This is a genomic window from Kosakonia arachidis (assembly GCF_900116535.1).
GTDB classification, from domain to species: domain Bacteria; phylum Pseudomonadota; class Gammaproteobacteria; order Enterobacterales; family Enterobacteriaceae; genus Kosakonia; species Kosakonia arachidis.
Genome location: NZ_FPAU01000002.1, coordinates 498,848 through 586,723 on the forward strand (window position 1 = coordinate 498,848; position 87,876 = coordinate 586,723).

Here is an 87,876-nt window from a genome sequence, read left to right on the forward strand (position 1 = left end):
ATTGAGTTTTTTCTCAACTGGAATGTTTTGCGCTTCCAGCGCTCCGGCGTAGATGGTCGCCAGTAACTGGTTTTCCGGAAAATCCGCTGAACCAATAATCACTTTCTGACCGGCATCAGCAGCCCAGACAGAAGAAGCGACAGACAGCAGCGCGGCACTGAACAATGTTAAATAGCGTTTCTTAATCATCTTATTAACCTTCTGTAATTAAAGGACTCAACATCACTGGTTTTTGGTTTTCCGGGTGATCCCCGGTGAAACCACGACTTTCCCTGAAAGCGAAAAAAAGAGATCAATGATCAATGCCAGCAGCGCGACGAGGATGGCCCCGGCGGTCATCTGCGCAAAGTCGTTGGCGGCGCGCCCGTCGATAATCAATCGTCCCAGACCGCCGAGTGAAACGTATGCCGCGATAGTTGCGGTGGAGACAATTTGCAGTGCAGCGCTGCGGATCCCAGAAAGGATCAGCGGCATTGCGCAGGGCAGCTCGACCTGCAACAGCACCTGAAGCGGCGTCAGGCCAATCCCTTTTGCCGCGTCATGCACGCTGGGATCGACAGAACGGATACCCGCGTGTACGCCCAGCGCCACTGGCGGTAGCGCCAGCACAACCAGCACGATGATGCAGGGCAAAACAAAGGCCATATCCGATTCGAAATAGCCCGCCAGCAGGATCACCAGCAAAATAATCAGACCAAAAGAGGGCAACGAACGCAGGGCGTTGGTGGTGCCAATCAGCAGTGCCTCCCCTTTCCCGGTATGGCCGGTGTAGCAGCCGACCGGAAAAGCAATGGCAACGGCAATCGCCAGCGCCGCCGCGCTGTAACCGATATGCTGCAACAGCAGCGGCACAATGCCGTCATCGCCGTACCAGTGGCTGAGATCGAAAAACCATTCACTCATCAGTTATCCCCTTTGCGGTTGCCAGCGGCTTAAAGAGCGAGTTATCGCGACCACCAGGCAATCCAGAATGAAGGCCAGCGCAATACACAGCACAATCCCGGCGATAATCGGGGTGAGGAACTGAAGTTGAAAGCCCTGGGTAAACAGCGAACCTAACTGCGGTGCGCCAATCAGCGCGGCAACCGACACAATGCTGACGTTAGAAACCACCGCCACGCGCAGCCCGGAACCGATCACCGGCACGGCAAGCGGCAGGTCGATCTGCAGAAATTGCTGTAGCGGTTTGTACCCCAGCGCGAAAGCAGACTGGCGGGTGTCTTCAGCAACGGAATCCAGCCCGTCGCACACGGTTCTTACCAGCAGCGCGAAGCTGTAAATGGTCAGCGCCACGACCACGTTGATCGGGTCGAGAATTTGCGTATTCAACAGCGGCGGCAGCAGCACGAACAGCGCCAGCGAAGGAATGGTATACAGCAGGCCGAACAGGTTGAGGATGATACCTTTCACTTTCGGCAGGTTGTTCACCGCCCAGCCCACCGGGATCGCCAGCAACAGACCAATCAGAATCGGCGTAATCGACAAATAGCAGTGCCAGAGCAGCAGGTTGAGGATCCTGTCGCCTTGCCCCCACAGCCAGTCAAATCTCATAGCGCCTCCTGGGTCAGCGACTTGCAGGCATCCAGCACATTTTCCAGCGCCAGTGATCCCAGCGGGGCATGCTGTTCATCAACCACCACGGCACGATGGCAGGGGGAGCTGAGCGCCGAATCCAGCAACTGGCGCAGTGTGCCGCCCTGCGGAGAAAACGTCGCGCCGAGATTCACGTTTTCCGGCGTAATCACCGTGACCTGCTGATGCGTGTCAAACCAGCCGCAGGCTTTGCCCTGCTGCGTCACCAGCAGCCAGCGTTGCGCGCTGATACCACGCGCCTGAGCAAGGGTTGCGCCCATTTCGATGGCCGGTTCCGCCTGCAACGCCGTCAGCGGTGCAGAGGTGTGGAAACTGAGTTTGCGATAACCGCGGTCGCGGCCAATGAAATCGGCAACAAATTCGCTCTGCGGCGCATTCAGTAATTCGCCCGGTGTTGCCAGTTGCGCCAGCTTGCCGCCAGGTTTCAGCACCGCAACGCAATCACCCAGTTTCATCGCTTCATCAATATCGTGGGTGACCATAATGATGGTCTTGCTGACCTCTTTCTGAATGCGCAGAAACTCTTCCTGCAACTGTTCACGCACGACGGGATCGACGGCGCTGAAGGGTTCGTCCATCAGCATAAATTCCGGGTCGGCGGCCAGCGCTCGCGCCACGCCGACGCGCTGCTGTTGCCCGCCGGAGAGCTGCCACGGGTAGCGTTTCGCCAGTTGCGGTGCCAGACCGACCACTTCCAGTAATTCCGCCGCTCTGGTTCTGGCTTTGCTTTTCGCCGCACCATTAAGGATGGCGGTAGTGGCGATGTTGTCGATGATGGTTTTATGCGGGAATAACCCGGCATTCTGGATCACGTAACCAATGCGCCGACGCAACTGCACCACATCCATCTGCGCGGTGGATTCGCCATTGAGCAAAACCGTGCCGGAAGAGGGTTCGACCAGCCGGTTGATCATGCGTAATGAGGTGGTTTTGCCGCAGCCCGACGGCCCTACCAGCACAGTAATTTTGCCTCCTGGCGCGACAAGGTTCAGGCCATCGACCACGACGGTGCCGTCATCGTAATGCTTGGTCACATTGTTGAAAGTAATCATCGTTACGCCTTATGGTCATCATTTGCCGTCCCATTGTGACGGCGATGCAAAAATGCTTTATGTATATCCTTGTATGTACAACTTGCAAGCCATGTGCCATAACGTAATTGCAACATATATTCATGAAATTAAATCATTTAAAAACAATAATATAATAAAATAAAGTTAATAAAATCGCATAACCATGCGGATTAACCCTGCTGAATATCCCTGCCCACTCGCCATAAAACGGCGCATAAATGCACTTAAAATGATCATATTTCTGCTGCAATGCACAACAATAGTGCAGTATAGCGCGCTACAATTCCTTCACTCAGCGCTATGCAAAAAACAATAAATTACAACCAACTGTTTTATATAGATAATAAATAAATTGATCAAAGTGGCACCATATGTGCTTATCATGTATATACAAGACAATATCAGTAAGCATTTATTCTGCTATCAAACAAAGAAGGTAAACCGCATGAGTAGTGAATTTTCCCGTTATCGTGATGTTGAGATCAGGGCGCCGCGCGGCACGACATTGACTGCGAAAAGCTGGCTGACCGAAGCGCCGCTGCGCATGCTGATGAATAATCTTGATCCCGAAGTCGCGGAAAACCCGAAAGAGCTGGTGGTTTACGGCGGGATTGGTCGGGCAGCACGTAACTGGGAGTGCTTTGACAAAATGGTGGAAGCGCTGAAGCAGCTTAACGATGACGAAACGCTGCTGGTGCAATCCGGTAAACCGGTCGGCGTGTTTAAAACCCACAGCAATGCGCCGCGCGTACTGATCGCCAACTCCAACCTGGTTCCCCATTGGGCAAACTGGGAGCACTTTAACGAACTGGACGCCAAAGGGCTGGCGATGTACGGCCAGATGACCGCAGGCTCCTGGATCTATATTGGCAGCCAGGGGATCGTTCAGGGCACGTATGAAACTTTCGTCGAAGCAGGTCGCCAGCACTATGACGGTTCGCTGGTCGGCCGCTGGGTGCTGACCGCTGGTCTGGGTGGTATGGGCGGTGCACAACCACTGGCTGCAACGCTGGCAGGTGCCTGCTCGCTGAACATTGAATGTCAGCAATCCCGCATCGACTTCCGCCTGCGTACCGGTTATGTGGATGAGCAGGCAACGGATCTGGACGATGCCCTGGCGCGTATTGAACGCTATACCCGCGAAGGTAAAGCTATCTCTGTTGCGCTGCACGGTAATGCGGCGGAAGTCTTACCGGAAATGGTTAAACGCGGTGTCCATCCGGATATTGTGACCGATCAAACCAGCGCACACGATCCGCTGAACGGCTATCTGCCGATGGGCTGGCAGTGGGAAGACTATCGCGAACGCGCAAAAACGGAGCCAGCGGTGGTGATTCAGGCGGCAAAAGCCTCAATGGCTGAGCACGTTAAAGCGATGCTCGCCTTCCAGCAGCAAGGCATTCCAACCTTCGATTACGGCAACAATATTCGCCAGATGGCGAAAGAGATGGGCGTCAGCAACGCCTTCGATTTCCCAGGTTTTGTGCCCGCCTATATTCGCCCTCTGTTCTGCCGCGGTATTGGGCCGTTCCGTTGGGCCGCGCTCTCCGGCGATCCGGAGGATATCTATCGCACCGATGAAAAGGTGAAAGAGTTGATCGCGGATGATGCACATCTGCACCGCTGGCTGGATATGGCGAAAGAGCGCATCAGTTTCCAGGGCCTGCCAGCACGTATTTGCTGGGTTGGTCTGGGGCAGCGCGCGCGTCTGGGGCTGGCGTTTAACGAAATGGTGCGTAGCGGCGAAGTCTCGGCGCCGATTGTCATTGGCCGCGATCACCTGGACTCCGGCTCTGTTGCCAGCCCGAACCGCGAAACCGAAGCGATGAAAGATGGCTCCGATGCGGTTTCCGACTGGCCACTGCTGAACGCCTTACTTAATACCGCCAGCGGCGCAACCTGGGTTTCCCTGCACCACGGCGGCGGCGTCGGCATGGGATTCTCACAGCATTCGGGGATGGTTATCGTCTGCGATGGCACGGATGAAGCGGCAGAACGTATCGCCCGCGTACTGCATAACGATCCGGCAACGGGCGTGATGCGCCATGCCGATGCAGGTTATGATTCCGCCGTCGCCTGTGCCAAAGAGCACGACCTTAACCTGCCGATGATTGCAAAGTAAAACCGGCGGCGCGGTCATTGCCGCGCCGAACCATGACGGGAGAACGCGGATGCGCATTTTATGGCGTCACTGCCAAATTGCCACCATGGAAGCGGGCAAATACAACCTGATCCCACACGCGGCGATGATCACCGATGGCCCGCGCATTGTATGGCTGGGCGAAGCGGGAACGCAATCGGACGACGCGATTGATCGCGAAGTGGATTTGCACGGACGGCTGGTTACGCCTGGGCTGATTGATTGCCATACCCATAGCGTATTTGGCGGCGATCGCAGCCAGGAGTTTGAAATGCGGCTCAGCGGCGAGAGTTACGCGGAGATCGCAGCAGCAGGCGGAGGCATTATCAGTACCGTGAATGCTACCCGTAACGCCAGCCAGCAACAATTGCTGGAAAGCGCCCGCAAGCGCATTCACGCGCTGCGCAAAGACGGCGTAACCACACTTGAGATCAAATCCGGCTACGGCCTCAGCTTTGCCGATGAAGGCAAAATGTTGCAGGTGATCCGTGCGCTTGGCGCAGAAATGCCGCTCACTATCTTCAGCACTTGCCTTGCGGCGCACGCGTTGCCGGGCGAGTATCAGGGGCGTGCCGACGAGTACATTGACGAAATTTGCCAACGCTGGCTGCCTGCCTGGCACGCACAAGGGCTGGTCGATGCGGTCGATGCCTTTTGTGAACATCTGGCCTTTTCACCGCAACAAGTGGAGCGGGTTTTCCACAAAGCGCAGCAGCTTGGCTTACCGGTAAAACTGCATGCCGAACAGCTTTCACTGCTGCACGGAGCAGGTCTGGCCGCCCGCTACAATGCGCTTTCCGCCGATCACCTGGAGTATTTGTGTGAAGAGGATATCGCGCTGATGGCACAGCACAGCACCACTGCTGTTCTGCTGCCGGGTGCCTTTTACTTTTTACGCGAGAGCCAGCAGCCCCCCGTAGCGCTGCTACGTCAGCACCAGGTGCCGATGGCCATTTCCAGCGATCTGAACCCGGGTACATCACCGGTATTGTCTCTGCGCCTGATGATGAATATGGCCTGCACGTTGTTCCGCCTGACGCCTGAAGAAGCGCTGGCGGGAGTAACCTGTCATGCCGCCCGGGCGTTAGGTATCAGCGATCGCTGCGGGACGCTACAGGCGGGTAAAGAGGCCAGTTTTGTCGCGTGGGATATTACTCATCCGGCGGAACTCAGCTACTGGCTGGGTGGAACGCTGTCAAAACAGGTTATTTATCAGGGGGAGGAAGTGTGGCATGACTAACGGATTTGAATTACATCAGGGGCGGCTGCCGCTGCTGGTCAGCATGCCCCATCCCGGCACGCAACTGACGCCGGAGATCGCCCGCGCCCTCACTGCTCGGGCGCAGCGCCTGGAGGATACGGACTGGCATATTCCGCTACTGTATCAGCCGATCCGCGAGCTTGGCGCCAGCGTGCTGAGCGCCAGATATTCTCGCTATGTCGTGGATTTAAACCGCCCGGCGGATGACAAACCGCTATACAGCACGGCGACTACCGGCCTGTTCCCGGGGACTTTTTTTGACGGCGAGCCACTGTTCGAAGCGGGCAAAGCGCCGGATGACACCACGAAAGCCACCATTTTGCACAACATATGGCAGCCTTATCACCAGGCGCTGGCGCAGGAGCTGGCGCGTTTGCGCGACACTTTCGGCTACGTGTTGCTGTGGGATGCGCACTCCATCAAATCGGTGGTTCCGCGTTTGTTTGAAGGCAAACTGCCGGACCTGAATTTCGGCACTGCCGATGGGGCAAGCTGCGCGCCGGAGCTGAGCCGCGCATTGCTGGACTGCTGCGACGCGTTTTCGCACTACAGCAAAGTGCTCAACGGCCGCTTTAAAGGCGGGTATATCACCCGCCATTACGGCGCACCGCAACAGAATATCCATGCGGTACAACTGGAAGTGGCGCAGTGCTGCTACATGGATGAGATGAGCTTTGCGTTCAGCGAAGAGAAGAGTGAACACTTTCGCGCACTGCTGAGCGCCCTGATAAACACGGCGCTTGCGTGGTGTGACCAAAACCTGAGCCGCTAAATAAAAAGGGATGCGCTAAGCATCCCTGTTTCGTGATGGGGTTTATCAGGCTTCGATATCGGCCATATCGCCTTTTTCTTGCAGCCAGTTGCGACGATCTTCCGAACGCTTTTTGGCAAGCAGCATATCCATCATGGCGGTGGTTTGCTGTTCATCTTCATCGCTGATGATCAGTTGCACCAGACGGCGGGTGTTCGGATCGAGTGTGGTTTCACGGAGCTGCATCGGGTTCATTTCACCCAGCCCTTTAAAGCGCTGCACGTTCGGTTTGCCTTTCTTGCGCTTCAACTGCTCCAGCACGCCGGTTTTCTCTTCTTCCGTCAGTGCGTAATACACCTCTTTGCCGAGGTCAATACGGTACAGCGGCGGCAGTGCCACGTAAACATGACCATGCTTCACCAGCGCGCGGAAGTGACGCACGAACAGCGCACACAGCAGTGTGGCAATGTGCAGACCATCGGAATCTGCATCGGCGAGGATACAGATCTTGCCATAGCGCAGTTGGCTGAGATCGTCGCTGTCCGGATCGATGCCGATCGCCACGGAAATATCGTGCACTTCCTGCGAGGCCAGCACTTCGTCCGAAGAGACTTCCCAGGTGTTCAGGATCTTGCCTTTCAGCGGCATGATCGCCTGATATTCGCGATCGCGCGCCTGCTTGGCGGAGCCGCCCGCCGAGTCCCCTTCCACGAGGAACAGCTCGGTACGATTCAGATCCTGCGCGGTGCAGTCCGCCAGTTTCCCCGGCAGCGCAGGACCGCTGGTCAGCTTTTTACGCACCACTTTTTTGGCGGCGCGCATGCGACGCTGGGCGCTGGAAATCGCCATTTCGGCCAGCAGTTCAGCAGTCTGAATATTTTGATTAAGCCACAGGCTGAAGGCATCTTTCACCACGCCGGAGACAAACGCGGCGCACTGGCGGGAGGAAAGACGCTCTTTAGTCTGCCCGGCAAACTGCGGATCCTGCATTTTTACCGATAGCACATACGCGCAGCGTTCCCAAATATCTTCCGCCGAAAGCTTCACACCGCGCGGCAGAATATTGCGGTATTCGCAAAACTCACGCATGGCATCCAGCAGCCCCTGACGCAGGCCGTTGACGTGCGTTCCGCCCTGCGGGGTCGGGATCAGGTTAACGTAACTTTCCGTCAGCAGCTCGCCGCCTTCTGGCAGCCACAGCAGCGCCCAGTCCGCCGCTTCGGTTTCGGCAGAGAAATTGCCAATAAACGGTTTTTCCGGCAGTGTCGGCAGGCCGTTGACCGCTTCGCACAGATAGTCGTTCAGGCCATCCTGATAACACCATCGCTGCTCGGCGTTGTTCACTTCATCTTTGAAGATAATTTCCACGCCGGGGCAGAGTACGGCTTTTGCTTTCAGCAGATGCGTCAAACGGGAAACCGAGAAGCGCGGACTATCAAAGAAGGACTCATCCGGCCAGAAATGGACGCTGGTTCCGGTATTGCGTTTGCCGCAGGTACCGATAACGTGCAGATCCTCGACCTTTTCACCATTTTCAAATGCAATGCTGTAAATTTGTCCGTCACGTTTTACCTGCACTTCCACGCGACGCGACAGGGCGTTCACCACGGAAATGCCCACGCCGTGCAAGCCACCGGAGAACTGATAGTTCTTATTTGAGAATTTACCGCCCGCATGCAGACGGCAGAGGATCAGCTCAACGGCCGGAACACCCTCTTCCGGGTGAATATCCACCGGCATACCACGCCCGTCGTCGATAACTTCCAGCGATTGGTCGGGGCGCAGAATCACCTCCACGCGTTTGGCGTGCCCGGCCAGCGCCTCATCGACGCTGTTATCAATAACTTCCTGCCCAAGGTGGTTTGGGCGAGTGGTATCGGTGTACATCCCCGGACGGCGGCGAACCGGCTCAAGCCCGGTGAGTACCTCTATGGCATCAGCGTTATAGGATTGCGTCATGGTTTGTTCGTAGATAGTGACCGCATCGTTTCCTTGCCGGCTCAATGCAGCCCAAGGAAATCGATAATCTGTGTGAAATGATTCTCAAAGCCAACAAAGGCATGATTCCCGCCCTCTTCTACAGTCTGGCGACAGGCATCGTAATAGGCCACCGCCTGGCGGTAATCAAGCACTTCGTCCCCGGTTTGTTGCAGCAACCAGATAAGGTCTGGCGCTTCAAGCGGGTCAACTTGCATCACTTTGAGCTCGTAAATATGGCGAGACTCTAGCACATATTGCTCCCCAGTGTAGGGATTCTCGTTATTGCCGAGGTAATCGGCCAGTAACTCAAACGGGCGCACAGCCGGGTTGATCACCACCGCTGGCAACATAAAACATTGCGAGAGCCAGGTTGCATAGTAACCGCCCAGCGACGATCCGACGACACCAAGCTGACGCCCGCCCTGTTCAAGCACCAGCGACTCCAGCAATTCGGCAGCAGCAGCGGGATAAGGCGGCAACTGCGGCACCAGCACTTCGATGTCGGGATAATACTGCGACAGCCATTGCGACAACTGTGTGGCCTTCGCCGAACGCGGTGAACTGTTAAAACCATGCAGATAAAGAAGAGTGGACATTAGTAGCCTTCTGAAGCCGTATCGGGGCGGAACAGCGTGCTCTCCAGCCGGCAAACTTCAGTATATAGCGTTCCGTCATCGTAGAGATCCAGCCAGCGCCAGCCCGGTGCAATGGTATCGAGCGTAAAGTTGGCGCAGTGCGGTTTGAACTGCACGCAGGTTGACGGCGTTGCCAGCAGGCGGCGACCATTCCAGTCGAGATCCAGCTCCTGGTGAATATGCCCGCACAGAAGGTGGCGCACTTTCGGGAAGCGCTGGAGCACATTATTCAGTTCACCCGCGTTACGCAAGCTGTGCTGATCGAGCCAGCTACAACCGGATGGCAGCGGATGGTGGTGAAGCAACAACAAGGTGTGACGCTCCGGGCTGTCGGAAAGTTTATTCTCCAGCCACTCGAGCTGAAATTCGCTCAATTCGCCGTGCGGAACGCCAAACACCTGACTGTCCAGCAGCAGAATTTGCCAATGTTCACCGATAAACACGCGTTTTGCCGGTGAAATCCCCGCATCCTGCAACGCGCTGTACATGGCGGGCTGGAAATCGTGATTACCCGGTAACCAGACGCAAGGCGCAACAAATCTTGCGATGCCTTCAGCAAAATGCTGATAAGCCGCAGCGGAGTGATCCTGTGCCAGGTCGCCGGTGGCGACAATCAGATCGCAAGGGCGTTGCTGGGCCTGGATAGCCTCCAGTACCGCCTGATAACTTTCCCAGGTATTGACCCCTAACAGCGTCTCGTGCTTTTCGGCAAACAGGTGAGAATCAGTAATTTGTAAGACCCTGACTCTGGACTCACCGGCCAGAGAGAGGTTTAACAGGCTTTCCAAATGGTGTCCTTAGGTTTCATGACGCTAACAAACCGGAATCGCCATTGCTCCATGTGCTAAACAGTAACGTAGCCAATCGGCCAGAAACTGGTTAATTTGATGCTTTTCGTCGCGTTGATGCAACTTTTTATTAGGATAATCATAACGCGCTTTGAAACGGAAGATCTGCTGACTTGAACACACTTCAGCGACCATCGCATCGTGGTACAAGCGTACCGTCATGGACGGCAGGCTCCAGTAACTCACGGCAGGCGCCGTCTGTTCAATTTCCACCAGCGTCGTATAACGCGTAGCTTCTACTATCGTTAACCGGTATTGCGCGTTAGTCACCTGATAGCTCACCATTTGGCCCGCTTCATCATTACGCGGCAACAGACGACGCAACTTAGCGAAATTGGTTTCGCACAGGCGCATCATTTCAGGGAAGTCAGGTGTATAGCGCTTCATTTTTTCCACTCGTTTCGTAAGTTCTCATGATGCAGTTGCAGCCATTGCAGGGCGATGACAGATGCTGCGTTATCGATTTTCCCCTCTTCTACCCACTGGTAAGCCTGTTCCCGACTCACCACATGAACCCGAATATCTTCGTTTTCATCCACCAGACCATGAACACCTTCGGCCTGAGTGGCATCCACTTCACCGACAAAGACGGCAGAACGCTCGCTGGTGCCGCCAGGGCTTGCCAGATAGCTCAATACTTTTTTTGCGCGTCCAACAGTTAACCCCGCCTCTTCGACCGCTTCACGGCGCACAACGTCTTCTTCGCTTTCGCCCTCTTCAATCATACCGGCGACCATCTCCAGCAGCCACGGGCTTTCACTGGTATCGAATGCCGCAATACGGATCTGTTCGATCAGCACAACTTCGTCGCGCACTGGGTCAAAGGGTAGCAAGACTGCAGCGTGGCCGCGTTCAAAAATTTCACGGCGTACTTCACCGCTCATTTCACCATTAAATAAACGGTGGCGGAAACGGTAAAGATCGAGCGAAAAAAAACCGCTGTACAGCGTTTCTCGTGCAATAATTTCTACATCGTTTTTTGTGAAAGTCACTGGGGATATTACTGGCTTATTCATTGGCGGCATCTCATTCGAAATAATGACAAAACTGTAGATTTCAAGCCTGTTTAATTATCGTTTCAAGCGCTATGTGATAGATTGGTGCAAATTTATGCCGATGGCACGTAACGCCAAGCTTAAGCGGTGTCCGTTTCTGCTAGAATCGGCGATTATTTTTTCCCAATTTAGACCAGCGCTAATACTGCTTCACAACAAGGAATGCAAATGAAGAAATTGCTCCCCCTCCTTATCGGTCTGAGCCTGACAGGTTTCAGCACCATGAGCCAGGCAGAAAACCTGCTGCAGGTTTATCAGCAGGCACGCTTAAGTAACCCGGACCTGCGTAAATCCGCAGCGGACCGCGACGCCGCTTTCGAGAAAATTAACGAAGCGCGCAGCCCGTTACTGCCTCAGCTCGGTTTGGGTGCAGATTACGATTATGCCAATGGCTACCGTGACAGCAAAGGCGTGAATTCCAACGCTACGAGTGCTTCTCTGCAATTGACGCAGACTATTTTTGATATGTCAAAATGGCGTGCGCTGACATTACAAGAAAAAACCGCAGGTATTCAGGATGTGAGCTGGCAGACCGCGCAGCAAACATTGATTCTTAACACCGCGACGGCCTACTTCAACGTACTGAGTGCGATCGACGCCCTTTCCTACACTGAAGCGAATAAACAGGCGATCTATCGCCAGTTGGATCAAACCACTCAGCGTTTCAATGTTGGCCTGGTCGCCATTACCGACGTACAGAACGCTCGGTCACAGTATGATACCGTACTGGCGAATGAAGTTACCGCGCGTAATAACCTCGACAACGCGGTGGAATCACTGCGTCAGGTTACCGGCAACTACTACCCGGAACTGGCATCGCTGAATGTCGACAGTTTCAAAACAGACAAACCGCAGACAGTTAATGCGCTGCTGAAGGAAGCGGAAAACCGTAACCTGACGCTGCTGCAGGCGCGTCTGAGCCAGGATCTGGCCCGCGAGCAAATCCGTCAGGCGCAGGATGGACATCTCCCGACGCTGAACCTGACTGCCTCTACAGGCGTATCTAACACGTCCTACAGTGGTTCAAAAACCAATACGTCGCAATATGATGATGTGAATGCGGGTCAGAACAAAGTCGGCCTGAGCTTCTCACTCCCCTTGTATCAGGGTGGTCAGGTGAATTCACAGGTGAAACAGGCGCAGTACAACTTTGTTGGCGCAAGTGAACAACTTGAAAGCGCGCATCGTAGCGTCGTACAGAACGTGCGCTCCTCTTTCAACAACGTGAACGCGTCTATCAGCAGCATCAACGCCTACAAACAAGCGGTTGTTTCTGCCCAAAGCTCTCTGGATGCGATGGAAGCAGGCTACTCCGTGGGTACGCGTACCATTGTTGATGTGCTGGATGCGACCACTACGTTGTATAACGCCAAGCAACAACTCTCAAGCGCACGTTACAACTACCTGATTAACGAGCTGAATATCAAATCAGCATTGGGTACGCTGAACGAGCAGGATCTACTGGCGCTCAACAATGCGCTGGGTAAAAACGTCTCTACCACGCCGGAAAGTGTGGCACCGGATAACCCGCAGCAGGATGCCAGTGTTGATAACTTCAATGGCAACGTACAGCCTGCCGCGGCACGCACCAAAGTTAAACGCTAATCAGCACCGATCCGCAACGGGGGCAATCCTGCCCCCGTTTCTACGTAAGGCAACGTAAAGGCCTCCCCCCTCGCTTTAATTTCAACCACTCATCCTCTATCCTGAACGTTTTATATGTGCCTTTGGGATGCAGGAAGATAATAATGAAACGGACAAAAAACATTCAACACGCGACGTTCCGCAAAAGCTGGGGCGCACGTCATTTAACGCCTGTTGCACTGGCGGTGACAGCGGTTTTCATGCTAGCGGGCTGTGAAAAAAGCGACGAAACGGTTTCCCTGTACCAGAATGCGGACGATTGTTCGTCGGCAAATCCGGGGAAAAGCGCTGAGTGTAAAACCGCTTACAACAACGCCCTGAAAGAAGCTGAGCGCACGGCGCCGAAGTACGCAACGCGCGAAGACTGTGTTGCTGAATTTGGCGAAGGCCAGTGTCAGCAGACGCCTGTTCAGGCAGGCATGGCACCGGAAAATCAGGCACAAGCACAGTCCGGCGGCAGCTTTTGGATGCCGCTGATGGCGGGCTATATGATGGGTCGCCTGATGGGCGGTAGCGCAGGTTTTGCCCAGCAACCGCTGTTCAGCTCGCGTAATCCGGCAAGCCCGGCTTATGGTCAGTACACCGATGCATCCGGTAAAGGCTATGGCGCAGCACAGCCAGGCCGCACCATGACCGTACCGAAAACGGCCATGGCGCCCAAACCGGCGACCACAACGACGGTGACCCGTGGCGGCTTCGGTGAGTCTGTCGCGAAGCAGAACACGATGCAGCGTCGCGTCAGTGGTACACCCACCCGCTCAATGGGCGGTTGATGGTTATGGAAAGAATCGCAATTACCGAGCGCCCGGACTGGCGCGAAAAAGCCACCGAATATGGTTTTAATTTTCACACCATGTACGGAGAGCCATACTGGTGTGAAGAGGCGTACTACAAGCTGACGCTTGCTCAGGTCGAGAAGTTGGAAGAGGTTACCGCCGAACTGCATCAGATGTGCCTGAAAGTTGTGGAAAAAGTGGTTGCCAGCGACGAGCTGATGGCCAAATTCCGCATTCCAAAACACACCAGGGGCTTTGTACGCCAGTCCTGGGCAACGCAGCAACCCTCGCTCTATTCACGTCTCGATCTCGCCTGGGATGGTGTGGGCGAACCCAAATTGCTGGAGAACAATGCAGACACACCAACGTCTCTGTATGAAGCCGCTTTTTTCCAGTGGATCTGGTTAGAAGACCAGCTAAACGCCGGCAACCTGCCAGCGGGCAGCGATCAATTCAACAGCCTGCAAGAGCAGCTCATCGCGCGTTTCGCCGAGCTTCGCGAGCGGCACGGTTTCCAGTTGCTGCACTTCAGCTGCTGCCGGGATACCGTTGAAGATCGCGGTACCGTGCAGTATCTGCAAGATTGCGCAGCAGAAGCGGAGCTGGCCTCGGAGTTCCTCTATATCGAGGATATCGGCCTGGGCGAGAAAGGCCAGTTTACCGACCTTCAGGATCAGGTGATTGGCAACCTGTTCAAGCTTTATCCGTGGGAATACATGCTGCGCGAAATGTTCTCTACCAAGCTGGAAGATGCCGGTGTTCGCTGGCTCGAACCCGCATGGAAGAGCATTATTTCCAATAAAGCGCTGTTGCCGCTGCTGTGGGAGATGTTCCCTAATCACCCCAATCTGCTGCCTGCGTACTTTGCCGAAGACGATTATCCGCAAATGGAAAAATACGTCGTGAAACCGATTTTCTCCCGTGAAGGCGCAAATATATCCATCGTTGAGAACGGAAAAACAGTCGAGGCCGTTGAAGGGCCATACGGCGAAGAGGGCATGATTGTGCAGCAGTACCACCCGTTGCCAAAATTCGGCGACAGTTATACGCTGATCGGCAGTTGGCTGATCAACGATCAGCCTGCAGGAATCGGCATTCGTGAAGATCGCGCGCTGATCACCCAGGATCTGTCACGTTTTTATCCGCATATTTTTACCGAATAAGGTAAAAGACCATCGCCTGCTGACAATAAAGCCCATGCCGGTTTGTCTCCTTTTACTTGTGCTGAGTTAGCAGAGATATTCCGGCATGGGCATTCCTCAGGCTATAGCCTTACAGGAGTAATGACCACCTCACCAGCGGGGGGTTTAGGGGTGACCAGGGATGACAAAATGGAAGGGTGGCTGCCAGAGCCACCCTTTGTCTTAACCAACCTGAACTGAGAGCATACTCAGCGAACCCATCTCAATACCGTCCACCGGGATAGTAATGTCCTCGGAACCGTTCCATGCACCCAGCACATACAGCAGCGGCAGGTAGTGATCCGGCGTTGGGCAAGACAACGATCCGCCTTCATGATCGAGGTAATTTACCAGCGGATGCTGCTCAACCGGCCCCTGCCAGGTAAGGTTCGCTTTCACATAATCGTTGAACGATGTGGCCCACGGATACGGCGCATTTTCACCATGCCAGCGCACGGTACGCAGGTTATGCACCACGTTTCCGCTGGCAACCAGCATAATACCCTCATCACGCAGCGCAGCCAACTTGCGTCCCATCTCAAAATGCCATGCCGCTGGCTTCGTGCTGTCGACACTGAGCTGTACCATCGGTATGTCGGCATTCGGGTACATTTTAATCAGCACGCCCCAGGAACCGTGGTCAAAACCCCAGGCTTCTTTATCAAGCACAACCGGCACAGGTGCCAGTAAATCAACCAGGTGCTGGGCCAGTTCCGGCGATCCCGGTGCCGGATAATGAGTATCGTACAACGCTTGTGGAAAACCGCCGAAATCATGGATAGTTTTCGGCGCTTCCATCGCGGTAACGCCAGTGCCACGGGTAAACCAGTGAGCGGACACCACCACAATCGCTTTCGGGCGTGGCAGCGTCTCGCCTAACCTTCCCCAGGCGCGGGTATAAACGTTATCTTCCAGAACATTCATTGGGCTACCGTGGCCCAGAAACAGCGCTGGCATACGAGGTGCAGACATGGTGATATCCTTACAGAGTGTGTCAATTTGATAATGCCACATTACGCCTTTTCATGGTGTGAAGAACTCAGATAACCATGATGAAGATCATCAGTAATTTTGAATGTAGGCATCAAGTAAAGATAAGACTCCTGCCTCGCTTTTCAGTTAATAAACGCTTACATTAATGAGAATCATTATCATAAAGGAGCAATCCATGTCAGTACCGTTGATTCTGACCATCCTGGCAGGCGCTGCAACCTTTATCGGTGCGATTCTTGGCGTATTAGGCCAGAAACCATCAAACCGCGTACTGGCGTTCTCACTCGGCTTTGCTGCCGGAATCATGTTATTGATCTCGTTAATGGAGATGTTGCCCGCTGCGCTGGCGACAGAAAATATGTCACCGATGCTTGGTTATGGCATGTTTGTCGTGGGCCTGCTGGGGTATTTCGCACTGGATCACATGTTACCCCATGCGCATCCACGGGATTTAATGCAGGGTACGCAGCAAACATTTCCGCGCGGTCTGCGCCGTACCGCTATTTTGCTGACACTGGGTATCAGCCTCCACAACTTCCCGGAAGGAATCGCTACCTATATTACCGCCAGTAACGACCTGGAATTAGGCCTCGGTATCGCCCTTGCGGTCGCGTTGCACAATATTCCTGAAGGACTTGCGGTTGCCGGGCCGGTTTACGCAGCAACAGGTTCAAAACGCAGCGCGGTATTCTGGGCGGGGATTTCAGGGCTTGCGGAGATCCTCGGCGGCGTCCTGGCGTGGTTGATCCTCGGCAGTCTGATCTCTCCAGTGGTGATGGCCGCCGTTATGGCAACCGTCGCAGGAATTATGGTGGCATTGTCGGTGGATGAACTCATGCCGCTGGCGAGAGAGATCGATCCCAACAACAACCCCAGCTACGGCGTACTGTGCGGTATGTCGGTGATGGGCTTAAGCCTGGTGGCACTGCAGGCGATGGGATTTAGCGGCTGAGGATCAGGACGCTCTTGCTGAGGACTGCCGCGTCTTATTCGCCCTGCCCGACGCGGCGAATTTTCTTCAGCTCTTCGAGCACTCGTTGATAAGCTTTATAGATCGCTTCGCGATCGTGGCGGCAGGCTTTGCAATTACGTTTAAGTACGTGGACATAGCCGAAAACGACGATGACGATCGCCAGAAGCCAGTACCATGAGATAAACATATTGCCTCCCTTATTTCCCGCAAACGTTGGTTAACAAACCAATGACAAAATAGCATTATCTTAATGAATTATAAGGTTTTAAAACCGTTCTTCATGTCCTGGAACAGGTACCACTTTATAAGTAGCAACGTGAAATTTCAATGCGTGAATATTATAAATGCGACAAACATTGACGCAGGACAGGCAAAAAAAATCCGCAGCTTTCGGCCGCGGATTTTTATCACTAACGCAAGTTAGCTGGCTTTGCGCTCATGCTCCAGGCGGTAGAGCACCAGATCTTCAATGGTCACAACCGCCATATTGTGTTGCTTAGCAAATTTGATGCACTCCGGCGCGCGCGCCATTGAACCATCATCATTGGTTAATTCACACAGTACGCCCGCCGGTTTAAAACCAGCCAGCGTCACTAAATCGATCGTTGCTTCAGTATGGCCGCCGCGGGTCAATACGCCGCCTGACTGTGCACGCAGCGGGAAAACGTGGCCTGGACGGTTCAGATCGGAAGGTTTCGCGCCATCGGCAATCGCCGCGCGAACGGTGGTAAGACGGTCAGCCGCCGAAACACCGGTTGTTACGCCATGCGCTGCTTCGATAGTAACGGTAAAACCGGTGCCGTAGGCACTGGTGTTGTTCTCGACCATCATAGGCAGATCAAGCTGTTTACGGCGTTCGTCGGTCAGGCACAGGCAAACAATGCCGCTGCCGTGACGAATAGTCAGCGCCATCTGCTCAACGGTCATGGTTTCTGCGGCGAAAATCATATCGCCTTCATTTTCACGATCCTCGTCGTCGAGCACCATCACACCACGGCCTTCGCGTAGCGCGGCGAGAGCATGTTCAATACGTTCGAAAGGCGTGCCAAAAGAAGAAAGCAGCGTCTGATTCATGGTAAAAGACCTCAATAAAGTTATGGTTACCAGAATCAGGGCAGTCTTAGGAGTGTCGCAATGCGGCAAAAAAATAACGCGAGCGGGCAGCATCGCCCGGCAGATTCGTTACTCTCTCCCATCCGGACTTTAACCGTCGGCCCCGGAATTACACCGGATCTGCTGACCTTCAAACGTTAGCCTGAAGCGCTCGCGGGCTTTCAGCATCAGCTGATTTACCGCCGGTGGGGAATTTCGCCCCGCCCTGAGAATAAGCGAGATAACTATAACGCTATTGATAATCTTCGGCAATGCATGACCTTCAAACAATTCTGGTTTATCACCCGGAGTTATCACACTACAATGAATTATTGAGCCTATCCGAGCAGGGAACATAAAATGATTGACCCAAAGAAAATTGAACAAATTGCGCGTCAGGTTCACGAATCCATGCCCAAGGGGATCCGTGAGTTCGGGGAAGATGTGGAAAAAAAAATTCGTCAGACGTTACAGGCACAATTAACCCGCCTGGATCTGGTAAGCCGCGAAGAGTTTGACGTGCAAACGCAGGTATTGCTGCGCACCCGCGAGAAACTGGCGCTGCTGGAGCAACGCCTGAGTGAACTCGAAAACCAGGGTAAAAGTGCAGAAGTAAAACCCGCTCCGGCCATTCCACCGGTAGACGATCAAGTATAATTGCTTTTACGCTGGCTAGCGCGAGCGCTTTGCGGGCCTGCTCATTACGCAGGCCCGATAACAGATTTAATCGCCCTGCTTCTGGATCTTTTTGATGATATTGGTGGTTGAACAACCATCTTCAAAGTTGAGCACCAGCACTTCTCCGCCGTTAGCCCAGACTTCTTTGCTACCCGCAATATCTTCCGCTTTGTAGTCACCGCCTTTTACCAGCAGATCCGGCAGGATCCCGGCAATCAAACGCTGCGGCGTATCTTCTTCAAACGACACGACCCAATCTACCGCTTCCAACGCGCTCAGCACGATCATGCGCTGCTCCAGCGGGTTGACCGGACGGGTTTCGCCTTTCAATCGTTTGGTGGAAGCGTCACTATTAACCGCAACAATCAGGCGATCGCCGAGCTTGCGCGCATTCGCCAGATAAGAGACATGCCCGGCGTGGAGAATGTCGAAGACACCGTTAGTCATCACCACCTTTTCACCGCGCTTACGCGCCGCAGCGACTGCCACTTTCAGATCGTCTTCACTCATCACGCCGAAGCCGGTTTCTGCCCGGCCGCGTACGGCATTTTCCAGCTCGATAGGTGATACCGTTGAGGTACCGAGTTTACCAACCACTACGCCTGCGGCTGCGTTCGCAAAATAGCAGGCTTCTTCCAGCGAATTACCCGCCGCCAGTGTTGCCGCCAGCACACCAATCACCGTATCGCCGGCACCAGTCACGTCATACACTTCCTGCGCCTGGGTCGGCATGTGCAACGGCGCTTTGCCCGGTTGCAGCAGCGTCATACCTTGCTCGGAGCGGGTCACCAGCAACGCAGAAAGGTCGTAATCGGCAATCACTTTCATGCCACGTTCAACGATCTCGTCTTCGTTTTTGCATTTTCCGGCCACCGCTTCAAATTCCGACAAATTTGGGGTCAGCAGCGTAGCGCCGCGATAGCGCTCAAAATCAGTGCCTTTCGGATCGATCAGCACCGGTATGCCCGCTTTACGCGCCAGCGCAATCATCTGCTGAACGCTGGCCAGTGCGCCTTTGGCGTAATCAGAGAGCACAAGCGCGCCAATGCTACTGAGCGCCTGGCTGATACGCTCATGCATCGGCAGTGGATCGATGCCTTCAAACCCTTCCTCAAAGTCCAGGCGGATCAATTGCTGATTGCGCGACAAGACGCGCAGTTTGGTAATGGTAGGATGTGTGGGGACAGAAACGAAGTCGCATTTTACATTGACATCCGCCAGCGCCTTGCTCAGTGCGCGCGCCGCGTCATCAATACCTGTCAGGCCCACCAGACGCGCGGTTGCGCCCAGCGAAGCAATGTTCATCGCCACGTTCGCCGCGCCGCCCGGGCGCTCTTCAATCGTATCGACTTTCACCACCGGTACCGGGGCTTCCGGAGAGATGCGGCTGGTTGGCCCGTACCAGTAACGGTCCAGCATCACATCGCCAACCACCATTACACCCGCCTGGTTAAACTCTGGTAGCGTCACTTTCATTCCTGTCTCCTGAGAGATACAAAATTTGCGCGCGATAATATCACACTTACGCCGGGGCGCACGGTTCCACCAGCCACTTGTCCCAACTGGTTTTGATAAGCTGCCGTTCGGCGACAAAACACGACGACGCCACATGCCCCGGCAACTCCTGTAATGCCAGGTGGTGCAACTCATCGCGCAGCGTGGTGTAAGCCTGCGCCAACGCCAGCGCTTCCTGTTCATTCATGATATTGTTCTGTGCCAGTCCTTCCAGAATGCGCACGTTATCAGACCAGCGCGTCAGCTTCGGTTTGTCATGCGCATAGCGCAGCACCAGATACTGAGCGATAAATTCAATGTCGGTGATGCCGCCTTCATCGGCTTTCAGATCGAAGCGATCTTTATGCTTGTTACCAAGATGGGCGCGCATCTTCTCGCGCATCTCGCGTACCTCGGTTTGCAATGTTGCGCCATCACGCCGGCTCATCAGAATATCGCGACGAATAGCATCAAACTCCACGGCCAGTTGCGGATCGCCATACACCACGCGCGCACGCGCCAGCGCCTGGTGTTCCCACGTCCAGGCTTCATTTTTCTGGTAATCCGCGAAGGATTCAGTGGTGGTCACTAACATTCCTGCTGCGCCGGACGGGCGCAGGCGCGCATCCACTTCATAGAGAATGCCGGACGAAGTACGCGTGCTGAACAGGTGCATAATGCGCTGGGCCAGGCGCAGATAAAACTGACGGCCATCGATCTCCCGCTCGCCGTCGGTCATCACATCCATCGGGCAATCATGTAAAAAGACCAGGTCGAGATCGGAGCTGTACCCCAGTTCCCAGCCGCCCAACTTACCGTAACCGACCACGGCAAACCCGCGCCCTTCGCGATCGCGCAGATGCATTGGCTGGCCATAACGCGCCACCATTTGGCCCCATGCCTGCTGCACTACCGCATCGATAATCGCCTCCGCAAGCCACGTCAGGTGATCGCTTACTTTCATTACCGGTAGCGTACCGGCGATATCCGCCGCAGCGACGCGCAGCAATTGCGCCTGTTTAAACTGCCGCAGCGCTTCCAGTTGTTGCTCTTCATCATCCTCCGGCACGCGGAGCAGATATTGCCGCAGTTCATCGCGGTAGGCATTCATTGCCGTCGGCTGGTAAAGCGTAGTGGGATCGAGCAACTCATCGAGCAGGATGGGGTAACGCGCCAGCTGGCTGGCCACCATCGGCGATGCCGCACAAAGGGAAATAAGATGCTTCAGCGCACCAGGGAATTCGCTCAGCAGCTCAAGATAAGTGGTACGCGTAATAATGCCTGTCAGCAGCGGCGTCAAGCGCGACAACGGCACGGGCGCGTCGTCGCGCGAGCAGACATCGCTCAGCAAATGCGGCATCAGATGATCCAGCACCTGGCGCCCGCGCGGGCCGATGGTGCGCTTATCCATCTCTTTACGGAAATCAGCAATCAGCGCCACTACGCGACGGCGATCGTCATCGGAAAGATGAGCCAGCACTGGCGTGGTGTCATCTTCCTGTAGCGCATCCTGCCACAGTTCGCGCCAGTTTTCGGAAAGCACATCTTCCGGCGAGTCGCTCTCGTCGTCGCCAATCAACTCATTGAAGACGCGGCGTACAGCGGCCATATGTATTTCCAGCGTGCAGCTAAGATCATCCCAGCTTGCCACGGCCATTCCCCAGGCCAGACGGGCGCGGTTAAGATCGTCGCCCGGCAAGGTCTGCGTCTGTTCGTCATTAATGCTTTGCAGCAGGTTTTCCAGACGCCGCAACCAAAGGTAAGCCGCCCGCAACCTGTCAGCTTCGCCTTCAGGTAACAGATGTAACTGATCAATGGCTTCCAGCGTGGGTAACAGCGAACGTGATTGCAGCATCGGTTCACGGCCGCCGCGAATCAACTGAAAAACCTGCACGATAAATTCGATTTCACGAATGCCGCCCGCGCCCAGCTTAATGTTGTCTTTCAGGCCACGGCGGCGTACTTCGCGGGCAATCATGCCTTTCATATTACGCAGTGACTGGATCACGCTGAAATCGATATAGCGGCGGAAAACAAAGGGACGCAGCATGGCACGCAGCTCACGCGCGTGTTCACCGTCGTTATCGCCCATAATGCGCGCTTTCACCATCGCATAGCGCTCCCAGTCGCGCCCTTGCTCCTGGTAATAATCCTCCAGCGCGGCAAAGCTGAGCACCAGCGGACCGCTATCGCCGAAGGGCCGTAAACGCATATCGACGCGGTAGACAAAACCATCCTGCGTTGGCTGGTCAAGCACCTTGATCAGCCGTTGCCCCAGACGGGTGAAGAACTGCGCATTATCCAGCTCGCGTCGGCCACCACGGGTTGCACCGTTTTCCGGCCAGGCAAAGATCAGATCGATATCGGAAGAGAAATTGAGTTCGCCGCCACCCAGTTTGCCCATGCCTAAAATCAGCATCGGCTGCGCCACGCCCTGCGGGTTACAGGGCGTTCCCCATTCTCGGCAACAGGCGTCGTACAGCCAATCCCGCGCGGCGACGATCAGCGTTTCCGCCAGCACGCTTAGTTGCTGCAGGACATCTTCTTCTGCCACCAGCCGCAATGCCTGCACCCAGGCAATACGCACCATCACCCGACGGCGGAACTGACGCAGAACGCGCATCAGCGCCGCTTCATCCGTGACATCCCGCAGCGCCGCATTGAGCCAATGCGCGTAATGCTGCCACTCCGTTGCCTGCGGCGGCGCGCTTTCCAGCTCGGCCAGCCATTCAGGATATATGATGATACTGTCCTGAACAAAATCACTAAAAGTGAGTACTGACTGCGCCTGTTCACTGAGTGGCTGCGCGGTTAGCGCCTCCGGCAGACGGGAAAGCACAGTGTGCCAGTGCTGCGATAACGGCGAGGCATGCGGCATCCGAAGTGTCCTTTAAGTTAGCGTTTTCCGCTGTGCAGCCAGAACGGCTCCTGCATAATTGCGGTATTACGAAAGTGCTCAATCTCGATTCTCTGACGCGTTTCAATCGCGTGGTACAGCCCCTGCCAGTTCTCAAGCCATTCGTTTGCCAGAGCGGGATCGTAATGGCCCGCCAGCAACAATGCACTGTCGATGTCACGCGCCAGGCGCGGCAACTGATCGCGATAACTGTCACCCAGCGGTTGCGCGAAAGCTTTTTTCAGCTCTGCCGCGATGCGCGAAAGATGTCCGTCGGCGAAGCGTTTAAATGAATCGGCAAATTTTGCCTGCGCTTTTTCATCAAGGAAAGCGCGCCAGCCCTGCGTCACCAGCCACTCGGTCAACAGCAGTTTTGCCATTGCCGAAGACGCATTCCACACCGCAGTGGCGGCAGAAACCGCCGAAGTCAGCGTGGCTTCCACCTGTGTCAGTAAATCACGTAAGTGAGCGCTCGCTTTACGCGGCACGATACCGCCAAAAAGCGTCAGCGTATGGCGGATTAAGGCAATCGCACGCAGTACATCCTGCTTCGCCGCGTTATTGCCGCGCACCCACAGTTCTTCATGGTATTGCCACTGGGAAAGCGCCTGTTCCAGCGCAGCAGCAAAAGCTTGCTCAACGCTGGCCTTCGGGGCAGTTTGCAGAATGGCCATTGGACGGCGCTCGCGTAGGGTATTGCCCTGTGCCAGGTGATAACCGCGAGCAGCTTTGCTCAGGCTTCCCTGACGCAAAACGGAGAGCGTGACTAATTGGCGTGCCAGTTTAAGAATATCTGCAGGATCACCACTCAGCAGCTCCAGCTCCAGTTCGCAAATCGGCTCGGCGTAATCGCCGGCTTTCACTTCGCCGAGATCAAGGCCAATCTCAATTCGGCTCTCACCGACATTGACCAGCCATTTTTCACGGTAAAAATCGGTACTGAATAGCGGACGCGTACGTGCCTGTAAATCAGCAGGCAGCTCGCCATCCGGCCACACTTCGGCAGGAAAGTGCGACAGATCCAGTTCCGGGCTGGCAAGCGGTATATTGTATTCAGGACGCTGATGTAAACCGCCAATCACCCGTCCGGCAATTTTCATCGTCATCTCATACTGGCCATCAAAACCCCGGATGCGCAGCCCCATATCATGTCTACGCAGCCAATTGTCCGGCGTCTCATAGTAAATATTCAGTAACTGGCTGGCGGCGATATGTTCTTCGGTCAGCGTATGCAGATGGTGACGAAGCGTTTCCACGCTGTCGGCATTAACGATAAACTTTAATTCGATTTCCTGAGCCATGGCCTTGCACTTATGGTTATGTCACATCAGTGAAAATTTCGGCGAACTAACGCCCCTGATGTTTGTCAGTAGATAGTATTGTGTGCCAAATTGCCATGCAATGCGCAATTTGCTGGGTGCAAAAGTTCGTATAAGCGCGCAGTTTGACCTGGAAGATTCCGATTGATGCCACCTGCCGGGTGTCGTCAGACTGATGTCACTGTTTCCCATTCACATTTAACGAAAATAATGACTGCCTGATGCCAAAATTACGCCTGATTGGATTGACCCTGATTGCACTGAGTGCGTCCGTTGGGATCCACGCTGAAGAAAAACGGTATGTGTCCGACGAACTGAATACTTGGGTACGTAGTGGCCCTGGCGATAATTATCGCCTTGTCGGTACGGTAAATGCTGGCGAGGAAGTGGCTCTGCTGCAACAAAACAACGATTACGGCCAGGTTCGCGACAGCACCGGACGGACTGTCTGGATCCCACTGAAAGAGTTGAGCGCAGAGCCGAGCCTACGAACTCGCGTGCCGGAGCTGGAGAACCAGGTTAAAACGTTGACCGATAAACTGAACAATATCGATAACACCTGGAACCAGCGCACGGCTGAAATGCAGCAAAAAGTGGCACAGAGCGACGGGGTGATAACCGGCCTGAAGGACGAAAACCAGAAGCTGAAAAACGAGTTAATTGTCGCGCAGAAGAAAGTGAGCGCGGCGAATCTGCAGCTGGACGATAAGCAGCGCACCATCATTATGCAATGGTTTATGTATGGCGGCGGTGTGCTGGGCGCGGGTCTGCTCCTCGGCCTGCTGTTGCCGCATATGATCCCAAGCCGCAAGCGCAAAGATCGCTGGATGAGTTAAGCACATTCGCCATCTTCTCTACACTTACGTATTATCTGTCGACTTATGTGTAGAGGAGAGTGGTGTGAAGAGTTATCTGGTCGGTGGTGCTGTACGTGATTCGTTGTTAGGCCTGCCAGTCAAAGACAGAGACTGGGTTGTGGTCGGCGCCACGCCGGAAGAGATGCTCAACGCGGGCTACCAGCAGGTAGGTCGCGATTTTCCTGTGTTTCTCCATCCGCAAAGCCGCGAAGAATATGCGTTGGCCCGCACTGAGCGTAAATCCGGCTCGGGTTATACCGGTTTTATCGTTCATGCCGCTCCCGATGTCTCCCTTGAACAAGATTTACTGCGCCGCGACTTAACGGTCAATGCACTGGCACAGGACGAAAAGGGGCACATCATCGATCCGTTCAATGGTCAGCAAGATCTGTGTAACCGCATTTTACGTCACGTCTCCCCGGCATTTAGCGAAGATCCGCTGCGCGTGCTGCGTGTTGCCCGCTTCGCAGCACGCTATGCTCACCTCAGTTTTCGTATTGCCGACGAAACGATGTCACTGATGCGCGCTATGACCGATGCTGGGGAACTGGCTTATCTGACCCCGGAACGCGTCTGGAAAGAGACCGAGAATGCGCTGCATACCCGTAATCCTCAGGTCTATTTCCAGGTGCTGCGCGACTGCGGCGCACTGAAGGTGCTATTCCCGGAGGTCGACGCGCTGTTTGGCGTGCCTGCTCCGGCGAAATGGCATCCGGAAATCGACACTGGCGTTCACACACTGATGACGCTGACAATGGCCGCGATGCTCAGCCCGGAATTGGACGTGCGTTTCGCCACGTTATGTCACGATCTGGGAAAAGCGTTGACGCCAAAAGAACTCTGGCCACGCCATCACGGACACGGCCCGGCGGGCGTCAAACTGATCGCAGGGCTGTGCCAGCGTCTGCGCGTACCGAACGAGATCCGCGATCTGGCAAAACTGGTGGCGGAGTTTCACGATCTGATCCACACCTTCCCCATTTTGCAGCCCAAAACCATTGTGAAGTTGTTCGACTCAATTGATGCATGGCGTAAACCACAGCGCGTAGAACAAATTGCCCTGACCAGCGAAGCCGATGTGCGCGGACGTACCGGTTTTGAAGCTTGCGACTATCCGCAAGGACGTTTACTGCGCGAAGCGTGGGAAGTGGCTCGTGCGGTTCCAACCAAAGCGGTGATTGAAGCCGGTTTTAAGGGGGCGGAAGTCCGCGAAGAGTTGACGCGCCGCCGGATAGCCGCGTTGGCAAAGTGGAAAGCGCATCGTTGCCCCCAGCCCGCAGACTGAGGGCGCGAGCCTTAGAAGAAGACCAGGTACACTACCGCTGCAACAACAAAACGATAAATCGCGAACGGGATAAACGAGATGCGTTTAATCAGTTCCAGGAAGGTTTTGATGGCGATCAGCGCGACAATAAAAGCGGTGATGAAACCCACGGAAAACATCGGAATATCGCCCGTAGTGAGAAACCCCATGCTCTTGTAGAGATCCAGCGCGGTTGCGCCCAGCATCATGGGTACAGCCAGCAGGAAAGAGAACTCTGATGCGGCATAACGGCTAACGCCCATCAGCATACCGCCGGAAATAGTCGCACCGGAACGGGAAAAACCCGGCCACAACGCCAGACACTGGAAACAACCAATAATGAATGCCTGGCGATAAGTCATATCATCTACGCCCTGCGCCCGCGGCACTTTCGGCTTCAGCACTTCTGCGGCAATCAGCAGGAAACCGCCGACCACCAGAGCATAAGTCACATTGAGCGTGTTAAACAGCGACTTAATGGTGTCATGAAATACCAGCCCAATCACCACCGCCGGAATCATACCTAAAATGATATGAATCAGAGAAAGGCGTCCCGTACCGGTGCCTTCATGCGGTTGTACGCCGAAGTGAATACCAATTAAACCAAACAGGCGTCGCCAGAACATCACGACAACCGCCAGAATCGAGCCCAGTTGAATCACAACCTCGAACGTTTTTGCTGTATCACCTTCAAATCCCAGCAAATGGCCGACGATAATCATATGGCCAGTACTGGAAACTGGCAGAAACTCCGTCAATCCTTCAACGACACCCAAAATGGCTGCCACTAGCAGCGAATGTACATCGCTCATCAATAAACCCCTAAAAAAGAAATTGAAAAAGGCCCCTGAGGAGTAGCCGTGAATGGCCATCATCTATGACCTGAATACTAGCGCTTGGTTTAACTATTATGAATTTAAATACTTTCTTTCAGATTTAACCCACGCTCAATGATTACACCGACACTCTGCGCCCGCGCCACGGCGCCTGGTTTGCTCAGTTTGATGCGTATCCATGGTGAATGAAAACGCGCCTGCAGCAGTTCTGCCACCTCTTCTGCAACACGCTCGACCAGCGCAAAACGCCCGCCTTCCACATGGCTGACAACCACATCGGCAATATCGGCATAGCTGAGGCAATCATTCACATCATCACTTTTCGCCGCCTGACGGTTATCCCAGGCCATTTCGATATCGAACACCAGTTTCTGCTCAATGGTTTGTTCCCAGTCGTAAACACCAATGGTGGTGATTACCGAAAGCTGCTCAATAAATACAATATCCATCACATTCCACCTACAGTTTGTTTCAACACTGTGCCGCCAGGCCTGATCTTTCCTGCGCTCTGGCAGATTTTGCGCATTCACTGGATACCACTTTCCAGAATTTATGCGTATTATCCATCGATGCAGAGAATAAAACGACTTTTTCACAACGGAACAGCGTCATGAGTGCAATCGCGCCTGGAATGATCCTCCTTGCGTACCTTTGTGGCTCAATCTCCAGCGCCATCCTGGTCTGCCGCCTCGCCGGTCTTCCCGATCCGCGAGCAAGTGGTTCTGGTAATCCCGGAGCGACCAACGTCTTACGCATTGGCGGCAAGGGAGCAGCCGTAACGGTACTGATTTTCGATATTCTGAAAGGAATGCTGCCCGTCTGGGGGGCTTACGCGCTTGGCGTAACACCGTTCTGGCTGGGGCTTATTGCTATCGCTGCCTGTCTTGGTCATATCTGGCCGGTATTTTTTAAATTCCAGGGTGGTAAAGGCGTAGCGACAGCATTTGGCGCGATTGCGCCGATTGGCTGGGATTTAACGGGCGTCATGGCGGGAACCTGGCTTTTAACCGTGCTGTTGAGCGGTTACTCATCGCTGGGCGCGATTGTCAGCGCGCTGATCGCACCTTTCTATGTCTGGTGGTTCAAACCGCAGTTCACCTTCCCGGTGGCGATGCTTTCCTGTCTGATTCTGTTACGTCACCATGACAATATTCAGCGCCTGTGGCGCCGCCAGGAAACCAAAATCTGGTCGAAGCTGAAGAAGAAAAAACAAGAGTAAGCCCGGCGTTATCTCAGCAACCGGGCTGTCACAGTTTACGCCGCTGGCAGATCCGCCAGTGGCCAGCGCGGACGAACTGTTACGCCAAGTCCGGCATCATTTCCTGCTTTCAGACGTACCATACCAGCATAAGCGATCATTGCGCCATTATCGGTACAAAACTCAGGACGCGCATAAAAGACTTCGCCACGACGCTTTTTCATCATTTCTGCCAGTCTCGCCCGCAGAGTGCGGTTGGCGCTCACGCCGCCCGCCATCACCAGACGCGTAAATCCGGTCTGATCCAGCGCGCGTTTGCATTTAATCATCAGCGTATCAACCACGGCATCCTCAAACGCTCGTGCAATGTCGGCACGGGTTTGCTCGTCATCGCCATTGGTACGAATGGTGTTCGCAGCAAAGGTTTTCAACCCGGAAAAGCTGAAATCCAGCCCCGGACGATCGGTCATCGGACGCGGGAAGACAAAACGGCCTTCAGCGCCCTGTGACGCCAGTTTTGACAGCATCGGCCCACCGGGATAATCAAGCCCCAACAGTTTGGCGGTTTTATCAAACGCTTCCCCTGCGGCATCATCAATTGACTCGCCCAGCAGTTCGTAATGCCCCATGCCGGTCACGCTGATGAGCTGCGTGTGCCCGCCGGAAACCAGCAGTGCCACAAACGGGAACGCCGGGGGATTTTCTTCCAGCATCGGCGCCAGCAGATGCCCTTCCATATGGTGAACTGGAATCGCCGGGACATCCCAGGCGAAAGCCAGCGAACGTCCGACCGTCGCGCCAACCAGCAGTGCGCCGACCAGGCCAGGTCCGGCCGTGTAGGCCACCGCATCGATATCTTTTGCCACAAGCCCGGCTTCTTTCAGCGCGGCCTGAATCAGTGGCACAGTTTTACGCACATGGTCACGGGAAGCCAGTTCCGGCACCACGCCGCCGTAATCAGCATGCAGTTTTACTTGACTATACAGTTGGTTGGCTAAAAGCCCCTGCTGGTCGTCATAAATTGCGATGCCAGTTTCATCGCAGGATGTTTCAATGCCCAATACACGCATGGATCTTTACCTCTTTGCAATACCGCGCAGTGTAGGGCGAATACTGGTCGATGTAAAACTTTGCTCACCCCAGGCAAGGAGTTCGTGTATACTCCTCACCCTTACAAAAGTCCCTTTCAAAAAGCGCGTCGGTGCTTTACAAAGCAGCAGCAGTTGCAGTAAAATTCCGCACCATTTTGAAATATGCTGGTGTGAACGCCAGCGGCAAACCGAATTAATCAAAGGTGAGAGGCACATGCCGGTAATTAAAGTACGTGAAAACGAGCCGTTCGACGTAGCTCTGCGTCGCTTCAAGCGTTCCTGCGAAAAAGCAGGTGTTCTGGCGGAAGTTCGTCGTCGTGAGTTCTATGAAAAACCGACTACCGAACGTAAACGCGCTAAAGCATCTGCTGTGAAACGTCACGCGAAGAAACTGGCTCGCGAAAACGCACGCCGTACTCGTCTGTACTAATCTTTTGAGAGCGGCACGCTCTCAGATTTAGACCGAGTTGTAGTTGTAAGGCCGTGCTTCCGAAAGGAATGCGCGGCTTATTTTCGTTTATAACCTGATATAACCAGCGTGATTTTCGCCACATTCAGCGGCCTGAAGAACGGGGGGTTATAAAAGATCAAAACGGGGCCTATGGCTGGACGAATCCCACGTGTTTTTATCAATGACCTGCTGGCACGCACCGACATCGTCGATCTGATCGACGCGCGTGTAAAGCTGAAAAAGCAGGGCAAGAACTACCACGCGTGCTGTCCATTCCATAATGAAAAAACCCCTTCTTTCACCGTAAACGGTGAAAAACAGTTTTATCACTGCTTTGGTTGCGGCGCGCACGGTAACGCCCTCGACTTTTTAATGAACTACGACAAGCTCGAGTTCGTGGAAAGCGTCGAAGAACTTGCCGCCATGCACAACCTTGAAGTGCCTTTTGAAGCAGGCAGCGGGCCCAGCCTGATAGAGCGCCATCAACGACAAACGCTCTACCAACTGATGGACGGGCTTAATGCATTTTATCAGCAATCTCTGACGCAACCTGCCGCTGAACCGGCGCGCCAGTATCTGGCAAGGCGCGGTTTGAGTAGCGAAATTATTGCGCGTTTCGCCATTGGTTACGCCCCTCCCGGTTGGGACAACGTGTTAAAGCGTTTTGGCGGCAATAGCGAAAACCGCAAATCTCTGATCGATGCCGGCATGCTGGTAACAAACGATCAGGGACGCAGTTACGATCGCTTCCGTGAACGGGTGATGTTCCCCATACGCGACAAGCGTGGTCGGGTGATTGGTTTTGGCGGGCGTGTGTTGGGTAACGAGACGCCCAAATACCTCAACTCCCCGGAGACCGATATTTTCCATAAAGGCCGCCAGCTGTATGGCCTTTATGAAGCGCAACTGGATAACGATGAACCGCAGCGCCTGTTGGTCGTCGAAGGGTATATGGACGTGGTGGCGCTGGCGCAGTACGGCATCAATTATGCGGTTGCTTCGCTGGGCACTTCTACCACGGCGGATCATATCCAGTTGCTGTTCAGAGTGACGAAAAACGTCATCTGCTGTTATGACGGTGACCGGGCAGGTCGTGATGCCGCCTGGCGTGCGCTGGAAACCGCGCTACCTTATATGAACGATGGCCGTCAGTTGCGTTTTATGTTCCTACCGGATGGTGAAGATCCGGATACGCTGGTGCGTAAAGAGGGTAAAGCGGCATTTGAAGCGCGGATGGAGCAGGCTCAGCCGCTCTCCACGTTTTTGTTTAACAGCCTGTTGCCGCAGGCAGATTTGACGACGCCGGATGGTACCACGCAACTTGCAGCGCTGGCCTTGCCGTTAATCAATCAGGTGCCAGGCGAGACGTTGCGCATTCAGCTTAGGCAGTTGCTGGGGAACAAAATTGGTATCTTCGACGATACGCAACTTGATCGTTTAATGCCAAAACAAGTGGAAAACAGCGCTCAGCGCCCCGCTCCGCAGCTAAAACGCACAACCATGCGTATACTTATAGGGTTATTGATCCAGAACCCAGAGTTAGCATCGGCGGTTCCGCCGTTAGAAGGCCTGGATCAATCCAGGTTGCCCGGGCTTGGCTTATTTGCAGAACTGGTCAACACTTGTTTGTCACAGCCAGGCCTGACTACCGGACAGTTGCTGGAGCACTATCGCGGCACTAAAGAAGCTGCAACCCTTGAAAAGCTGTCGATGTGGGACGATATAGCAGATAAGGAAATCGCAGAGAAAGCGTTTACCGACTCGCTCAATCATATGTTTGATTCGATGCTTGAACGGCGACAGGAAGAGCTGATAGCTCGCGATCGTACGCACGGTTTAAGCAGCGAAGAGCGCCGGGAACTCTGGCAGTTAAACCAGGAACTGGCGAAAAAATGAATTCAACGGCTTAAGTGCCGATAACCGATCGGGTTGATCCCGACAGCCGCGATGAGGGCCAGCGGCAAAAATATAAATACACCCTCGCGTTAAATGTTGGCTGCTTATTTCGCCGACCGACACCAACCCTCATGAATTTAAGTGTGGATACCGTCTTATGGAGCAAAACCCGCAGTCACAGCTGAAGCTTCTTGTCACCCGTGGTAAGGAGCAAGGCTATCTGACCTATGCCGAGGTCAATGACCATCTGCCGGAAGATATCGTCGACTCCGATCAGATCGAAGACATCATCCAAATGATCAACGACATGGGCATTCAGGTGATGGAAGAAGCACCGGATGCTGATGATTTGCTGCTGGCTGAAACCACTGCCGACACGGACGATGACGCTGCCGAAGCGGCTGCGCAAGTGCTTTCCAGCGTGGAATCTGAAATCGGGCGCACGACCGACCCGGTTCGCATGTATATGCGTGAAATGGGGACCGTTGAACTGCTGACCCGTGAAGGCGAAATTGACATCGCCAAACGTATCGAAGACGGGATTAACCAGGTTCAGTGCTCCGTTGCCGAGTACCCGGAAGCCATTACCTATCTGTTAGAACAATACGACCGCGTCGAAGCAGAACAGGCGCGTCTGTCCGATTTGATCACCGGCTTTGTCGATCCGAACGCGGAAGAAGATCTTGCGCCAACGGCAACCCATGTCGGCTCTGAGCTCTCCAGCGAAGAGATGGATGACGACGATGATGAAGAAGATGAAGAAGACGATGACAACAGCGATGATGACAACAGCATCGATCCTGAGCTGGCACGTGAAAAATTCGGCGAACTGCGTACACAGTACGAACTAACTCGTGACACGATCAAAGCCAAAGGTCGCAGCCACGCTGCGGCACAGGAAGAGATCCTCAAGCTGTCTGAAGTCTTCAAGCAGTTCCGTCTGGTGCCGAAACAGTTCGACTACCTGGTAAACAGTATGCGTATCATGATGGATCGCGTGCGTACCCAGGAACGCATCATCATGAAGTTGTGCGTTGAACAGTGCAAAATGCCGAAGAAAAACTTCATTACGCTGTTCACCGGCAATGAAACCAGTGAAACCTGGTTCAATGCCGCGCTGGCGATGAACAAGCCGTGGTCCGAAAAGCTGCATGAAGTGACGGAAGACGTTCAGCGCAGCCTGCAAAAACTGCAACAGATTGAAGAAGAAACAGGCCTGACCATTGAGCAGGTAAAAGATATTAACCGTCGTATGTCCATCGGCGAAGCGAAAGCACGCCGTGCGAAGAAAGAGATGGTGGAAGCGAACCTACGTCTGGTTATTTCTATCGCCAAGAAATACACCAACCGTGGTCTGCAATTCCTCGATCTGATTCAGGAAGGCAACATCGGTCTGATGAAAGCGGTTGATAAGTTCGAATACCGCCGTGGTTACAAGTTCTCCACCTACGCAACCTGGTGGATCCGTCAGGCGATTACCCGCTCCATCGCGGATCAGGCGCGCACTATCCGTATTCCGGTACATATGATTGAGACCATTAACAAACTCAACCGTATTTCACGCCAGATGCTGCAGGAAATGGGTCGCGAACCGACGCCGGAAGAACTGGCCGAACGCATGTTGATGCCGGAAGATAAAATCCGCAAGGTGCTGAAAATCGCCAAAGAGCCAATCTCCATGGAAACACCGATTGGTGATGATGAAGATTCGCACCTGGGTGATTTTATCGAGGATACCACCCTCGAGCTGCCGCTGGACTCAGCCACCACCGAGAGCCTGCGCGCGGCGACGCACGACGTTCTGGCGGGTCTGACCGCCCGTGAAGCGAAAGTACTGCGTATGCGTTTCGGTATCGATATGAACACCGACCACACGCTGGAAGAAGTGGGTAAACAGTTTGACGTTACCCGCGAACGTATCCGCCAGATCGAAGCGAAAGCACTGCGTAAACTGCGCCATCCGAGCCGTTCTGAAGTGCTGCGTAGCTTCCTCGACGATTAATTTTCTCATATCGTTGTAGTGAAAGGCTCCCAGCGGGAGCCTTTTTTATTGCCAACGGAAAACCACGTCATGTAGGCGTGGTCATCAACAAGTTTTGTCTCTGCCTTATTGCCTTTAGATTTAAATCTTACAGGAGTGGTAGAAACTTCTTTTTAAGGGTTTTGGTACGCCCTTTTAGGCTGCAATCAATGCCGCCTTTTATGAAGGCGGATTTTTACTTCCGCCGCGCTACAGGCCTCTTGTCACCAGCGCATCGTCCAGTTCGCGGTAAGCGGCTACCAGCTTATCCAGTGTCGCGCGATTTAGCCCGCTGGGGTTCGGCAGCACCCAAACTTGCGTTACGCCAATACTCATTGTCTGCTTGCCCCAGTTAGCACCTCTGATACTGAAGGCCTGCTCAAAGGCTTGTTTGCCGAGGATCGCCAGCGCAGCAGGTTGATACTCTTCCATCTTCATAACCAGCTCTCTGCCGCCGGTGCGCAACTCATGCAGCGCCACTTCGCTGGCCTGCACCGTCGGGCGTTCCACCAGCATAGTAATGCCACAGCGCGTATCCAGCAGATGCCTCTCCTCTTCTGGTCGCAGCAGCCTGTCGGTAAAGCCCGCCTGATGGATCACCTTCCAGAATCGATTGCCTGGGTGCGCAAAGTGGAAGCCGGTATGAGCAGAAGATTTACCCGGATTGATACCGCAAAACACCACGCGCAGCCCGGGAGCGAGAATATCATTGATCATAGTTATTCCTGGTCAATTGTCATAAGTACCAGTATAAGGGATTGAAAATGCGCTGTTTATAAAAACATCAGACAGGATATTCATGCTGGATTGCAGGGGTAAGTTACTTTATAATCCCCCCGCTATGGCCCCTTAGCTCAGTGGTTAGAGCAGGCGACTCATAATCGCTTGGTCGTTGGTTCAAACCCAACAGGGGCCACCAAAAAATCAAGGGCTTGCGTGAAAACGCAAGCCCTAAACATTTTGTAGGATACCTATAGGATACCGGGCACAAGTAACTTCAAGTACAAGCGCCACCTCAAAGATAATATCTTACAGTTGGATAACCTTAACCCCTTAGGTAGAGTTGCCTTAGATTCCAACCCGCATTGTGTACATTGACCATAAAATTAAGTTGGCAAAAGGAATATCCATTTCGAACTCATTTTTTACATTTAGGGCATGAGTGCAACATATTCTCTTTTACTATATAATAAAAAGGTATTACTATATCCATATTGGAACAAATTATTCTATAGTACGCACATGGCGGTGCGGTAAAGGTTTTACCCTCAAACTCAAATGGTTGCGGGTCCATAAACATAATTTCTGTCGGTAAAAGATTTTCTGGATTGTAAACCACAACATCAATCGGCTGCCTATTATAGGCATCTTCATTATCTCCTGCCCTTCCCAAGCCGAGATCGAGCAACTTTATTAAATTTATTTTTTCTTTAGAGACACAATATAACAAAATACATTCCAATGCTGACTCTTTAAAAAGCCGGTGATATTCCCCATGCAATTCACAACGAGCCAATTCATTTAAAACACCAGATGAGAATCTATATGAATAATCACCTGCCGTTAAAGGCAAACTTCTATATTTAAGGATGTCAGTGCTTATCTTAAGAGTATTATTTAACAATCTGATTATTATCTCATAAAAATGGCTCAATGAGTTCTCATCGCGATCTGGAAAACCATGAACTATTACATCTTTAGCATTAACCATTCTGTCTGAATTCAAACTCAAATACTCTGTTTCTGTGCCAAATATAAAATACCCTTGGTTAAGTATAAAAATAGCATTGGGTAATTCACTTGGCTTATTTTTTAAAACCTCTGCTTGTAATAAATCAACTATCTCATGCCAGTCCATCCCTGATTCGTACGCAAAAATCACCCCAAACCCATTTATTGATGAGTCTCCATTACCAATAAAAAAAGCAGAATTACTTACTCTCTTTAATTTTTTATAAGATTTTATGTTATTAATTGCGCTTACCAACTCCTTTGATGTTAACTTTGATTTTACCTGAACCACTCCATAAACACACTCAGCTGAGTAAACATCGTAAGCACTATTTCGCTGCATTAGAACATATCTGTCGAGATAATCATAAAAAACAATATCCATCTCATTACTAATATGCCCCGATGTGGCTGCAACCCTTGAACTCCTCTCAGAAATAGAGTATTTCGGAGGAAATAATCCGCTCGCCTTAATGAAATCTTTGAGGATATTTTCCCTGGCATTACCGAGATCTCTCGGATGCCTTAGCCCTTTAGTTTTCTCGTATTCAAAAATTATATTATCTTGAAAAAACTTCAATTCCCTATCGATACCATAAAAGTCAGTTTCTTTATTTCTTAAATCACCAACGTGCTTATTTAAATTTGAAAAATAGCTCCTTACACTTTGCTCCCGCACCTTAAATACATCCCTCCGAGCCCGTTCATCCTTAGTTATCCTAGTTCTCTTCTGACCAGCCCCTTTCATTTAATTACTCCACGATATAAATGTTAATGACATATAATTAATAGCAAAGTCATTTTTTAAATACCATTAAATTCCTTCAATCTTGCCTTATAGGTAGAACTCATTTCAAAAATAAAATCTTCATGCTCCGCAAGAAAGGTACCGAATGCCATCAGCGCAGCGACTGCTGGGTCAATTTTGTTGGAAGATTTTTTTTGTTGGGCTTGATGTTGGCATTAGCATCAGACTCCATCACAACGTTACCAATCGCCCAGGCCAAAACCGGATCACCGCGGTGGCGCACCACCTTGCGGTTAACGAATACCTCAAAGGATTTCGCTACTGGGCTGAACTTGAGATAGGTTTGCGGGAACGGCTCCACATCAAGGCCCGCCCCCTGTAGCTGGGTGCGCAGATGCGTGGCGTTCCACGTATCGAATCCCACCAGCCGGATATTGAAGGTTTCAGCATCATACAAAATATCATCACGGATGCGATCATAGTCGATGCAGTCGCCTGGCGTGGTGCGTATCCAGCCCGCTTTCACCCACTGGCGGTAGATGGCGCGGTTTTTGTTGGCGACGTTAAGCAACTGCGCCTCCGGCAGATAATGCCGGGTCAGGAGTCGGATCTCCCTGTCGAACGGGAAAGCGTAACTCACGCTGGTAATGTCGCTGGTTGAGGACAGGTCAAACCCGGCGTAGCACTCCATTCCGGCCAGATCGTCTTCGGTATAGTCGAGCGCGCAGGCATCCCATGCACCGGCACCCATCCACGGCGTGGAGCCTTGGCACCAGATATTGAAACGCTTGGTCAGCATTTCCACCCATTGAGACGGTATGCCCCGCGCTTTCTGGATGGTGGACTCCAGTTTCGCCGCATCAACGGACACATGCAGGTTGGGGTTAGCCTTGATCCACATTTCCGGCTGCTCAACCTCGCTTTCGTCGTCCAGCTCGTAGATCAGGACAAACAGAGAATCGTTGTTCTCTTCCCCCGCCAGAATTTGACAGCAGTAATCATAATGCTGCTTACAGGCAGAGACAACGTTACTCCCGGCGGTAGTTATGGCAAACAAAATCGCCTCCGGACGTGCCCCCATACCCAGCTCAAGGGCGGAATAAACGCCGTTATCAGGGTGAAGGTGGTACTCATCGACAATCGCCAGGCTGGGGTTAGTCCCTTCAATGGTGGCCGCTTTCGCCGCCAGCGGCTTTAACAGGCTGTTGCTCTTCGGGAAAATGACCTTGTGTGCCTGAATATTTACGCGCTTTTTCAGCGGTTTTGACAGCAGGCACATCTGGCGGGCATCGTCGAACACGATTCGGGCCTGATCCCGGCTCACCGCCGCCGTGTAGATATCCTGCTGGCCCTTCTCCATTACCAGAAACCAGTTAGCCAGCATGGCGGCCACGGTGGATTTGGCATTCTTACGCGGCACCTCAATAAAGGCGCTGCTGTACTTACGGCGGCCTGTCTCTCTGACTTTAAAGCCCAGCAGGTTAGCAAAGGCGAACTGCTGCCACGGTTCCAGATCGATTGGCTGGCCCCGAAGCGGGCCTTTGACGTGTGGACAGAGCCGGGAGAACGCGATAAACCGCTCTACGGTCGCCGCGTCGAACTCGTAACGGGGGTCATTGAGGTCTGAAAAGTACCTTTCGACGGCCTGTTTCACCCGCTTACAGGCCGGAATTTCGCCCGTTTTTATCGTATTTGCATACTCATTCCAGACGGTCAAGCTCGTCCTCCTCTTCCGTTTCTACCGGGTTACGACGGCGGCTTACCGGATCAAAGCCCAGCAGCGACGACATTTTAATCATGATTTTTTCAGCATCGGCCTTTGCGCTCAGTGCCGGATTTCGGCTCTCGCCACCCTGGCTGTTAACAATGCTGAACCCACGGCTGGCAAGGTCTTCCACTGCTTTGCGGTACATCGAATAGTTGACGCAAAAAAGCTCAAGGTTGTTCCAGTCGGCGGGTGTCAGATCGCCACGCTCGGCCAGTTGCTTCGCCTTCGCTTTCCACTGCTGCGCGGCTAACTCATCAAGGTAAGCTGGCGGTTTTGGTGGTCTTGCCATAAAAAATTCTCGTTTCCATCGCGTTTTATTTTCAAAAAAATCACCGTGCGTAAAAATTTGAGGGGGCGGGCGGTGCCTTGCACCCGGGGTTTTGTCCTGAAAGCCTCCCCCACCATGCCCATGCGGCCCGTCAGCGGTTGCGGAAACATTCCATCACCTCCCGATCACGTTCACTCATACGCTTCACGGGGTGGCCCTCATCACGTCTGACACGGCCCTTCATGAAGCCATCACGGCAGCGCATCAATGATCGGTACAGATTCACCACGTCTTTCTCATTCATCGCGTGCCTCATACATCCAGTCATTACGTTGTGCTGCAAGCTCTTCCTGCTCGCGGTAAAGACCTGCTTTGCGCTGCACTTTGGTGATGGGGTCTTGCTGTGTGGTCTTCTGGTTATGATGCGTCTGGCATAACGGCTGGTGATTCCACTCAGGCCAGAACAGAACATCATTACCGCCGTCGACAGGGATGATGTGATCGACAATCTTTGCAGGTACGTAGAGGCCCAGCTTCTGGCACTCAACGCACAGGGGATAAAGTTTCAGATACTGAGCGCGGTACTTCTCCCATGAAGCTGAATAACCGCGGGCGCGACGGTGGCCGCGTCGGGCATCCTCTGCCCGCCACGCTTCCCGCTTGTGCTCATCGCATTTGCCGGACTTCACCCGCTTATTGCATCCCGGCTCGGTGCACCGGCGTAGTGGTTGCCACGGCATCAGTACACCCCCACATCACGGTAGACAGACCACAAAGCAGAGACCGCCATCGGTATCTCTCTGGTGTCGGTATCACCAATCATTGTGCGGTACTCATACAACTGAGAGACGTACATCAGGCAGCCAATCCTGATAGCGGGGGTAAACTCCAGACCGTTATCAAATCGCTTGCCGATATGCTTCTGGCAAACTTCCAGCGCCGCTTCTATATACGCCTGTATCAGAGTGTCTTCGTAATCATCATCAATACGGCAATGCAGCTTTGCTTCTTCAAGTGTGATTTCTGCTGTCATTTTTCCGTTCCTGTCTTACAGAGAATTTCCAGCCGCGTACCTTCCGCATCAGGTACAGGAGGCCCGATAATATTGAGAGTGCTGCCAGCAAATGGGCCAGTGAGTACTTTCAGACGACTGGCGGCCGTGATATCACGGCGAAAACGCACCCACACGCGGATTGTCGCTTCGGCAAGCTCAGCACCTGACGCCATTAATTCCCGACCGCTGATCCCCTTTACCTCAGCCCAGATAGTTTCCCCGTCTTCCCATACCTGAATAACCTGCCCAGAAGGTGTTCTCGATGAAGTGAAAGTGCGGATAGTGACGCGATTTCTCAGTCCTCCGGCTCTCATTCGTCACCTTCCTTGTTGTCATTGCTGATCTTCACTTCCTGTTTCCATGCCTGGCTGTATTCGTCGCCACCTTCACGCGGCGGCATCCCCTCTTTTTCTCGCGCTTCGTTCGGATTAATAATCCCGTTCTTGATCCCGCGCTCATAAGTGGCGTAACGGTCGGTAGGGGTGGCACGAAGAAGATCGGCAGAGTCGAATTCCACCTGATAGCGGATGCCCGGTACAGGTGATGCCACCAGCAGCGCGGATTTAATCTGTTGCTCGAAGTTGGCCAGCCAGGGGCGCATTGTCATGGTGAGAAAGGCGCGGCTCGCCTCACTGAAGTTGCTGTAGGTGCTGTTGCTGTATTCCTGCAGAAAGATGGGCGACACGTTGAACATGCGGGCAATGTCTTCAATAGAGAACCGGCGGGAGGCCAGCCACTCGGCATCCTGATTGCTCATGCCAAGCTGCTCGTATTCCATGCCACCTTCAAGGATCGGCGTTTTACCGGCATTTCTCGCACCTTTGTAACGCTCCAGCGCATCCAGCGCTTTCTTGCCGTTAGTGCTGTCGAGCCATTCTTTAGCCTTCACGATACCCGCCGCCATCATGCCGTCTTTCATAATGCTGGCGCCGTGGCGCTGCTGGGCCAGACCTAACCCCAGCGCCTCACGGCAGATGGTGATCGGCGAGCGCCCCAGAAAACCATCATCGGTGGAGTAACGCAGGTGCAGAATCTCTTCCTGCAGGTAGGTACGTACTACCCCGGTAAACGGTTCAGTGATGGTGTATTTGTACTTATGTTCGCCGATACGCTCAGGCACCACTGCACCCGGCGCATACGGATGCAAGGACTGCGGCTGGCCGTCGCGTCCCCACTGGATCACCGCATAGGCGTTACCGTTCAGCAGGCAGTGGCGCATCATCGTGCGTTTGAACTGGTATGGTGTCTGGCAGTTGTTAGGCTGCTCATTCAGCAGAAAATCGACCGGGTGATTGCTCAGCCATTCCCGCGCCTCGCGCCCGTTATCGTTGCGCACCAGATACAGATAGCAGGGCATTGTTGCCACTGCCTCGCTGATAACTGCCACGGCATTCATTACCGCCGGCAGGGATTCCGCAGTGCCCGCAGACACATATTCGCCTGATCCGGTATTTGGGATCCCTGCCATCGCCAGAAACTCATCAATGGTCATGCTGCGCTGATCAGTCTTACGGCCAAAAGGCCAGATATTCCACATATCACAGCCCCGCTAATTCAGCCCAGCGGCGGCGGTTATCGCCAGCGCGGCGCAGTTCAGGATGCTGCGAGAAAAGAGAACGGTGCGCGATTTCCACACCGGATTCGGGATAAGCAGGCATAGAGGTAACGGTGATTTCCCGTAATTCGGCAGCGATCACGGTGCGCAGATAAGGAGACTGTCCGACATCCCACGCCTCTTTAAGTGCCCGGAAACCGAAACTCATGCCGAAGATATCCCCTCGCTCCACCAGCGCCAGCACATCATTACCAAGTTGAGTGTCTGGCGGCGTGAGTTCGAAGCGCAGCCCGGTATCATCTTCTGCCAGCACCAGCGTGCCGGATTTGGTACGCCCCAGAAGTTGGGTATAGTTATGCTCGTACAGCGCCCGTACATCACTGCCGGATGCCAGGCTGTCTTTAAACGCCCCGGGCGAGAACTGCTCGCGGAACTCATCCCAGATCACTTCAGACAGGCTGTTCCAGCGCACGGCATAACCCACCAGCTTTTTGTTGCTGGCGCTCAGATCGGAAGTGCGGATTTCAAAATCGATTGTTTTCATTGTCTGGACTCCACAGAGGGCAAAAAGGGGCCGAAGCCCCTTAAACATCAAATCAGGAACCGGAGCCGGAAAGCTCAAGTACCTTGATGGCGCGGGAGTCCACCACGCCGCCGCCCAGGTATTTATCGGTATGCACCTTGTAGAAGCCGGGCTCAGTGATGTTGTCGGGACGGGTACGCACTCCAGTGGTGTGATCCACAATGAAATAGCCGCGTTTGAAGTCACCCACAGCCAGGAACGCTTCACCCGCAGCCGCATCAGGCATGGTTTCCAGATACTGAACCGGACGGCCCAGCAGGGTATCAGGGGAGTCAGCGACAAGACGATCGCGCCAGATGTAATCCCCGTTGCCGTTTTTCAGCTTTTGCAGCGTAGCGGCCGTGTTGGAGTTCATCACCCATACGGCATTTTTGCGGTATTTGGCTTTCAGCTTGTACAGCAGGTCGATCAGGCCATCGGAGTTAACAGCAGCGGTGGCCATCTTCTCCAGCGTGCCGAACGGACGGGTTTTATCGCTGGTGGCCGCACGAGGATAGGACAGGAACCCTTTGGATTTCTTATCACCATCGCCGTTCACAAAGTCACTTTCTTCAGTAGCAGTGAAGGTGTCGGTAATTTCAGAAGACAGCCAGCCCAGAATATCCACCTCAGAGAAGTCGAGGATCTCCTGAGTGGTTTTCGGGTAGGCGTAGATCGGGTTGAGTTTGATATCAACACGCTCCATCTTCGATGTGCTGGTTTCGGTACGTTCTTCACCTTCGGTGCCGCGCTTAACGTTAGTCCCACCCACTGACACCAGTTTCTGGTATTCATTGGTTTTGGTGGTCTTCACCGTGGCGATAGAGCGCATAACGCTGTCATCCTGCAACTGGCGCATGATCTCTTTGTCCAGCTCAGGGATAACGGTATAGCCGCCATCACCCTGCACCAGCGTGGAGAGCGAGCGGGTGTCGCCGGTCATGATGTAGTGGCGCAGCTCATCATTGGTCACACCTTTACCGTCAACGGAGGTACCTGGCAGATTGCGCTGATCGTCGGCGACGGCTTCAAGGCGGGTAATTTCAACTTCAAGCGCGTCAGCCTGGGCACGGAGTTCATCAAACTGTTTGCCCTCTTCATCAGTCAGGCTGCGTTTTTCACTGTCGGCTTTTTCCAGCATGGATCGCATCTGCATTTTGAGTGCGGTTTTCCGCTGGCGTAATTCGAGTAATTTCTTCATGGAGTGGTTTCCGTAACAATTAACGTTGAGACGTGAAACCAGCGCAGAAAGGGGGAAGGCCAAAAATCACTGTGCCAAGCGCGGCGGATTTATGGCCCAAGTGGCGGCTCACGTCTGAGTGCCACTAATCAAGTTATATATGAAAAAATAAAATAAAACCCCCTCTTGAGTAAGGAGTAAGAAAGAGTAGAATCATGTAAGCATAATTTACATTTATTTTAATAAGGTTAGCGAAGGTAACTGAATGCAGGGTTATAAAGAGTTTTTGGAGTCATTACAAAAAATGACTGATGTACGGTTAAATATCGCAATTCTTTTAACCTGCCTAATACTGATTATCTCCTCTCCTGCGGATCATTTCATTTTGGACCCTGTCCCTAAACTCATACCTCAAAGCTTAATTTTAATAACATCGATCCGTTTAGTTTTCTCCATAATAAACCTAATCCATGCTACCTTAGCTAAAAGAATAGAAAAAAGTAAGCTTGAGAGTCAAGAAGCCATTGAAAAGGAAAAAAAAGATCAAGAATACAAATCATTAAAGGAAGCAATTAATTTAGAACTAAACAAGCTGGATGTTTATCAAGTTTATATTATTAAAAACTTAATTGGTAAAAATAATAGCTCCCATACCAAAGGTGCAGCATTATTCTCTTTATGTAATTTAAAAATAACATATGTGGTAGCTACTGGTGAGCGTTCGCAAAGTGTTTCACTAACAAAAGCCGCCAAGGAAGTCCTTGAGCAAAATTACAATAATGATACATCTGACCTTGAAATTAATGCTGCCAATATGGCCTTTAATTCAATGACAAAAAAGGAAATAGGTTATTTTAAATCACTCTTGGAAAAAGAAACAATAAAAACAACTTGGCTTGGCCATGATAGAAAAACACATTACTTACCAAGCCATGATTCTTTTAAGAATTATAGTAATTCCATTATATTCGAACAACCTCAAAAAGGATTTGAATATACATTAAATCCAATCCTGAGAGAAGTTCTTAGCAAATATTAATAGGCAAGAGAATAGCAATTCATAATAAAAAGGTCGACATTTAAAAATTCACTCTAGTGAACAAGGCATTTTCTCTAAATATTCATTCAGATGTTGAATCATTGCAACTAATTGTTTTCTGTTAGTTGCAAATATTTCTCCGGATACAGTACTACGAACAAGCTCATGATAATCAATACAAAATAGGGCCCATCTGTAAGCGTCTGCCTATATTCCGCAGTAGGCACCATGGTCATGTCATGAAGCCCAAACTGGTCATCATGCTCTCTTATTCCCTGAATGCTCATAGGCATAAATACCTCCTCAGTTGTCTCACATGCCGCGCCAAGCGCCGCGTTTATCAACGCCGCACTTTATGCCGCACTTGTTTTATAAAAAAATGCTTCAAATCCAGTAATCGCAAGGGTTAGAGTTAAATGCCGCACTTAGCGCGCATATACATGGACTAAGTGCGGCATTCGGCTAAATACCCCCCTATGCGCCGCACCTGCCGCATTTAACGCCACACTTATTCCAGTTTTACCGGGCAAAGATCATCGCCATCGATGCGGATAATCCCTTCGCTTTCCAGCTTATCTAGCCAGCGGGGAAAAGACTTTCTCACCTTCTCCGCACCAAGCGTCGCCCTCAGATCGTCTTTAACCACCGCAATAGTGCATGGCTCTCCCCTTGCGGTACGACTCCGGACAGCCTGCCACAGAGCCTGATGGTTATCGGTGAGCCGGGAAACGCCAGCCAGATCAGGATCTACCTCTTTAGCCTCGCGAGGCACATCACGAACCACCAGCGAGCAGACCATTTCCCCATCTTCATCGGTATATAGTTCAGCAGCGCGCAGGTCATACGCCCGGCGTTCCGGCTCTTCGGCATCCTTCATCTTGGTACATGAGAGGATTAACGCCGGCCCTTCCCCCTCACGTTTGACGTTAAATTCAGCATCCAGAGCGGCGCGGAAAGAGCTGGAACCACGCGCGCCTTTAGCCTCATCTTTGCCGGAGTGATGCACCACCAGCACCGTGGCGCCAGTTTTCTGTTTGATAACGTCACAGCCCTCAATAAAAGCCCCCATATCTCGGGCATCGTTCTCATCATTTCCACCGAAACAGCGGGCCAGCGTGTCGATCACCACCAGGCGAACCGGCATACCGCATTCCGCAGTAATCTGACTTGCGGCAAGAATCACCTCTGACACCTCAGACTCGCGCACCGGGAACACAGGGCGATTCACCAGCCAGAGATTGTCCACCTGCTGGCCGTGCACCTGCTCCCATGCCCTGATCCGGCGTGGAACACCCACACCACCCTCACCAACAACGTACAGCACCGCACCTTGCTCAACTTTCCTGCCAGACCAAGCAGCACCGGCGGCAATGTGGCAAGCCCATGACACTGCGAGGAAGCTCTTATACGAGCCGCTGGGGCCGTATATGCTGCACAGAGACTGAGCAGGGAGCATATGCTTGATCACGTAGTCCTGCCGGACGTTGTAGCCCTCAGAGCCACGGGTAAGAGGTAGCTTAGAACGCCGCTCACCAGTAGTGGCATCAGGAAAAGCGCGCTGAATGCGCTGTGTGTCCGCCAGCAAGGTATTCATTTCAACCTCGCCTATCTCCTCCACCAGTACAGAACGGCGGGCAATAATCATCTGCTTACGGTCGGTATCGAGATAACCGGCATCACACAGATCCTCATACGACATTTCGACGATCTGTTTTAACCGAACCGCCAGCTTACCGTAGCGGGTTGTCGGGTCTTTATGCTGGTGGATGGCCTTATCCGCATCCGTGCGGCTGTAGTTACGACCATGCGCCCACAGGTACGAACAGGTAAACAGGGCATCAGATACTGTCTCTACTGCTGCGAGTTGAACCGTCATTGCGGGATACCTCCGCTCATCTGGAACTTGCCAAGCAGTGGATGAAACCAGTAGGCCGAACCGTATTTACGTTTGGCACTGCGTAGCACCAGCCGTGCCGCCTCCCTGAATTTTTCATCAGGTGCAATGAATCCACCGGATCTCATTTTGACCAGCATAACGCCGGTGTTTTTCGCCAGTTCTTCGGCCTTTTTAGTCGATATGCCGAACTCGGCCGCCAGTGTGGCAACAGGTGTCATCCCTGGCGGGATCTCCCCGCCCTGGCTGTCAGTCAATGAGCGGACATGCTGCTCAAGCTCAAGCACGCGGTTCACCAGCAGATCAACGCGCTTTTCCAGTTCATTGAATTTAACGTTGCTGATCATGACTTTTTCCCCTTGTCACGCTGGGTGCGCACATAGTCCGCAGCATCACTGTTTTGATTCAGAGCCTGAGCCATCCTCGGAAGGTGACGTAGTGCATGGCTGACAAGTACCAAATCCCGGCGCGCATCTTCATCAGAGTAGTCTTCTGCATTAGTTGCATCGAACGCCAGATTGCCAATCAGGGTGAGCGCACTGTTGATGGCAAATGCGCCAGCGGCATAGAGATCACTGGATTCAGCTAAATCCTTATCAGAGAAGTGCTTAAAATCGGGCGTACTCTTTACAAGCTGATGGTAAATATCACGCATTTTTACGCCCTCCTTCATCACGGAAGGCCTGGTCAATTTCACGAACACGAAACAGTGCCTTATCCAGAAGCTCGAAGGAGAGCTCATTTTCATCAGGATCTGTCCCATGCAGCTCTGCGCTGGCGGTCAAAAGGGCGCTCAGCCGGCGGAACTCATCTTCAAAATCGAGATCTGCAATTTTCCTGATCATGAAAGCTCCTCCGGTGCTGGCAGACGAACAGCCAGAGAAAGGATGAAGTGTGGAGCCAGAATGCAGCGGGCTTCGCGCTCGGTTGATGCCTCAACTGATAAGCGGCATGGTTTAGCTTTTTTATCGTGACGGTTCAGCGCCAGAAAACGCCAGATGTAAATATGCCGCCCTTGCGGGTGTGTGATAAGATCTTTCATAGCTGCCTCGTTACTTGCGATAACGTTGGTGGTAAGAGGCCCGGTTAGTGTTGACGCACTGCCGGGCTTCGCGCTTTCAAGGTGTATTTCACCTTCGCTTTTAAAATTAGCCCAAAGTGAAATACACCTCAAGCCTTTTCTTCTCATTTCTTTTGCGTATACTGACATACACCTAACACATGGAGTTTCAGCAATGGCAACTGGTGCGAAGAACGCAAAATCACAAATGACCACCGTAAGAATCCCCCACGAAGTCATGGAAGACATTGAACGGCTCAGGGAAGAGGGCGAGAGCACTGCTGGTTTTTTAGTCACCGCTGCTAAATGCGAGATCAAACGCCGGCAGCGCAAAAATGCCAGAGAAGCAGATAAAAAGTGATACCCAATATCCGGGTCACGGTAGGCGGAATTCCGCCCTCGGTTAAAAATCAGTCGCCCCAAATCTGGGGAGATTACAGGGGTTACAAAATTCTTGTAGGTCTGCGCCGATGGCGTATACCCCTGCCGGGTGCAAATAGCGAGTTGCAGATTTGCAACACGGTTACTCACTAACTTCCACCAGCGGTGTAAGTCAATAATCTCTGAGATTTCGGCGGCGGCTAACGCCCTCCAATGGAGGACGTTAGGATCGGCTGAAATTTCAATGCCCAACAACTCCCCCCATTGGGGGGAGTTAAGCGCTCCTGTATTTGCAGGAACGGTCAGGCTTTGACCACCAGCGTAAGGCCTGGTATGCTGGGTTTGATTACGTTCTTTGTAGTGACATTGGCAGCTCGGCAAAGCTGCCTTTGTTTTATTTAGTGTCAGCATTTAGCACCTCCGGCAACACACCACCTGCGATCAGCTTTTGCGTTAACCACTGCTCCCCCTTCCCCGTCAGCATCGTCGTGAATGAGGCTCTTATCTCGCCATTCGTTTCATACGTCCCCTGGCGAACGGCAAAATAACCGCTGTCGATATAGCGTTGCATAGGCAGGTTGTGGCGCTGGCCGCCGTTGATGAGAATCCCCTTCTGTCGCATCCACTCAAAGAGTTTGATCGGGCCAAGCCCTACAGCTTTGGCATAGTTAGGAATGGAAATACCCTTGCTGATATCAGCCACGCGATCAGCGAAATCAACTTTCGGTGCGACGGCCACCAGTCGGCTTTCAAGTTCTCTTGCCTTTTCTGCCAGATCAGCAGCAAGGCGCAGGGCTTCCGGTAACGTATCGGGAATATTCGCGGCGGTTTTTGACTGCCGTTCACAGTTGATAAAGTAGCGGCGCACCTCCCGCCCTTTTTCATTGCGCTCAACCATTGCCAGCTCTTTAGCCATATCAATGGTGATCAGATAATCATGTTCCATCTGCTGCCGAGATTTTGCGCTTGCCCGTTTTGGCGAGGTCAAATTTTCAACAATCACATAATCGAGCCCCTCGACAAAACCATATTGCTGAATACGCCCTTTAATCCAATTGGTGAAGTCACGACCAATAGCCAGAAACGTATGCAGCTTACGCCCGCTTACAGACTGAATTTCTTTCCCGCCGATATTGCTCATGGCTACAGGGATTTGCACAGCAAAGTTATTGCCGGAAATATCGTTCTGGCTGATTTCGGGGTGAGTCTGTCCGCTGCCAGTTAAAGCAGTAATTTTTTTCGATACCATTTCAGTGCTCCAAATTGGCTATATTGAGAGCCGCCGCGACAGCATGAGCAATCCTGCATCATTACTACCTCAACGGCACGCAACAAATGAACCAGATGTTTTTATGAGGTCTGGACACGGCGTGTTGAAGCCAAGTAGCCATCAAGATCGGCCTTCATATAGATGACCTTGCGCCCTACCTTATGATGTGGAATACCCACTTTTCCGGTATGAGCCCAATTAGCCAACGTTTGGGAGTTAACACCAAGATAAGCAGCTGCTTCTGCGCGGGTCAGGCGTTCTAATGAGAAAGGAGAATTGACTAATTTCATATTTATCACCGTGTATTAATGGTTAACAACAGTGATAAATATCTATGATTGTGTAATGCCTTATTAGCCCTGTAACTGGCTAAAGCTTCTCAACTGCCGGATGCAAGGTCACTCTAACCAGCAATGCTCCCCCAATAGCTGGCTAATGGGGGAATACTAATTCAAGCCTTGTATATTTTTCTGGTTTTGGGGGCCTCAGACCAGAGAGAGTTATCCAGTTATCCAATGCATTACGGCTTACCTTGCCGTGATAATGAGCAGCTAAGGCATCAAGAAGTGCCGTTTTAGCACCGCAAGGATATTTTGCCCAGGTAAGTCTAATGACTTCAATAACCTCTGAGTAATATGGGCTGCGAGGTTTTTTAGCTTTTTCTCTTTGGGCTTCTGAAATCGCCTTTTGCGCTATATTATTAAATTCCCTGAGAGATATTTCATCTCTAAAAACCTCCTCCATCACCACTTTAATACCAATTCTTGCAAGGTCATTTGCATTATTTTTCATACCAACAAAATATAACCCTAGCGCAGCATTCAAAATTGTCACTCCGTCTCCTGATAATGGAATATCGCTTAAAAACGGAGTTTTATTTTTATCCATATAAAGCAAGGTGTTAATTGACTCACCATCATTTACAGCTTCGTTTGTTTCTACCCCAATAAAATAAAGCAAATCCTCAATTGGCTTTTTAGAAAATTCAAAATAGTTAATTATTTTATTAACAATACCTCGCACGGATTTCTCTGAATCATCTGATGCAAGGCCTTTCCGTAAAAGTGAAATAACCTCCGAATCAGGCCCATCAACGAAAAGCTCATTGATAAACGTAGCCACAATTATAGCTGGGATACTCATTTCACTATTATTCATAACTGATAACCTTTTTTATCATTTGAAATTGCGAAGATTAATTCTCTTTTTTCTTCCTCACTCAAACTTTCAAGCGCAAGTAATAACTTAGCATCAAGCGATTTTTTGCTATCAATAATCCCGGCGTGTTCGAGTATTGCCCGCTCGATTCTTGAAGCTGGTTCCATAAGTTCATCAGCGCTGAAATGTAGATAGCCCTGCGTAACATCGGCGCTTCTCATCGTTCGGTGATTCAGCAGGCGTTTCAGAATGTAGTTGCCCACGCCCACCAGCTCAGCAATGGTCCCGAACGTTCGGCGGCCGTCATGCCATTTGAAAGGAATAGGTTGGAGCAAATCAGGATTTGGGTCTGGGACAGTAGCTGCGCTTATGCGATCAATGATATGTCTGTATTCTTTAATGACGCCCTTATCGCCGGGAAAAACTAATACGCCATCACTGGCTTTCAGCTTGGCGCGACGACGGAAGAGTTTTAAAAGAGTTTCAGTGACAGGCAATTCAAGCGGATCACCATTCTTGGTAGTATCAATCCAAAAATAGCGCCCACCGAGATTAACCCGCTCCCAGCTAAGTTCTAAAATTTCTGACTTACGCAGCCCGGTAAAAATAGCCATTTCCACAGCGTCGCACACTGCTGCGGCTATATCATTTCGCGCCAACTCAGCAGTAGCACGCACGGAGGATAAGGCATTAAACCACCGGCTAAGTTCATTGGTGCGGATACGCTCAGTTTTCCTGACGGTTCCATGCCATTTTCGCTTCGTGCTGAGCACCATCGTGGGAGGGTCAGGGAGAAGGGTTTTACCCTGTTCGTCGCGGTAATGATCATGAGAGAAACGGTATATAGCCCGCAGCACTCGCGCCCATAGATCAGCTTGCGCTTTACTGCCTGTTCCAACTCCAGCACGTAGCGTTGATTTGTCAGCACCAAACCACACTAAACCATCGGTGATTGCTTTATGTCTGCTTTCAACACGATCGCGGCTTATTGAGGAAAGTGGCTGCTTCATCCAGTCACCAGAGAAGTTTTGCAGAATGGAACGATATTGCTTTGCTGTATCGGCACTTAGCCTCTCGTCGCGGTTCTCAATGTAGGTAGCCAGTGCATCGGCAAGCGTAACGGTCGCTTTTTCGTTGACACGCTTAACCACATTGGGATTCCTCCCGGTTGTCGCAACGTCTCCAAGGAGCTCAAGTGCCTTTGCCCTAGCATTATCAATAGTAAGATCTGGAAAACGGCCGAGCGTAGCACGTATGAACTTGCCATTACGCTTACGCGAAATACAGAAGCTCTTAGCGCCACTGATCCCTACCCGAAGCCGCAGACCATTAACAACGGTATCAGCATACTCGACCTGCCCACGATCAGCGGATGGTAGGCTTTCGAGTTTGGCTTTTGTAAATTTGAATGTTTCCACAAACACTCCGCACCAAGCGATTAGGGTATCCTGCGAATCGCTTGCAGGCTCCAGGATACCTATAGGATACCGCAAGGGAGTATTTTAGAGTATTTCTGGTTATTTATACAGTATAACAGATATCGATTAACTAACTGAAAATTATAGATAAGTATTTTTAGGTAAGAAGTTGCATCCTAACTCATAATCGCTTGGTCGTTGGTTCAAACCCAACAGGGGCCACCAAATTTTAGCTTTAAAATCATATGATTAAGCCACTTCACGCGAAGTGGCTTTTTTGTTTTCAGATCACTGAGTGTCGCAAAAGTGTCGCATGAGTTTTCGGAGCTCCCCTGAAAACCGTGCCAGGCTACATTGGATGTCCGCTCTTTTTTCCACAATACGGAAAGCATATCCGCCATAAAAAAACGCTCTGCCGAAGAACAGATAGCGTTTGCGCTGAAACAGACCAAAACCGGGATGGCATGGGTAGCTTCGATGCCAGGAACAGTTGCTGCTGCACAAGCTGACCGAAAAAACTCAGTTATATCTCTTTCTCACACTGCAATTAAGTTCATTCGGAGGACGGTTAGTCCGGTAAAAGACACGCCCTCCGATTCACGATAATACAGCTTAGCGCGCGGCAAAGAACGCAAGTGTCTCCTCCAGATTCTTTGCCTGTTCCTCAAGTGACATGGCCGCGGCGGAAATCTGTTGCACCAGTGAGGCATTCTGCTGAGTGGCGCTATCCATCTGATTCACCGCCTCGCTCACCTGACTTACGCCTTTCGTTTGCTCATCAAGCGCCTGCACAATCTCGGCAATCACCATATGCACGCTGGAAACCGATTCGATAATTTGCTTCATCATCGTCCCCGTCTCATGCACAAGTGCCACACCTTTCGAGACACGTCCTGATGACTCCGCAATTAGCGCCGAAATCTCCTTGGCCGCGCTGGCGCTACGCTGTGCCAGGTTACGCACTTCACCCGCCACCACCGCGAAACCTCTGCCCTGCTCACCTGCGCGGGCCGCTTCAACGGCTGCGTTCAGTGCCAGGATATTAGTCTGGAAAGCAATGCTGTCGATGATACTGTTGATATCGCCAATCTTGCCGGCACTCTCATCAATCTTACCGATGATATCCACCACCTCACTCACCAACGCTTCGCCCTGCCCGGCAATCTGTGCTGCGTTCTGCGTCAGCGACGTCGCCTTATGTGCGTTCCCGGCGTTGTTCTGTACGGTCACGGAGATCTGCTCCATGCTTGCTGCAGTCTGCACAATTGCCGCCGCCTGCTCCTCAGTACGCGATGCCAGATCGAGGTTTCCGGCGGCTATTTCGCTGCTGCCAGAGCGCACTGAACTACTGGCATCACTGATGCTGCCAACGATGCGCCGGAGCTGCTCCTGCATGGTATGCAGGGCATAGAAGATGCTACTGTTATCGCCCGCGCGCACCGGTATCTCCTTACTCAAATCACCCTGTGCCACGGACAGCGCAATCTCCGATGCCTCAGTTGGTTCACCGCCCACCGGCCGAGCGACCTTACGGGTGAACACCATCGCCACCACCACACTCACAATGATAATGCTCAGGATCATCAGAATGATGGCGTTACGCAGGTAGTCCCACGCTTCGGCCATCACCACACTCACCGGAGTCACAATCGCCAGCTTCCACGGCGTCTGGCTGTTACCAATCTCGATGGTGCGCCAGGTGACAAACGCCGGTTCTTTTAATATCGCATCGTCTACGCGAATCACAGCTTCCCCGCCAATGGTTCCCTTCCAGGGTTTACCCACTGCTGCCTTATCCGGACTGGAGACCACTTTATTGTCCGCCGAGAGCAATACCGCGTAACCCGAACCTTCCCATGGCTTGATCGCGCCAATCATTTTTTGTAGCGTTTCCAGCGAGAAATCCGATGTCACCGAGCCCTGAAACTTACCGTCACGGATAATCGGTGCCGCGATGGAGGTCAACATCACATCCACGCCGTTATAGGGGTAGATATAAGGCTCGATAATGACTTCTTTTTGGCGCTGACGCGGCAGCAGATAGTAGTCGCCGCTACCCGGTGTTTCATAATCTACCAGGTTGTGCAGTGCTGGATTGCCACCGTTATCGCGATCAACGTAACGCACATAACGGCCAGCCGGATCCTGATCCGCTTTGCCTGCGAACTCCGCGTCTTTGCCATCGAATGTGTTGGCTTCAAAGGCCAGTGACATCGACAGGAAATCAGGATGATGATGCAAATAATCAATCAGCAACTGGTCGAGGACACGCCGTTCTGCCAGTCCCGCCTGATGCAACGCCCAGGCGCTGTTACCCAAATCGCGCGCAGCGTTCAGCGCCGAGTCAAGCTGTTGTTGAACGCGTAATGATTCAGTGAGTGCAATTTGCTGCAGATGTTTTTTGGCAACCGCTTCTTGCTGGCCAATGGATTGCCAGAGCAGCAGGCCAATGGTGACCAGAAACCCGATGGTGATGGTGACAAAAATAGACGCCAGCATTAGTGTTCTGGCTGTGAGCTTTTTCCTGGCAGAGTTCATTATGCCCATATTCTTCTCCAACAACGCATAACACAGGGTGTGTATGGTAAATATCGGCCTGCGTAGTGGTGGATTGAGTTTATTTTTTTCTTACATCTGGGAGTGAGGAACTGCACGAAAAGGTGATTAGTCGTGGCGGTACATCCAATGCCAACGGCCAAAAATTTATTAAGGGTATGGTGGGAAAAGCCAGTAAAACCGGCACACTGTCAGTCGTGCCAGTGCCAGCATTTTTTTGCGAGAGCATCCTCTAACATAGCCTTATCGAGGCTCGCTATTATCGCGCTGATTTTTTAAACCAACGTCTTTTTCTGCTGTTGAGGGAGAAACATCGTCAGGTACGAAAAGAAATAACAGGAAAATTCATCGTTCAGGATGCTAATGCTTTTTCAGTACCTGTAGATTTTTGATCATACTCTTCCTGTGCCGCCGTAAGCTGCGGGCCATATTCCAGCGCCCAGTGATATAACGCCTCAAATGGCTGGCGAAGTGATTCACCAAGCGGCGTAATACGGTATTCAACACCCACAGGCATTGTCGGCAACACTTCCCGATGTACCAGCCCGTTACGCTCCAGCCGTTTCAGCGCGTCGGCCAGCGCTTTATGGGTGATACCATCCAGTCTGCGTCGGATCTCATTGAAACGAGAAGGTTTTGTACACAATACGGTAAGGATCAAAATCGACCATTTATTGGTGATGTGCTCAAGTATCGGGCGCGTTTTGCCCACATTTCCTAGCTCGCAGTCATCAATTTTTGTCATCGCGGTATACCTATTGATATCTGATATAAACAAAGTGCGTAATTGATACTAAATATAAACCTTATATCATCAGTTTTCCACTCAACAGGAGAACTATCATGAACAGACTGCACAACAAAACGGCCCTCATACTGGGCGGCGCAAAAGGAATTGGCCTGGCGATAACCCAGCGTTTTGCCCATGAAGGCGCGACAGCATGGTTTACCTCCCGTCGCGAGGAAGAGTTACAGAACGCTGCCGCTAAAATCGAAGGAGATGCACTGCCGCTGCGTGCTGATGTCAGCCAGCACAGCGAACTGGCACGCATAATGGAAAACATTGAGCAGCAATCAGGGCAACTGGATGTGCTGGTGATTAACGCTGGCATGTCAGAGTACGCCACCCTTGAGCAGGTTTCAGAAACGCACTTTGAAAACACCTTCGGGTTGAATGTCCGCTCGCCGCTATTTGCCCTGCAAGCTGCGTTGCCACTGCTCAAACCTGGCGCCAGCGTCGTGCTGATAGGTTCGGTTGCCGATATTATCGGGACGGAAGGTTATGGTGTTTATGGTGCCAGCAAAGCCGCGCTGCGCTCTCTTGCCCGAACCTGGACGCGCGAACTGGCGGCCAGAAGCATTCGCGTTAACGTCGTCGCACCCGGCCCTATTGATACGGAAATGATGGCTGCGGCATCGGAAAATATTCGTCAGGGGTTAACGCAGGCAATTCCGCTGGGCCGCATGGGCCAACCGGAAGAAGTGGCCAATGCCGCGCTGTTTCTGGCAAGTGACGAAAGCAGTTATATTGCCGGTGCCGAGATTTGTGTCGATGGCGGGTTAACGCAAGTGTGAGGGATCCTTTCAGGCCGCAAAGCATGCCAGCGGAGTGGCCTGAAAGCCGCAATGCGCGCACTTTTTCGCGTATTTCGCCGATTTAAGCCCCCATAAGCGCAATTTTCACAGAAACACTAACGCATTGAAATATGTCCCATGTAATATGGGTGCAGACTATTGCGATATTGACATCTATAGTCCAGATTTGATGAATAACCACACCCCTTAATAAACTCTTAAGCGCTTTGACGAAACGCCATGAACAAACCTATAAAACGGCTTGAAATCATCAAATACGCCATCGAACTGGAGGATGACGGCATCATCCTCAGTCAGCTTCCTTTGTTGAAAAATGAAGTTACGGATCCGGAGTTAGCGTTTATCGTCCATGCGCTTGAAGAGAAGAATTACAGCGAAGCGATGCGCGCTATAACGGCCTGGCTGCAAAACCAGCGTTCCGTCGTGAGCTGGCAGGATCCACTGGTGGCCGCCAGTAAGCTGGAACTGAAAGCGCTGGAAGAACGGTTGCGCGAACTGATTGATAAACGCAACGCGCGCATCCAGTTGCTAGACGAGTTCAACGACCTCTACCTAACCCGCCTCGGCCCGCTGATGTCACAGATCCTGCGCCTGCGCAAAACCCTGGCGGAAGCAGCCGTTCGCCGGCAGGAAGCGGAAGCGCGCCGTCGCGAAGCCGATTATTTGCGTTGCCAGAAGTATCTGTCGCAGGCGGTGGAAGTGCTGGTTACCTTGACTCAGCGCTGGCAAAGCATGCCGCCGCATTCATTGCAGGCTGCCGAAGCGCGCAAACATCTGCAGCAGCAAAGCGAGCTGATCGCCTCGTTGCTGGCCGAAGCGCAGGAGCTGGAACGTGGTCTTACGCGCGAAGAAGAGCCGGCACGCCAGGCGCGTGACGAAGCGCGTCAGGAATACGAGAGCTATCAGGAACAGCAGTATGATGCCGAAAAACGCTTTAGCTGCGAGCAGAAGATGTCAGAAGATGAGCGTCACGAACTGAAGCGTCTATGGCGCCAGGCCAGCAAACTCTGCCACCCGGATCTGGTGGACAACGATTTAAAAAATGAAGCGCACAGCATGATGGTGCAGCTCAACCAGGCGCGCCAGCGCGGCGATCTTAGCGCTATCCGCGCCATTCTGACCCGCCTGCAAAAAGGGCTGGAGCCGCTGATGGCAAGCGATCGTTTAAACGATCTGCAGCGCCTGCGTCAGCGTATTACTGAAGTGAAACAGCATATCACCAGCCTGATTGAAGAGCTGGCAACGCTCGAGAAAGAGGAATCCTGGCAGCTCGTGTCGTCACTGGGCGATCGAGAAACCTACTTCCGCCAGCAGGAAAAAGCGCTGGGCGAAATTCGCCAGACGCTGGAGCAGCAAGTCAGCGAAGCCGAATATGACGAAGTGGCCTGAAAGCAGCAACCCCGGTGAACCGGGCTTCGTCGTTATTTCTTGTGCCAGTACGCCTGCGCACGTACTCGTTGCTGATCGATATTGCCGGTCGCATAACGCTCCATTAGCGATTTCACAACCTCACCTTCCCCGGTCAGCCAGATAAAATAGTCTTCATCGGCGACGGTCAGTAAAGCCAGTTTATCGTGCAGCGCTTGCGGGTTATGACCAATCACCCATTGAATATCAAAGCCGCTCAGATGCGCCAGATAATCCTCATACGCCGCATCGGCAACCATTACCACTGCCGTCACCTTTGGGCGAACCGCGAACAGGCTTAATGCTTCGAGACGTCGACGCAGCGCAGGCATACCGGATTCATCGCATACATAGAGTTGCCAGGCGTAATCTTCCGGCACCACCAACGAACCGCGCGGGCCGCCAATCGTCAATGTATCCCCTACCTGCGCATTCACGGCCCAATGGCTCGCCACGCCGCCGTCGTGAATATAGAAATCCACCACCAGTTCGTGACGGCTGGCGTCATAGATCGGCGTGTAATCGCGGGATGCCGGACGCGGTCCGTCGCCCCAGACGATGCCTTCGTCAGTCACTGTCGGCGGTACAAAATGCGATCCCGGCTGCGGAAAGAAGACTTTTGTGTGATCGTCAAAACCGCGCGACGTAAAGCCTTCCAATTGTTCACCTCCCAGCACAATGCGCTGAAAACCAGAACCAGCGCGTTCCACACGCAGAACAGTTAACTCGCGAAAGCGCAGTTCATTGCGTACGCGTTGGGGGTAACGTTGAGAATGGATGATCATAATCGGCCTTCATGAAAGTAAAAAAGATATATCTAAATAGCGTGTAAATGATAATGATTGTTGATTGCGCAGAACACAAGGCATTTTTATGATATAAACTTCCTGAAAGCACAGATTGTAAAATCATAAAATAATTAACTTTATTATCAATAAAATAATAACAAACTTCATTACAAAACTGTCTAAATGATTAATTTAGATATAAATTAGATATATCAATTTATCAGGAGTACAGTATGCGCCATCATCACGAGCGGGCCGACCGCGAACACCCGCACCAGGGCGGCGGACGACGCCAGCGATTTTTTGGTCATGGTGAGTTACGTCTGGTCATTCTCTACTTGCTAAGCAGCAACGCCAGCCACGGCTATGAGTTGATCAAAGCCATTGAATCCCTGACTCAAGGCAACTATACGCCAAGCCCTGGCGTTATTTATCCCACACTTGATTACCTGCAAGAGCAAGGTTTCATTACCGTTGGCGATGAAGAGAATGGGCGCAGAACTATTGCGATAACACCGCAGGGTTTGCGCTGGCTGGAAGAGAGCCAGGCGCAAATTGCAGAGATTCAGGAACGCATCCGGGTACGTAACGTTGGCTATCAGTTGCGCAGAAACCCGCAAATGAAGCGGGCGCTGGATAACTTTAAAGCTGTGCTGGATTTACGGGTGAATCAGGGGGAACTCAGCGCCGCACAGCTTAAGCAGATAATTGGCATTATCGACCGCGCGGCGCTGGATATTTCACAACTTGATTAAGCCATTTCTGTCGTATCGCGCAGACGGAAAACCTGAACCAGTTCACGCAGGTGCAGGGCCTGATCGTTCAGTGCCGCCGCCGCCGCAACCGACTCCTCCACCAGGCTGGAGTTCTGCTGGGTGGTTGAGTCAATCAGGCCAATGGCGCTATTAATCTGCGAAATGCCATCGGTCTGTTCGCGACTCGCCTGGCCTATCTCCCGCAGGATCACATCCATCTCCTCGACATTGCTTACCATGCCGTTAATCAACCCGCTGGCTTTTTCCACCAGCGCCATCCCTTCACGGGTCTGGCTGGTGGAATTTTCGATCAGATGGCGGATCTCATTCGCCGACGAGGCGCTTTTCTGCGCCAGTTGACGAACTTCGCCCGCAACCACCGCAAAACCACGCCCGTGTTCCCCGGCACGCGCAGCTTCAACGGCTGCGTTCAGTGCGAGGATATTGGTCTGGAACGCAATGGAGTCAATCAAGTTGATAATGTCGGACATCCGGTTTGAGGTGTCGTTAATGACGCGCATCTTTTCGGTCACCTGTAGCATCATCTCGCCGTTATTTTTCACCACTGTCGCTGCGCCTGCGGAAAGTTGGGTGGCTTCTGACGTGTGATCGGCGGTATTTTTTACCGTGGCGGTGATTTGTTCCATTGATGCTGCGGTCTGTTCCACCGAGCTTGCCTGTTCTTCCGTTCTTGCTGCCAAATCCTGGTTACCGGCAACAATCTGCGCCGCCGCGCTGGAGATATTCTCTGAACCATTCTGCACCTCATGAACAATCTCTACGAGGCGCTCTTTCATCTCCATTAATGCCCGCAGCAGTAAACCCGTTTCGTCGCGGTGGAGGGAGTCGATCTTACGGGTCAAATCACCATTAGCAATGGCTTCTGCGAAGGTGACGGCCTCACTCAATGGGCGCGTGATCATACGTACAATGATCCAGCCGCTCAGACTGCCGAAGCCGATGCTAAAGACCGCAAGCAAAATAAGGATCAAACGGCTCTCGGCAAAATCGTGCTGTACGACCTCACCCGCACTTTTCATCTGCGAATCCTGGATGGCAATCAACTCCATCACCTTTGCTTTGTAGGCTTTCTGGATATTCACCGTGTTGCTCATCATCTCCTGTATCGCAGCTGCACGATCGTTATTTTTCACGGCGTTAAGGATACGAAAGCGAGAGTCAAGATACTGCTGGCGAACAGCGCGGATTTCGGCAAGGATTTTCTGTGATTGGTCATCACCCAAGTTTTTCGCCAGATCTTCGAGCAACGTGGAAATGCGGCTGCTGATCTCAGAAAGCTGCTTCTCCGACTCACCGCTCCACTTCCCTTCGCTATCAAGTAGCATCAGTTGCTGGATGCTGACGAAAGAGCTGAAGTTATCGATCAGCTGATTGGCTTTAACAGTGGTTGGATAGTCGTCACGCACGATTTCTTGCATTCCATTATTTGCGCGATCAAGGCTGGAGAGTGACATAGAGGAACTCACCACCATCAACACAATAAAAAAGCCGAACGCCAGAAATAATTTCGTGCCTATTTTTACATTATGTAAAAACATCTTTTCTCCATGGGTTTGATTATTTTACCGACGAAAGCGTCGGGCACTTAACCCTAAAGGCCCGCTTAAGCCCCTGGCGCAAATTAAACATATGCAGCCCAAACACGTTATCGGTAACCACATCGCTAACTTTATGAGTTTGATCGTTTTTTTAATTATTTATTGAAAAATCCGATAGTTAATAACTATTAATTACTATTAATTGATCGTTATATTCTGGAGAGGAATGATTTGCACAACGCATATTAACATCGCTTAAATATATTTAATTATTAATTAAGTAAAAGGACGTGAAATATATTAATACTTTGCATTGATAACTATAATTAATAATATTTTAACAAAAAATAAAAAACATCATTACATATGTGTATTATATTTATCCTTAACAGATAAAAAACCGCCATAGCTTTGCTCTGGCGGTTTTTAATAGGGCAATAAAATGTTAATGCAAGACGGATACGGCGTCCTGCAGGCGACCAGCACGATGTTTCACCATCGCCGAGACGGTAGCACTTTGCTCTACTAAACCGGCATTTTTCTGGGTGATAGCATCCAGCTCAGCGACTGCACGCGTCAGATCGGAAAGCCCGTCAACCTGTTCGGAAGTGGAACGACTAATCTGCCCAATCAGCGACGTTACATTCTGCACCTGGCTGACAATATTTTCCATCGTACGGCCTGCGGCATGCACCTGATCGTAGCCAGACTGCACTTTGCTGGCGCTGGCATCGATAAGCTTACGGATGTCATTTGCCGCGTTGGCGCTGCGGCTGGCGAGATGGCGAACTTCACCTGCCACGACAGCAAAGCCTTTGCCCTGCTCCCCGGCCCGCGCCGCTTCCACCGCTGCGTTCAGTGCGAGGATATTGGTCTGGAAAGCAATGTCGTTAATCAGCGTTGTAATGGAGCCGATACGTTGCGTGCTGTTGGCAATCTCATCCATGGTTTTCACCACCGTCTCCATCGCTTTACCGCCGTCAGTTGCCGCACTGCTGGCGGAACTGGAAAGCTGATCGGCCGCGGAGGCGGTTTCCGAGTTAGTTTGCAGTGACGCCGCCATCTGGCCCATGGTCGCCACCGTTTGCTGTACATTAACCACGGTTTGGCGAGTGCGTTCATTCAAATCGTCATTGCCTTTCGCCAACGTCTCACTACCGCTAAGCACGCTGTTAACCTGACCAGAAACATCATTGATCAACCAGCGGCACATCAGCCCAAGTTGGCCGATGGCGCGTAATGTCAGCCCAAGTTCATCGCTACGGTTCAGCGGCTGTATGCTGTTGCTCTCGCCGGTCGCCACGCTGAGCGCCTGTCGGGCGACATTTTCCGCCGGGCGGATAATCTGCCACTCAACGGCCATACAGCCCAACAGCATCGCCAGCGTACCGATCGCCTGCGCCATTCCGCCTGCGCCACTCATCCACAGCCCGACCATCTGCGCAAGCCACAGCAGGAACATTACGCTGCGCGTACGCCAGCGTAACGATAAGGAAGCGAGTTTCCCCCACCAGCCTTTGCTGATCACCAACCCTTTATGCACTCGCTTATCACAGCGCCCTTCATTTAGGGCCTTGTACAATGGTTCAACCGCGGCAATCTCTTCATCGCTCGCCTGGGTACGAATCGACATATAGCCGATGGTCTTACCGTTGCGCACCATTGGTACGGCGTTAGCGCGAACCCAGTAGTGATCGCCATTCTTGCGGCGGTTTTTCACTACACCGCTCCACGGCTCGCCCTGTTTGAGGGTGTACCACATATCGGCAAATGCTGCTTTGGGCATATCAGGATGCCGCACCACATTATGGGGCTGGTCGAGCAGTTCGCTCAGGGTGTAACCGCTGGCATGGATAAAAGCGTCATTCGCGTGAGTAATGTAGCTTTGCTGGTCAGTCGTTGACATCAGAGTTGTATCAGTATCCAGCATAAAACGCTGCTGGCTGACATAAGGAGGAGAAGACATGGTTGCGTCCTGTGCAGGTTATATTGCTGTTAAAAATTAATGCGAATGTTATTTCGGCGATAATGAATTTATCTTTAGTTGTTAAATTTGATTTTGATCGCAATTCGCAATAAACCCCTGGTTTTTATGGGCTCGTTAACTCTCTGTTTTTAATAGTTTCACCGGGTTACCACTAAACGGTATTAGTATAATTGCTCCATCATAGCGCATTAACCGCACCACTTTGGTTCAACGCTGCAATAACCCTGCCAAATGCGTACAAATTTTAATCACAAAAGATACAAAATATTAACGTGACAGCATGATTAAATTTTGTACGCCTGCATTTTCCCTTGGTGTTTATCCCGATTTCACCCGCCTACGCCGATGTGGCGCAATCCCTGCAATACTTAAATCGGTATCATGTGATACGCCAGCACCCGGAGTCCATTTTGAACAGGTTACCTTCCAGCGCATCGGCATTAGCGTGCAGCGCTCACGCTCTGAATCTCATTGAGAAGCGAACGCTTGATCATGAGGAGATGAAAGCATTAAACCGAGAGGTCGTGGATTACTTTAAAGAGCATGTCAATCCAGGTTTTTTGGAGTACCGCAAATCTGTTACCGCCGGCGGGGATTACGGAGCCGTAGAGTGGCAAGCGAGCAGTCTCAATACGCTTGTCGACACCCAGGGACAGGAGTTTTTAGATTGCCTGGGTGGTTTTGGAATATTTAATGTGGGGCACCGTAATCCAGTTGTGGTTTCCGCCGTACAGAATCAACTCGCCAAACAACCTCTTCATAGCCAGGAACTGCTTGATCCATTACGGGCGATGCTGGCAAAAACACTGGCGGCCCTTGCGCCAGGCAAACTGAAATACAGCTTCTTTAGTAATAGCGGGACGGAATCCGTCGAAGCCGCACTGAAACTCGCCAAAGCGTACCAGTCGCCGCGCGGCAAATTCACTTTTGTCGCGACCAGCGGCGCGTTCCATGGCAAATCATTAGGCGCGCTGTCAGCGACCGCAAAATCCACCTTCCGTAAACCCTTTATGCCGCTGCTGCCAGGCTTTCGCCACGTACCATTCGGTGATATCGAGGCCATGCGCACCCTGCTTAGCGAATGCCGTAAAACCGGCGACGATGTAGCGGCGGTGATCCTGGAACCTATTCAGGGTGAAGGCGGTGTGATCCTGCCGCCGGTCGGTTATCTGCCTGCGGTTCGCAAGCTGTGCGATGAGTTTGGCGCATTGCTGATCCTTGATGAAGTTCAAACCGGCATGGGCCGCACCGGCAAAATGTTCGCGTGTGAACATGAAAACGTGCAGCCGGACATTCTGTGCCTCGCCAAAGCGCTGGGCGGCGGTGTGATGCCGATTGGCGCGACGATCGCCACGGAAGAGGTTTTTTCTGTGTTGTTTGATAACCCGTTCCTGCATACCACAACTTTTGGCGGTAACCCACTGGCCTGTGCGGCGGCGCTGGCGACCATCAATGTATTGCTGGAGGAGAACCTCCCGGCGCAGGCGGAACAGAAAGGAGATATGTTGCTGGATGGCTTCCTGGCGCTGGCGCGCGAGTACCCGGACTTGGTACACACCGCGCGGGGCCGTGGCATGCTGATGGCTATCGAATTTGTCGATAACGAAACGGGCTACAACTTCGCCAGCGAAATGTTCCGCCAACGCGTACTGGTTGCCGGAACGCTCAACAACGCGAAAACCATTCGTATCGAACCACCGCTGACGCTGACCATTGAGCAGTGTGAGCAGGTGCTGAAAGCGGCCCGCAATGCGCTGGTAGCACTGCGGGTTGCGGTAAATGCAGAGTAACCTTGTGCCCGGTAGCGTCCGCGCTTACCGGGCCTGATCACCTGTTCCGGAGAGGCACTGCGACATCCGGCTTTTTTTGACGCTACTCCGGCAGCAAACCAATGAAACTGCGTTTTTTGCGTGGCTCTGACATCAGCGCCTCCAGCTTCTCCACGCACGCCAGGTAATGCGGTGTCTTCTTATGCGCCGCAACGGCCGCATCATCCTGATAGGCTTCGTAAATAAAAAAACGGGTTTTCACTTTCGGATCCTTCAACACATCAAAACGCAGGTTGCCCGGCTCGCGGATTGCGCCTTCATGATTAGCGCGGAACACTTGCAAAAAATCCTCCACGCAATCGGGTTTAATATTGATTTCCACCAGCGTCACATTCATGGTTGCTCTCCTTGTTTTTCTTCCAGCCAGAACTGATATGCCTCACGGGCGCTCATATTGTCGTGAACCACTTTTTTCACCGCTTTCAGCATGGCCAGTGGCGCGCTGGACTGGAAGATGTTACGCCCCATATCCACGCCAGATGCGCCCTGTTCAATGGCACGGAAACACATCTCCAGCGCCTCCTGCTCCGGCAATTTCTTGCCGCCAGCAATCACAATCGGCACAGGGCAACTGGCGGTGACTTTTTCAAACCCCTGCTCCACAAAATAGGTTTTCACAAACTGCGCACCCATTTCAGCGGCGATACGGCTGGCGAGCGAGAAATAACGGGCATCACGCGTCATCTCTTTGCCAACACCAGTTACTGCAAGCACTGGAATACCATACCGGCTCCCCGCATCGACGAGCTTGATAATATTACCGATTGACTGATGTTCATATTCACTGCCGATATACACCTGTGCAGCAACAGCCGATACATTCAGGCGCAGCGCATCTTCTATTGCGACCGCAACGCATTCATGAGAAAGCTCCGTCAGCATTGAATTCCCGCCGGAGGCGCGCAGCACTACCGGTTTGTTGCTGGCCGGCGGCACCACACTGCGTAAGATCCCCCGCGTACACATCAGCACATCGGTTTCACCAAACAGAGGCACAAGGGAGAGATCGATACGTTCAAGCCCGGTGGTTGGCCCCTGAAAGTATCCGTGATCGAAGGCCAGCATTACCGTGCGATTGCTCTTCGGGTTAAAGATCCTTGCCAGTCGCGACTGCATGCCCCAGTCCAGCGCACCGCACCCTTTCAGAGTGAAGGGCACATTCCGTTGCGGTGTGCCAAGGCCAAAATCTTTCCCTTCTTTATGATCGTCCAGGTCAGCCATTTCTCCCTCCCGTGCAAAGCTGTGATTGAACTGTTGATTTTGTGATTAACGATTGTTCAAAAGCGTAGGCGCTGAACTATATTTTCGACCATACAAGGATCACAGTTTTATCTATGACGCTAGTCGAGGGGGCCAAGCCCATGAGTTACCTGATGGCACTAGATGCAGGAACCGGTAGCATTCGCGCGGTGATCTTCGACTTATCCGGGCGGCAAATCGCCGCAGGCCAGGCCGAATGGAAACACCTGAGCGTCGAAAACGTACCAGGATCAATGGAGTTCGATCTCGACAGTAACTGGCAACTCGCCTGCCAGTGCATCCACAAGGCGCTGGATAGCGCCGGCCTGAGCGGTGCGGATATTCAGTCCGTCGCCTGCTGCTCAATGCGTGAAGGCATTGTGCTCTACGATCACAATGGCGATGCCATCTGGGCCTGCGCTAATGTCGACTCCCGCGCCAGCCACGAAGTGGCTGAACTCAAAGAGATCCACGGCTGGCATTTTGAATCCGAAGTCTACAGCGTTTCCGGGCAGACGCTGGCGCTCAGCGCTATGCCCCGTCTACTATGGCTGGCGCACCATCGTCCCGATATCTACCGTGACACCGCGACCATGACCATGATCAGCGACTGGCTGGCATCGCGCCTTTCCGGCTGGCTGGCGGTCGATCCTTCCAATGCCGGAACCACCGGCATGCTGGATCTCTTCAGCCGCGACTGGCGAGCAGAGTTGCTGGATATGGCTGGGCTACGCGCGGATCTTCTGTCGCCAGTGAAAGAGACCGGCAGTCTGCTCGGTGAAGTTACGCAACAGGCAGCGCAAGAGTGCGGGTTACGCGAAGGAACGCCCGTGGTTATGGGCGGCGGCGATGTGCAGCTTGGCTGCCTCGGGCTTGGCGTGGTTCGCGCCGGTCAAACTGCGGTGCTCGGCGGCACATTCTGGCAACAGGTGGTTAATCTGCCGCAGGTGCGCACCGATCCAGAGATGAACATCCGTGTGAATCCGCATGTGATTCCCGGCATGGTGCAGGCGGAATCCATTAGCTTTTTTACCGGGCTGACCATGCGCTGGTTCCGCGACGCGTTCTGCGCGGAAGAGAAGCTGATCGCCGAACGTCTCGGCACCGACGCGTATACCCTGCTGGAAGAGATGGCCAGCCGGGTGCCTGCCGGTTCGTGGGGCGTGATGCCAATCTTCTCCGACGCGATGCACTTTAAGCAGTGGTATCACGCCGCACCGTCGTTTATTAACCTCTCCATTGATGCGGAAAAATGCAATAAAGCGACGCTGTTTCGTGCACTGGAAGAGAACGCCGCCATTGTCTCGGCCTGTAATCTGGCGCAGATCTCACGCTTCTCGGGCGTGCAATTCGACAGCCTGGTGTTTGCCGGCGGCGGCGCAAAAGGGGCACTGTGGAGCCAGATTTTAAGCGACGTTACTGGTTTGCCAGTACGCGTACCGGAAGTGAAAGAAGCGACCGCTCTGGGCTGCGCGATTGCGGCCGGTTTCGGTGCCGGGTTGTATGATGATATGGCGGCAACCGGCGAGCGGCTGGTGCGCTGGAGCCAGACCTACATGCCAAACCAGGCGCATCGCGAGTTGTACGACGACATGATGCTGAAGTGGCAAAAAATCTATGCCGATCAGCTAGGCTTGGTCGATAGCGGGCTGACGACGTCAATGTGGCGCGCGCCCGGCCTTGCGGAAAAAGCCTGACTCCCCCTCATATGGCCCCTTTTCCCCTGCGGGAATCGGGGTCACTATTTTGAATTCCATCACATTCATTATCTCCCGCTTTTCCCTTTTTGGCGGCGAGGGCTAAAGTAGAACTCATCCGACCACATAACAATAATTTTACACTGGAAGCGCGCATGAGCCATTACCCATCGTTATTCACCCCACTCGATCTGGGCTTTACTACATTGAAAAACCGTGTGCTGATGGGATCGATGCACACCGGTCTGGAGGAACGCCCGGATGGCGCTGAACGGCTGGCGGCTTTCTATGCGGAACGCGCCCGCCACGGCGTAGCGCTGATTGTGACTGGCGGAGTCGCACCTGCACTCTCTGGTGTTACGATGGAAGGCGGTGCCATATTGCAGGATCCCAGCCAGCTTCCGCATCATCGGCTGATCACCGATGCCGTGCATCAGGAAGGCGGCAAAATCACGCTGCAAATTCTGCATACCGGCCGTTACAGCTATCAACCGCATCTGGTGGCACCCTCCGCGCTACAGGCGCCGATTAACCGCTTTACGCCGCATGCCCTGAGCCATGACGAGATCCTCGCGCTGATCGATGACTTCGCCCGTTGTGCGCAACTGGCGCAGCAGGCCGGTTATGACGGCGTGGAAATAATGGGCTCCGAAGGCTATTTGATTAATGAATTTCTCGCTCTCCGTACTAACCAGCGGGAAGACGAGTGGGGAGGCGATGAAGCCCGCCGCCGCCGTTTTGCGCTGGATGTGGTGCGTGCGGTGCGTGAACGAGTCGGCCTCGAGTTTATTATTATCTACCGTCTGTCGATGCTGGATCTGGTCGAAGGCGGCGGCACGCTGGAACAAACCATCACGCTGGCGCAGGCCGTCGAAGCGGCAGGCGCGAACCTCATTAATACCGGCATCGGCTGGCATGAAGCGCGGATCCCGACGATCGCCACGCCGGTTCCGCGCGGCGCTTTTAGCTGGGTGACGCGCAAGCTGAAAGGGAAAGTGGGCATTCCGCTGATCACCACTAACCGTATCAACGATCCACAAGTTGCCGAGATTATACTGAGTAACGGCGATGCTGATATGGTGTCGATGGCGCGTCCCTTCCTTGCCGATGCCGAGCTGCTTTCTAAAGCGCAAAGTGGTCGGGCAGATGAGATCAATACCTGCATCGGGTGCAACCAGGCGTGCCTCGATCAGATCTTCGTCGGCAAGGTGACCTCCTGTCTGGTCAACCCACGCGCCTGCCATGAAACGCAAATGCCAGTACTTCCGGCGTTACGCAAAAAAAACCTTGCCGTTGTCGGCGCTGGCCCCGCCGGGCTGGCGTTTGCCGTGAATGCCGCTGCACGCGGGCACAGCGTGACACTGTTTGACGCACAGGCGGAGATCGGCGGACAGTTTAACATCGCCAAACAGATCCCCGGTAAAGAGGAGTTTTACGAAACGCTGCGCTACTACCGCCGCATGCTCGAACTGACAGGTGTGGCGCTGTGCCTGAACCAGCGCGTCGATCCTTCGATGCTGATGTTGTTCGATGAGGTGATCCTCGCCTGCGGTATCGAGCCGCGTATTCCGCCAATCGAAGGCATCGATCATCCTAAGGTGCTGAGCTACCTCGACGTGCTGCGCGACAAAGCCCCGGTCGGCGAAAATGTGGCGATCATTGGCTGTGGCGGGATCGGTTTTGATACCGCGATGTATTTAAGTCAGTCAGGCGAACCGACCAGCCAGAATATTACCGGGTTTTGCCTGGAATGGGGGATCGACACCAGCCTGAAGGAGATCGGCGGGTTGCGCCCGGAAGGGCCGCAACTGGCGAAAAGCCCGCGGCGCATTGTGATGCTACAACGCAAGGTCGGTAAGGCGGGAGAAAATCTGGGTAAAACGACTGGCTGGATCCACCGTGCGACGCTGCTGTCACGCGGGGTGAAAATGATCTCATCGGTCGCTTACCAGAAGATCGATGATGCCGGTCTGCACCTGTTGGTTAGCGGCGAACCGCAACTGCTGGCAGTGGATAATATCGTGATCTGCGCCGGTCAGGAGCCAAAGCGGGAACTGGCGGAACCGCTGCGTGAAGCGGGCAAAACGGTGCATCTGATTGGCGGCTGCGATGTGGCACTGGAGCTGGACGCTCGCCGGGCGATTGCCCAGGGCACCACGCTGGCGCTGGAGGTTTAACGCGGAGTGCCGGAGAGCGGCTTCACCTTCTCCGGCCAGGAACAGCGGCAAACATAGCGTGCCTGATAAGCGAAATGCCATCAGGCACGACGTTAATTCAACTGTTAGCGCTTCTTACGCACTTTCACCGCTTTTAGGATCACGAATTTGTTGTTCGTTGCGATCGTTTCGCAGTTGCCAAATACACGCTTCAGCTTGCGGAAGTAATCCAGGTGGCGGTTACCAACAATCCGCAGCTCGCCGCCATATTTCAGGCAAAAACGCGCATCGTTAAACATCTGCCAGGCGATGTGATCGGTAATGGCGCTTTGTTGATGAAACGGCGGGTTGCACAGCACTGCATCAAAGCGATCCGGTTCAATCCCGGCGAGCGAGTTGTTGATCATAAAGTCGCTGCGTGCGCTCGCTTCCGGGAGATTGCTTTCAACATTCAGTCGCGCGGATGCCACCGCCATTGCCGACTCATCGGCAAACAGCACGCGGCCAGGGTTTTGCGCCAGCAGTTGCAGACCAATCACCCCGTTGCCGCAGCCGAGATCCACCATCTCACCTTCTATCCCTTCCGGCAGATGTTGCAGGAAGAAACGCGCGCCAATATCCAGCCCGCTACGCGAAAAGACATTGGCATGATTATGGATCGTCCAGTCGGTGCCATCCAGCTTCCAACTGGCGAGCTGCAAACCATTAGCGAGTACAGGCGCAGTAAAGGTGCAGTTGATCAAACGCGCCTTTTTCCATGCCAGCGTGGTCGTCGTTGGGCCAAGAATTTTCTCGAACAACGCCAGCGTCGAACTATGAATATCGCGCGCTTTCGCCCCGGCTATAATCCGCGTTTGTGGCGTCACCACGTCACGCAGCGCGTGCAGTTGTTGCTCCAGCAACGCCAGTTGCCTGGGAACTTTGATCAGTACCAGTACCGGGTTGGCAGGCAGCGGGCTGAGGCTGTCTTGCAGCGTGACGGCATTTTCATCCATCCCATTGATGCGCAGGTTATGCTGCGTCGCTAATTCGGCAATGTGCGAATCATTAATGCAAACCGGGCGATGTTCTGCCAGTGCACAGGCCAGCGCCCCGAAACTGTCGTTAAAGATCAGAACCGGGCCTTCGACCTCATTCACCTGTTGCAGCAGATATTCGTCCGCCGCGTCCCACGCCTGTAATGACGCCTCTTCCACGCCGACAGGAAAGCGGTCTAAAGTAAATGATTGTCCGTTTAACTCAACCTGGCTCATCGCCCCTCCGAAATGCTAAAATTCGCGCGTTTTATCGCTTAATTATCCGGAGATGTAAACACATTTCGCCATGAATACGCTTACCTACCTTCAGGGCTATCCTGAATCCCTGCTGGCGCAGGTCACCACGCTTATCGAACAGAACCGACTGGGCGAGGTGCTGCAAAAACGCTACCCGCTCAGCCATGGCATCAGCACCGATAAGGCGCTGTATCAGTACACGCAGGAGATGAAAAATCAGTATCTGCGTAACGCCGCGCCGGTCAATAAAGTGATGTACGACAGCAAAATTCATGTACTGAATAATGCGCTCGGCCTGCATACGGCGGTCTCCCGCGTGCAGGGCGGCAAGCTAAAGGCGAAAGCGGAAATCCGCGTGGCAACGGTGTTTCGCGAAGCGCCGGAAGCATTTTTGCGAATGATTGTGGTGCATGAGCTGGCGCATCTGAAAGAGAAGGATCACAACAAAGCTTTCTATCAACTCTGCTGCCATATGGAGCCGCAATACCATCAGCTTGAATTTGATACTCGTCTGTGGCTGACGCATCTGGCGCTGAAATAATCCCGTCTTTCCGCCGGGCAAAAAACTGATAGTCTGTTAGACACTCTTTTTTGTCCGCCAGGCAGACCTATGTACAACATTGATGACTTCGATCTGAAGATCCTGACGCTGCTACAGTCCAACGGCCGTTTAACCAACCAGGAACTGAGCGAGTTGATTGGCCTCTCGGCCTCACAATGTTCCCGCCGCCGTATTGCACTGGAACAGGCGCAGTTGATTCTCGGCTATCACGCAAGACTCGCACCGGATGCCGCAGGACAGCAGATGCTGAGCCTGATTGAGGTGCGTCTGCTGAACCATACGCCGGAGTGCGTGGCGAGCTTTCATCAGATGGTCAGCGGCGTGGATGCGATCATTGACGCCTATAAAACGACCGGTGATGCGGACTATTTACTCAAAGTGGCGGTTGCCGATCTGCCGGGGCTAAACCACTTAATTAGCGGCATCCTTGCGCAAAATAAGAGCGTTGCGCATCTGAAAACCTCCGTGGTACTGCATCGCCTGAAAGAGAACGGTTTGTTGATGCCTGGTAGCAGCATATCGCCCTAAGATGGGGCATCACACCTCTTTTTGGTGCATTAAATTGATGCTTTCATGCGTAGAACATGTCTAATATGCACACATCACTCTAAAATTAAACCATTAACGCACGTAACGTGCAAAGTTCTCTTTTCCGATATTTCAATATGTTAGTGATTGTGTTGGCGGTATATCCGCCTTTTGCGCTTTGCAATCCCCGCCATCTGGTGCATTTATTGCAGGTGATACTTATCTTTATCTTTTAAATAATTGCGCACACTTATGGATAACGTCCTTACTCCAAATAAACTCGCCCATAGCTGGCTGGAAGATGCGCTGGCACTGCTGTTTGGTACGCTGATGATCTCTTTTGGCGTCGTGCTGTTTCGTCAGTCCGGCGCGCTGACCGGCGGGACAGCAGGGCTGGCGTTCCTGATCCACTACACCACCCATGTTTCGTTTGGCGTGGCATTCTTCCTGATTAACCTGCCGTTTTACTGGCTCTCCGTACGCCGCATGGGCGCACAGTTTACGTTGAAGACCTTCTGCGCCGTGGCAATGGTCTCGATCTTTTCCGATCTGCATGCCCGCTTTATTCATATCGATCAACTCAACCCGTTCTACGCCACGCTGTTTGGCAACATCATGATGGGGATTGGTTTTGTGGTGCTGTTCCGCCATAAAGCCAGCCTCGGCGGCATGAATATTCTGGCACTCTGGCTTCAGGAAAAGAGTGGGATCCGCGCCGGGAAATTCCAGATGGTGGTTGATGCCTGCATCGTCACCGCTTCGCTGTTCGTGGTGAATTTGCCGATGCTGGTGGTGTCAGTTGTCGGCGCGACCATCCTCAATTTGATTATCGCCATGAATCATCGTCCAGGACGCTACGCGGTGTAGTCCGGGAGCTTTTATGGCATCCCACAGGAGGAGGCCGATGACTTTTTACCAGACTTCAGCCGCGTGCCCACCGGCGCGCTGCGTCTCTTTCCCGATTGATGCCATTTGTGCTTCTGCGTGGCAGTGCACTGGTTTTGTCATGTTGACGTGGTAGAGTGCACGAAGACCCCTTTACGGAGAAATTGCGCCCTTATGATACGTTTCGCTGTCATAGGTACAAACTGGATCACCCGCCAGTTTGTCGACGCCGCCCATGAGACGGGCAAATATAAACTCACCGCCGTTTTTTCCCGCAGCCTTGAACATGCGCAAACGTTCGCCAACGACTACCCGGTAGAACATCTCTTTACCTCGCTGGAAGAGATGGCGAAAAGCGATGCCATTGACGCGGTGTATATTGCCAGCCCGAATTCTCTGCATTTCCCGCAGACCCGCCTGTTTCTGCGCCACAAAAAGCATGTGATCTGTGAAAAACCGTTGGCTTCGAACTTGCAAGAAGTCGAAGCGGCGATTGCCTGCGCGCGGGAAAATCAGGTGGTACTGTTTGAAGCCTTCAAAACCGCCAGCCTGCCGAACTTCATCCTGCTGAAACAGTCGCTGGCGAAAGTAGGCAAAGTGCGAAAAGCCTTTATCAACTACTGCCAGTACTCTTCGCGTTACCAGCGTTATCTGGATGGCGAAAAACCGAATACTTTTAATCCGGCGTTTTCTAACGGTTCGATTATGGATATCGGCTTCTACTGTCTGGCATCTGCGGTAGCACTGTGGGGCGAGCCGCACAACATGCAGGCCACCGCCAGCCTGCTCGACAGCGGCGTTGATGCGCACGGCGTGGTGGTGATGGATTACGGCGATTTCAGCGTCACGCTGCAACACTCGAAAGTGAGCGACTCCGTTTTGCCAAGCGAAATCCAGGGTGAAGCCGGTTCGCTGGTGGTGGAAAAGATCTCCGAATGCCAGAAAGTGTCGTTCGTGCCTCGCGGCAGTAAAGCGCAGGAGCTGACACAGCCTCAGCATATCAACACCATGCTCTATGAAGCGGAGACCTTTGCACGGCTGGTGGAAGAGAATGAGATCAACCATCCGGGGCTGGCCATCAGCCGCACCACAGCCAAACTGCAAACGGAAATCCGCCGTCAGACCGGCGTGAAATTCCCGGCAGATGATGTCGGTGTCGAACTCACTGCGTAAAGGTTCGTAAACCAGGGAAGCCGAATCATTGACGGCACCAATGGACTGACATATTTTGTTACTCGCAAAGGGGAGTAACTTCATTGCCGGTGGGTCGTCATTACGATGCGTTACCGCATCCGGTCGCCGGGCGTCTTCACAGACGTAAGTGAGACCTTGCCGGAAGGCGAGACTCCCTGCACCTAAAGCAAGCGGCTGACGTCTTTCGACGTTAGCCGTTTTTTGTTTTAGGTAAGGAATTCACTATGAATACAGTCGGCACACCGATGTTATGGGGCGGGTTCGCCGTCGTGGTCGCGACTATGCTGGTCATCGATCTCTTGCTTCAGGGACGACGCGGCGCGCATACCATGTCCATGAGGCAAGCGGCCGTATGGTCGATCGTCTGGGTTAGCCTCTCGTTACTCTTCAATGCCGCGTTCTGGTGGTATCTGACACAAACAGAAGGGCGTACGGTGGCAGATACGCAGGCGCTGGCGTTTCTCACCGGTTATCTGATTGAAAAAGCGCTGGCGGTGGATAACGTCTTTGTCTGGCTGATGTTGTTCAGCTACTTTGCGGTTCCGGCTGCGCTCCAGCGCCGGGTGCTGGTTTACGGCATACTCGGCGCGATTGTGCTGCGTACCGTGATGATCTTCGCCGGTAGTTGGCTGATCGCGCAATTCTCCTGGTTGCTGTACGTGTTTGGCGCTTTCTTGTTGTTTACCGGCATGAAGATGGCGCTGGCGAAAGAAGATGAAACCGGGATCGGCGATAAACCGCTGGTGCGCTGGCTTCGCGGGCATTTGCGTATGACCGATCGCATCGAAAACGAGCATTTTTTCGTGCGTAAAAAGGGTTTGCTGTTCGCCACACCGCTTTTACTGGTGCTGATTCTGGTGGAGTTGAGCGATGTGATTTTTGCCGTCGACAGTATCCCAGCAATCTTTGCGGTGACCACCGATCCCTTTATCGTACTGACCTCAAATCTGTTCGCGATTCTGGGCCTGCGCGCCATGTACTTCCTGCTGGCGGGCGTCGCGGAGCGCTTCTCAATGCTGAAGTACGGGCTTTCGGTGATCCTGATGTTTATTGGGATCAAGATGCTGATCGTGGATTTCTTCCATATTCCAATCGCCATTTCGCTGGGTGTGGTCGGCGGGATCCTGGCAGTGACGCTGCTGATCAACGCCTGGGTTAACCACCATAACGACAAGAAAAAAGCGCAGGAATAAACCCAAACCTGCCGTCAGCGGGCGGCAGGATGCTCTTCATGCACCGCGGTTTCGACTTTAAACGGATCGATGCCGCGTCGCTGCATACGCCAGAAACGAATAATGTTCAGCCCGTTCATCACCAGAAAGCTGCCTTCGATCAGCGTACCGCCAATCGATCCGAGCCAGAAGTTGTGGATCACCCAACATCCGGTCGAACACCAGATAACACAGCGCATCGGTAAACCTTTAAAGCGGAACAGTGCCCAGGTACTGACAATCGTTCCCGCCACCGGCAACAGCTCGATCGGATTGTGGAATTTAGCCAGCCCCAGTCCGCCTGTCAGCACAATGAACAGCACCATCACCCACAAATTACGGGTACGCAGCGTGATCAGGGTTCGTATCGCGTTGAGCACGGCGCTCGATCCGGCAGGAAATGCGCCCATGAGAAAAAAGTGCACGCCAATAATGGCGCTGTAGAGCGAGAGTTGCTTTTTGAAGCGCCGCTCATCACGGTTGATGAAGGTTGTAATACCAATCAGAAAGGCAATGACACCAACGCCCTGGGCAAGCCAATACGCGGTCATGAAAAATCCTTGTCGAGTCCAAAATAGAAGATGTTACAACATGCCGGCGCTAACATATTTACCAAAAACAATGCGCACCAGAGCTGCGTTAGCGGCCCTGGTGCGAGAGATAAAGGTCAATCAGAGCGTAACGCCGCTTTTGAAAATAGCTAACTCGCGGAAATCGTTCTTCTCGTTACAGGTTTGCTTACCGTTAGCGATATCGACAATCACATCAACAAACTCGTTCAGCAGTTGCGGCATCGCTTTACCGTGAATCAGCTGACCTGCGTCGAAGTCGATCCAGTGTTTTTTCTTCCCGGCCAGTTCACTGTTGGTGGCGATTTTCACTGTCGGTACAAAACCGCCGTACGGCGTACCACGACCGGTACTGAACAGCACCATATGGCAACCAGCACCTGCCAGTGCGCTGGTGGCAACGGCATCGTTACCCGGCGCACTCAGCAGATTCAGGCCGTGGGTTTTCAGACGCTCGCCGTAGAGCAGCACGTCCACTACCTGGCTGGCCCCTGCTTTCTGCGTACAGCCGAGAGACTTCTCTTCCAGTGTAGTGATGCCGCCTGCTTTGTTACCCGGCGATGGGTTCTCATAAATCGGCTGATTGTGAGCGATGAAGTACTGTTTGAAGTCGTTCACCATGGTGACGGTCTTCTCAAAGGTACTTTCATCGCGGCAATGGCTCATCAGAATACGCTCAGCACCAAACATTTCTGGCACTTCGGTCAGCACGGTAGTACCGCCGTTACCGATCACATAATCGGAGAAACGGCCGAGCATCGGGTTCGCAGTAATACCGGACAGGCCGTCTGAGCCGCCGCATTCCAGACCGAATTTCAGCTCGCTCAGTTTACCTGGCTCGCGTTTGTCGTTACGCATTGCCTGATAGAGCGCATGCAAATGTTCAAGCCCGGCTTCCACTTCGTCGTCCTGGTGTTGGCAAACCATAAAGTGAACGCGTTCCGGGTCGAACTCACCCAGTGTCTGACGGAAAGCATCGACCTGATTGTTTTCACAACCCAGACCAATCACCAGCACCGCCCCGGCATTCGGGTGACGCACCATGTTTTGCAGCATGGTGCGGGTGTTGATGTGGTCATCGCCCAACTGAGAACAACCATAGGTATGGCTGAACAGGTAAACGCCGTCGATACCTTCGGCGTCCTGGGTCTCTTTCAGGAAGCGGTTCTGGATCTGGCGGGCTATACCGTTAACGCAGCCCACGGTCGGCAGGATCCACAGTTCGTTGCGGATCCCGACTTCACCATTTGCACGACGGTAGATCTGAATGTCCCGATCCACCGCTTGTGCGCCTTCATCCTGAAAATCAGGTTGATAGCTATACTCGTCCACATCGCTCAGATTGGTACGCGCGTTATGGGAATGGATGTACTCGCCCGGCGCGATATCTGATGTCGCATGACCTATTGGCAGACCATACTTGACAACATTTTCACCTTCGGCAATGGCTTGCAGAGCAAACTTGTGCCCGCGCGCCACCGCCTGGCGCAGCCGAACGGTCTGGTTGTCGACAACGACTTCCGTCCCTTCGGCGAGATCCGCCAGTGCTACCGCAACGTTATCCAGCGAATGGATCTTGATGTATTGCATATCAACCTCAAACGGCCTTAGTTCAGTTCAATCGCGAAGTAATCACGCGCATTGTTAAAGCAGATGTTTTTCACCATCTCGCCCAGCAACTGGATATCTGCCGGTGCTTCGCCTGCTTCCACCCAGTGACCAATCATCTGGCACAGAATGCGGCGGAAGTATTCGTGACGGGTGTAAGACAGGAAGCTGCGGCTGTCGGTCAGCATGCCGACGAAACGGCTCAGCAGGCCGAGCTGCGCAAGCTGGGTCATCTGACGTTCCATGCCATCTTTCTGGTCGTTAAACCACCAGCCGGAGCCGAACTGCATTTTGCCCGGCATACCTTCTCCCTGGAAGTTGCCGACCATGGTGCCCAGCACTTCGTTGTCACGCGGGTTCAGGCAGTACAGGATAGTTTTCGGCAGCAGATTTTCTTCATTCTGCTTGCTCAGCAGCCTGGAGAGCTCTTCCGCCAGCGGACGGTCATTGATGGAGTCAAAGCCGACATCCGGGCCCAACAGTTTGAATTGACGCAGGTTGTTGTTACGTAATGCACCAATGTGGTACTGCTGCACCCAACCGCGACGTGCGTATTCCGCACCCAGCCAAACCAGTACTGCCGTTTTGAATTGCGCGACCTCTTTTTCGCTCAAGATTTCACCGGCCAGGCGGCGGGCCAGGATGTTATCCAGCTCTGCTTCGCTGGCTTCGGCGAACAGCACAACATCAAGCGCATGGTCGGAAACTTTACAACCGTGTGCAGCAAAATGATCCAGCCGTTTGGCCAGTGCAGTTTGCAGATCGGCAAAACGGCGAATGTCGGTATCGGACACTTCACCCAGTTTCGCCATGTAATCGTTAAAGGTCGCTTGTTCAATGTTGAACGCTTTATCCGGGCGCCAGCTCGGCAGCACTTTGACACTGAAAGTTTTGTCTTTGGCGACAGAAGCGTGATGCTCCAGAGAGTCGATCGGATCGTCAGTGGTACCGACCATTTTCACATTCATCTGCTGCATGATGCCGCGTGCGGAGAATTTATCCTGCGCCAGCAGTGCATTGCCCTGCTCCCAGATTTCATCCGCAGTTGCCGGAGAAAGCAGCTTACCTGTAATACCAAATGGGCGACGTAGCTCAAGATGTGTCCAGTGGTATAACGGGTTACCGATAGTGTGCGGTACCGTTGCTGCCCAGGCATCAAACTTCTCACGATCGGACGCATCGCCAGTACACAGACGCTCAGGCACACCATTGGTCCGCATCGCGCGCCACTTGTAGTGGTCACCTTTCAGCCAGATGTCATACAGGTTTTTAAAACGGTAGTTTTCAGCGATCTGCTGCGGCGGTAAGTGGCAGTGGTAGTCGAAAATCGGTTGGTCTTTGGCGTAGTCGTGGTACAGGCGGCGCGCAAATTCGGTATCTAATAGAAAATCTTCAGTCATAAACGGGGTCATTATCGTCTTCCTCTCAACGAGTGCGTCTGATGCTTACCTTTAATGCTGACAAAGTTATCACACCAATTTCCAGAGACCGAAGATATTTTCGTGAGTTGGATCAATAAAAGCAAACAAAAATGACCTCTTTTGCGCGATAAAAACCCCGTCAAACCGCGCCAAATCTGGCTTCGCCGGGCAAAGTTAAAAACCACACAAAGAAAAACGCTTTTGTGATATCACTCACCTTTTCAAGTTGTATGACAAGTTATCTTTCAGCCGTCGAACACATAGCCGACGGAATGCATTCCCGATAACTCATTAAATCGGTCTTGACGGTACGGATGCCGGATTAAAAAAACGCTTACTTGTGGCAAGGTTTGGGCCGTACCTGGGGACTCTCCCGGTTACGTCCTCCCGTTTTCATCCTCCGAACACGATCGTAGGGTGACCGCGCAAGCGGTAATAACATAACGATGAGGTTTACATGCGTAAAATCAAAGGATTACGTTGGTACATGATAGCGCTGGTGACGGTCGGCACCGTATTGGGCTATCTGACACGTAACACAGTGGCAGCCGCGGCTCCGACGTTAATGGAAGAGCTGCACATTTCTACCCAGCAATATTCTTATATCATTGCAGCGTATTCCGCGGCTTATACCGTTATGCAGCCTGTTGCCGGCTATGTGCTGGATGTTCTGGGCACCAAAATTGGTTACGCCTTCTTCGCCATCACCTGGGCTGTATTCTGCGGCGCAACAGCGCTGGCTGGCAGCTGGGGCGGTCTTGCGCTGGCGCGTGGCGCGGTCGGCGCGGCTGAAGCAGCCATGATTCCGGCAGGCCTGAAAGCCGCATCTGAATGGTTCCCGGCGAAAGAACGTTCTATCGCCGTCGGCTACTTCAACGTGGGTTCTTCTATCGGCGCCATGATCGCTCCGCCGCTGGTGGTATGGGCGATTGTGATGCACAGCTGGGAAATGGCGTTCATTATTTCTGGTGTGCTGAGCTTCGCATGGGCCATGGCCTGGTTGTTCTTCTATAAACACCCACGCGACCAGAAGAAACTGAGCGAAGAAGAACGCCAATACATCATTAGCGGTCAGGAAGCACAGCACCAGACCAACAACGGCAAGAAAATGTCCGTCTGGCAGATTCTGGGTACCCGTCAGTTCTGGGGTATCGCACTGCCGCGCTTCCTGGCGGAACCGGCCTGGGGTACCTTCAACGCCTGGATCCCGTTGTTCATGTTTAAGGTGTACGGTTTCAACCTGAAAGAAATCGCCATGTTCGCCTGGATGCCGATGCTGTTCGCTGACCTGGGTTGTATCGTGGGTGGTTACCTGCCACCACTGTTTCAGCGCGTGTTTGGTGTCAACCTGATCGTTTCCCGTAAAATGGTGGTGACCATGGGCGCTCTGCTGATGATCGGCCCAGGCATGATCGGCCTGTTCACCAGCCCGTATGTTGCAATCGGTCTACTGTGTATCGGTGGTTTTGCTCATCAGTCTCTGTCCGGCGCGCTGATTACGCTCTCTTCCGACGTCTTTGGTCGTAATGAAGTGGCGACGGCAAACGGTCTGACCGGTATGGCAGCCTGGACCGCAAGTACCCTGTTCGCTCTGGTAGTCGGCGCGCTCGCGGATACCATTGGTTTCAGCCCGCTGTTCGCTGTGCTGGCGTTGTTTGACCTGATGGGGGCCATAGTGATTTGGACCGTGCTGAAAAACCAGACCGCCGAGGAGGTGGTGAATCATACGGTTGGCGGAACCGCTGCGCAAAATTAGCGATTCATAGAAATATGACAGCGCGATGTAAAAGCCGCCTCAGGGCGGCTTTTTCGTCAGAGATGATGGTGAGAATGTGGTAAAAGTGGTATAACAAATTTACTCTCGCCTTTCTTTTCCCTGGAGCCTATATGGAAATTTCCGAGTCACGTCGTTTGTACCAACAACTTGCCGCCGAGCTTAAGAGCCGTATCGAGCAAGGCGTGTATCTTGTGGGAGACAAACTGCCCGCTGAGCGCTTTATTGCCGATGAGAAAAGCGTCAGTCGGACCGTGGTTCGCGAAGCCATTATTATGCTGGAAGTCGAAGGGTACGTTGAAGTTCGCAAAGGCTCCGGCATCCATGTCATTTCCAACCAGGCACGCCATACGCAAGCGCCGGATGAAAGCCTGGAGTTTGCTAATTACGGCCCATTTGAACTGCTACAGGCACGTCAGCTCATCGAGAGTAATATCGCTGAATTCGCCGCCACTCAGGTGACGAAACAGGACATTATGAAGCTGATGGAAATCCAGGATAACGCCCGTAAAGAGAAGTGCTTCCGCGATTCAGAATGGGATTTGCAATTCCATGTTCAGGTCGCACTGGCGACGCAAAATAGCGCTCTGGCAGCGATTGTCGAGAAGATGTGGACGCAGCGCGTACATAACCCGTACTGGAAAAAACTGCACGACCATATTGATTTACGCACCGTCGATAACTGGTGTGATGATCATGACCAAATTCTGAAGGCGCTGATCCGTAAAGATCCACACGCGGCGAAAGTGGCGATGTGGCAACATCTGGAAAACACCAAGCAGATGCTTTTTAACGAAACCAGCGATGATTTTGAGTTCAACGCTGACCGCTATCTGTTTGCCGAAAACCCGGTGGTTCATCTTGACGCTGCCGCTACCGGCACGAAATAAAAACCGCTATCCCGGCGCACACTTACGCTGCGCCGCCCCCTTTGGGGTCAGTGAATGGTATAGAGTGTCAGCCTTTGTAAATACCCTCGCCACCCGCCCTCCAGGCAAGCAAAATCCTTTGCAAACGTTATTCTGACTGACGCACACGGTCAGTTTTTGTTACAATTAGATGCATTTCGCCATGGAGTGAGCTAGCGCTAACTCACAGTGTCTTTTAGCTGGATAGCAATTGCCCCCGAATGAGCCATGCGCGGTCATAATATATAGAGCTCGCCGCCGTGTTGTTCTGTGCCAGTAACAGACCTGACGTAAACCGATGTACCAGGAACACCGAATGGAACTTTTAAGCCAATTACTTCATGCTCTCTGGAGCCAGGATTTCGAAACGCTTTCCCATCCAGGCATGATCGGCATGCTCTATTTTGTTTTATTTGTCATCTTATTTCTGGAAAACGGTCTGCTTCCGGCGGCGTTTCTGCCTGGTGATAGTCTTCTGGTGCTGATCGGCGTGTTGATTGCCAAAGGTGCGCTGGGCTACCCACAGACCATCATTCTTCTGACCGTTGCGGCCAGCCTTGGCTGCTGGCTGAGCTACATCCAGGGGCGATGGCTTGGTAATACGCGCATCGTGCAAAACTGGCTGTCGCATCTGCCTTCGCATTATCACCAGCGCGCGCACCACCTGTTCCATAAGCATGGGCTTTCCGCACTGTTAATCGGGCGTTTTATTGCCTTTGTTCGCACATTGTTGCCAACGATTGCCGGTATTTCTGGTCTGAGTAATGCACGCTTTCAGTTTTTCAACTGGATGAGCGGCCTGCTGTGGGTGTTGATTCTGACATCGCTCGGTTACCTGCTGGGTAAGACGCCAGTGTTTCGCAAGTATGAAGAGGCGCTGATGTCCTGCCTGATGTTGCTTCCGGTCGTATTGCTGGTGATTGGCCTGATCGGCTCGCTGGTGGTGCTGTGGAAGAAAAAATATCGCGATCGAGGCTAAGAACATGGAATTGCAACATCCCTTCCTGCGCCGGTTATTAATGGGCTTAATGATAATGGCGATTTTTAGCGCCATGTTTATAGCCTGGGCGACGCTACACAGCCGCGAATCCACGCTGGCAATTCGCCCGGCGATGCAGAACGTCAGCGTACCAGATGGTTTCTCAGTCTGGCACCATCTGGACGCTAACGGCATACAATTCAAAAGTATTACACCAAAAAACGATACGTTATTGATTACTTTCGAATCCAGTGACCAAAGCGCAGCAGCAAAAGCTGTTCTCGATCGTACCTTACCCCGTGGCTATATCATCGCTGCCCTGGATGATGACAACGGCCAACCCTCTGCGTGGCTGACGCTTCTGCGTAATACCACTCACCGATTCGGTTAATCCTTCCAGGATTCTGAATCTTTTCACTCACTTTGGTGTTTAGCGGTTTACTTACTATGCTTTAGTAAACGGAACCAGGGTTCACTTTGTACAACTGGATGCTGGCGCAACGACCGTTTCGCTGGTCAACCATGGAAAGTTTCGATGATGAAAAACCACATCGCACTGGCGCTGGCTCTTCTTTTTCTGAGTGCTGTTGCACAGGCTGCAACACCCTGTCAGGAGAAGGAACATGATATCCAGCGCGAAATCAGTTATGCCGAAAAGCATAACAACCAGGGCCGAATTGATGGACTTAAAAAGGCACTGCATGACATGCACACTCACTGTTCAGACACCCAACTCCGCGACGCCCACCAGAAAAAAATAGCTGAACAGAAAGAAGAGGTTGCCGAGTGCCGTCGCGATCTGGCGGAAGCAAAGCAGAAAGGCGATGCGGAGAAAATAAGCAAACGCGAACACAAGCTGAAAGAAGCACAGCTTGAGTTAAAAGAGCTGGAGGCTCGCGATTACTGATTTTTAAGGACGTTACCACTCACTCACCCGGAGAAAATTATGTCAAAAGATAATGCCGATGATTTGCGCGCTGAACTGAAATCCCTTGCGGATACGCTGGAAGAAGTGCTGAGTAATTCTGGTGAAAAATCGAAAGAAGAGCTGAGTAAATTGCGGGGAAAAGCTGAGCAGGCTTTGCGTGATAGCCGCCATCGCCTCGGAGAAACGAGCGATTTAATCGCCAAACAAACGCGCGAAGCCGCCGCGCGAACTGATGAATATGTCCGCGAAAACCCATGGGCCAGTGTAGGCATTGGCGCCGCTATTGGGGTAGTGCTGGGCGTGCTGCTGACGCGTCGTTGATATGACGGAGCCACGACACGCGCAGGGGCCAGGCAAAAGTGCACTGGGGATCGGTCAGCGAATTCTGACGATCCTTGTAGAGATGGTTGAGACCCGCCTGCGGCTGGCGGTTGTAGAGCTGGAAGAAGAGAAATCCCATCTGTTCCAGTTGCTGATGATGCTGGGTCTGACCATGCTTTTTGCCGCATTTGGCCTGATGAGTCTGATGGTGCTGATTATCTGGGCCATTGATCCGCAATATCGCCTGAACGCGATGATTGCCACCACGGTAGTGTTACTGGTGCTGGCGCTAATTGGCGGCATCTGGACGCTACGCAAAGCGCGCGCATCCACGCTGCTGCGCCATACCCGGCAGGAGCTTGAAAATGATCGCGCCCTGCTGAAGGACGATAAGTCGTGAACAGCAAAGCAGAGCGTCTGAAACGTAAAGCGCGCTTGCTCAGTGAGATCCAGCAGCAACGGCTGGATCTCACCGCCGCGCGTCGCGACTGGCTTGAAGCAACCAGCCCTTACGACCGCGGCTGGAATACCCTGCTCAGCCTGCGTTCATGGGCAGTAATTGGCAGCAGCGCGATCGCTGTCTGGTCGGTTCGCCATCCTAATATACTGGTCCGCTGGGGGAAACGCGGCCTCGGTATCTGGAGTCTTTGGCGCCTGGTTAAAACCACGCTCAACCTACCACGTTAAGGCGTTAAGGGCGGTCGCAATAACCGCCCTTTTCTTCTTACTCAGTTTTTTTGAAAAAATTCGACAGTTTTCCTTGCTAACAATCTTTTCCCGACACGATTACTATCCTCTCCATCGACAGCAAGTACGTGGCATCTGCCCGTAATTGCACACTATTTACTGATAGCCGCGGTAGTGGTTTCCTGGGGAAAAAGATGAAAAAATTAGAAGATGTTGGTTTTCTGGTTGCACGTATCCTGATGCCGATTTTGTTTATCGTGGCTGGCTGGGGAAAAATTACCGGTTATGCAGGTACACAGCAGTATATGGAAGCAATGGGTGTACCAGGATTCCTGCTACCGTTGACCATCCTGCTTGAGTTCGGCGGCGGTCTGGCGATTCTGTTCGGTTTCCTGACTCGTACTACCGCGCTGTTCACTGCGGGTTTCACACTGCTGACCGCATTCATCTTCCACAACAACTTTGCGGAAGGTGTGAACTCACTGATGTTTATGAAAAACCTGACCATCGCTGGCGGCTATCTGCTGCTGGGTATCACTGGTCCTGGTGCTATCAGCATCGACCGCATACTGAATAAAAAATGGTAAGCGCTCTATACTGAGTAAAGAGATCAAAGCGAGGAGTTCACTCCTCGCTTTTTTGCTATCAGAAGGGGGGAAGCAAAATGGGACAACTGATTGATGGCGTCTGGCACGACACCTGGTATGACACAAAATCCACCGGTGGGCAGTTTAAGCGCTCTGTTTCCGCATTTCGAAACTGGCTCACTGCCGACGGCGCGCCTGGCCCATCCGGCGAAGGGGGCTTCGCCGCAGAGAAAGATCGTTATCATCTCTATGTTTCGCTGGCTTGCCCGTGGGCACACCGCACCCTGATCCTGAGGAAACTGAAAGGCCTGGAGCCGTTTATCTCTGTTTCCGTAGTTCATCCGTTGATGCTGGAAAATGGCTGGACGTTTGATGACGATTTCCCTGCGGCGACCGGTGATAGCCTCTATCAGCACGAATTTCTCTATCAGCTTTATTTGCATGCCGATCCGCACTACAGCGGCCGTGTCACCGTGCCGGTGCTGTGGGATAAAAAGAATCACACCATTGTCAGTAATGAATCAGCGGAAATTATCCGCATGTTCAATACTGCTTTTGACGGGCTGGGCGCCAGAGCCGGGGATTACTACCCGCCAGAACTGCGCGCGCAAATCGATGAACTCAATAGCTGGATCTACGACAACGTTAATAATGGCGTCTATAAAGCAGGATTTGCCACCAGCCAGCAGGCATACGACGAAGCCGTGGTGAATATCTTTACCTCGCTGGAACGGCTGGAGCAGATACTGGGCCAGCGCCGTTATTTGACCGGCGATCGGCTGACAGAAGCAGATATTCGCCTGTGGACGACGCTTATCCGCTTCGATCCGGTCTATGTCACCCATTTTAAATGTGATAAACACCGCATCAGCGACTATCTGAATCTGCATAGTTTTATGCGTGATATTTACCAGATGCCGGGTATTGCGGAAACCGTCGATTTTGCGCATATCCGCAATCACTATTTCCGCAGCCACAAAACCATCAACCCAACTGGGCTCATCTCTATCGGGCCATGGCAGAATCTGGATGAACCTCACGGGCGAGACATCCGTTTCGCCTGATCTTTCGGGCGCGTTACCGCGCGCCCAAATTATTTCCCGCCGGATTTATCGCTTTGTATTTTTGCCGTCTATTCTTACTTTGATCGTTTATAAAACAACGAATTGACCGTTGATCGAGGTTAAAAATGGACTGGTATTTTAAAGTACTGGGTAACTATGCCACCTTCCACGGACGAGCGCACAGGCGCGAGTTTTGGATGTTCATGCTGGTCAACATCATCCTTTCCGGCGTGCTGATGGTGGTGGACCACATTCTTGGATGGCACTTTGACGGCGGGTTTGGCCCACTGAGCCTGATTTACACGTTACTGGTACTGGTGCCTTCGCTGGCGGTGCAGGTTCGTCGCCTGCACGATACCGATCGCCGCAGTCGCTGGTTGTTATTGCTCCTGCTCCCGGTGCTGGGCTGGTTAATGTTGCTGGCCTTTTACAGCCAGCGCAGTACGCCGGGGGAGAATCGTTTTGGGCCGCATCCAAAAGCATTTCCCTGAGCGCAATTATTTACCGGCAAATAGCTTGGGGATTTCACGCAGGCACCAGGCTTTACCTTCCCCCATGCTGTCACGACGCCAAGCCATAATGATATCCACCTGGCTAGTATATTCCGGGCTCACGACCCGCAGTCGGCCTTCGGCGATATCCTGTTCTACCAGCGAGTAAGGCATTGTCGCCACGCCGAGGCCTGCCAGCAACGCCTGGCGTTTATCTTCAATGGTACTGACCGTCAGACGCGGCTGTTTGTCCAGCAGTTGTACTGTTAACACCGGCCGTTCACGGGCGGTATCCGCCACTGCCACGCCGCGGTATTTCACGCGAGTGACTTCCGACAGAGGTTCCGGTTCATGATGAATTGGGTGATCCGGCGCGGCAACATACACATTCATTACCGAGTAGAGCTTGCGGGAGTTAATTTCCGAAGAGGAGCGAAAGTGCATATCCGGCGCGACAACGATATCCGCGCGCCCCTGCTCCAGACGCTCCCACGCCCCGGCCAGCACCTCGGTAATAATAGATAATTGCGTATTGGCTTTCGCCGCCAGCCTCTCCACCAGCGGGAAGAGGTCAACAGTTGGCACCAACGCTTCTGTAACCAGCGTCAGGTGCGTTTCCCAACCACGCGCCAACGCTTCGGCATCAGTCGTTAGTTTATCTGCCGCTTCCAGCAGTATGCGCCCACGCTCCAGCAACATACGCCCGACGTTAGTGAATTTGGTCCGGTGGCCGGAGCGGTCAAACAGCACCACATCCAGTTCTTCTTCCAGTTTTTGCATGGTGTAGCTGAGCGCGGAAGGAACGCGCCCCAACTCATCCGCCGCAGCGGCAAAGCTTCCGCGCCGATCAATCGCATCCATTACGCGCAGTGCTTCCAGCGTAAGTGCCCTTTCTTTCGCCATTTATTGTTCTCATTCAGTAAATTTGAACATACCCGGCAGAATATCTGGCTAACAATGCGTCGTCCATACCTTTAACATTGTTTTAAGTAAAGAGAGGTCAATAACTATGATTACTACCCGTACTGCCAAACAATGCGGACAAGCTGACTTCGGCTGGCTTCAGGCCCGCTACACTTTTTCTTTTGGACATTACTTTGACCCGAAGCTGTTAGGTTATGCCTCCCTGCGCGTACTGAACCAGGAGGTCCTTGCGCCAGGCGCCTCCTTCCAGCCACGGGCCTACCCGAAAGTAGATATTCTGAACCTGATCCTTGAAGGTGAAGCGGAATACCGCGACAGCGAAGGTAACCATGTCCAGGCGAAAGCGGGTGAAGCGCTACTTATTGCTACTCAGCCGGGCATCAGTTATAGCGAATATAACCTGAGCAAAGACAAGTCGTTAACGCGTATGCAGTTGTGGCTTGATGCTTGCCCGGAGCGTGAAAACCCACCAGTGCAGAAAATGACGATTGCCGATGCATCGCAGCAACTGCTGGCTTCGCCGGATGGCAGCCAGGGAAGTTTGCAACTGCGTCAGCAAGTGTGGCTGCACCATATCGAGTTGAAAAAGGGCGAAGAGTTGACAATTCAGTTACATGGCCCGCGCGCCTATCTGCAATCGATCCACGGTACGGTACATGCGGTCGCACATTGCGAAGCGAAGGAGGCCCTGACCTGCGGTGATGGCGCTTTTATTCGTGATGAGGCTAACATAACGTTAGTTGCCGACACGCCGTTACGCGCTTTGCTGATAGATTTACCAGTGTGATAGTTATGTTTTAGCAGGTGAGTATATGAATAACAGCGTAGCTAAAATATCTTTTGAGAGCGTCCACACACAGCCTACGCTCCATGAACCGCTTCCGGTCTTTGGGTTTGAAGAAATGCTGACCGAGCTGGAAGCTATCGTCGCCGAAGCAGAAATCCGGCTGGCCGAAGAAAATGCCGCCTAATCTCCAGCCCCGGTTTATGCCGGGGCATTTTTATGCTTTTTCCCCAGCGATAAGTCTCTACGGCAATAAAGCTGCTTTCCCGGAAACAGGTAAGGCAGAAGCGTAAGAGGGTTAATTCGCACGTTCTTTTCAGCGGAAGACCATTTACCGGGCTGCGTAAATTGAGAGCCGCGCCCTGCTTTAGCCGGTAACGTCCTGCGCGAAGCGCGCGCAGGATCTCCGCGGCATCCGGTGCCGGAAGCAGCAGAAAAGCAAAAACCCGCCGAAGCGGGTTTTTACCTGAAAAACTGAAGCTGACCGG

At 52.7% G+C, this 87,876-nt stretch carries 89 protein-coding genes, 1 tRNA gene, 1 pseudogene and 1 riboswitch (1 of these 92 running past the window's edge); of the genes and pseudogenes, 41 read left to right on the forward strand and 50 right to left on the reverse strand.

Annotated features, from left to right (window positions below):
• The 4 genes in view from BM427_RS10520 to BM427_RS10535 are tightly spaced (at most 33 nt apart) and all read right to left on the reverse strand, a layout consistent with a single transcriptional unit that may run on beyond the window.
• A protein-coding gene (locus BM427_RS10520) for an ABC transporter substrate-binding protein (RefSeq protein WP_090121428.1) crosses the window boundary here: on the reverse strand, positions 1 to 189 show its 5' portion. It extends 693 nt beyond the left edge of the window; the window shows 189 of its 882 coding nt (coding positions 1-189); its start codon is at positions 187 to 189; its stop codon lies off the left edge, out of view.
• Positions 190 to 222: 33 nt separating this feature from the next.
• Complete coding sequence (locus BM427_RS10525; RefSeq protein WP_090121430.1) at positions 223 to 903, reverse strand: ABC transporter permease; 681 nt, start codon at positions 901 to 903, stop codon at positions 223 to 225.
• Between the two features lie 3 nt (positions 904 to 906).
• Positions 907 to 1,551, reverse strand: a complete 645-nt coding sequence (locus tag BM427_RS10530; protein WP_090121431.1) for an ABC transporter permease — start codon at positions 1,549 to 1,551, stop codon at positions 907 to 909.
• Positions 1,548 to 2,645: an ABC transporter ATP-binding protein gene (locus BM427_RS10535; protein ID WP_090121432.1), complete on the reverse strand. Its 1,098-nt coding sequence runs from the start codon at positions 2,643 to 2,645 to the stop codon at positions 1,548 to 1,550. The genes BM427_RS10530 and BM427_RS10535 overlap by 4 nt, the downstream gene beginning before the upstream one ends.
• Before the next feature lie 466 nt (positions 2,646 to 3,111).
• Here BM427_RS10535 and hutU point away from each other — a divergent pair, with 466 nt between their 5' ends.
• From hutU to hutG, 3 genes are read left to right on the forward strand one after another with little or no spacing between them, the layout of a single operon-like run.
• Positions 3,112 to 4,788, forward strand: a complete 1,677-nt coding sequence (gene hutU / locus BM427_RS10540) for a urocanate hydratase (RefSeq protein WP_090121434.1) — start codon at positions 3,112 to 3,114, stop codon at positions 4,786 to 4,788.
• A 49-nt stretch (positions 4,789 to 4,837) separates the two neighbouring features.
• Positions 4,838 to 6,046 carry an imidazolonepropionase gene (hutI, locus tag BM427_RS10545; protein ID WP_090121435.1) on the forward strand — a complete coding sequence of 403 codons (1,209 nt, stop codon included), beginning with the start codon at positions 4,838 to 4,840 and terminating at the stop codon, positions 6,044 to 6,046.
• Positions 6,039 to 6,839, forward strand: a complete 801-nt coding sequence (gene hutG, locus BM427_RS10550; RefSeq protein WP_090121437.1) for an N-formylglutamate deformylase — start codon at positions 6,039 to 6,041, stop codon at positions 6,837 to 6,839. Before hutI ends, hutG begins: the two co-directional genes overlap by 8 nt.
• 45 nt (positions 6,840 to 6,884) lie before the next feature.
• Here hutG and parE read toward each other — a convergent pair whose 3' ends face one another.
• The 5 genes from parE to nudF are packed head-to-tail and all read right to left on the reverse strand — an operon-like array spanning position 6,885 to position 11,297.
• Positions 6,885 to 8,777 carry a DNA topoisomerase IV subunit B gene (gene parE / locus BM427_RS10555; protein WP_090121439.1) on the reverse strand — a complete coding sequence of 631 codons (1,893 nt, stop codon included), beginning with the start codon at positions 8,775 to 8,777 and terminating at the stop codon, positions 6,885 to 6,887.
• Between the two features lie 41 nt (positions 8,778 to 8,818).
• Positions 8,819 to 9,394 carry an esterase YqiA gene (gene yqiA, locus BM427_RS10560; RefSeq protein WP_090121442.1) on the reverse strand — a complete coding sequence of 192 codons (576 nt, stop codon included), beginning with the start codon at positions 9,392 to 9,394 and terminating at the stop codon, positions 8,819 to 8,821.
• Positions 9,394 to 10,221, reverse strand: coding sequence for a 3',5'-cyclic-AMP phosphodiesterase (gene cpdA, locus BM427_RS10565; RefSeq protein ID WP_090121445.1), 828 nt, complete (start codon positions 10,219 to 10,221; stop codon positions 9,394 to 9,396). The genes yqiA and cpdA overlap by 1 nt, the downstream gene beginning before the upstream one ends.
• 24 nt (positions 10,222 to 10,245) lie before the next feature.
• Positions 10,246 to 10,668, reverse strand: coding sequence for a DUF1249 family protein (locus BM427_RS10570; RefSeq protein WP_090121447.1), 423 nt, complete (start codon positions 10,666 to 10,668; stop codon positions 10,246 to 10,248).
• Positions 10,665 to 11,297, reverse strand: coding sequence for an ADP-ribose diphosphatase (gene nudF, locus BM427_RS10575; RefSeq protein WP_090121448.1), 633 nt, complete (start codon positions 11,295 to 11,297; stop codon positions 10,665 to 10,667). Before nudF ends, BM427_RS10570 begins: the two co-directional genes overlap by 4 nt.
• Before the next feature lie 207 nt (positions 11,298 to 11,504).
• On the opposite strand from nudF, the gene tolC reads away from it, so the two are divergent.
• The 3 genes from tolC (at position 11,505) to BM427_RS10590 (ending at position 14,919) form a co-directional block, all read left to right on the forward strand.
• Entirely contained in the window at positions 11,505 to 12,941 is a 1,437-nt protein-coding gene (gene tolC / locus BM427_RS10580; RefSeq protein WP_090121449.1) for an outer membrane channel protein TolC, read from the forward strand.
• Positions 12,942 to 13,084: 143 nt separating this feature from the next.
• Positions 13,085 to 13,753, forward strand: coding sequence for a DUF1190 family protein (locus BM427_RS10585; protein ID WP_090121451.1), 669 nt, complete (start codon positions 13,085 to 13,087; stop codon positions 13,751 to 13,753).
• Between the two features lie 5 nt (positions 13,754 to 13,758).
• The gene (locus BM427_RS10590; protein WP_090121746.1) at positions 13,759 to 14,919 is read left to right on the forward strand and encodes a glutathionylspermidine synthase family protein; all 1,161 of its coding nucleotides are present in this window, start codon (positions 13,759 to 13,761) and stop codon (positions 14,917 to 14,919) included.
• Between the two features lie 201 nt (positions 14,920 to 15,120).
• Here the strand turns inward: BM427_RS10590 and ygiD are convergent, their stop codons facing one another.
• Complete coding sequence (gene ygiD, locus BM427_RS10595) at positions 15,121 to 15,909, reverse strand: 4,5-DOPA-extradiol-dioxygenase (protein WP_090121748.1); 789 nt, start codon at positions 15,907 to 15,909, stop codon at positions 15,121 to 15,123.
• Between the two features lie 196 nt (positions 15,910 to 16,105).
• On the opposite strand from ygiD, the gene zupT reads away from it, so the two are divergent.
• Positions 16,106 to 16,882 (forward strand): zinc transporter ZupT, encoded by a 777-nt coding sequence (zupT, locus tag BM427_RS10600; RefSeq protein ID WP_090121452.1) that lies wholly within the window; start codon positions 16,106 to 16,108, stop codon positions 16,880 to 16,882.
• A 34-nt stretch (positions 16,883 to 16,916) separates the two neighbouring features.
• On the opposite strand, the gene BM427_RS25730 is transcribed toward zupT, so the two are convergent.
• Both BM427_RS25730 and ribB read right to left on the reverse strand, forming a co-directional pair.
• Positions 16,917 to 17,090, reverse strand: a complete 174-nt coding sequence (locus BM427_RS25730) for a hypothetical protein (RefSeq protein WP_090121454.1) — start codon at positions 17,088 to 17,090, stop codon at positions 16,917 to 16,919.
• Between the two features lie 233 nt (positions 17,091 to 17,323).
• Positions 17,324 to 17,977 carry a 3,4-dihydroxy-2-butanone-4-phosphate synthase gene (ribB, locus tag BM427_RS10610; RefSeq protein ID WP_090121455.1) on the reverse strand — a complete coding sequence of 218 codons (654 nt, stop codon included), beginning with the start codon at positions 17,975 to 17,977 and terminating at the stop codon, positions 17,324 to 17,326.
• Positions 17,978 to 18,083: 106 nt separating this feature from the next.
• Positions 18,084 to 18,233: riboswitch (FMN riboswitch) on the reverse strand.
• A 122-nt stretch (positions 18,234 to 18,355) separates the two neighbouring features.
• On the opposite strand from ribB, the gene ubiK reads away from it, so the two are divergent.
• Entirely contained in the window at positions 18,356 to 18,652 is a 297-nt protein-coding gene (gene ubiK, locus BM427_RS10615) for a ubiquinone biosynthesis accessory factor UbiK (RefSeq protein WP_090121457.1), read from the forward strand.
• 66 nt (positions 18,653 to 18,718) lie between these two features.
• Here the strand turns inward: ubiK and hldE are convergent, their stop codons facing one another.
• The 3 genes from hldE to BM427_RS10630 are packed head-to-tail and all read right to left on the reverse strand — an operon-like array spanning position 18,719 to position 24,364.
• Positions 18,719 to 20,149 (reverse strand): bifunctional D-glycero-beta-D-manno-heptose-7-phosphate kinase/D-glycero-beta-D-manno-heptose 1-phosphate adenylyltransferase HldE, encoded by a 1,431-nt coding sequence (hldE, locus tag BM427_RS10620; RefSeq protein WP_090121458.1) that lies wholly within the window; start codon positions 20,147 to 20,149, stop codon positions 18,719 to 18,721.
• Positions 20,150 to 20,195: 46 nt separating this feature from the next.
• On the reverse strand, positions 20,196 to 23,045 hold the full coding sequence (gene glnE, locus BM427_RS10625) for a bifunctional [glutamate--ammonia ligase]-adenylyl-L-tyrosine phosphorylase/[glutamate--ammonia-ligase] adenylyltransferase (RefSeq protein ID WP_090121459.1): 2,850 nt from the start codon (positions 23,043 to 23,045) through the stop codon (positions 20,196 to 20,198).
• 17 nt (positions 23,046 to 23,062) lie between these two features.
• Positions 23,063 to 24,364 carry a CYTH domain-containing protein gene (locus BM427_RS10630; RefSeq protein ID WP_090121461.1) on the reverse strand — a complete coding sequence of 434 codons (1,302 nt, stop codon included), beginning with the start codon at positions 24,362 to 24,364 and terminating at the stop codon, positions 23,063 to 23,065.
• Positions 24,365 to 24,603: 239 nt separating this feature from the next.
• On the opposite strand from BM427_RS10630, the gene BM427_RS10635 reads away from it, so the two are divergent.
• Together BM427_RS10635 and BM427_RS10640 are read left to right on the forward strand one after the other, a co-directional pair.
• Positions 24,604 to 25,218: a TIGR04211 family SH3 domain-containing protein gene (locus BM427_RS10635; protein ID WP_090121463.1), complete on the forward strand. Its 615-nt coding sequence runs from the start codon at positions 24,604 to 24,606 to the stop codon at positions 25,216 to 25,218.
• 64 nt (positions 25,219 to 25,282) lie between these two features.
• Entirely contained in the window at positions 25,283 to 26,524 is a 1,242-nt protein-coding gene (locus tag BM427_RS10640; protein ID WP_090121464.1) for a multifunctional CCA addition/repair protein, read from the forward strand.
• Positions 26,525 to 26,535: 11 nt separating this feature from the next.
• Here BM427_RS10640 and bacA read toward each other — a convergent pair whose 3' ends face one another.
• Complete coding sequence (gene bacA / locus BM427_RS10645) at positions 26,536 to 27,354, reverse strand: undecaprenyl-diphosphate phosphatase (RefSeq protein ID WP_090121466.1); 819 nt, start codon at positions 27,352 to 27,354, stop codon at positions 26,536 to 26,538.
• A 104-nt stretch (positions 27,355 to 27,458) separates the two neighbouring features.
• Positions 27,459 to 27,827, reverse strand: a complete 369-nt coding sequence (folB, locus tag BM427_RS10650; RefSeq protein WP_090121467.1) for a bifunctional dihydroneopterin aldolase/7,8-dihydroneopterin epimerase — start codon at positions 27,825 to 27,827, stop codon at positions 27,459 to 27,461.
• A gap of 161 nt (positions 27,828 to 27,988) precedes the next feature.
• Here folB and plsY point away from each other — a divergent pair, with 161 nt between their 5' ends.
• Positions 27,989 to 28,597: a glycerol-3-phosphate 1-O-acyltransferase PlsY gene (gene plsY / locus BM427_RS10655; protein ID WP_090121469.1), complete on the forward strand. Its 609-nt coding sequence runs from the start codon at positions 27,989 to 27,991 to the stop codon at positions 28,595 to 28,597.
• A gap of 35 nt (positions 28,598 to 28,632) precedes the next feature.
• Here the strand turns inward: plsY and tsaD are convergent, their stop codons facing one another.
• Positions 28,633 to 29,646: a tRNA (adenosine(37)-N6)-threonylcarbamoyltransferase complex transferase subunit TsaD gene (gene tsaD, locus BM427_RS10660; protein WP_090121470.1), complete on the reverse strand. Its 1,014-nt coding sequence runs from the start codon at positions 29,644 to 29,646 to the stop codon at positions 28,633 to 28,635.
• A 235-nt stretch (positions 29,647 to 29,881) separates the two neighbouring features.
• On the opposite strand from tsaD, the gene rpsU reads away from it, so the two are divergent.
• The 3 genes from rpsU to rpoD all read left to right on the forward strand — a co-directional run bounded on the left by rpsU (position 29,882) and on the right by rpoD (position 34,016).
• Positions 29,882 to 30,097, forward strand: coding sequence for a 30S ribosomal protein S21 (gene rpsU / locus BM427_RS10670; protein ID WP_001144069.1), 216 nt, complete (start codon positions 29,882 to 29,884; stop codon positions 30,095 to 30,097).
• Between the two features lie 171 nt (positions 30,098 to 30,268).
• Positions 30,269 to 32,014 (forward strand): DNA primase, encoded by a 1,746-nt coding sequence (gene dnaG / locus BM427_RS10675; protein ID WP_090121473.1) that lies wholly within the window; start codon positions 30,269 to 30,271, stop codon positions 32,012 to 32,014.
• Positions 32,015 to 32,171: 157 nt separating this feature from the next.
• On the forward strand, positions 32,172 to 34,016 hold the full coding sequence (rpoD, locus tag BM427_RS10680) for an RNA polymerase sigma factor RpoD (protein WP_090121474.1): 1,845 nt from the start codon (positions 32,172 to 32,174) through the stop codon (positions 34,014 to 34,016).
• Between the two features lie 228 nt (positions 34,017 to 34,244).
• Here rpoD and mug read toward each other — a convergent pair whose 3' ends face one another.
• Positions 34,245 to 34,751 carry a G/U mismatch-specific DNA glycosylase gene (mug, locus tag BM427_RS10685; protein WP_090121476.1) on the reverse strand — a complete coding sequence of 169 codons (507 nt, stop codon included), beginning with the start codon at positions 34,749 to 34,751 and terminating at the stop codon, positions 34,245 to 34,247.
• 126 nt (positions 34,752 to 34,877) lie between these two features.
• On the opposite strand from mug, the gene BM427_RS10690 reads away from it, so the two are divergent.
• Positions 34,878 to 34,953: transfer RNA gene (locus tag BM427_RS10690), tRNA-Ile, on the forward strand.
• 219 nt (positions 34,954 to 35,172) lie between these two features.
• Here the strand turns inward: BM427_RS10690 and BM427_RS10695 are convergent.
• The 10 genes and pseudogenes from BM427_RS10695 to BM427_RS10740 form a co-directional block, all read right to left on the reverse strand.
• Positions 35,173 to 36,513: a DUF6602 domain-containing protein gene (locus tag BM427_RS10695; RefSeq protein ID WP_090121477.1), complete on the reverse strand. Its 1,341-nt coding sequence runs from the start codon at positions 36,511 to 36,513 to the stop codon at positions 35,173 to 35,175.
• A 56-nt stretch (positions 36,514 to 36,569) separates the two neighbouring features.
• Positions 36,570 to 38,230, reverse strand: a pseudogene (locus BM427_RS10700) (terminase large subunit).
• Complete coding sequence (locus tag BM427_RS10705; protein WP_000113647.1) at positions 38,214 to 38,570, reverse strand: phage terminase small subunit P27 family; 357 nt, start codon at positions 38,568 to 38,570, stop codon at positions 38,214 to 38,216. The pseudogene BM427_RS10700 and the gene BM427_RS10705 overlap by 17 nt, the downstream one beginning before the upstream one ends.
• Before the next feature lie 130 nt (positions 38,571 to 38,700).
• Positions 38,701 to 38,853 carry a hypothetical protein gene (locus BM427_RS25735; protein WP_167518552.1) on the reverse strand — a complete coding sequence of 51 codons (153 nt, stop codon included), beginning with the start codon at positions 38,851 to 38,853 and terminating at the stop codon, positions 38,701 to 38,703.
• Positions 38,846 to 39,289 carry an HNH endonuclease signature motif containing protein gene (locus BM427_RS10715; protein ID WP_090121480.1) on the reverse strand — a complete coding sequence of 148 codons (444 nt, stop codon included), beginning with the start codon at positions 39,287 to 39,289 and terminating at the stop codon, positions 38,846 to 38,848. The genes BM427_RS25735 and BM427_RS10715 overlap by 8 nt, the downstream gene beginning before the upstream one ends.
• Positions 39,289 to 39,582 (reverse strand): head-tail connector protein, encoded by a 294-nt coding sequence (locus tag BM427_RS10720; RefSeq protein WP_032979710.1) that lies wholly within the window; start codon positions 39,580 to 39,582, stop codon positions 39,289 to 39,291. Before BM427_RS10720 ends, BM427_RS10715 begins: the two co-directional genes overlap by 1 nt.
• Positions 39,579 to 39,917, reverse strand: coding sequence for a phage head closure protein (locus BM427_RS10725; protein WP_032979707.1), 339 nt, complete (start codon positions 39,915 to 39,917; stop codon positions 39,579 to 39,581). Before BM427_RS10725 ends, BM427_RS10720 begins: the two co-directional genes overlap by 4 nt.
• On the reverse strand, positions 39,914 to 41,140 hold the full coding sequence (locus BM427_RS10730; protein WP_139234402.1) for a phage portal protein: 1,227 nt from the start codon (positions 41,138 to 41,140) through the stop codon (positions 39,914 to 39,916). The genes BM427_RS10725 and BM427_RS10730 overlap by 4 nt, the downstream gene beginning before the upstream one ends.
• Before the next feature lies 1 nt (position 41,141).
• Entirely contained in the window at positions 41,142 to 41,702 is a 561-nt protein-coding gene (locus BM427_RS10735; RefSeq protein WP_090121482.1) for an HK97 family phage prohead protease, read from the reverse strand.
• Between the two features lie 52 nt (positions 41,703 to 41,754).
• Complete coding sequence (locus tag BM427_RS10740) at positions 41,755 to 42,921, reverse strand: phage major capsid protein (RefSeq protein WP_090121484.1); 1,167 nt, start codon at positions 42,919 to 42,921, stop codon at positions 41,755 to 41,757.
• Positions 42,922 to 43,165: 244 nt separating this feature from the next.
• Here BM427_RS10740 and BM427_RS10745 point away from each other — a divergent pair, with 244 nt between their 5' ends.
• On the forward strand, positions 43,166 to 43,939 hold the full coding sequence (locus BM427_RS10745) for a hypothetical protein (RefSeq protein ID WP_090121487.1): 774 nt from the start codon (positions 43,166 to 43,168) through the stop codon (positions 43,937 to 43,939).
• Between the two features lie 508 nt (positions 43,940 to 44,447).
• Here BM427_RS10745 and BM427_RS10755 read toward each other — a convergent pair.
• From BM427_RS10755 to BM427_RS26345, 5 genes are read right to left on the reverse strand one after another with little or no spacing between them, the layout of a single operon-like run.
• Positions 44,448 to 45,815: a helicase RepA family protein gene (locus tag BM427_RS10755; protein WP_090121488.1), complete on the reverse strand. Its 1,368-nt coding sequence runs from the start codon at positions 45,813 to 45,815 to the stop codon at positions 44,448 to 44,450.
• Positions 45,812 to 46,180 (reverse strand): hypothetical protein, encoded by a 369-nt coding sequence (locus tag BM427_RS10760; protein ID WP_044179416.1) that lies wholly within the window; start codon positions 46,178 to 46,180, stop codon positions 45,812 to 45,814. The genes BM427_RS10755 and BM427_RS10760 overlap by 4 nt, the downstream gene beginning before the upstream one ends.
• On the reverse strand, positions 46,177 to 46,488 hold the full coding sequence (locus tag BM427_RS10765; protein ID WP_090121490.1) for a hypothetical protein: 312 nt from the start codon (positions 46,486 to 46,488) through the stop codon (positions 46,177 to 46,179). Before BM427_RS10765 ends, BM427_RS10760 begins: the two co-directional genes overlap by 4 nt.
• Positions 46,481 to 46,678 (reverse strand): hypothetical protein, encoded by a 198-nt coding sequence (locus BM427_RS10770; RefSeq protein WP_044179410.1) that lies wholly within the window; start codon positions 46,676 to 46,678, stop codon positions 46,481 to 46,483. The genes BM427_RS10765 and BM427_RS10770 overlap by 8 nt, the downstream gene beginning before the upstream one ends.
• On the reverse strand, positions 46,675 to 47,142 hold the full coding sequence (locus tag BM427_RS26345; RefSeq protein ID WP_367888886.1) for a host cell division inhibitor Icd-like protein: 468 nt from the start codon (positions 47,140 to 47,142) through the stop codon (positions 46,675 to 46,677). The genes BM427_RS10770 and BM427_RS26345 overlap by 4 nt, the downstream gene beginning before the upstream one ends.
• Between BM427_RS26345 and BM427_RS26000 the strand changes: the two genes are divergently transcribed.
• Positions 47,069 to 47,254 (forward strand): YlcI/YnfO family protein, encoded by a 186-nt coding sequence (locus tag BM427_RS26000; RefSeq protein WP_244316544.1) that lies wholly within the window; start codon positions 47,069 to 47,071, stop codon positions 47,252 to 47,254. The two genes, BM427_RS26345 and BM427_RS26000, sit on opposite strands and share 74 nt — an antisense overlap.
• Positions 47,255 to 47,668: 414 nt before the next feature.
• Here BM427_RS26000 and BM427_RS10780 read toward each other — a convergent pair whose 3' ends face one another.
• The 6 genes from BM427_RS10780 to BM427_RS10805 form a co-directional block, all read right to left on the reverse strand.
• Positions 47,669 to 48,523 (reverse strand): phage antirepressor KilAC domain-containing protein, encoded by an 855-nt coding sequence (locus BM427_RS10780; protein ID WP_090121493.1) that lies wholly within the window; start codon positions 48,521 to 48,523, stop codon positions 47,669 to 47,671.
• Between the two features lie 101 nt (positions 48,524 to 48,624).
• Positions 48,625 to 48,834 (reverse strand): helix-turn-helix domain-containing protein, encoded by a 210-nt coding sequence (locus BM427_RS10785; RefSeq protein WP_090121494.1) that lies wholly within the window; start codon positions 48,832 to 48,834, stop codon positions 48,625 to 48,627.
• A 142-nt stretch (positions 48,835 to 48,976) separates the two neighbouring features.
• Entirely contained in the window at positions 48,977 to 49,702 is a 726-nt protein-coding gene (locus BM427_RS26005) for a hypothetical protein (RefSeq protein ID WP_244316543.1), read from the reverse strand.
• Positions 49,699 to 51,120, reverse strand: a complete 1,422-nt coding sequence (locus BM427_RS10795; RefSeq protein ID WP_090121495.1) for a site-specific integrase — start codon at positions 51,118 to 51,120, stop codon at positions 49,699 to 49,701. Before BM427_RS10795 ends, BM427_RS26005 begins: the two co-directional genes overlap by 4 nt.
• Positions 51,121 to 51,732: 612 nt before the next feature.
• Entirely contained in the window at positions 51,733 to 53,619 is a 1,887-nt protein-coding gene (locus BM427_RS10800) for a methyl-accepting chemotaxis protein (protein WP_244316542.1), read from the reverse strand.
• 409 nt (positions 53,620 to 54,028) lie between these two features.
• Positions 54,029 to 54,421, reverse strand: a complete 393-nt coding sequence (locus BM427_RS10805; RefSeq protein ID WP_090121500.1) for a winged helix-turn-helix transcriptional regulator — start codon at positions 54,419 to 54,421, stop codon at positions 54,029 to 54,031.
• A 98-nt stretch (positions 54,422 to 54,519) separates the two neighbouring features.
• On the opposite strand from BM427_RS10805, the gene BM427_RS10810 reads away from it, so the two are divergent.
• Positions 54,520 to 55,251: an SDR family NAD(P)-dependent oxidoreductase gene (locus BM427_RS10810; RefSeq protein WP_090121503.1), complete on the forward strand. Its 732-nt coding sequence runs from the start codon at positions 54,520 to 54,522 to the stop codon at positions 55,249 to 55,251.
• A gap of 240 nt (positions 55,252 to 55,491) precedes the next feature.
• Positions 55,492 to 56,661 carry a DNA repair protein gene (locus BM427_RS10815; RefSeq protein WP_090121505.1) on the forward strand — a complete coding sequence of 390 codons (1,170 nt, stop codon included), beginning with the start codon at positions 55,492 to 55,494 and terminating at the stop codon, positions 56,659 to 56,661.
• A gap of 32 nt (positions 56,662 to 56,693) precedes the next feature.
• Here the strand turns inward: BM427_RS10815 and BM427_RS10820 are convergent, their stop codons facing one another.
• Entirely contained in the window at positions 56,694 to 57,464 is a 771-nt protein-coding gene (locus BM427_RS10820; protein ID WP_090121507.1) for a siderophore-interacting protein, read from the reverse strand.
• Between the two features lie 236 nt (positions 57,465 to 57,700).
• On the opposite strand from BM427_RS10820, the gene BM427_RS10825 reads away from it, so the two are divergent.
• Entirely contained in the window at positions 57,701 to 58,222 is a 522-nt protein-coding gene (locus BM427_RS10825) for a PadR family transcriptional regulator (RefSeq protein ID WP_090121508.1), read from the forward strand.
• Here BM427_RS10825 and BM427_RS10830 read toward each other — a convergent pair.
• Positions 58,219 to 59,781, reverse strand: coding sequence for a methyl-accepting chemotaxis protein (locus tag BM427_RS10830; RefSeq protein WP_090121510.1), 1,563 nt, complete (start codon positions 59,779 to 59,781; stop codon positions 58,219 to 58,221). The two genes, BM427_RS10825 and BM427_RS10830, sit on opposite strands and share 4 nt — an antisense overlap.
• Positions 59,782 to 60,226: 445 nt before the next feature.
• On the reverse strand, positions 60,227 to 61,747 hold the full coding sequence (locus BM427_RS10835; protein WP_090121511.1) for a methyl-accepting chemotaxis protein: 1,521 nt from the start codon (positions 61,745 to 61,747) through the stop codon (positions 60,227 to 60,229).
• A 431-nt stretch (positions 61,748 to 62,178) separates the two neighbouring features.
• Between BM427_RS10835 and ygjG the strand changes: the two genes are divergently transcribed.
• On the forward strand, positions 62,179 to 63,558 hold the full coding sequence (ygjG, locus tag BM427_RS10840; RefSeq protein ID WP_167518551.1) for a putrescine aminotransferase: 1,380 nt from the start codon (positions 62,179 to 62,181) through the stop codon (positions 63,556 to 63,558).
• An 82-nt stretch (positions 63,559 to 63,640) separates the two neighbouring features.
• On the opposite strand, the gene lsrG is transcribed toward ygjG, so the two are convergent.
• Positions 63,641 to 63,934, reverse strand: coding sequence for a (4S)-4-hydroxy-5-phosphonooxypentane-2,3-dione isomerase (gene lsrG / locus BM427_RS10845; RefSeq protein ID WP_090121512.1), 294 nt, complete (start codon positions 63,932 to 63,934; stop codon positions 63,641 to 63,643).
• Complete coding sequence (gene lsrF / locus BM427_RS10850; RefSeq protein WP_090121515.1) at positions 63,931 to 64,818, reverse strand: 3-hydroxy-5-phosphonooxypentane-2,4-dione thiolase; 888 nt, start codon at positions 64,816 to 64,818, stop codon at positions 63,931 to 63,933. The genes lsrG and lsrF overlap by 4 nt, the downstream gene beginning before the upstream one ends.
• Before the next feature lie 140 nt (positions 64,819 to 64,958).
• Between lsrF and lsrK the strand changes: the two genes are divergently transcribed.
• Positions 64,959 to 66,533: an autoinducer-2 kinase gene (gene lsrK, locus BM427_RS10855; RefSeq protein WP_090121518.1), complete on the forward strand. Its 1,575-nt coding sequence runs from the start codon at positions 64,959 to 64,961 to the stop codon at positions 66,531 to 66,533.
• 155 nt (positions 66,534 to 66,688) lie between these two features.
• Positions 66,689 to 68,710: an NADPH-dependent 2,4-dienoyl-CoA reductase gene (locus BM427_RS10860; protein WP_090121521.1), complete on the forward strand. Its 2,022-nt coding sequence runs from the start codon at positions 66,689 to 66,691 to the stop codon at positions 68,708 to 68,710.
• A gap of 104 nt (positions 68,711 to 68,814) precedes the next feature.
• On the opposite strand, the gene rlmG is transcribed toward BM427_RS10860, so the two are convergent.
• The gene (rlmG, locus tag BM427_RS10865; protein ID WP_090121522.1) at positions 68,815 to 69,942 is read right to left on the reverse strand and encodes a 23S rRNA (guanine(1835)-N(2))-methyltransferase RlmG; all 1,128 of its coding nucleotides are present in this window, start codon (positions 69,940 to 69,942) and stop codon (positions 68,815 to 68,817) included.
• Between the two features lie 70 nt (positions 69,943 to 70,012).
• On the opposite strand from rlmG, the gene BM427_RS10870 reads away from it, so the two are divergent.
• The 5 genes from BM427_RS10870 (at position 70,013) to BM427_RS10890 (ending at position 74,325) form a co-directional block, all read left to right on the forward strand.
• Entirely contained in the window at positions 70,013 to 70,504 is a 492-nt protein-coding gene (locus tag BM427_RS10870; RefSeq protein WP_090121524.1) for a M48 metallopeptidase family protein, read from the forward strand.
• 69 nt (positions 70,505 to 70,573) lie between these two features.
• On the forward strand, positions 70,574 to 71,053 hold the full coding sequence (locus BM427_RS10875; protein ID WP_090121525.1) for an Lrp/AsnC family transcriptional regulator: 480 nt from the start codon (positions 70,574 to 70,576) through the stop codon (positions 71,051 to 71,053).
• Positions 71,054 to 71,305: 252 nt separating this feature from the next.
• On the forward strand, positions 71,306 to 71,920 hold the full coding sequence (locus BM427_RS10880) for a YitT family protein (protein WP_090121527.1): 615 nt from the start codon (positions 71,306 to 71,308) through the stop codon (positions 71,918 to 71,920).
• 192 nt (positions 71,921 to 72,112) lie between these two features.
• Positions 72,113 to 73,111 (forward strand): Gfo/Idh/MocA family protein, encoded by a 999-nt coding sequence (locus BM427_RS10885; protein WP_090121528.1) that lies wholly within the window; start codon positions 72,113 to 72,115, stop codon positions 73,109 to 73,111.
• A 245-nt stretch (positions 73,112 to 73,356) separates the two neighbouring features.
• Positions 73,357 to 74,325, forward strand: coding sequence for a TerC family protein (locus tag BM427_RS10890; RefSeq protein WP_090121530.1), 969 nt, complete (start codon positions 73,357 to 73,359; stop codon positions 74,323 to 74,325).
• A 14-nt stretch (positions 74,326 to 74,339) separates the two neighbouring features.
• Here the strand turns inward: BM427_RS10890 and BM427_RS10895 are convergent, their stop codons facing one another.
• The 3 genes from BM427_RS10895 to uxaC all read right to left on the reverse strand — a co-directional run bounded on the left by BM427_RS10895 (position 74,340) and on the right by uxaC (position 77,932).
• On the reverse strand, positions 74,340 to 74,894 hold the full coding sequence (locus tag BM427_RS10895; protein ID WP_090121532.1) for a YgjV family protein: 555 nt from the start codon (positions 74,892 to 74,894) through the stop codon (positions 74,340 to 74,342).
• A 120-nt stretch (positions 74,895 to 75,014) separates the two neighbouring features.
• The gene (locus BM427_RS10900; protein WP_090121534.1) at positions 75,015 to 76,502 is read right to left on the reverse strand and encodes a UxaA family hydrolase; all 1,488 of its coding nucleotides are present in this window, start codon (positions 76,500 to 76,502) and stop codon (positions 75,015 to 75,017) included.
• 17 nt (positions 76,503 to 76,519) lie between these two features.
• Positions 76,520 to 77,932 (reverse strand): glucuronate isomerase, encoded by a 1,413-nt coding sequence (uxaC, locus tag BM427_RS10905; protein WP_090121535.1) that lies wholly within the window; start codon positions 77,930 to 77,932, stop codon positions 76,520 to 76,522.
• A gap of 466 nt (positions 77,933 to 78,398) precedes the next feature.
• Between uxaC and BM427_RS10910 the strand changes: the two genes are divergently transcribed.
• The 11 genes from BM427_RS10910 (at position 78,399) to BM427_RS10960 (ending at position 85,680) form a co-directional block, all read left to right on the forward strand.
• A complete protein-coding gene (locus BM427_RS10910) occupies positions 78,399 to 79,697 on the forward strand; it encodes an MFS transporter (RefSeq protein WP_090121537.1) in 1,299 nt (432 codons plus the stop codon).
• A 131-nt stretch (positions 79,698 to 79,828) separates the two neighbouring features.
• Entirely contained in the window at positions 79,829 to 80,605 is a 777-nt protein-coding gene (gene exuR, locus BM427_RS10915; protein WP_090121538.1) for a transcriptional regulator ExuR, read from the forward strand.
• A gap of 334 nt (positions 80,606 to 80,939) precedes the next feature.
• On the forward strand, positions 80,940 to 81,602 hold the full coding sequence (gene yqjA / locus BM427_RS10920) for a DedA family general envelope maintenance protein YqjA (RefSeq protein WP_090121539.1): 663 nt from the start codon (positions 80,940 to 80,942) through the stop codon (positions 81,600 to 81,602).
• Between the two features lie 4 nt (positions 81,603 to 81,606).
• Positions 81,607 to 81,993, forward strand: coding sequence for an EnvZ/OmpR regulon moderator MzrA (mzrA, locus tag BM427_RS10925; RefSeq protein ID WP_090121541.1), 387 nt, complete (start codon positions 81,607 to 81,609; stop codon positions 81,991 to 81,993).
• 147 nt (positions 81,994 to 82,140) lie between these two features.
• Entirely contained in the window at positions 82,141 to 82,509 is a 369-nt protein-coding gene (locus BM427_RS10930; protein ID WP_090121753.1) for a DUF1090 domain-containing protein, read from the forward strand.
• Between the two features lie 39 nt (positions 82,510 to 82,548).
• Positions 82,549 to 82,851 (forward strand): ElaB/YgaM/YqjD family protein, encoded by a 303-nt coding sequence (locus BM427_RS10935; RefSeq protein ID WP_090121543.1) that lies wholly within the window; start codon positions 82,549 to 82,551, stop codon positions 82,849 to 82,851.
• A gap of 1 nt (position 82,852) precedes the next feature.
• On the forward strand, positions 82,853 to 83,251 hold the full coding sequence (locus tag BM427_RS10940; RefSeq protein ID WP_090121544.1) for a phage holin family protein: 399 nt from the start codon (positions 82,853 to 82,855) through the stop codon (positions 83,249 to 83,251).
• Complete coding sequence (locus BM427_RS10945) at positions 83,248 to 83,538, forward strand: YqjK-like family protein (RefSeq protein ID WP_090121546.1); 291 nt, start codon at positions 83,248 to 83,250, stop codon at positions 83,536 to 83,538. The genes BM427_RS10940 and BM427_RS10945 overlap by 4 nt, the downstream gene beginning before the upstream one ends.
• 194 nt (positions 83,539 to 83,732) lie before the next feature.
• Positions 83,733 to 84,125 (forward strand): DoxX family protein, encoded by a 393-nt coding sequence (locus BM427_RS10950; protein ID WP_090121547.1) that lies wholly within the window; start codon positions 83,733 to 83,735, stop codon positions 84,123 to 84,125.
• 77 nt (positions 84,126 to 84,202) lie between these two features.
• Positions 84,203 to 85,189, forward strand: coding sequence for a glutathione S-transferase family protein (locus BM427_RS10955; protein WP_090121549.1), 987 nt, complete (start codon positions 84,203 to 84,205; stop codon positions 85,187 to 85,189).
• 125 nt (positions 85,190 to 85,314) lie between these two features.
• Positions 85,315 to 85,680: a DUF805 domain-containing protein gene (locus BM427_RS10960; protein WP_090121552.1), complete on the forward strand. Its 366-nt coding sequence runs from the start codon at positions 85,315 to 85,317 to the stop codon at positions 85,678 to 85,680.
• 6 nt (positions 85,681 to 85,686) lie between these two features.
• Here the strand turns inward: BM427_RS10960 and BM427_RS10965 are convergent, their stop codons facing one another.
• A complete protein-coding gene (locus BM427_RS10965; RefSeq protein ID WP_090121555.1) occupies positions 85,687 to 86,583 on the reverse strand; it encodes a LysR family transcriptional regulator in 897 nt (298 codons plus the stop codon).
• 106 nt (positions 86,584 to 86,689) lie between these two features.
• On the opposite strand from BM427_RS10965, the gene BM427_RS10970 reads away from it, so the two are divergent.
• Both BM427_RS10970 and BM427_RS26565 read left to right on the forward strand, forming a co-directional pair.
• On the forward strand, positions 86,690 to 87,391 hold the full coding sequence (locus BM427_RS10970) for a pirin family protein (protein WP_090121557.1): 702 nt from the start codon (positions 86,690 to 86,692) through the stop codon (positions 87,389 to 87,391).
• Positions 87,392 to 87,416: 25 nt separating this feature from the next.
• Positions 87,417 to 87,575 (forward strand): protein YhaL, encoded by a 159-nt coding sequence (locus tag BM427_RS26565; protein WP_167518498.1) that lies wholly within the window; start codon positions 87,417 to 87,419, stop codon positions 87,573 to 87,575.
• The last annotated feature ends 301 nt before the right edge of the window (positions 87,576 to 87,876 follow it).

Bases quoted from the DNA above. Each gene is read 5' to 3' on its own strand.
- BM427_RS10525 (WP_090121430.1), bottom strand. From the start codon at position 903: ATGAGTGAATGGTTTTTCGATCTCAGCCACTGGTACGGCGATGACGGC.
- BM427_RS10530 (WP_090121431.1), bottom strand. From the start codon at position 1,551: ATGAGATTTGACTGGCTGTGGGGGCAAGGCGACAGGATCCTCAACCTG.
- BM427_RS10535 (WP_090121432.1), bottom strand. From the start codon at position 2,645: ATGATTACTTTCAACAATGTGACCAAGCATTACGATGACGGCACCGTC.
- hutU (WP_090121434.1), top strand. From the start codon at position 3,112: ATGAGTAGTGAATTTTCCCGTTATCGTGATGTTGAGATCAGGGCGCCG.
- hutI (WP_090121435.1), top strand. From the start codon at position 4,838: ATGCGCATTTTATGGCGTCACTGCCAAATTGCCACCATGGAAGCGGGC.
- hutG (WP_090121437.1), top strand. From the start codon at position 6,039: ATGACTAACGGATTTGAATTACATCAGGGGCGGCTGCCGCTGCTGGTC.
- parE (WP_090121439.1), bottom strand. From the start codon at position 8,777: ATGACGCAATCCTATAACGCTGATGCCATAGAGGTACTCACCGGGCTT.
- yqiA (WP_090121442.1), bottom strand. From the start codon at position 9,394: ATGTCCACTCTTCTTTATCTGCATGGTTTTAACAGTTCACCGCGTTCG.
- BM427_RS10570 (WP_090121447.1), bottom strand. From the start codon at position 10,668: ATGAAGCGCTATACACCTGACTTCCCTGAAATGATGCGCCTGTGCGAA.
- nudF (WP_090121448.1), bottom strand. From the start codon at position 11,297: ATGAATAAGCCAGTAATATCCCCAGTGACTTTCACAAAAAACGATGTA.
- tolC (WP_090121449.1), top strand. From the start codon at position 11,505: ATGAAGAAATTGCTCCCCCTCCTTATCGGTCTGAGCCTGACAGGTTTC.
- BM427_RS10585 (WP_090121451.1), top strand. From the start codon at position 13,085: ATGAAACGGACAAAAAACATTCAACACGCGACGTTCCGCAAAAGCTGG.
- BM427_RS10590 (WP_090121746.1), top strand. From the start codon at position 13,759: ATGGAAAGAATCGCAATTACCGAGCGCCCGGACTGGCGCGAAAAAGCC.
- ygiD (WP_090121748.1), bottom strand. From the start codon at position 15,909: ATGTCTGCACCTCGTATGCCAGCGCTGTTTCTGGGCCACGGTAGCCCA.
- zupT (WP_090121452.1), top strand. From the start codon at position 16,106: ATGTCAGTACCGTTGATTCTGACCATCCTGGCAGGCGCTGCAACCTTT.
- BM427_RS25730 (WP_090121454.1), bottom strand. From the start codon at position 17,090: ATGTTTATCTCATGGTACTGGCTTCTGGCGATCGTCATCGTCGTTTTC.
- ribB (WP_090121455.1), bottom strand. From the start codon at position 17,977: ATGAATCAGACGCTGCTTTCTTCTTTTGGCACGCCTTTCGAACGTATT.
- ubiK (WP_090121457.1), top strand. From the start codon at position 18,356: ATGATTGACCCAAAGAAAATTGAACAAATTGCGCGTCAGGTTCACGAA.
- hldE (WP_090121458.1), bottom strand. From the start codon at position 20,149: ATGAAAGTGACGCTACCAGAGTTTAACCAGGCGGGTGTAATGGTGGTT.
- glnE (WP_090121459.1), bottom strand. From the start codon at position 23,045: ATGCCGCATGCCTCGCCGTTATCGCAGCACTGGCACACTGTGCTTTCC.
- BM427_RS10630 (WP_090121461.1), bottom strand. From the start codon at position 24,364: ATGGCTCAGGAAATCGAATTAAAGTTTATCGTTAATGCCGACAGCGTG.
- BM427_RS10635 (WP_090121463.1), top strand. From the start codon at position 24,604: ATGCCAAAATTACGCCTGATTGGATTGACCCTGATTGCACTGAGTGCG.
- bacA (WP_090121466.1), bottom strand. From the start codon at position 27,354: ATGAGCGATGTACATTCGCTGCTAGTGGCAGCCATTTTGGGTGTCGTT.
- folB (WP_090121467.1), bottom strand. From the start codon at position 27,827: ATGGATATTGTATTTATTGAGCAGCTTTCGGTAATCACCACCATTGGT.
- plsY (WP_090121469.1), top strand. From the start codon at position 27,989: ATGAGTGCAATCGCGCCTGGAATGATCCTCCTTGCGTACCTTTGTGGC.
- tsaD (WP_090121470.1), bottom strand. From the start codon at position 29,646: ATGCGTGTATTGGGCATTGAAACATCCTGCGATGAAACTGGCATCGCA.
- rpsU (WP_001144069.1), top strand. From the start codon at position 29,882: ATGCCGGTAATTAAAGTACGTGAAAACGAGCCGTTCGACGTAGCTCTG.
- dnaG (WP_090121473.1), top strand. From the start codon at position 30,269: ATGGCTGGACGAATCCCACGTGTTTTTATCAATGACCTGCTGGCACGC.
- rpoD (WP_090121474.1), top strand. From the start codon at position 32,172: ATGGAGCAAAACCCGCAGTCACAGCTGAAGCTTCTTGTCACCCGTGGT.
- mug (WP_090121476.1), bottom strand. From the start codon at position 34,751: ATGATCAATGATATTCTCGCTCCCGGGCTGCGCGTGGTGTTTTGCGGT.
- BM427_RS10695 (WP_090121477.1), bottom strand. From the start codon at position 36,513: ATGAAAGGGGCTGGTCAGAAGAGAACTAGGATAACTAAGGATGAACGG.
- BM427_RS10705 (WP_000113647.1), bottom strand. From the start codon at position 38,570: ATGGCAAGACCACCAAAACCGCCAGCTTACCTTGATGAGTTAGCCGCG.
- BM427_RS25735 (WP_167518552.1), bottom strand. From the start codon at position 38,853: ATGAATGAGAAAGACGTGGTGAATCTGTACCGATCATTGATGCGCTGC.
- BM427_RS10715 (WP_090121480.1), bottom strand. From the start codon at position 39,289: ATGCCGTGGCAACCACTACGCCGGTGCACCGAGCCGGGATGCAATAAG.
- BM427_RS10720 (WP_032979710.1), bottom strand. From the start codon at position 39,582: ATGACAGCAGAAATCACACTTGAAGAAGCAAAGCTGCATTGCCGTATT.
- BM427_RS10725 (WP_032979707.1), bottom strand. From the start codon at position 39,917: ATGAGAGCCGGAGGACTGAGAAATCGCGTCACTATCCGCACTTTCACT.
- BM427_RS10730 (WP_139234402.1), bottom strand. From the start codon at position 41,140: ATGTGGAATATCTGGCCTTTTGGCCGTAAGACTGATCAGCGCAGCATG.
- BM427_RS10735 (WP_090121482.1), bottom strand. From the start codon at position 41,702: ATGAAAACAATCGATTTTGAAATCCGCACTTCCGATCTGAGCGCCAGC.
- BM427_RS10740 (WP_090121484.1), bottom strand. From the start codon at position 42,921: ATGAAGAAATTACTCGAATTACGCCAGCGGAAAACCGCACTCAAAATG.
- BM427_RS10745 (WP_090121487.1), top strand. From the start codon at position 43,166: ATGCAGGGTTATAAAGAGTTTTTGGAGTCATTACAAAAAATGACTGAT.
- BM427_RS10755 (WP_090121488.1), bottom strand. From the start codon at position 45,815: ATGACGGTTCAACTCGCAGCAGTAGAGACAGTATCTGATGCCCTGTTT.
- BM427_RS10760 (WP_044179416.1), bottom strand. From the start codon at position 46,180: ATGATCAGCAACGTTAAATTCAATGAACTGGAAAAGCGCGTTGATCTG.
- BM427_RS10765 (WP_090121490.1), bottom strand. From the start codon at position 46,488: ATGCGTGATATTTACCATCAGCTTGTAAAGAGTACGCCCGATTTTAAG.
- BM427_RS10770 (WP_044179410.1), bottom strand. From the start codon at position 46,678: ATGATCAGGAAAATTGCAGATCTCGATTTTGAAGATGAGTTCCGCCGG.
- BM427_RS26000 (WP_244316544.1), top strand. From the start codon at position 47,069: ATGGCAACTGGTGCGAAGAACGCAAAATCACAAATGACCACCGTAAGA.
- BM427_RS26345 (WP_367888886.1), bottom strand. From the start codon at position 47,142: ATGTCTTCCATGACTTCGTGGGGGATTCTTACGGTGGTCATTTGTGAT.
- BM427_RS10780 (WP_090121493.1), bottom strand. From the start codon at position 48,523: ATGGTATCGAAAAAAATTACTGCTTTAACTGGCAGCGGACAGACTCAC.
- BM427_RS10785 (WP_090121494.1), bottom strand. From the start codon at position 48,834: ATGAAATTAGTCAATTCTCCTTTCTCATTAGAACGCCTGACCCGCGCA.
- BM427_RS26005 (WP_244316543.1), bottom strand. From the start codon at position 49,702: ATGAATAATAGTGAAATGAGTATCCCAGCTATAATTGTGGCTACGTTT.
- BM427_RS10800 (WP_244316542.1), bottom strand. From the start codon at position 53,619: ATGCTGGCGTCTATTTTTGTCACCATCACCATCGGGTTTCTGGTCACC.
- BM427_RS10805 (WP_090121500.1), bottom strand. From the start codon at position 54,421: ATGACAAAAATTGATGACTGCGAGCTAGGAAATGTGGGCAAAACGCGC.
- BM427_RS10810 (WP_090121503.1), top strand. From the start codon at position 54,520: ATGAACAGACTGCACAACAAAACGGCCCTCATACTGGGCGGCGCAAAA.
- BM427_RS10815 (WP_090121505.1), top strand. From the start codon at position 55,492: ATGAACAAACCTATAAAACGGCTTGAAATCATCAAATACGCCATCGAA.
- BM427_RS10820 (WP_090121507.1), bottom strand. From the start codon at position 57,464: ATGATCATCCATTCTCAACGTTACCCCCAACGCGTACGCAATGAACTG.
- BM427_RS10825 (WP_090121508.1), top strand. From the start codon at position 57,701: ATGCGCCATCATCACGAGCGGGCCGACCGCGAACACCCGCACCAGGGC.
- BM427_RS10830 (WP_090121510.1), bottom strand. From the start codon at position 59,781: ATGTTTTTACATAATGTAAAAATAGGCACGAAATTATTTCTGGCGTTC.
- BM427_RS10835 (WP_090121511.1), bottom strand. From the start codon at position 61,747: ATGTCTTCTCCTCCTTATGTCAGCCAGCAGCGTTTTATGCTGGATACT.
- lsrG (WP_090121512.1), bottom strand. From the start codon at position 63,934: ATGAATGTGACGCTGGTGGAAATCAATATTAAACCCGATTGCGTGGAG.
- lsrF (WP_090121515.1), bottom strand. From the start codon at position 64,818: ATGGCTGACCTGGACGATCATAAAGAAGGGAAAGATTTTGGCCTTGGC.
- lsrK (WP_090121518.1), top strand. From the start codon at position 64,959: ATGAGTTACCTGATGGCACTAGATGCAGGAACCGGTAGCATTCGCGCG.
- BM427_RS10860 (WP_090121521.1), top strand. From the start codon at position 66,689: ATGAGCCATTACCCATCGTTATTCACCCCACTCGATCTGGGCTTTACT.
- rlmG (WP_090121522.1), bottom strand. From the start codon at position 69,942: ATGAGCCAGGTTGAGTTAAACGGACAATCATTTACTTTAGACCGCTTT.
- BM427_RS10870 (WP_090121524.1), top strand. From the start codon at position 70,013: ATGAATACGCTTACCTACCTTCAGGGCTATCCTGAATCCCTGCTGGCG.
- BM427_RS10875 (WP_090121525.1), top strand. From the start codon at position 70,574: ATGTACAACATTGATGACTTCGATCTGAAGATCCTGACGCTGCTACAG.
- BM427_RS10880 (WP_090121527.1), top strand. From the start codon at position 71,306: ATGGATAACGTCCTTACTCCAAATAAACTCGCCCATAGCTGGCTGGAA.
- BM427_RS10885 (WP_090121528.1), top strand. From the start codon at position 72,113: ATGATACGTTTCGCTGTCATAGGTACAAACTGGATCACCCGCCAGTTT.
- BM427_RS10890 (WP_090121530.1), top strand. From the start codon at position 73,357: ATGAATACAGTCGGCACACCGATGTTATGGGGCGGGTTCGCCGTCGTG.
- BM427_RS10895 (WP_090121532.1), bottom strand. From the start codon at position 74,894: ATGACCGCGTATTGGCTTGCCCAGGGCGTTGGTGTCATTGCCTTTCTG.
- BM427_RS10900 (WP_090121534.1), bottom strand. From the start codon at position 76,502: ATGCAATACATCAAGATCCATTCGCTGGATAACGTTGCGGTAGCACTG.
- uxaC (WP_090121535.1), bottom strand. From the start codon at position 77,932: ATGACCCCGTTTATGACTGAAGATTTTCTATTAGATACCGAATTTGCG.
- BM427_RS10910 (WP_090121537.1), top strand. From the start codon at position 78,399: ATGCGTAAAATCAAAGGATTACGTTGGTACATGATAGCGCTGGTGACG.
- exuR (WP_090121538.1), top strand. From the start codon at position 79,829: ATGGAAATTTCCGAGTCACGTCGTTTGTACCAACAACTTGCCGCCGAG.
- yqjA (WP_090121539.1), top strand. From the start codon at position 80,940: ATGGAACTTTTAAGCCAATTACTTCATGCTCTCTGGAGCCAGGATTTC.
- mzrA (WP_090121541.1), top strand. From the start codon at position 81,607: ATGGAATTGCAACATCCCTTCCTGCGCCGGTTATTAATGGGCTTAATG.
- BM427_RS10930 (WP_090121753.1), top strand. From the start codon at position 82,141: ATGAAAAACCACATCGCACTGGCGCTGGCTCTTCTTTTTCTGAGTGCT.
- BM427_RS10935 (WP_090121543.1), top strand. From the start codon at position 82,549: ATGTCAAAAGATAATGCCGATGATTTGCGCGCTGAACTGAAATCCCTT.
- BM427_RS10940 (WP_090121544.1), top strand. From the start codon at position 82,853: ATGACGGAGCCACGACACGCGCAGGGGCCAGGCAAAAGTGCACTGGGG.
- BM427_RS10950 (WP_090121547.1), top strand. From the start codon at position 83,733: ATGAAAAAATTAGAAGATGTTGGTTTTCTGGTTGCACGTATCCTGATG.
- BM427_RS10955 (WP_090121549.1), top strand. From the start codon at position 84,203: ATGGGACAACTGATTGATGGCGTCTGGCACGACACCTGGTATGACACA.
- BM427_RS10960 (WP_090121552.1), top strand. From the start codon at position 85,315: ATGGACTGGTATTTTAAAGTACTGGGTAACTATGCCACCTTCCACGGA.
- BM427_RS10965 (WP_090121555.1), bottom strand. From the start codon at position 86,583: ATGGCGAAAGAAAGGGCACTTACGCTGGAAGCACTGCGCGTAATGGAT.
- BM427_RS10970 (WP_090121557.1), top strand. From the start codon at position 86,690: ATGATTACTACCCGTACTGCCAAACAATGCGGACAAGCTGACTTCGGC.
- BM427_RS26565 (WP_167518498.1), top strand. From the start codon at position 87,417: ATGAATAACAGCGTAGCTAAAATATCTTTTGAGAGCGTCCACACACAG.